The 113,215-nt window shown below is 67.6% G+C and carries 98 protein-coding genes, 1 tRNA gene, 1 pseudogene and 1 riboswitch (1 of these 101 cut by a window edge); of the genes and pseudogenes, 49 read left to right on the forward strand and 51 right to left on the reverse strand.

Features of this window, described 5'->3' with window-relative positions; genetic code table 11:
- Nucleotides 1-67: 67 nt before the first annotated feature.
- The 4 genes from MC375_RS02545 to MC375_RS02560 all read left to right on the forward strand — a co-directional run bounded on the left by MC375_RS02545 (nucleotide 68) and on the right by MC375_RS02560 (nucleotide 6,690).
- Nucleotides 68-1,192 carry a slipin family protein gene (locus MC375_RS02545; RefSeq protein ID WP_242101703.1) on the forward strand — a complete coding sequence of 375 codons (1,125 nt, stop codon included), beginning with the start codon at nucleotides 68-70 and terminating at the stop codon, nucleotides 1,190-1,192.
- A gap of 57 nt (nucleotides 1,193-1,249) precedes the next feature.
- The gene (locus tag MC375_RS02550) at nucleotides 1,250-2,473 is read left to right on the forward strand and encodes an RtcB family protein (protein ID WP_242101704.1); all 1,224 of its coding nucleotides are present in this window, start codon (nucleotides 1,250-1,252) and stop codon (nucleotides 2,471-2,473) included.
- A gap of 157 nt (nucleotides 2,474-2,630) precedes the next feature.
- Nucleotides 2,631-2,863: riboswitch (cobalamin riboswitch) on the forward strand.
- 194 nt (nucleotides 2,864-3,057) lie between these two features.
- Nucleotides 3,058-5,484, forward strand: a complete 2,427-nt coding sequence (locus tag MC375_RS02555) for a ribonucleoside-diphosphate reductase subunit alpha (RefSeq protein ID WP_242101705.1) — start codon at nucleotides 3,058-3,060, stop codon at nucleotides 5,482-5,484.
- Nucleotides 5,485-5,673: 189 nt separating this feature from the next.
- The gene (locus MC375_RS02560; protein ID WP_242101706.1) at nucleotides 5,674-6,690 is read left to right on the forward strand and encodes a ribonucleotide-diphosphate reductase subunit beta; all 1,017 of its coding nucleotides are present in this window, start codon (nucleotides 5,674-5,676) and stop codon (nucleotides 6,688-6,690) included.
- 99 nt (nucleotides 6,691-6,789) lie between these two features.
- On the opposite strand, the gene MC375_RS02565 is transcribed toward MC375_RS02560, so the two are convergent.
- Nucleotides 6,790-7,233 carry a hypothetical protein gene (locus MC375_RS02565; RefSeq protein WP_242101707.1) on the reverse strand — a complete coding sequence of 148 codons (444 nt, stop codon included), beginning with the start codon at nucleotides 7,231-7,233 and terminating at the stop codon, nucleotides 6,790-6,792.
- Entirely contained in the window at nucleotides 7,230-7,823 is a 594-nt protein-coding gene (locus tag MC375_RS02570) for a sigma-70 family RNA polymerase sigma factor (RefSeq protein WP_242101708.1), read from the reverse strand. Before MC375_RS02570 ends, MC375_RS02565 begins: the two co-directional genes overlap by 4 nt.
- 116 nt (nucleotides 7,824-7,939) lie before the next feature.
- On the opposite strand from MC375_RS02570, the gene MC375_RS02575 reads away from it, so the two are divergent.
- Entirely contained in the window at nucleotides 7,940-8,269 is a 330-nt protein-coding gene (locus MC375_RS02575) for a DUF6249 domain-containing protein (RefSeq protein ID WP_242101709.1), read from the forward strand.
- 88 nt (nucleotides 8,270-8,357) lie between these two features.
- On the opposite strand, the gene MC375_RS02580 is transcribed toward MC375_RS02575, so the two are convergent.
- Nucleotides 8,358-10,916: an FtsX-like permease family protein gene (locus tag MC375_RS02580; RefSeq protein ID WP_242101710.1), complete on the reverse strand. Its 2,559-nt coding sequence runs from the start codon at nucleotides 10,914-10,916 to the stop codon at nucleotides 8,358-8,360.
- Nucleotides 10,913-11,605 carry an ABC transporter ATP-binding protein gene (locus MC375_RS02585; protein ID WP_242101711.1) on the reverse strand — a complete coding sequence of 231 codons (693 nt, stop codon included), beginning with the start codon at nucleotides 11,603-11,605 and terminating at the stop codon, nucleotides 10,913-10,915. Before MC375_RS02585 ends, MC375_RS02580 begins: the two co-directional genes overlap by 4 nt.
- Nucleotides 11,606-11,683: 78 nt before the next feature.
- On the opposite strand from MC375_RS02585, the gene MC375_RS02590 reads away from it, so the two are divergent.
- From MC375_RS02590 to MC375_RS02605, 4 genes are all read left to right on the forward strand, one after another.
- A complete protein-coding gene (locus MC375_RS02590) occupies nucleotides 11,684-12,358 on the forward strand; it encodes an arylesterase (protein ID WP_242101712.1) in 675 nt (224 codons plus the stop codon).
- A 188-nt stretch (nucleotides 12,359-12,546) separates the two neighbouring features.
- Complete coding sequence (locus tag MC375_RS02595; protein WP_242102936.1) at nucleotides 12,547-13,077, forward strand: DUF3016 domain-containing protein; 531 nt, start codon at nucleotides 12,547-12,549, stop codon at nucleotides 13,075-13,077.
- A gap of 3 nt (nucleotides 13,078-13,080) precedes the next feature.
- A complete protein-coding gene (locus MC375_RS02600; protein ID WP_242101713.1) occupies nucleotides 13,081-13,365 on the forward strand; it encodes a DUF4031 domain-containing protein in 285 nt (94 codons plus the stop codon).
- Between the two features lie 130 nt (nucleotides 13,366-13,495).
- Nucleotides 13,496-13,756 (forward strand): DUF3297 family protein, encoded by a 261-nt coding sequence (locus MC375_RS02605; protein WP_242101714.1) that lies wholly within the window; start codon nucleotides 13,496-13,498, stop codon nucleotides 13,754-13,756.
- Between the two features lie 63 nt (nucleotides 13,757-13,819).
- Here the strand turns inward: MC375_RS02605 and MC375_RS02610 are convergent, their stop codons facing one another.
- Together MC375_RS02610 and MC375_RS02615 are read right to left on the reverse strand one after the other, a co-directional pair.
- Complete coding sequence (locus MC375_RS02610) at nucleotides 13,820-14,026, reverse strand: hypothetical protein (RefSeq protein ID WP_242101715.1); 207 nt, start codon at nucleotides 14,024-14,026, stop codon at nucleotides 13,820-13,822.
- A 161-nt stretch (nucleotides 14,027-14,187) separates the two neighbouring features.
- The gene (locus MC375_RS02615; protein WP_242101716.1) at nucleotides 14,188-15,000 is read right to left on the reverse strand and encodes an NRDE family protein; all 813 of its coding nucleotides are present in this window, start codon (nucleotides 14,998-15,000) and stop codon (nucleotides 14,188-14,190) included.
- Nucleotides 15,001-15,167: 167 nt separating this feature from the next.
- Between MC375_RS02615 and MC375_RS02620 the strand changes: the two genes are divergently transcribed.
- Entirely contained in the window at nucleotides 15,168-16,781 is a 1,614-nt protein-coding gene (locus tag MC375_RS02620) for an MFS transporter (protein WP_242101717.1), read from the forward strand.
- Between the two features lie 81 nt (nucleotides 16,782-16,862).
- Entirely contained in the window at nucleotides 16,863-17,237 is a 375-nt protein-coding gene (locus tag MC375_RS02625) for a YciI family protein (RefSeq protein WP_242101718.1), read from the forward strand.
- Between the two features lie 18 nt (nucleotides 17,238-17,255).
- On the opposite strand, the gene MC375_RS02630 is transcribed toward MC375_RS02625, so the two are convergent.
- On the reverse strand, nucleotides 17,256-17,612 hold the full coding sequence (locus MC375_RS02630; protein ID WP_277929275.1) for an MmcQ/YjbR family DNA-binding protein: 357 nt from the start codon (nucleotides 17,610-17,612) through the stop codon (nucleotides 17,256-17,258).
- A 7-nt stretch (nucleotides 17,613-17,619) separates the two neighbouring features.
- Entirely contained in the window at nucleotides 17,620-18,057 is a 438-nt protein-coding gene (locus MC375_RS02635; protein ID WP_242101720.1) for an Lrp/AsnC family transcriptional regulator, read from the reverse strand.
- A 95-nt stretch (nucleotides 18,058-18,152) separates the two neighbouring features.
- Here MC375_RS02635 and MC375_RS02640 point away from each other — a divergent pair, with 95 nt between their 5' ends.
- Together MC375_RS02640 and MC375_RS02645 are read left to right on the forward strand one after the other, a co-directional pair.
- Nucleotides 18,153-18,506, forward strand: a complete 354-nt coding sequence (locus MC375_RS02640; RefSeq protein ID WP_242101721.1) for an antibiotic biosynthesis monooxygenase — start codon at nucleotides 18,153-18,155, stop codon at nucleotides 18,504-18,506.
- On the forward strand, nucleotides 18,503-19,108 hold the full coding sequence (locus tag MC375_RS02645) for a cysteine hydrolase family protein (RefSeq protein WP_242101722.1): 606 nt from the start codon (nucleotides 18,503-18,505) through the stop codon (nucleotides 19,106-19,108). The genes MC375_RS02640 and MC375_RS02645 overlap by 4 nt, the downstream gene beginning before the upstream one ends.
- Here MC375_RS02645 and MC375_RS02650 read toward each other — a convergent pair.
- Nucleotides 19,098-19,859, reverse strand: a complete 762-nt coding sequence (locus tag MC375_RS02650; protein WP_242101723.1) for an ABC transporter permease — start codon at nucleotides 19,857-19,859, stop codon at nucleotides 19,098-19,100. The genes MC375_RS02645 and MC375_RS02650 overlap by 11 nt on opposite strands.
- A complete protein-coding gene (locus tag MC375_RS02655; protein WP_242101724.1) occupies nucleotides 19,856-20,800 on the reverse strand; it encodes an ABC transporter ATP-binding protein in 945 nt (314 codons plus the stop codon). The genes MC375_RS02650 and MC375_RS02655 overlap by 4 nt, the downstream gene beginning before the upstream one ends.
- Nucleotides 20,801-20,984: 184 nt before the next feature.
- Between MC375_RS02655 and MC375_RS02660 the strand changes: the two genes are divergently transcribed.
- Nucleotides 20,985-21,773, forward strand: coding sequence for a hypothetical protein (locus tag MC375_RS02660; protein WP_242101725.1), 789 nt, complete (start codon nucleotides 20,985-20,987; stop codon nucleotides 21,771-21,773).
- A 154-nt stretch (nucleotides 21,774-21,927) separates the two neighbouring features.
- On the opposite strand, the gene MC375_RS02665 is transcribed toward MC375_RS02660, so the two are convergent.
- A complete protein-coding gene (locus tag MC375_RS02665) occupies nucleotides 21,928-22,458 on the reverse strand; it encodes a hypothetical protein (protein WP_242101726.1) in 531 nt (176 codons plus the stop codon).
- Nucleotides 22,459-22,515: 57 nt separating this feature from the next.
- Nucleotides 22,516-24,102: a sulfotransferase gene (locus tag MC375_RS02670; RefSeq protein ID WP_242101727.1), complete on the reverse strand. Its 1,587-nt coding sequence runs from the start codon at nucleotides 24,100-24,102 to the stop codon at nucleotides 22,516-22,518.
- 107 nt (nucleotides 24,103-24,209) lie between these two features.
- Here MC375_RS02670 and msrB point away from each other — a divergent pair, with 107 nt between their 5' ends.
- Both msrB and MC375_RS02680 read left to right on the forward strand, forming a co-directional pair.
- The gene (msrB, locus tag MC375_RS02675; protein WP_242101728.1) at nucleotides 24,210-24,677 is read left to right on the forward strand and encodes a peptide-methionine (R)-S-oxide reductase MsrB; all 468 of its coding nucleotides are present in this window, start codon (nucleotides 24,210-24,212) and stop codon (nucleotides 24,675-24,677) included.
- 20 nt (nucleotides 24,678-24,697) lie between these two features.
- Entirely contained in the window at nucleotides 24,698-25,381 is a 684-nt protein-coding gene (locus MC375_RS02680) for a hypothetical protein (RefSeq protein ID WP_242101729.1), read from the forward strand.
- A 68-nt stretch (nucleotides 25,382-25,449) separates the two neighbouring features.
- Here MC375_RS02680 and MC375_RS02685 read toward each other — a convergent pair whose 3' ends face one another.
- Nucleotides 25,450-26,013: a hypothetical protein gene (locus MC375_RS02685; RefSeq protein WP_242101730.1), complete on the reverse strand. Its 564-nt coding sequence runs from the start codon at nucleotides 26,011-26,013 to the stop codon at nucleotides 25,450-25,452.
- 153 nt (nucleotides 26,014-26,166) lie between these two features.
- Here MC375_RS02685 and MC375_RS02690 point away from each other — a divergent pair, with 153 nt between their 5' ends.
- The 4 genes from MC375_RS02690 (at nucleotide 26,167) to xth (ending at nucleotide 29,179) form a co-directional block, all read left to right on the forward strand.
- A complete protein-coding gene (locus MC375_RS02690; RefSeq protein WP_242101731.1) occupies nucleotides 26,167-27,387 on the forward strand; it encodes a serine hydrolase domain-containing protein in 1,221 nt (406 codons plus the stop codon).
- 57 nt (nucleotides 27,388-27,444) lie between these two features.
- The gene (locus tag MC375_RS02695) at nucleotides 27,445-28,014 is read left to right on the forward strand and encodes a dihydrofolate reductase family protein (RefSeq protein ID WP_242101732.1); all 570 of its coding nucleotides are present in this window, start codon (nucleotides 27,445-27,447) and stop codon (nucleotides 28,012-28,014) included.
- A 166-nt stretch (nucleotides 28,015-28,180) separates the two neighbouring features.
- Nucleotides 28,181-28,384: a hypothetical protein gene (locus MC375_RS02700; protein ID WP_242101733.1), complete on the forward strand. Its 204-nt coding sequence runs from the start codon at nucleotides 28,181-28,183 to the stop codon at nucleotides 28,382-28,384.
- A gap of 6 nt (nucleotides 28,385-28,390) precedes the next feature.
- A complete protein-coding gene (gene xth, locus MC375_RS02705; RefSeq protein ID WP_345779242.1) occupies nucleotides 28,391-29,179 on the forward strand; it encodes an exodeoxyribonuclease III in 789 nt (262 codons plus the stop codon).
- A 310-nt stretch (nucleotides 29,180-29,489) separates the two neighbouring features.
- Here xth and MC375_RS02710 read toward each other — a convergent pair whose 3' ends face one another.
- On the reverse strand, nucleotides 29,490-30,227 hold the full coding sequence (locus tag MC375_RS02710) for a DNA-formamidopyrimidine glycosylase family protein (protein WP_242101734.1): 738 nt from the start codon (nucleotides 30,225-30,227) through the stop codon (nucleotides 29,490-29,492).
- A 116-nt stretch (nucleotides 30,228-30,343) separates the two neighbouring features.
- Here MC375_RS02710 and MC375_RS02715 point away from each other — a divergent pair, with 116 nt between their 5' ends.
- A complete protein-coding gene (locus tag MC375_RS02715) occupies nucleotides 30,344-31,102 on the forward strand; it encodes a DUF72 domain-containing protein (protein ID WP_242101735.1) in 759 nt (252 codons plus the stop codon).
- Nucleotides 31,103-31,247: 145 nt separating this feature from the next.
- Nucleotides 31,248-33,365 carry a hypothetical protein gene (locus MC375_RS02720; protein WP_242101736.1) on the forward strand — a complete coding sequence of 706 codons (2,118 nt, stop codon included), beginning with the start codon at nucleotides 31,248-31,250 and terminating at the stop codon, nucleotides 33,363-33,365.
- A 15-nt stretch (nucleotides 33,366-33,380) separates the two neighbouring features.
- Here MC375_RS02720 and MC375_RS02725 read toward each other — a convergent pair whose 3' ends face one another.
- The 3 genes from MC375_RS02725 to MC375_RS02735 all read right to left on the reverse strand — a co-directional run bounded on the left by MC375_RS02725 (nucleotide 33,381) and on the right by MC375_RS02735 (nucleotide 35,134).
- Nucleotides 33,381-33,569, reverse strand: a complete 189-nt coding sequence (locus MC375_RS02725; protein ID WP_242101737.1) for a hypothetical protein — start codon at nucleotides 33,567-33,569, stop codon at nucleotides 33,381-33,383.
- 70 nt (nucleotides 33,570-33,639) lie between these two features.
- Nucleotides 33,640-34,518, reverse strand: coding sequence for a Nif3-like dinuclear metal center hexameric protein (locus tag MC375_RS02730; RefSeq protein ID WP_242101738.1), 879 nt, complete (start codon nucleotides 34,516-34,518; stop codon nucleotides 33,640-33,642).
- 58 nt (nucleotides 34,519-34,576) lie between these two features.
- On the reverse strand, nucleotides 34,577-35,134 hold the full coding sequence (locus MC375_RS02735; protein WP_242101739.1) for an NADPH-dependent FMN reductase: 558 nt from the start codon (nucleotides 35,132-35,134) through the stop codon (nucleotides 34,577-34,579).
- Between the two features lie 250 nt (nucleotides 35,135-35,384).
- Here MC375_RS02735 and MC375_RS02740 point away from each other — a divergent pair, with 250 nt between their 5' ends.
- Entirely contained in the window at nucleotides 35,385-35,747 is a 363-nt protein-coding gene (locus MC375_RS02740; RefSeq protein WP_242101740.1) for an RcnB family protein, read from the forward strand.
- 118 nt (nucleotides 35,748-35,865) lie between these two features.
- Here the strand turns inward: MC375_RS02740 and MC375_RS02745 are convergent, their stop codons facing one another.
- Entirely contained in the window at nucleotides 35,866-39,480 is a 3,615-nt protein-coding gene (locus tag MC375_RS02745; RefSeq protein ID WP_242101741.1) for an alpha-1,6-glucosidase domain-containing protein, read from the reverse strand.
- A gap of 349 nt (nucleotides 39,481-39,829) precedes the next feature.
- Between MC375_RS02745 and MC375_RS02750 the strand changes: the two genes are divergently transcribed.
- Together MC375_RS02750 and MC375_RS02755 are read left to right on the forward strand one after the other, a co-directional pair.
- Nucleotides 39,830-40,270, forward strand: coding sequence for a hypothetical protein (locus MC375_RS02750; protein WP_242101742.1), 441 nt, complete (start codon nucleotides 39,830-39,832; stop codon nucleotides 40,268-40,270).
- A 2-nt stretch (nucleotides 40,271-40,272) separates the two neighbouring features.
- Nucleotides 40,273-41,139, forward strand: coding sequence for a hypothetical protein (locus tag MC375_RS02755; protein ID WP_242101743.1), 867 nt, complete (start codon nucleotides 40,273-40,275; stop codon nucleotides 41,137-41,139).
- A gap of 65 nt (nucleotides 41,140-41,204) precedes the next feature.
- Here MC375_RS02755 and MC375_RS02760 read toward each other — a convergent pair whose 3' ends face one another.
- Both MC375_RS02760 and MC375_RS02765 read right to left on the reverse strand, forming a co-directional pair.
- On the reverse strand, nucleotides 41,205-42,152 hold the full coding sequence (locus MC375_RS02760; protein ID WP_242101744.1) for an alpha/beta hydrolase: 948 nt from the start codon (nucleotides 42,150-42,152) through the stop codon (nucleotides 41,205-41,207).
- Between the two features lie 53 nt (nucleotides 42,153-42,205).
- Nucleotides 42,206-42,634 (reverse strand): organic hydroperoxide resistance protein, encoded by a 429-nt coding sequence (locus MC375_RS02765; RefSeq protein WP_242101745.1) that lies wholly within the window; start codon nucleotides 42,632-42,634, stop codon nucleotides 42,206-42,208.
- A 115-nt stretch (nucleotides 42,635-42,749) separates the two neighbouring features.
- Between MC375_RS02765 and MC375_RS02770 the strand changes: the two genes are divergently transcribed.
- From MC375_RS02770 to MC375_RS02780, 3 genes and pseudogenes are all read left to right on the forward strand, one after another.
- A complete protein-coding gene (locus MC375_RS02770) occupies nucleotides 42,750-43,577 on the forward strand; it encodes an AraC family transcriptional regulator (protein WP_242101746.1) in 828 nt (275 codons plus the stop codon).
- Nucleotides 43,578-43,756: 179 nt separating this feature from the next.
- A complete protein-coding gene (locus MC375_RS02775; RefSeq protein ID WP_242101747.1) occupies nucleotides 43,757-44,455 on the forward strand; it encodes an amino acid racemase in 699 nt (232 codons plus the stop codon).
- Between the two features lies 1 nt (nucleotide 44,456).
- Nucleotides 44,457-44,645 (forward strand): annotated as a pseudogene (locus MC375_RS02780) (helix-turn-helix domain-containing protein); the annotation flags it as partial.
- Between the two features lie 276 nt (nucleotides 44,646-44,921).
- Here MC375_RS02780 and MC375_RS02785 read toward each other — a convergent pair.
- Nucleotides 44,922-46,196 carry an aminopeptidase gene (locus MC375_RS02785; RefSeq protein WP_242101748.1) on the reverse strand — a complete coding sequence of 425 codons (1,275 nt, stop codon included), beginning with the start codon at nucleotides 46,194-46,196 and terminating at the stop codon, nucleotides 44,922-44,924.
- A 298-nt stretch (nucleotides 46,197-46,494) separates the two neighbouring features.
- Here MC375_RS02785 and MC375_RS02790 point away from each other — a divergent pair, with 298 nt between their 5' ends.
- Complete coding sequence (locus MC375_RS02790; RefSeq protein ID WP_242101749.1) at nucleotides 46,495-47,763, forward strand: PilT/PilU family type 4a pilus ATPase; 1,269 nt, start codon at nucleotides 46,495-46,497, stop codon at nucleotides 47,761-47,763.
- Between the two features lie 118 nt (nucleotides 47,764-47,881).
- On the opposite strand, the gene MC375_RS02795 is transcribed toward MC375_RS02790, so the two are convergent.
- From MC375_RS02795 to MC375_RS02805, 3 genes are all read right to left on the reverse strand, one after another.
- Complete coding sequence (locus MC375_RS02795) at nucleotides 47,882-48,310, reverse strand: VOC family protein (protein ID WP_242101750.1); 429 nt, start codon at nucleotides 48,308-48,310, stop codon at nucleotides 47,882-47,884.
- 144 nt (nucleotides 48,311-48,454) lie between these two features.
- Entirely contained in the window at nucleotides 48,455-49,588 is a 1,134-nt protein-coding gene (locus MC375_RS02800; protein ID WP_242102937.1) for an MFS transporter, read from the reverse strand.
- Nucleotides 49,589-49,889: 301 nt separating this feature from the next.
- Nucleotides 49,890-50,339, reverse strand: a complete 450-nt coding sequence (locus MC375_RS02805) for an SRPBCC family protein (RefSeq protein ID WP_242101751.1) — start codon at nucleotides 50,337-50,339, stop codon at nucleotides 49,890-49,892.
- Nucleotides 50,340-50,613: 274 nt separating this feature from the next.
- On the opposite strand from MC375_RS02805, the gene MC375_RS02810 reads away from it, so the two are divergent.
- Nucleotides 50,614-52,236 (forward strand): hypothetical protein, encoded by a 1,623-nt coding sequence (locus MC375_RS02810; RefSeq protein ID WP_242101752.1) that lies wholly within the window; start codon nucleotides 50,614-50,616, stop codon nucleotides 52,234-52,236.
- 109 nt (nucleotides 52,237-52,345) lie between these two features.
- On the opposite strand, the gene MC375_RS02815 is transcribed toward MC375_RS02810, so the two are convergent.
- The 3 genes from MC375_RS02815 to MC375_RS02825 all read right to left on the reverse strand — a co-directional run bounded on the left by MC375_RS02815 (nucleotide 52,346) and on the right by MC375_RS02825 (nucleotide 54,721).
- Nucleotides 52,346-52,903 (reverse strand): YaeQ family protein, encoded by a 558-nt coding sequence (locus MC375_RS02815; protein WP_242101753.1) that lies wholly within the window; start codon nucleotides 52,901-52,903, stop codon nucleotides 52,346-52,348.
- 117 nt (nucleotides 52,904-53,020) lie between these two features.
- Nucleotides 53,021-53,335 (reverse strand): hypothetical protein, encoded by a 315-nt coding sequence (locus MC375_RS02820; RefSeq protein WP_242101754.1) that lies wholly within the window; start codon nucleotides 53,333-53,335, stop codon nucleotides 53,021-53,023.
- A gap of 42 nt (nucleotides 53,336-53,377) precedes the next feature.
- Entirely contained in the window at nucleotides 53,378-54,721 is a 1,344-nt protein-coding gene (locus MC375_RS02825; protein ID WP_242101755.1) for an amidohydrolase, read from the reverse strand.
- Nucleotides 54,722-54,910: 189 nt separating this feature from the next.
- Between MC375_RS02825 and MC375_RS02830 the strand changes: the two genes are divergently transcribed.
- Nucleotides 54,911-55,258 carry an excalibur calcium-binding domain-containing protein gene (locus MC375_RS02830; protein WP_242101756.1) on the forward strand — a complete coding sequence of 116 codons (348 nt, stop codon included), beginning with the start codon at nucleotides 54,911-54,913 and terminating at the stop codon, nucleotides 55,256-55,258.
- A gap of 60 nt (nucleotides 55,259-55,318) precedes the next feature.
- Here MC375_RS02830 and MC375_RS02835 read toward each other — a convergent pair whose 3' ends face one another.
- Nucleotides 55,319-56,380, reverse strand: coding sequence for an MBL fold metallo-hydrolase (locus tag MC375_RS02835; protein WP_242101757.1), 1,062 nt, complete (start codon nucleotides 56,378-56,380; stop codon nucleotides 55,319-55,321).
- 153 nt (nucleotides 56,381-56,533) lie between these two features.
- Here MC375_RS02835 and MC375_RS02840 point away from each other — a divergent pair, with 153 nt between their 5' ends.
- Together MC375_RS02840 and MC375_RS02845 are read left to right on the forward strand one after the other, a co-directional pair.
- On the forward strand, nucleotides 56,534-57,151 hold the full coding sequence (locus MC375_RS02840) for a TetR/AcrR family transcriptional regulator (protein WP_242101758.1): 618 nt from the start codon (nucleotides 56,534-56,536) through the stop codon (nucleotides 57,149-57,151).
- 167 nt (nucleotides 57,152-57,318) lie between these two features.
- Nucleotides 57,319-58,254, forward strand: coding sequence for a hypothetical protein (locus tag MC375_RS02845; RefSeq protein WP_242101759.1), 936 nt, complete (start codon nucleotides 57,319-57,321; stop codon nucleotides 58,252-58,254).
- A 14-nt stretch (nucleotides 58,255-58,268) separates the two neighbouring features.
- Here MC375_RS02845 and MC375_RS02850 read toward each other — a convergent pair whose 3' ends face one another.
- Nucleotides 58,269-58,649 carry a hypothetical protein gene (locus MC375_RS02850; RefSeq protein ID WP_242101760.1) on the reverse strand — a complete coding sequence of 127 codons (381 nt, stop codon included), beginning with the start codon at nucleotides 58,647-58,649 and terminating at the stop codon, nucleotides 58,269-58,271.
- A 178-nt stretch (nucleotides 58,650-58,827) separates the two neighbouring features.
- Between MC375_RS02850 and MC375_RS02855 the strand changes: the two genes are divergently transcribed.
- Entirely contained in the window at nucleotides 58,828-59,349 is a 522-nt protein-coding gene (locus tag MC375_RS02855; protein ID WP_242101761.1) for a hypothetical protein, read from the forward strand.
- A gap of 70 nt (nucleotides 59,350-59,419) precedes the next feature.
- Here MC375_RS02855 and MC375_RS02860 read toward each other — a convergent pair whose 3' ends face one another.
- The 4 genes from MC375_RS02860 to MC375_RS02875 form a co-directional block, all read right to left on the reverse strand.
- A complete protein-coding gene (locus MC375_RS02860) occupies nucleotides 59,420-60,226 on the reverse strand; it encodes an oxidoreductase (protein WP_242101762.1) in 807 nt (268 codons plus the stop codon).
- A 32-nt stretch (nucleotides 60,227-60,258) separates the two neighbouring features.
- Nucleotides 60,259-63,327, reverse strand: a complete 3,069-nt coding sequence (locus MC375_RS02865) for an efflux RND transporter permease subunit (RefSeq protein WP_242101763.1) — start codon at nucleotides 63,325-63,327, stop codon at nucleotides 60,259-60,261.
- The gene (locus MC375_RS02870) at nucleotides 63,324-64,439 is read right to left on the reverse strand and encodes an efflux RND transporter periplasmic adaptor subunit (protein ID WP_242101764.1); all 1,116 of its coding nucleotides are present in this window, start codon (nucleotides 64,437-64,439) and stop codon (nucleotides 63,324-63,326) included. Before MC375_RS02870 ends, MC375_RS02865 begins: the two co-directional genes overlap by 4 nt.
- Nucleotides 64,440-64,523: 84 nt before the next feature.
- Entirely contained in the window at nucleotides 64,524-65,141 is a 618-nt protein-coding gene (locus MC375_RS02875; RefSeq protein ID WP_242101765.1) for a TetR/AcrR family transcriptional regulator, read from the reverse strand.
- 122 nt (nucleotides 65,142-65,263) lie between these two features.
- Here MC375_RS02875 and MC375_RS02880 point away from each other — a divergent pair, with 122 nt between their 5' ends.
- Complete coding sequence (locus MC375_RS02880) at nucleotides 65,264-65,821, forward strand: TetR/AcrR family transcriptional regulator (RefSeq protein ID WP_242101766.1); 558 nt, start codon at nucleotides 65,264-65,266, stop codon at nucleotides 65,819-65,821.
- A gap of 114 nt (nucleotides 65,822-65,935) precedes the next feature.
- Here MC375_RS02880 and MC375_RS02885 read toward each other — a convergent pair whose 3' ends face one another.
- Nucleotides 65,936-66,661, reverse strand: a complete 726-nt coding sequence (locus tag MC375_RS02885) for a hypothetical protein (protein ID WP_242101767.1) — start codon at nucleotides 66,659-66,661, stop codon at nucleotides 65,936-65,938.
- 104 nt (nucleotides 66,662-66,765) lie between these two features.
- Between MC375_RS02885 and MC375_RS02890 the strand changes: the two genes are divergently transcribed.
- From MC375_RS02890 to MC375_RS02905, 4 genes are all read left to right on the forward strand, one after another.
- Nucleotides 66,766-68,175: a winged helix-turn-helix domain-containing protein gene (locus MC375_RS02890; protein WP_242101768.1), complete on the forward strand. Its 1,410-nt coding sequence runs from the start codon at nucleotides 66,766-66,768 to the stop codon at nucleotides 68,173-68,175.
- A 455-nt stretch (nucleotides 68,176-68,630) separates the two neighbouring features.
- Nucleotides 68,631-68,897, forward strand: coding sequence for a hypothetical protein (locus MC375_RS02895; protein ID WP_242101769.1), 267 nt, complete (start codon nucleotides 68,631-68,633; stop codon nucleotides 68,895-68,897).
- 152 nt (nucleotides 68,898-69,049) lie between these two features.
- Nucleotides 69,050-69,730 carry a L,D-transpeptidase gene (locus tag MC375_RS02900; RefSeq protein WP_242102938.1) on the forward strand — a complete coding sequence of 227 codons (681 nt, stop codon included), beginning with the start codon at nucleotides 69,050-69,052 and terminating at the stop codon, nucleotides 69,728-69,730.
- A gap of 428 nt (nucleotides 69,731-70,158) precedes the next feature.
- Complete coding sequence (locus MC375_RS02905; RefSeq protein WP_242101770.1) at nucleotides 70,159-71,691, forward strand: alpha/beta fold hydrolase; 1,533 nt, start codon at nucleotides 70,159-70,161, stop codon at nucleotides 71,689-71,691.
- A gap of 36 nt (nucleotides 71,692-71,727) precedes the next feature.
- Here the strand turns inward: MC375_RS02905 and MC375_RS02910 are convergent, their stop codons facing one another.
- From MC375_RS02910 to aceE, 7 genes are all read right to left on the reverse strand, one after another.
- The gene (locus MC375_RS02910) at nucleotides 71,728-74,646 is read right to left on the reverse strand and encodes an EAL domain-containing protein (protein WP_242101771.1); all 2,919 of its coding nucleotides are present in this window, start codon (nucleotides 74,644-74,646) and stop codon (nucleotides 71,728-71,730) included.
- A gap of 96 nt (nucleotides 74,647-74,742) precedes the next feature.
- Nucleotides 74,743-75,804, reverse strand: a complete 1,062-nt coding sequence (locus MC375_RS02915; protein WP_242101772.1) for a serine hydrolase — start codon at nucleotides 75,802-75,804, stop codon at nucleotides 74,743-74,745.
- Nucleotides 75,805-75,879: 75 nt separating this feature from the next.
- Nucleotides 75,880-76,698 (reverse strand): AraC family transcriptional regulator, encoded by an 819-nt coding sequence (locus tag MC375_RS02920; RefSeq protein WP_242101773.1) that lies wholly within the window; start codon nucleotides 76,696-76,698, stop codon nucleotides 75,880-75,882.
- A 14-nt stretch (nucleotides 76,699-76,712) separates the two neighbouring features.
- A complete protein-coding gene (locus MC375_RS02925; protein ID WP_242101774.1) occupies nucleotides 76,713-77,483 on the reverse strand; it encodes a hypothetical protein in 771 nt (256 codons plus the stop codon).
- Between the two features lie 167 nt (nucleotides 77,484-77,650).
- On the reverse strand, nucleotides 77,651-78,427 hold the full coding sequence (gene mddA / locus MC375_RS02930) for a methanethiol S-methyltransferase (RefSeq protein ID WP_242101775.1): 777 nt from the start codon (nucleotides 78,425-78,427) through the stop codon (nucleotides 77,651-77,653).
- 153 nt (nucleotides 78,428-78,580) lie between these two features.
- Complete coding sequence (locus tag MC375_RS02935) at nucleotides 78,581-79,657, reverse strand: alpha/beta fold hydrolase (RefSeq protein WP_242101776.1); 1,077 nt, start codon at nucleotides 79,655-79,657, stop codon at nucleotides 78,581-78,583.
- A 129-nt stretch (nucleotides 79,658-79,786) separates the two neighbouring features.
- Entirely contained in the window at nucleotides 79,787-82,561 is a 2,775-nt protein-coding gene (aceE, locus tag MC375_RS02940) for a pyruvate dehydrogenase (acetyl-transferring), homodimeric type (protein ID WP_242101777.1), read from the reverse strand.
- A gap of 334 nt (nucleotides 82,562-82,895) precedes the next feature.
- On the opposite strand from aceE, the gene MC375_RS02945 reads away from it, so the two are divergent.
- The 8 genes from MC375_RS02945 to MC375_RS02980 all read left to right on the forward strand — a co-directional run bounded on the left by MC375_RS02945 (nucleotide 82,896) and on the right by MC375_RS02980 (nucleotide 94,166).
- Complete coding sequence (locus MC375_RS02945; protein WP_242101778.1) at nucleotides 82,896-84,884, forward strand: SpoIIE family protein phosphatase; 1,989 nt, start codon at nucleotides 82,896-82,898, stop codon at nucleotides 84,882-84,884.
- Nucleotides 84,884-85,303 carry an ATP-binding protein gene (locus MC375_RS02950; RefSeq protein ID WP_242101779.1) on the forward strand — a complete coding sequence of 140 codons (420 nt, stop codon included), beginning with the start codon at nucleotides 84,884-84,886 and terminating at the stop codon, nucleotides 85,301-85,303. Before MC375_RS02945 ends, MC375_RS02950 begins: the two co-directional genes overlap by 1 nt.
- Nucleotides 85,304-85,320: 17 nt before the next feature.
- The gene (locus MC375_RS02955; RefSeq protein WP_242101780.1) at nucleotides 85,321-85,719 is read left to right on the forward strand and encodes an STAS domain-containing protein; all 399 of its coding nucleotides are present in this window, start codon (nucleotides 85,321-85,323) and stop codon (nucleotides 85,717-85,719) included.
- 474 nt (nucleotides 85,720-86,193) lie between these two features.
- Nucleotides 86,194-89,241 (forward strand): TonB-dependent receptor, encoded by a 3,048-nt coding sequence (locus MC375_RS02960; protein WP_242101781.1) that lies wholly within the window; start codon nucleotides 86,194-86,196, stop codon nucleotides 89,239-89,241.
- A gap of 108 nt (nucleotides 89,242-89,349) precedes the next feature.
- Nucleotides 89,350-90,900, forward strand: a complete 1,551-nt coding sequence (locus tag MC375_RS02965) for a tryptophan halogenase family protein (protein WP_242101782.1) — start codon at nucleotides 89,350-89,352, stop codon at nucleotides 90,898-90,900.
- A 29-nt stretch (nucleotides 90,901-90,929) separates the two neighbouring features.
- Nucleotides 90,930-91,637 (forward strand): SapC family protein, encoded by a 708-nt coding sequence (locus MC375_RS02970; RefSeq protein WP_242101783.1) that lies wholly within the window; start codon nucleotides 90,930-90,932, stop codon nucleotides 91,635-91,637.
- Nucleotides 91,621-92,637, forward strand: coding sequence for a cupin-like domain-containing protein (locus MC375_RS02975; protein WP_242101784.1), 1,017 nt, complete (start codon nucleotides 91,621-91,623; stop codon nucleotides 92,635-92,637). The genes MC375_RS02970 and MC375_RS02975 overlap by 17 nt, the downstream gene beginning before the upstream one ends.
- Before the next feature lie 11 nt (nucleotides 92,638-92,648).
- Nucleotides 92,649-94,166, forward strand: coding sequence for a tryptophan halogenase family protein (locus tag MC375_RS02980; RefSeq protein WP_242101785.1), 1,518 nt, complete (start codon nucleotides 92,649-92,651; stop codon nucleotides 94,164-94,166).
- Nucleotides 94,167-94,194: 28 nt separating this feature from the next.
- Here MC375_RS02980 and MC375_RS02985 read toward each other — a convergent pair whose 3' ends face one another.
- The 5 genes from MC375_RS02985 to MC375_RS03005 form a co-directional block, all read right to left on the reverse strand.
- Nucleotides 94,195-96,531 (reverse strand): NADP-dependent malic enzyme, encoded by a 2,337-nt coding sequence (locus MC375_RS02985; protein WP_242101786.1) that lies wholly within the window; start codon nucleotides 96,529-96,531, stop codon nucleotides 94,195-94,197.
- A gap of 183 nt (nucleotides 96,532-96,714) precedes the next feature.
- Nucleotides 96,715-97,977, reverse strand: a complete 1,263-nt coding sequence (locus MC375_RS02990; RefSeq protein WP_242101787.1) for a flavohemoglobin expression-modulating QEGLA motif protein — start codon at nucleotides 97,975-97,977, stop codon at nucleotides 96,715-96,717.
- Nucleotides 97,978-98,019: 42 nt separating this feature from the next.
- Nucleotides 98,020-99,111 carry a ribosome small subunit-dependent GTPase A gene (gene rsgA / locus MC375_RS02995; protein WP_242101788.1) on the reverse strand — a complete coding sequence of 364 codons (1,092 nt, stop codon included), beginning with the start codon at nucleotides 99,109-99,111 and terminating at the stop codon, nucleotides 98,020-98,022.
- A 262-nt stretch (nucleotides 99,112-99,373) separates the two neighbouring features.
- Complete coding sequence (locus MC375_RS03000) at nucleotides 99,374-101,419, reverse strand: hypothetical protein (protein WP_242101789.1); 2,046 nt, start codon at nucleotides 101,417-101,419, stop codon at nucleotides 99,374-99,376.
- 284 nt (nucleotides 101,420-101,703) lie between these two features.
- Nucleotides 101,704-104,046, reverse strand: coding sequence for a winged helix-turn-helix domain-containing protein (locus MC375_RS03005; RefSeq protein ID WP_242101790.1), 2,343 nt, complete (start codon nucleotides 104,044-104,046; stop codon nucleotides 101,704-101,706).
- Nucleotides 104,047-104,376: 330 nt separating this feature from the next.
- Between MC375_RS03005 and MC375_RS03010 the strand changes: the two genes are divergently transcribed.
- The gene (locus tag MC375_RS03010; RefSeq protein WP_242101791.1) at nucleotides 104,377-104,814 is read left to right on the forward strand and encodes a universal stress protein; all 438 of its coding nucleotides are present in this window, start codon (nucleotides 104,377-104,379) and stop codon (nucleotides 104,812-104,814) included.
- A 100-nt stretch (nucleotides 104,815-104,914) separates the two neighbouring features.
- Here MC375_RS03010 and MC375_RS03015 read toward each other — a convergent pair.
- Both MC375_RS03015 and MC375_RS03020 read right to left on the reverse strand, forming a co-directional pair.
- Nucleotides 104,915-104,990: transfer RNA gene (locus MC375_RS03015), tRNA-Ile, on the reverse strand.
- A gap of 54 nt (nucleotides 104,991-105,044) precedes the next feature.
- Nucleotides 105,045-107,354, reverse strand: coding sequence for a GH92 family glycosyl hydrolase (locus tag MC375_RS03020; protein ID WP_242102939.1), 2,310 nt, complete (start codon nucleotides 107,352-107,354; stop codon nucleotides 105,045-105,047).
- 215 nt (nucleotides 107,355-107,569) lie between these two features.
- Between MC375_RS03020 and MC375_RS03025 the strand changes: the two genes are divergently transcribed.
- Nucleotides 107,570-107,938 carry a nuclear transport factor 2 family protein gene (locus MC375_RS03025; protein ID WP_242101792.1) on the forward strand — a complete coding sequence of 123 codons (369 nt, stop codon included), beginning with the start codon at nucleotides 107,570-107,572 and terminating at the stop codon, nucleotides 107,936-107,938.
- A gap of 17 nt (nucleotides 107,939-107,955) precedes the next feature.
- Here the strand turns inward: MC375_RS03025 and mdoH are convergent, their stop codons facing one another.
- The 3 genes from mdoH to rpoD all read right to left on the reverse strand — a co-directional run.
- The gene (mdoH, locus tag MC375_RS03030) at nucleotides 107,956-109,863 is read right to left on the reverse strand and encodes a glucans biosynthesis glucosyltransferase MdoH (RefSeq protein ID WP_242101793.1); all 1,908 of its coding nucleotides are present in this window, start codon (nucleotides 109,861-109,863) and stop codon (nucleotides 107,956-107,958) included.
- Entirely contained in the window at nucleotides 109,851-111,407 is a 1,557-nt protein-coding gene (locus MC375_RS03035; protein ID WP_242101794.1) for a glucan biosynthesis protein, read from the reverse strand. Before MC375_RS03035 ends, mdoH begins: the two co-directional genes overlap by 13 nt.
- Nucleotides 111,408-111,581: 174 nt before the next feature.
- Nucleotides 111,582-113,215, reverse strand: the 3' portion of a protein-coding gene (rpoD, locus tag MC375_RS03040) for an RNA polymerase sigma factor RpoD (RefSeq protein ID WP_242101795.1). 229 nt of this gene lie beyond the right edge of the window; only the last 1,634 of its 1,863 coding nucleotides appear in the window; its start codon lies off the right edge, out of view — the gene reads right to left on this strand; it ends in the stop codon at nucleotides 111,582-111,584.

Genomic DNA, 113,215 nt, shown 5'->3' on the forward strand with positions numbered 1-113,215 from the left:
AGACCCGATCCATCGCGCGCATTACCAAGCGGATCGGACCACCAGAGCCAACCAAGGAGAACTTCCAATGTTCTGGACCAAGAGGGTCGTGATCGGTGACGGCGAGCGCGGCCTGGTGTATCGCAACCGTCAATTCGCAGGCGTGCTCGCGCCGGGCGTGTACCGCTGGTTCGACCCGTTCAAGCGGGTCGAGGTGACAATGCACGGCATTGCCAAGGCGGAATACGCCGGCAGCGATGCCGATGCGCTGATCGCCGCACTGGGCGAGAGGCTCGGCGAGAGCTTCGTGCTGGCCAACCTCGGCATGGATGAAGTCGGTCTGGTGCTGAAGAACGGCAAGCTCGAGGACGTGCTCGCTCCGGGGTCGCGCAAGCTGTACTGGAAGGGCCCGGTGGCCGTCGACGTGCAGACCGCGTCGCTCGCGAACGGTCTCGAGGTCGAGGCCGCCGTGGTCAAGCGTCTGCGTCAGCTCGGCGTGCTCGAGCGCATCACCGTGTCGCTGGTCGTGCCCGAGGAGAATGCGGGCCTGCTGTTCATCGACGGAAAGCTGGTGCGCACTCTGGCACCGGGCGCCTATGCCTTCTGGAACTTCCAGAAGAACGTCGGCGTGGAGCTGGTCGAGCTGCGCGTGCAGTCGATGGAAGTCTCGGGCCAGGAGCTGTTGACCCGCGACAAGGTCAGCCTGCGCGTGAACCTCGCAGCGAGCATCCGGGTCGCCGATCCGGTGGCCGCGCGCACCAAGGTCGCCAAGTACGGCGACTACGTGTACCGCGAGCTGCAGTACGGCCTGCGTAAGGCGATTTCCGCCAAGACGCTGGACGAGCTGCTCGGCGACAAGGCTTCGCTCGACGCCGACATCTTCGGCTACGTGCGCGGCCGCGTGAACGACCTCGGTGTCGACGTGCTCGGCGTCGGCGTCAAGGACGTGATCCTGCCGGGTGAGATGAAGGACATCCTCAACAGCGTCGTGCAGGCGGAGAAGGCGGCCCAGGCCAACGTGATCCGTCGTCGCGAAGAGGCGAACGCCACGCGTTCGTTGCTGAACACGGCGAAGCTGATCGAGGAGAGCCCGGTGCTCATGCGTTTGAAGGAGCTGGAGGCTCTGGAGAAGGTCACCGAGAAGATCGACAAGTTGACCGTGTTCGGCGGCCTGGACGGCGTCATGAAGCAGCTGGTCAGCTTGAAGCAGTAATCTTCGCGTGGCGAACGGATTCGCCGCGCGGAGTCTTATCCTAAGAAGGGATTCCACATGAGTACGCAACAGACCTACGAGTTTCTCCATTCGGAGCACGCGACCACGCCGATAAAGGGCTGGGTGCACGGCGTGCCGGTAGAGGACAAGGCGCGGCAGCAGCTGCGCAACATCGCCACGCTGCCGTTCGTCGGTCCGTGGGTCGCGGTGATGCCGGACGTGCACCTGGGCATCGGTGCCACGGTCGGTTCGGTCGTGCCGACCAGAGGTGCGATCATCCCGGCCGCGGTCGGCGTCGACATCGGCTGCGGCATGGCCGCGGTGCGGACCACGCTTACGGCGAACGACCTGCCCGACGACCTGGCGCTGCTGCGTAGCTCCATCGAGCGCAGCATCCCGGTCGGCAACGGCCCGGGCGGCGACCACCGCCGGATTCCCGACAGCGTCGAAACGAAGCTGGCGCAGTCGGACCTGATGGTGCGACTCGCGGCGATCCGCGACAAGCACCCGAAGATCCGCCCGGACAAGGTCGACAGGCAAATCGGCACGCTCGGCGGCGGCAACCACTTCATTGAGATCTGTCTCGACGAGGCCGATCGAGTGTGGGTGATGCTGCACTCGGGCTCGCGCGGCACCGGCAACCTGGTCGGCACCTACTTCATCGAGCTGGCGCGTCGCCAGCTGGAGAAGCGCGTGCTCGGCTTCCATCTGCCGGACAAGGACCTCGCGTTCTTCCTCGAAGGCGAGCCGCTGTTCGACGACTACGTCGCTGCGGTGTCGTGGGCGCAGGACTACGCGCGGGCCAACCGCGAGGCGATGATGGCGCGGGTGCTGCACGAGATGCGCCATCGCCTGCCGAAGTTCCAGCTCGACAGGGAGGCGGTCAACTGCCATCACAACTACGTCCAGCGCGAGAACCACTTCGGGCAGTCGCTGCTGGTGACCCGCAAGGGCGCGGTCAGCGCGCGCGAGGGCGAACTCGGGATCATCCCGGGCAGCATGGGCGCACGCAGTTACATCGTGCGCGGCAAGGGCAACGCGGACAGCTTCCACAGCTGCAGCCACGGCGCCGGCCGCGTGATGAGCCGAACCGCCGCGCGCGCGCAGATCACGCTGAAGCAGCACCGCGAGGCCACCGCCCATGTCGAATGCCGCAAGGACGCGGGCGTGATCGACGAATCGCCGGCCGCCTACAAGGACATCGACGCGGTGATGGCGGCGCAGCGCGACCTGGTGGACGTGGTGCATACCTTGCGACAGGTGGTGTGCATCAAGGGTTGATTGCATCGACCACGCATGGCTTGGGCCGCCCGGAGACGGGCGGCTTTTTTCGGCGCGCAACGAGCGATGGAATCGACCCGCCCGGCATGGTGTTGTCAGCGGCTGACCACTCTGCAACCCAGATCCACGATCTTGTGTTGACGGAACCATACAACCCCATTATCTTGGGTTCGTCGGTTTCGGTGGCCTGCAAGTCGCCGGATGAAAAGGGAAGCCGGTGACGCCGTCGTCAGCGACGTTGGCCATTCCGGCACTGCCCCGCAGCGGTAACTGGGAACGAACCCGCCATGAGCACTGGGGCAACACGCCCCGGGAAGCGGCGGACTAGGAGGAAGCCCGAGGCTTCCGCGCCCATGAGTCCGAAGACCTGCCGACAGCCGCGCGATGCACGCCGCGCGGTGCCGGCCGCGGAATCTCCGGGGGGAGATGGCTGGTGGAGCACGCCGGCCGCAGCCCCCCTGCGCAGTCCCGGTTGTTGCGACGCCGCTGTCCGACCTTGTCGTTTCCGATGCCATCCGCGCCTGCGAGGGACAGGTCCGGACCCGTGCATCCCGCATGGAGACGACCCGATGCCTCATACCGGCATGCCCCAGACCAACGCAGCCGTGGCCGATGCCGTGGTTGATTCCGAATTTCTGCTCACCCCTCCGCCCACCGCCACCACGATGCGCGTGACCAAGCGCAACGGCGCCAGCGAGGCCGTGGACCTCAACAAGATCGTGCGCGCGGTCACCCGCGCTGCCGACGGCCTGCACGCGGTCGAGCCGATGCGCGTGGCCACGCGCACGATTTCCGGCCTGTACGACGGCGCCACCACGCGCGAACTGGATGAACTGTCGATCCGCACCGCGGCGCTGTTGACCGGCGAGGAACCCGAATATGGCCGCCTGGCCGCGCGCCTGCTCGCCGCAGTGATCGCCAAGGAAGTCTCAGGCCAGGAAATCCACGCCTTCTCGCAGTCGATCGCGCGCGGCCACGAAGTAGGTCTGATCAACGACCGCCTGCTCGGCTTCGTCCAGGCCAACGCGCGCAAGCTCAACGATGCGATCGACGTATCGCTGGACCGGCACTTCGACTACTTCGGCCTGCGCACCCTGTACGACCGCTACCTGTTGCGCCATCCGCATACGCGCAAGGTGGTCGAGACCCCGCAGCAGTTCTTCCTGCGCATCGCCTGCGCGCTGAGCGAAGACGTACCCGAGGCGCTGGCGCTATACCAGCGCATGGGCAACCTGGACTACCTGCCCAGCTCGCCCACGCTGTTCAACAGCGGGACCACGCACGAGCAGCTGTCCAGCTGCTTTCTGCTCGATTCGCCGCAGGATTCGCTGGAATCGATCTACCAGAAGTACGGCGACATCGCGCAACTGTCCAAGTTCAGCGGCGGCATCGGCGTCAGCTACACCCGCGTGCGTTCGCGTGGCTCGCTGATCAGGTCCACCAACGGCCACTCCAACGGCATCGTGCCGTGGCTGAAGACGCTCGACTCCTCGGTCGCGGCGGTCAACCAGGGCGGCAAGCGCAAGGGCGCGGCCTGCGTCTACCTGGAGCCCTGGCACGCCGACGTGGAGGAATTCCTGGAACTGCGCGACAACACCGGCGACGAGGCGCGGCGCACCCACAACCTCAACCTCGCAAACTGGGTGCCGGACCTGTTCATGCGGCGCGTGGAAGCCGACGCGGAATGGTCGCTGTTCGATCCGCGCGTGGTGCCGGAGTTGGTCGATCTGTTCGGAGCGGATTTCGAACGCGCCTACGAGCAGGCCGAAACGCAGGGCAAGGCGGTCAAATCGATCAGGGCGCGCGAACTCTACGCACGGATGATGCGCACCCTGGCCCAGACCGGCAACGGCTGGATGACCTTCAAGGACAAGTGCAACCGCGCCAGTAATCAGACCGCCAAACCCGGCAACGTGATCCATCTGTCGAACCTGTGCACCGAGATCCTGGAAGTCACCTCGGCAGAGGAAACCGCGGTCTGCAACCTGGGATCGATCAACCTCTCGCGGCATTTCGACGCGGACGGCCCCGCTGGGACGAGCGTGTTCGATTTCGACAAGCTGGGCGAGACCGTGCAACTAGCGATCCGCCAGCTCGACCGCGTGATCGACCTGAACTTCTATCCGATCGAGTCGGCGCGCCGCGGCAACCTGCGCTGGCGTCCGGTCGGACTGGGCGTGATGGGCCTGCAGGACGTGTTCTTCAGGCTGCGCCTGCCCTTCGATAGCGAGGCCGCACGCAGGCTGTCCGCACGCATCGCCGAAGAGATCTACTTCCATGCGCTGGATGCATCCAACGAGTTGGCGATCGAACGCGGCAGGCATCCGGGCTTCGCCGAGACCCGCGCCGCGACCGGCGAGCTGCAGTTCGACGCCTGGGGCGTGGTGCCGGAGAACGCCACCCGCTGGGACGGCCTGCGCGCGCGCATCCAGGAACACGGCCTGCGCAACTCGCTGCTGGTCGCCATCGCACCCACCGCGACCATCGCCTCGATCGCCGGTTGCTACGAATGCGTCGAGCCGCAGACCAGCAACCTGTTCAAGCGCGAGACGCTGTCGGGCGACTTCCTGCAGGTCAACCGCTACCTGGTGGCCGAACTCAAGCAGCTCGGACTGTGGACCGCGGAGATGCGCGATGCCATCAAGCACGCCGAAGGCTCGATCCAGGCCATCACGCGAATCCCGCAGGCACTGCGCGAGGTGTACCGCACCACTTGGGAAATCCCGATGCGCGCGCTGATCGACATGGCCGCCGGCCGCGGTGCGTACATCGACCAGTCGGCCTCGCTCAACCTGTTCATGGAAAATCCGAGCATCGGCGCGCTGTCGTCGATGTACATGTACGCGTGGAAGCAGGGAATCAAGACCACCTATTACCTGCGCTCGCGCCCGGCGACCAGGATCGCCAAGGCCACGGTGGCGGACGGCCCGCAGCCAAAGGTGGAACTTTCCCTCACTGACGCCGTTGCATGTTCGCTGGAAAACCCCGAGTCCTGCGAGGCCTGCCAGTAGCGAAGAAAGAGCCCCGCTCCTCTCGGGAGAGGGGTTGGGGGTGCGGGTTCGGCGGAGCGAAATGCACTGCCACACCTCGAACCCTTCGACGAACAGGCGGCCGGAAGCTTCATCGCTCTGCCGAACCCTCATCCGCCCTTCGGGCACCTTCTCCCGAAGGGAGAAGGGACATCACAAAGCGAGACGACAATGTCCACGCACCATCAGTCCCTGCTCGATCCCGGCTTCGAACTCACCCTGCGCCCGATGCGCTATCCGCAGTTCTACGAGATGTACCGCAACGCCATCCGCAACACCTGGACGGTGGAGGAAGTGGATTTCTCGCTGGATACCAACGACCTCAAGCACAAGTTCGGGCCGGCCGAGCGCCATCTGGTCGAACGGCTGGTGGCGTTTTTCGCCACCGGCGACTCGATCGTGGCCAACAATCTGGTGCTCAACCTGTACCAGCACATCAATGCGCCCGAGGCGCGCATGTACCTGTCGCGGCAGCTGTACGAGGAAGCGCTGCACGTGCAGTTCTACCTGACCTTGCTCGATACCTACCTGCCCGACCCGAACGAACGCGCCAGGGCCTTCGCCGCGGTCGACAACATTCCTTCCATCCGCAGGAAGGCCGGGTTCTGCTTCAAGTGGATCGATTCGCTGCAGGGCCTGCAGCGGATCGAAACCCGTGAGCAGCGGCAGCAGTTCCTGCTCAACCTGATCTGCTTCGCCTGCTGCATCGAAGGCCTGTTCTTCTTCGGCGCCTTCGCCTACGTCTACTACCTGCGCTCGCGAGGGCTGCTCCACGGCCTGGCCTCGGGCACCAATTGGGTGTTCCGCGACGAAAGCGCGCATATGGCCTTCGCCTTCGAGGTGATCCGCACCGTGCGCGAGGAGGAGCCGGACCTGTTCGACGACGAGCTGCGCACACGGGTGGTGCAGATGATGGGCGAGGCGGTCGAATGCGAGTATGCCTTCGCCGAGGACACCCTGTCCGGCGGCGTGGCGGGCCTGTCGCTCAAGGACATGCGCGAATACCTGCAGTACTGCGCCGATCAGCGGATGGCGCAGCTGGGTATGCCGAAGCATTTCGGCTCGCGCAACCCGTTCCCGTTCATGGATCTGCAGGATGTGCAGGAACTGACCAACTTTTTCGAGCGGCGGGTGTCGGCCTACCAGGTCGGCGTGCAGGGCGAGGTCGGGTTCGACCACGCGTTCTGATAGGCGCGGCCGACCGGGACGCCGCTGCCCGAAGCCCGCGACCTCACGGCAGCGAGGGTCCCCCGCAAGTCGCAACCCGCATCGGGTCGCCAGATGCGGCTATGGCTGCTTGGAAAAGCGCCAGCGACGCAGGCCGTCCATAGCCCAGGTGAGCGCGACGCAGGCGACCGCCGTGGCGACCCAGCCGCTTGCGCCCGTGCCGAAGGCATCGAGTGCGGCCAGCCAGTCGCGCCCGAACAACACCACGACCACCAGCGCGCCCAGTGCCATCACCGCGATCAGCGCGCGCACCAGGGCCTGCTCCAGGCGCGTGTCGAGCCGGGCGGCGCGCAGGCCGCGTTCGGCCAGCGCGGCCACGGTGTAGGCGAAATTGCTGGGAAGGCGGTCGGGCTGCGGTTGGCGAAGGGCGCGCGCCACCCGGCGGTATGCGGCGACGTCCGGATCGCCCGCAAGCTCGCTCCGTTCATCGCGCAGCGCACGTTCCTGCAGCTGCCATTCGCGTTCGAAGGCGTCGGTGCCCGGTCGGGGATGCTTGGCGTTCATGCGGCGGCTCCTACTTCGGCCAGACCCATCCGCGGCGCGAGCAGATCGCGCAACAGCTTGCGGCTGCGGAACAGGTGGCTCTTGATGGTGTTCTCGGGCAGTTCGGTGATGCGTGAAATCTCGCCGATCGGCAGTTCTTCCAGGTGGTACAGCGTGAGCAGCGTGCGCTGCAGCGGCGGCAGGGTTTCGATCGCGGCATGCAGGTGCTGGTCGATCTCGGCGCCGGCGACGCTGGTCTCCAGATCGAAATCGTCGGCCACGCTCTCGGCCAGCGACGGCCCATCGGCGGGCGATTCGGCGATCGGCACCCGCTTGCGTTCCAGGTGCCGCTTCGCCATCGAATAGGCCACCTGCCCGATCCAGCCGCTCAATGCCCGTTCGCCGCGGTACTGGTGCAGGCACTGGTGCACGCGCAGGAAGGTTTCCTGGCACAGGTCGCGGGCATCCTCCGGGTTGCGGACCATGCGCTGGACGATATGCCAGCACAGACCCTGATACTGGCGCACGAGGCGTTCGAACGCGCCCGGGGCGTTGCCCAGCACGGCCGCGACCAGGGCGCGGTCTTCCTCGATGGTGGTGGCTGCACTCACAGCGGCAGGGATACGCCTGTGGGGCGCCCGGTTGCAAGCCCGATGCGACGGAGGCCCTGCAACCGCCGACGAACCCGCCGTATCTCTGTCACCGAACCCCAACCACGGCCACCGCCATGAACCTCGAATTCCTGATCCCCATCGTGCTGTTCGTCTGCATTACCTACGCCATCAAGGCGGTGGTCGACGCCCGCGTCCGCCGCCAGATGGTCGAATCCAACGGCTCCCAGGAGCTGGTCCGTTCGATCGTCGAGAGCGAGGAAGCCCGCCGCCGCCACGGCTCGCTGCGCTGGGGCGTGGTGCTGGTGGCGCTGGGCATCGGCTTCACCGCGATCTCGGCCCAGGGTCTGGACCACATCACCCCGGCGACCTTGGCGATCCTGCTGATCGCGACCGGCCTGGGCAACCTGGCCTACTTCCTGCTGGCGCGGAAGCTGGCGGCCTGAAACGCACAACCTGGCGGGCGGATGGCACTTCGGTCCTGTCTGCCCAGTGCCGCAAAAGAACCATGACGTTCCGATCGCATCAGGCCATTCAATCCAGCGTCCGCAGGGTCACCGCCGGCGGCGTGTCCAGCACGCGCCGGGTGACCCAGAGCCCGGCAACCAGCGCCGCGAGCATGCCCAGCCCGCCGCCGGCCAACGCCAGCTGCCAGTTCGGCTCCCACGGCAGGTCGAACACGCGAATGGCGACCACACCCGACAGCACCGAGGCGGCGACCGCGGCGACCAGGCCCGACAGCAGGCCGATCGCCGCGAACTCCGAGGCCTGGGCCAGGCGCAGCTGCCGGCGGCTACCACCGAGCACGCGCATCACGCCGGCCTCGAGCAGGCGTTCGTCCTGGCTGGCGCTCACCGCGGCCAGCAGCACCAGCACCCCCGCGGCGAACGAGAACCAAAACACCACCTGCACCACCTTCGAGACCTGGTCTCCGGTGGCGCGCACCTGCTTGAGCACCGCGTCCACGTCGATCACCGACAGGTTCGGAAAACGCTGCACCAGCTCGGCGGTGAAGCGTGGCCTGGTGTCCGGCACGCTGACCGCGGTGATGTAGCTGGCCGGATAACCGGCCAGCGCGCCGGGCGAGGCCAGGACGAAGAAGTTCGGGCGGAAGCTCTCCCATTCCACGCTGCGCAGACTGGTGATCGTGCCGCTCAGTGTCTGCCCGGCGACATCGAAGCCGATGCGGTCCCCGAGCTTCCAGCCCAGCGATTCGGCGAAGCGCTCTTCCACCGAAAACTCGGTGCGCGCCGGCGTCCCGGACCAGAACCGGCCGGCGACAACCTTGTTGTCATCGCGCAGCGTAGGCGCCGAAGACAGATTGAACTCGCGCGCGGCGCGCCGGCGCGCCTGGCGCGCGGCATCGGCGTCCTCGCCCCTGTCCTCGCCCCGGTCATAGTCCGCACCCGAAGTGGGCCGGCCGTTGCGCGCCACCCGGCGCGCACGCACCATCGGAACCAGGGCGGGTTCGCCCACGTCTTGTTGCGCGATGAAGGCGCGGACCGCCTGCACCTGGTCCTGCTGCACGTTGATGATGAAGCGGTTGGGCGCGTTCTCCGCCAGCTGCAGCTGCCAGCGATCGAGCAGATCTGTGCGCACGAAGGTCAACAGCAGCAATGCCATCAGCCCGAGTCCGAACGCGGACACCTGCGCGATGCTGGTGCCGGCACGGCGGCTGACGTTGGCCAGGCCGTAGCGCAGGCTGCCGCGCAGGCGCGAGCGCACACGCCGCACGACCAGGATCAGTGCCCATGCCAGCAGCGCCAGCACGGCCAGCGTCGCAGCGATGCCCAGCAGCATCGCGCCGCCCAGCACCGCCGAACCGGCCTTCCACCACAGCAGGGCGGCCAGTCCGGCGAAGCCGGCGATCGCCACGACCCACGCGCTGGGCTCGGTCGGGTCCAGGTCGCGCCGCAACACGCGTAGCGCGGGCACGCGTCGCAGCGCAAGCACGGGCGGCGCACCGAAGGCGAGCAGCACCACCAGGCCGACGCCGTATCCCTGCAACGCCGGCCAGATCGAGGCTGGTGGGATCGAGAGCTGCAATTCCTGCGCCAGCCACGCCCCGACCGCCCATTGCAGGCCGAAGGCGATGGCAACGCCAATCGTGCAGGCGATCAGGCCGAGCAACAGCAGTTCGCCGACGTGCAGGGCCACCAACGTGCTTTGCACGGCGCCAAGGCAGCGCATCACCGCGACGCCGGAAAGATGGCGCTCGCTGTGGCGGCGCGCCGCCATCGCCACCGCGACCGCCGCCAGGATCACCGATACCAGCGCCGCGAGTCCAAGGAAGCGTCCGGCACGATCGAGCGCCGAACGCAGCTCAGGCCGGCTTTCGCCGATGGTCTCGAGCCGCTGCCCGCGCCCGAGGTTGGCGCGTGCGGTCGCGACGAAGCGCTCGACCGCCGCTGCCTGTCCGGCGACGACCAGCCGGTAGTGCACGCGGCTGCCTTCCTGCACCAGGCCGGTGCTGGCGAGGTCGGCCAGGTTGAGGAAAACCTTGGGCGCGACATTGAAGTAATCGAAACCTGCGCCGGGTTCCTGCGTCACCAGCGCGACCAGCCGCAGCGAGGCATCGCCCAGCAGCACGGTATCGCCCGGCTTCGCGCCCAGCGTGTCGGCGCCGGTGCGGCTCATCCACACGGTGCCGGGCTGCGGGATCGCATCGGCGGCGCGCGTACCGCCGTCGACCTCGACAGTGAAACTGCCGCGCAGTGGATATCCAGCCCCGAGCGCCTGCAGCTCGCCCAGCCGCAGCGAGGCTCCATCGCTCGCGCGCGGCGACCCACTGCCTGCGACGCGCACCATGCTGTCGAGTTCAACCGTCTCGGCGCTGCGCAATCCCGGCACGTTCGCGGCCGCGCGCGCCGCACCGGCGATCGGCGCGTCCGCACGCAGCACCGCGTCGCCTCCCAGCAGTTTGTTCGCCTCGATCCCGAGCGCGCGTTCGGCACGATCGGTGACGAAGCCCACGGCCGTGACCGCAACCACTGCCAGCACCAGGGCCGCGGCCAGGATCCGGATGTCGCCTGCGGCCAGGTCGCGGCGCAGCTGCCGCCAGGCCAGGGCCAAGGTGCCGATACGCCGGCTCATGCGGCCTGTGCCGTGTCCGCCACCAGACGGCCGCCGTCCAGGCGCAGGGTGCGATGGCAGCGCTCGGCCAGGTGCTCGTCATGGGTAACCAGGACCAGGGTCGTGCCCGCCTGGCGGTTCATGTCGAACAACAGTTCGATGATCCCTTGCCCGGTGCGGGTGTCGAGATTGCCGGTGGGTTCGTCGGCGAACAGCAGCGAAGGCCGGGTGACGAAGGCCCGCGCCAGGGCGACGCGCTGCTGCTCGCCGCCCGACAACTGCCGCGGATAATGACCCAGGCGCTCGCCCAGGCCGACCTGCTGCAGCATGCTCCGCGCCGGCGGTTCGGCATCGCCGTCGCCGCGCAGTTCCAGCGGCAGCATCACGTTCTCCAGCGCGGTCAGTGAGGGCAGCAGCTGGAAACTCTGGAACACGAAGCCCACCTTTTCGCCGCGCACGCGGGCACGGCCGTCTTCATCGAGCTGCGAAAGCGGCTCGCCCGCCAGCACCACCGAACCGCTGCTGGGCGTGTCCAACCCGGCAAGCAGCGAAAGCAACGTGCTCTTGCCCGAACCCGACGGACCGACGATGGCGATGCTGTCGCCCTGGTCGATGCGGAACGACATGCCATCGAGGATCACGAGTTCGCCTGCAGGCATCGGCACACGCTTGCCCAGTCGGTCGGCCTGCAACGCTGTCGTTTCGGTCATGGAAGCTGGCATCCTAGTTCTGGACCTGTCTGCTGGCGGAGCGGCACAACGCCGTATCCGCCGGTGGTGGAGTGACGCATGAAAACACGATATGCGGCGACCGCCCGTCGCCTTCAATGGGCCATCGGTTGGGTTGCGCTGCTGCTGACGTGCGCGCTGCAGGCCCAGCCCGCTGCCCGGCCGGCATCGTTCGTCGCCACTGATCCGCGCACGGTGCTGGTGATGGGCGATTCGCTCTCGGCCGCGTACGGCCTGTCGGCGGCGCAGGGTTGGGTGGCGCTGACCGCGGAACGGATCGCAAAGCAACGCCCGGGCTGGCGCGTGGTCAATGCAAGCATCAGCGGCGAAACCACCGCCGGCGGCGCGGCGCGGATCGTCGATGCGGTGGTGCGCCATCGCCCGTCGGTGGTGGTGATCGAGTTGGGGGCCAACGATGCGCTGCGCGGCCTGCCGTTGCGCGAGACCCGGCGCAATCTTGCGCGCATGATCGGCGCCGCCCAGGGCATCGGGGCGAAGGTGCTGCTGGTGGGCATGCGCATTCCTCCCAACTACGGGCCCGCTTACACCATGGAATTCGAACGCGGATACCGGGAGCTGGCGCAGCGCTTCGGCACAACGCTGCTGCCCTTCCTGCTGCAGCCGATCGCTTCCGACCGCGGCAACTTCCAGGGCGACAACATGCACCCGGTCGCAGCCGCCCAGCCGCGCATCCGTGACCACGTGTGGCCGGTGCTGGAGCCGTTGCTGGACTGACCGGCGATCCGGCAGGGAGGCGGCGTTGCCGGTCCGCGCGTCCCGGCAGCGGCGCTCATCCGAAACCAGACGTGAACCGTTCGCCGGACCGGCCTGCAAACGCCCATCCCGGGAGCGCACAATCCCACGCAGGTTCCCTGTCAGGAGGACGCGACATGCTGGCGAAAATTCTGCTTCCCTGCCTGCTGATGGCGGCCCTCGCGCCCGACGCCGCTGCTGCGCAGCGACGCGTCACCGATCCGGAGGCGCCACGCAGCCTGCCGGTGGACGGCACGGTCGACGTGCGCTGGACCGATCCTGCGCAGTTCAGCGACATCCGCTACAGCACCAATCGCCATGAAGCCGAGCGCGGCGACTGGGTGGTGCAACTGGCCGAATACCTGCGGCAGCGCGCGCTGAAACGGCTGCCCGCCGGCGAACGACTCGAGGTGGAGATCACCGACATCCGCCGCGCCGGCTCCTACGAGCCCTGGCACGGCCTGGCGATGAATGACGTGCGCATCCTGCGTGATCACTACCCGCCGCGGATGGAGCTGCACTTCCAGCGCATCGGCGCGGACGGACGCGTCATCGACGAAGGCGACCGCAAGCTGATGGACCCGGGTTACCTGATGGGCAGTTCCAGCTTCGGCAGCGATCCGCTGCGGTACGAGAAGGCGATGCTCGACCGCTGGCTCGTCACGGAACTTGGCGCCTCCACCCGCATCGCCGACCGCTAAGCCTTGACGGTTTACGTGGACGATGCGGTGACGCTCTGGCGGGGCCAGCGCTGGGCCCATCTGATGGCCGACACGCTGGACGAGCTGCACGCGTTCGCCGCCCGTCTGGGCATCCCGCGACGCGCCTTCCAGGACAAGCGCAGCGGCGCCCATTACGACGTCCATGCCGACCTGCGCAGCATCGCGCTGGCGCTGGGCGCCATGCCCATCTCGCGACACCGCGACCGCGCACTGCTCAAGTCGGTGATCGCGCAGGCCAAAGCCCAGGGACGCGGCGAAGCACCTTAGCGCCCGCCCATCGGGGCATTCGCGTACCAGCAAGCGATCAGGCATGCGCAGCACTGATGGCGCTCTCGCCAGGGCCTTCCACGCCTCCACGGCTACAATGCGACCTGCTCCAGCGCCTTGCATGCCTGCCATGACCGACACCCTGCCCGACCGCCTGTCCAACGACCCCCGCAGCCCGTATTACGACGAAGCCCTGCTGGCACGCGGCATCGGCGTGCGCTTCAACGGCGTCGATCGCACCAATGTCGAGGAGTATTGCGTCAGCGAAGGCTGGGTGCGGGTGGCGGCAGGACGCGCGCTCGACCGTCGCGGGCAGCCGATGACAATGAAGGTCAAGGGCACGGTCGAACCGTACTTCCGCGGCGAATCCGGCGAAGCACAGCCCGCGTAAGTGTGGGCCCGCGGCGCAGTGCCCGCACCGCCTCGCGCGCGGTGCAACGTCGGGCGAGACGTCCTAGCGGAACTTGAACAGCGTGTCCTCGTGCCCGTCGGTGAAATGCAGCGCGCTGCCGTAGCCGCTGCTGTTGCCGTAGCCGATGCCGAACTCGCGCACGTGATGCACATGACGTACGTTCGTCTGCGGTACGGTTTCCACACTTTCGGTCCGATCTGCGAAGTCGTGGCGCGATCCCTGCGTGGCCTGGATCTCGATCGCGTTCATGGCGTTCTCCGGGTGCCTGCGCAGGCTAGGCGTCCGCGACCGGCAACGCATGTGGCAACGGTCGGCCAACCGAAGTCATGGTTGTGGCCGCATGCGAACCGGATCCAAGCGTGCGCGCTGCGCGGCGATCACCCGCTGCGCAACCCGGCATGGTCGGCCGGTCATGGGACGCGAGGCCCCTGGACGCCCGGCCAAGGTAGTTGCGCGATGGAGCTGCCCTCGAAACGGCCTTCCGGTCCGTAGCGCCGCTCGGCAAACACCAAGGTCCCGTCGACTCCGGCCAGGACCACGCTGCTGCAGCGCGTGCCATAGGCCGCTCCACGCACGAACGCCGGCGAAAGCGTGCGCTCCAGCTCCAGCCCCACGCCCGTGTCCGGCAGCAGTGCATCCGGCGCCTGGCTGGTATCGGCGAGTGCGTCGAACAGCGGCGCCATCGCCTGCTCGACTGGACGGTCCTGCGGGGACTCCGCCTCCAGCCACGATTGCAGCGCGCGCGTGGCATGCATCGCCTTGGGCCAGGGCGCGTCGAAGGCGCCGTTGGACATCGCGTGCACGCCCGGTGGCACGGCCTGCATCGCGAAGCGCGGATGATTGCTGGCGAACAACAGCGACTCGCCGTCCCAGAGCAGCAGGTTGAAGCGACCGTATTCGCGGGCCGTCGCCTCCAGTCCGGCGACGAAGGCTTCGGCGCTGTCCGCTGCTTCGGCGAAGCCGCGCACCAGGGCACCCCGGGAACGCGGAGCGGCGTCGGGCACCATGCCGGCACGCACATTGGTGACTGCCGCCAGGCGCCCGCGGGTGGAGGCCAGCAGCCAGCTGCCCCCGGCTTGCAGGTCGCGGCCGCCATACAGATGCGGCTGGATCGGATCGGCGCCCGCGGGTGCGGCGGCGCGTTCGTGGAATTCGTCGCGGTTGGCGATCAGGGCGAGCCGGTAGCGCGGGTCGGCGCGCCAGGCGAAGGCGATCAGGCACATGCCGCCATGCTAGGGCCTGGCCGCCGCCATGGGGGGCCTGGCTGCCGCATGGCGATTCGGTGCCGGACCGCGCCCGGCCTGGGTCGCTTCGCAGCCGCGCAGACCAAGGGCAGCGAGCAACAGCGGCGGATCGGCGACAATGCCGGTCCTCTCACGCCGCCCATTCCATGAAATCCAGCGGACTCGCCTTCCACCACCCCGTCGCGTTCTGGCTCGGCAGCGCGCTGATCGTCGCGGGCGTGTTCTCGCACATGCCGATGTTCATGATGGGCCAGCACACCCACTGGCAGATGGTCGGCATGCCGATGACCACCGAGATGTGGGTCGGCATGGCGATCATCCCGCTCGGCCTGGCGCTGGCGGCCTACGGCCTGATGCCGCGCATGGCGCAGATGCGCGAGGCGATGCAGGGCGATGCCGGACATCTCCATTTTCACATCGCCGATGGCGTGCCGCTCAACATCGAACACTGGAAGCTGGTGACGGTGCTGGTGGTGGCGCTGGCGGTGGACGTGATGAAGCCAGCCACGTTGGGATTCGTGATGCCGGGCATGAGCGCCGAGTATCAGATCGGTAAGCCCACGGCGAGCCTGCTGGCGCTGGTGGCGCTGACCGGCACCACCATCGGATCGGTGGTCTGGGGGCGCGTGGCTGACCTGTTCGGACGCCGCGCGGCCATCCTGCTGGGCGCATTGATGTTCATCGGCACCGCGATCTGCGGGGCGATGCCCACATTCGAATGGAACCTGGCGATGTGCTTCCTGATGGGCATGTCGGCCGGCGGACTGCTGCCGATCACCTTCACCCTGATGGCCGAGACCGTGCCGGCCGCGCATCGCGGCTGGCTGCTGGTGGCGCTCGGTGGCATCGGCACCTCCGCCGGCTATCTGCTCGCAGCAGGGGCAGCGGCGACCCTGGGCGAGATGTTCAGCTGGCGCGTGCTGTGGCTGCTCGGCCTGCCCACCGGCGCGATCATCGTGTTCCTGTACCGCTACATCCCCGAATCCCCGCGCTTCCTGTCCAACGCCGGCCTGGTCGACCAGGCCCGCGCGGTGTTGCGCAAGTTTTCCGGCAATGCCTACGCCGCAGTGGAGCGCGACGATGCCGCCCACCCGGGTGCGCCGGTGATCGACGAACGGCCAGTGGTGGGTGTGCGTGAACTCCTGCGCGGTCGCCATGCCGGCATTACCTGGGGTCTGCTCACCGCGGGGGTGGCCTGGGGCCTGGCGAACTTCGGCTTCCTGCTGTGGCTGCCAGTGAACCTGACCGAGCTCGGCGTGGACCCGAAAGCCGCCAGCACCGTGCTGGCCAAGTCCGCGATCCTGGCCCTGCCCGGGATCGGCGTGGTGATCTGGCTCTATCACCGCTGGAGCAGCTTCAAGTCGCTGGTGCTGTTCATCGGCATGACCGCGCTCGCGCTGCTCGCCTTCGCCGCGATGGGCTGGCTGCAGGTGCGTTCCGAATCGCTGGTCATCGTGTGCACCGTGGCGCTGCTGGTCACGATCAGCGGCGTGATTGCGATGCTTATTCCCTACGCAGCCGAGATCTACCCCGTGCACCTGCGCGGGACCGGCTCGGGCAGCATCGCGGCCAGCTCCAAGTTCGGCGGGATCCTGGGTGCGGGCCTCGGGGTCGCAGGCTTCTTCGATCATTTCGCGCTGTCGGCGCTGTTGATCGCGCTGCCGATGCTGGCAGCCTGCATATTGCTGCTGCGCAGCGGGATCGAAACCCGCGGCCAGCGCCTGGAGGACATCGAGCGCGCGATGGCCGGAAGCGCCTGAGCCGTTTTCCCCGGCTCCTGTCTTCATCCGACGCCCGGCTCGGTTAGGATGCGGCCTCCTCCTCCGCCGCCGATCGACCCCATGGAATATCTGCTGCTGGTCTATACCGACACCGAGCTGCAAGAGGCATTGCCCGAAGCCGAATACGACGCGCGCATGCGCTATTGCCTGCAGCACGCGGACGAGCTCAAGCAGCAGGGCACGCTCAAGTCCTACCGACAGCTCGAAGCCCCGTCCACTGGCAGGTCAGTGCGGATCCGCGCCGGCAAGACCACCGTCGTCGACGGCCCGTTCGCCGAGACCAAGGAAGTCCTCGCCGGCTTCAACCTGATCGAGGCCGAGAGCCTGGAACAGGCGGTGGAAATGGCCAAGGACATCCCCTGGGCGCAGACCGGCTGCATCGAGGTGCGACCGGTACGCGACGCGGACAAGGTACGCCAGAGCGTCGGCGCCTGAGCCGCATCCGCCGGGTCACTACGGCAACAACTCCCGCTGCCGGCGCCTGCTGAGGCGGGCAACGGCATCGCGATACGACCACTCGACCAGTTCGCGCAGATAGGTGTGCGGGAATGCGGCCACGTCGACGATCGTGACCCAGCGCCAGCGGCCCATCCAGCGCGCCGGCTTCACCCCCGGCATGTCGGTCAGTTCGAGGAAACGCTCCGGCGTGACCTTGATGCTGAAGCGCCAGCGCTCGGGCTCGCTGGTCTTGAAGTAGGCGAACGTCTTGTCGAAGACCCGATAGGACAGCACGTTCATGGGCTCCGGCAATAGCACTGCGCTGGCTCCGGGAAGCCGGCCGCAGTACCGCTTCAGCGCAGCCACGTCCATGCCGCGGCTATGCGCTGCGGTCGAGCATGACCCGCAGCACGGTCAGCGTGGTCACGTCGTCCACGCCCTTGAGCAGGGCGATGCGCTCGCGCAGGTCGGCCAGATGGCTCGGCGCGTCCGCGCGCACCAGCACCATCAGGTCGATCTCTCCGGCCACGCTATGGCATTGCTGGACTTGCGGCAGCGCCGCCAGGGCCGGCATCACATCGTCGCAGGTGAAGCCGTCGACATAGCGCAGCAACAGCCAGGCCAACAGTGGTTCGTTGCCGCTGCCCAGACGCACCGTGTACTGGGCGATGACGCCGGCATCCTCGAGTCGCTGCAAGCGCTCCTGCACCGTGCTGCGTCCCAGTCCGACCGCCTTGGCCAGGGCTACGGTGGACAGGCGCGCATTGTCCTGCAGCAGGGCGATCAGCTTGCGGTCGATGTCATCGAGCGGCTTCATCGGATCCATGCCCGTCGGGACCGGGCCGGCATTATGCCGGGTTGCGACCGGCGCCTCCCCGCGGCCAAAGTACGCGGCCGTCGGGAGGAACCAACATGCACCCTGGACCACGCTTCGCAGAGCTGCCGCCACCGCCTTATTACGCGGTGATCTTCTCCTCGCAACGCAGCCCGCGCGACGAAGCCGGCTACGCCGCCACGGCCGCGCGGATGGTGGAACTCGCGCGCGAGCAGCCCGGCTTTCTCGGCTACGAATCGGCCCGGGATGCGGCCGGCTTCGGCATCACCGTCGCCTACTTCGACTCCGAGGCCAACATCGCCGCCTGGCGCCAGCACACCGAACACGCCGCCGCGCGCCGTGAGGGGCACCGCACCTGGTACGAGCACATCGAACTGCGCATCGCCCGAGTCGAACGCGCCTACGGCGGCATCCGCCGGGAGCAGACATGAGCACGTTCGCCTTCGATCGCCGCGCCGCATTGATTCCCATCGATGTCCAGCGTGGCTTCGACTACCCGCCCTGGGGCCGGCGCGACAACCCGCGGATGGAGCGCCACGGCCGCGCCCTGCTCGATGCCTGGCGTCGCGCCGGCTGGCCGCTGATCCATGTCCGCCACGATTCGGTCATGCCCAGGTCCTCGTTGCAGCCTGGGCATCCGGGCAATGCGTTCCGCGAGGGCTTCGAGCCCATGCCCGGCGAGCCCTTGGTGAGCAAGTCGGTGAATGCCGCCTTCATCGGCACCGACCTCGACCTGCGGCTGCGCCGCCTGGGCGTGGACTGCGTGGTGCTGTTCGGCATCAGCACCGACATGTGCGTGTCGACCACTGCGCGCGTGGCCGCGAATCTGGGTTACCGGACGATCGTGGTCGGTGATGCCTGCCAGTGCTTCGACCTGGACGACGGCGCCGGCTCACTGATCCGCGCCGAAGAGATCGCACGTGCGCATCTGGCGACCCTGCGCGCCGAATTCGCCGAGGTGGTCGACACCAGCGACGTTCTCGTCGCCCTGGACCAGGCGCTGGCCGAGGAACGGTGGTCTGCTACTGCTTGAGCTTCCAGCCGGTGCGGAAGATCCACCAGATCGTCGCCAGGCATAGCAGCAAAAAACCCAGGATCGCGGCGAGGCTGACCGCCACGTCCACGTCCGACTGCCCGTAGAAGCTCCAGCGCATGCCGCTGATCAGGTAGACCACCGGGTTGAACAGGCTCGCCGTGCGCCAGGGTTCTGGCAGCATGTCGATCGAATAGAACGCGCCGCCGAGGAAGGTCAGCGGAGTCATGATCAGCAACGGGACGATCTGCAGACGCTGGAAGCTGTCCGCCCACAGGCCGATGATGAAGCCGAACAGGCTGAAGCTCAGCGCGGTCAGCAACAGGAAGCACAGCATCCAGACCGGGTGCGCGATCGAGTACGGCACGAAGAACCGCGCCGTGACCAGGATCAGCACGCCGAGCATCAACGACTTGGTCGCCGCCGCGCCCACGTAGCCGGTGACGGTCTCGATCCACGACACCGGCGCAGAGAGCAGTTCGTAAATGGTGCCCGCCCACTTGGGCATGTAGATCCCGAACGAGGCGTTGGAGATGCTCTCGTTGAGCAGCGAGAGCATGATCAGGCCGGGAATGATGAAGGCACCGTAGCTCACCCCTCCGACCTCGCCCATGCGCGAGCCAATCGCGGCGCCGAACACGACGAAATACAGGGAGGTCGACAGCACCGGCGACAACATCGATTCCATCAATGTGCGGAAGGTACGTGCCATCTCGAATCGGTAGATGGCCCGGATCGCATGCACGTTCATGCCCGCGCCTCCGCCTTCGCCCCGTTGCGCACCAGGCTGACGAAGATGTCCTCAAGCGAACTTTCGCTGGTGTTGAGGTCCTTGAACTCGACCCCCTGCTCGCCCAGGCGCCGGAGCAGGCCTGCGATGCCGGTGTCCTCGCGCTGCACGTCGTAGGTGTAGACCAGCGCGTGCCCGCCCTCGCCCAGCTCCAGCGGCAGGTCGGCCAGCGCAGCCGGCACCGTGTCCATCGGCTGCTGCAGCGTGACCGCCAGCTGCCGCTTGCCGAGCTTGCGCATCAGCGTGGCCTTGTCCTCGACCAGCACCAGCTCGCCATGGTTGATGACGCCGACGCGGTCGGCCATCTCCTCGGCTTCCTCGATGTAATGGGTGGTGAGGATGATGGTGGTGCCGTTCTCGCGCAGCGCGCGCACCATGTTCCACATGTCGTGCCGCAGCTCGACGTCAACCCCGGCGGTGGGCTCGTCCAGGAACAGGATCGACGGCTCGTGCGCCAGCGCCTTGGCGATCAGCACCCGGCGCTTCATGCCGCCCGACAGCGCCATGATCTTGCTGTCCTTCTTGTCCCATAGGGACAGCTCGCGCAGGACCTTCTCCAGATGGGCATCGTTCGGCGGCTTGCCGAACAGACCGCGTGAGAAGCGCACGGTCGCCCAGACGCTCTCGAACGCGTCGGTCGACAGTTCCTGCGGCACCAGGCCGATCCGGGAGCGCGCGGCCCGGTAGTCGCGCACGATGTCGTGGCCGTCGGCGGTGACGCTGCCGGCGCTGGCGTTGACGATGCCGCAGACGATGCTGATCAGCGTGGTCTTGCCCGCGCCATTGGGGCCGAGCAGGGCGAAGATCTCGCCCTTGCGGATGTCGAGATCCACGCCCTTGAGCGCGCGGAAGCCCGAGGCGTAGGTCTTTTCGAGGCCGCGGATGGAAATGATCGGGGTCATGCAGGGATGGGTAGTTGCGCAGGGGGAGGGAGCGCCGGGACATCCTACGCAAGGGCGACGGAGGGCACAGCCCCCATTTGGCGGGATAGTGCATGCCAGACGACGGGTAGGCGGGCCAATTCTCGACATCCCGCTCACCGACACCTGCTAGCGTGCGCTCCGGACGCCCTACTGGAGTGCCGCCATGCGCCTGCTCGTGCTGCTGATGTCGCTCGCCATGCCCGTGGTCGCGTTCCTGTCCCAGCGCGCGGTCTTCGGGCCAGACAACGGAACCGTGTCGGATCAGTATCCGACCCTGCTGGTGGCATCGGGCTACGCGTTCGCGATCTGGGGTCTGATCTTTGTGCTGGATCTCATTTACGGCGTCTGGCAGGCAAGCGGGGAGCGCAGGACCGATCCGACCGTGGCACATGTCGCGCCTTGGGCTGCGGCGGGATTCGCGCTGACCGCGCTGTGGATGCCGCTGTTCTCGATGGGCTCGCCCGCCAATGGCCTGTACTGGGCCTGCCTGCTGGTGATCTTCGGTGCCATGTTCTGCCTGGTGCGCTGCGCGTTCGTCCTGTCGCACGACAGCACCCCGCAGGAAGGCCAATGGCTATGGGCGTGGACGCCGCTGTCGCTGCATGCCGGCTGGCTGTCGGTCGCTGCGTTTCTCAACCTGGCGCAGGTCATCGTGGCGCACGAACTGCTGCCGACCGCGCAGATGCTGTCCTGGAGCCTGGTCGTGTTCGCCGCGGCCGCCGCGCTGCTGCTGTTCGTCAACCACCACATGCACGGCAATATCGACTACGCCGGTGCTGCGGTGTGGGGCCTGGTTGCGGTCTACGTGAAGCAGTCCGGATGGGACGTGCCCGGCGCCAACGTGGCGGCGTGGGTCGCCATCGCGATCGCCGCGATCCTCGTGGTGCAGACGTTCTGGCTGCGCAGACGTCATCCGGGCGGCCTGTTGACCAACCCGGCGCGCGCCGATTGAGCGTGCCATTGCCGGCGTGCGGGAAAGCAAGCTCGCCGAGGTATTGAAAGTACATGCGCGGCCAGCAGGCCGCCGTGCCTCGTGATCGGGCAGTGCGCTGAGCACGCGGAAGGATGGTGTCAGGTCTGCGCGAGGACTGCGCCGCCCGCACTCATCAGTTGTCAGGAATCGGGGCTCCCGCAGGCGCCACCACCCGACGCATTTCTTCCAGGCTCAGGCCGCCGTCGCGGTCTGCATCGCGCGCAAGAAACTCAGCCTCCGCCTGCGCGCGGGTTTCCTCCGGCGATATCTCGCCGTTGTCGTTGTCGTCGCTTGCATTCGCCGTTGTGGAAACCGTACCGGCCGCGAGCTGGCCCATCGCCGCAGCACCGGACGTAGTCGCCTGCTCCAGCTCCGCCGCGCTGAGGTGATAGTTGTGATCGGCGTCCAGCGCGTCGAATCGGGCCTTGGCGCCTTCGGCGTGTTCGACCGCCGAGACTTTGCCGTCGCCATCGCGATCGAGCGCAGCGAACGCCTCCGCGACAGGATCCGCTAGTGGGGCCGGCGGCGTGGCGGGCACCGAGGGAACCCCGGTTCCCACGGGGACGCCCGCTTCGGGCGCGGTCCACTGCGCTTGCGCCCAGGGGAACGTCAAGACCAGGGCCGCGCACAGCACCACGGCCTTCGCGACTGCGGGATTGCGCATGTCGGGCTCCTCCGTCTTGCGGTGCACGAGCCTGCGATCCAGGCCGTGAGCGCCGGGTCAAGGCGTGGACGCGTGCATGGACTCGCCGAGGGCATCCAGCAACGGTCCGAGATGTTCGCGGTACGGCAGCCATGCGCAGTCGCCTGATTGCAGGCCGGTGCGCACCTGGGTGGCGCTGTAGGTGGACACCGGAACGTCCTGGCGATCCAGCCGCAGCATCGCCGCATCGAATTCCAGCCCGCAATGCGCGGCGATCCGTCGCAGCTCGGGTTCCGGCGCGGCAATCAGCGCAGCGTGGGACACCGCGAGCAGGCGCTCGCCCAGCAGGTCGTGCCAGTGCGCCATGAGCCGGGCGTAGTCGCGATGGTAGGCGGCCAGTTCGCGCTGGTCGTAGGAATACGGACACAGGCCGCCGTAAAGCACCCGCAGGTTGGAAAAACAGACATCGACCGGCGCCCGCTGCACGTGCACGAAACGCGCGCGCGGCAGGGCCCGCGCGATCAGGCCGAGATTGATGAAGTTGGACGGCAGTTTCTCGCTCCAGACACGGCGCCCGTGCGCGCGCCAGGACGATGCGGCCATGAACGCCGCGCCCAGCGCTTCATGGTCCAGCGCAAGCGCGCGCTGCAACAATCGCAGATCCATCAGCTCGCGCCCACCATCGTCCGCGGCAAGCCGCAGCGCGGTGGTGAACGCTAGCGTCTCGCCGCCGACGCTCACCTGTGGGTGACCGCCGAGCAGGCGTTCGAGCACGGTGGTCCCAGAACGGAACAGACCAACAATAAACACCGGCACGGGCGCATCGTCCACCGGCGCATGCCCGCGACCAGCGAGGAATTCCGCATCGCAGCCAGCGCGTAGCGCGTCGAACAGCCGCGTCGTTGCCGCAGGGTCGTAGGTGAGCCTGGCGCGTTTCCCCACGCAGCCTTCGGCCAGTACTTGCCAGGCGCCGCGGTAATCGCCCAGGTCATGCAGTTCGGCGTGGAGCGCGAAATTCAGGTGAATCGCGTGTTCCGAGCCGGGTGCTGCGCGCGCCAGTTCGGTGCGCATCCTCGCCACACGTTGCTCTGCACCTTGCGGAAGATGCCGGCGCAGTTCGCTCAGGCGCCAGTGCGCATGCGCGAAGTGCGGCGCCAGCGCGATCGCGTGTTCGAACGCCTGCGCCGCTTCGGACATCCGCCCTTCGAACATGAGCGAGGTACCGCGCAGGTAATGCGCCGGTGCGTGATCGGCATCGCGTGCCAGCGCGGCTTCCAGCAGGCTGCGGCTGATGGCATGCAGATCCAGCTGGCTGCACAGGTCGGCCAGCTCCACCAGCTGATCCACGTCGGCGGCGCTGGAATGCAACGCCATCGACCGCGCCAGCACGTCCAGCGCGCGCACCTCGTGATGGCGGCGCAGCAGGCGCGCCAGCGCCAGCGCATGCGGCCATTGCGCGGGTGAGCAGGCCGCCGCGCGCAGCGCGGCATCCCGGCTGGCGCGATGCGAGCCGCCGATGTCGTGGGCCTTCGCCAGCGCGATCCAGCCTGCCGCCTCGCCAGGCGCCTGGGCGGCGGCCGCGTCGAAACATTCGATCGCCGTCGCCCAGTCGCGGCGGGCTGCGGCGGCGTTCGCTTCCTGCCAGAGCGTGGTTGTCGGCTTCATGCGCATCGCTGGGCGACCGGACCACAGGATACCGGCGGGCAGGCGCAGGGCGAACCGGCCGCGCGCGCCCGCTACCATGCACACTCCGACCGGCCTGCGGAGGCGCCATGGACCGTTTCGATCTGACCCCGCCCGACGACGCGCAGCGCGCGCGCCTGGAGGCGGCGCTGTCGCCAGAAGAGCGTCACGTGCTCCTGCAGCACGGCACCGAGGCGCCGTTCTGCGGCGTGTTCCTCGACAACAAGCGCGAAGGCACCTACACCTGCCGCCTGTGTGGATTGCCGCTGTTCCGCTCCAGCGCCAAGTTCGAATCGGGCACGGGCTGGCCGAGCTTTTTCGCGCCCTTCGATCCGGCCCACGTGCGCGAGATCCGCGACACCAGCTACGGCATGGTCCGCACCGAGATCGTGTGCGCGCGCTGCGGCAGCCATCTGGGCCATGTGTTCCCGGACGGGCCGCCGCCGACCGGCGAGCGGCATTGCCTCAATTCGGTGTCGCTGGCGTTCGTCGGCCAGGGCGAGGCGCCGCCCGACCCGCTCGGCCGCGGCGGCGCGGAATCACGGCCGCTCGACTGAGCACCGAGCCGCCAAGCCCGATGCGTCGCTCGATCGAACGCCGCAGCGCGCTGCGACGCTGGCTGTTTTGCCTGGCCGTGCCGCTCTGGGCCTGGTCGCGCTCGACGCTCACGCCATGGGCGGTCAGCCGCGCGCCGCGCCTGTGGCTGTACGACGCCCTCTACTACCTGGGGTTCGCGCTGCTGGCCTGGGCCCTCGCGGAAGTGGCCTTGGCGGTGTTCCAGCGCCGGCGCGAACGGGCCGTCACCCTGCTACCGCTCGCCGTGGCTGCGGGCCTGGCCTCCGCGATCCTGTGGTGGACGTACTCCGAAAGTGGGCTACGCATGCAGATCAGGGTCAGCGCAAACGACCTGCATCGCGTGGCGGGCGCCGGGCATGGCGACGTGCGGCAGCGCGCCGGCGTGTTCCTGGTCGACACGGTTCGCGCTCCGTGCGCTGCGGCCGAGCCTTGGCTCTGGCTTGGGCGGCCGCATGGCGCAGGGACCGGCATCAACCGCGCGCTGGTGTTCAGCGGCCTGGCCGTGCCGTACACCCCACAGCGCGACGCCTATGCGTTCTGGCCGGTCGCCGATGGCTGGTGGATGGCGTACCAACATGCGCGCCGCGACCTGGCGGCAGCCGATACACCCAACCGCTGCGCGCGGGGGCGCGTGTTGCATTCGCACCGCCAGGGCATGGCTTGGATCGCCCGCGGGCGTCGCTGAAGCGCGCAAGCGTGCAGGTTGCAGCCGGCCGACCGCGGGGCGTCGCCGCGCGTCGGACGAAGCGCGGGTCAGCCATTTGCCGGCTGCGCGCCCATCCTGGCGTCGTGTCCGGCCTGCAGCTCGGACTGGGTCAGGCTGCCATCGTGGTTCGCATCCATCTGGTCGAACATCGTGCGTGCGCCCTGCTCGTGCTCCTCGCGGGTCAGCACGCCGTCGCTGTCGCTATCGACGACCTTGATCTTGTCGGCGGACGTCATGCGCGTATCGCCGCCCATCGCGGCCTGGCTCGCGTCCATTTCCTCGACCGTCACCGATCCGTCGCCGTTCGCATCCATGGTGGCGAACATGGCCGCCGCCCCGGTCGCATGTTCGTCGGCGCTGACGCCACCATCGCCATTGGCATCCATCTTCGCGAACTGACCAGAGACGTCGCCGGGCGCGGTTGGTGCCGAAGGCGCCGGTTCGGTGACGGGAGCCGCCGGTGCGGCAGGCGTTTGCACTTCGTCCGACTGCGATGCGGCCGAATCGCCACCGGCCTCTGCGCCGCGCGTGCAAGCGCCCGCGGCGAGCAGGCATGCGCCGACCAATGCTGCGCTGAGCGTACGTGGAATCGTGATCATGCAAGCGTTCATCGCTGGCCTCCGGTTCTCGGGGCCTGCAGGCTAGCCGGCGGCTGATCTTGGCGCGGTGTGGATTGCGTGAATTCCGTGTAATGCGACTGTTGCCCGCCGTGCGCGCGCGTGCGCTAACCTGCCCTGCGAACACATCGACCGGGGGAACGCACGATGGCGCCACACATATTCGTTGCGATGACGGCCTCGCTGGCCTGCCTGCTGGGAACAGCTCAGGCATCCGGCCCGGTGGCGACCGTCCGGGTCGCGTTCGATCGCAACGCCATCACCTCGACTCAGGTGCACGGATACGCCGATGTCGGCGCACAACGCAAGGTCACTGCCGGAGACCCGGTGCGAATCGCATCGATTTCCAAGCTGGTGGTCGCGATCGGCGCCATGCGCCTGGTCGAACAGGGCAAGCTGGATCTGGATGCCGATGTGTCCGCCGGGCTCGGTTGGCCATTGCGCCACCCTGCGTATCCCGCAACGCCGATCACCCTGCGCCTGCTGCTCTCGCATCGCTCGAGCCTGACCGATGCGGCGGGTTACTACGACGTGCCGCTGGACGGGTCGCTGCGCGACATCCTTGATGACCCGCGCGCCTGGGACGCGGAACATGCGCCGGGCAACTACTTCCGCTACACCAACCTCAACTTCCCGTTGATCGCGACGCTGATGGAAAACGCCACCGGCGAGCGCTTCGACCGGCTCATGGACCGGCTGGTGCTGCGACCGCTCGAGATCGCCGGCTGCTACAACTGGGACAACTGCAACGAAGCCTCCGCGGCGCGTGCGGTGGTGCTGTACGACAAGGACGGCGCAGCGGTGCGCGACGATCATCACGGCGCCAAGCCCGCCTGCAGCACCAACCGCTCGCGCGATGGCAGCTGCGATCTCTCGCGCTGGAAAGCCGGTGTCAACGGCGCGCTGTTTTCGCCGCAGGGAGGACTACGGATCTCGGCCAACGGCCTGGCGATCATCGGTCGCCTGCTGCTTGGCCAGGGCGAGTTGGATGGTGTGCGCCTGCTGTCACCTGAATCGGTGCGCACGCTCGTAACGCCTGCGTGGACCTACGCGCCGGGCAACGGCCTGCGCTCGGAGGACGGCGATAGCGGCTTTTTCTGCCGCTACGGCCTGGCGGTGCAGACGCTGGCCACCAAGGCCGAAGGCTGCCGCGACGATCCTTTCGGCGACGGCGTGTCCCGCATCGGCCATGCGGGCGAGGCCTACGGGCTGCTGTCGGGTCTGTGGGTGGACCCGGCCTCGGGCACCGGGGTGGCGTATTTCGCCACCGGTGTGGAGGACACGCCGCTGGGCCGACGCTCGGCCTTCAGCGCGATCGAGGAAGCGCTGGCGACGGGGCAGGCGGCGGCGGGCGATCCGGACCGGTGATGTCGAACGGGGCTTCCCGGATTCGTCGTCTGGGGAAACTACCCGCAAAGGACACGCATGGGCAAGCTCATCGTCGAACAGATCGTCAGCGCCGACGGCTACGCCGCCGCACCCGACGGCGGCATCGACTATTTCTCCGCCGCGGGCGATTTCCGCGACTGCGAACCCGAGCAGCTGCGCATGCTCGCCAACACGCGCGCGATCCTGTTCGGGCGCACCACCTACGGCATGTTCGCCGACTACTGGCCCAAGGCCGATCCTGCCGAGTTCCAGGTCACCACGCTCATCAATACCCTTCCCAAGTACGTGGTTTCGAACACGCTCGAATCCGCGCCCTGGGGCGATGCCGGCGATCGCGCGGAAGTGCTGCGCGGCGACGGCGTGGAGGCCACGCGTGTACTGCGCAAGCGCATCGACGGCGACATCATCGTCTGGGGTAGCCTGACGTTGGCCGACGCGTTGCTGCGCGCCGCCGAGGTCGATGTGCTGCGCCTGCGCATCGTGCCGGTCCTGATCGGCGCCGGTCGCTCGTTCTCGCCGCACGACCTGGGCCAGCGCGCACTCGCGTTCGAGCAGGCGCAGACGTTCCCCCGCGGCCATGTCGTGCTGCAGTACCGGATGACATAGCCCTCGCCCGCTGCGCGGCCTGAGCCGTAGCGGCGCCGGCTGGCTGGTGTGCTCCACAGCATGAATGCGCACCAAGTGTACGGGACGCACGTCTGAACGGTCAGGCTTCGCATCGCCTCGACCTGGGCATCGCGATACTCCGCCGCAATCCAGCCAGGAGTGAACCATGGCGACCTCCAAAACAGACGGCAAGCGCACCCTGATCGAGCCCAACGGCGACAAGCGTTTCGTGCGCCGCGACCAGCAGGGTCGGTTCAAGGAAAGCGACGATGTCGGCCGCGCGCGCGCGGCCGACCGGCGCACACCAGCCAAAACCAGGGTGACATCGGGACAGGGTGACCGGGGCGACCAGAAGCGCGGATCGAAGTAGCCGCCCGTGGCGCGCAGGGCGCTGCGGCTGGCGACGTTCAACGTCAACGGCATCGGCTCGCGCCTGCCGCACCTGCTGCAATGGCTGGCGCGCGAGCGCCCCGACATCGTCTGCCTGCAGGAACTCAAGGCCGTGCACACTGCCTTTCCACGCGCGGCGCTGGAGGACGCGGGCTACGGCGCGCTGTGGCAAGGCCAGTCGTCATGGAACGGCGTGGCGATCCTGGCCCGCGACAGCGAACCGGTCGAGGCGCGCAATGCATTGCCCGGCGAGCGCAGCGATACCCAGGCGCGTTATCTCGAAGCGGCGGTGCACGGCATCATCGTGGCCTGCATTTACCTGCCCAACGGCAACCCGCAGCCGGGGCCGAAGTTCGACTACAAGCTGGCCTGGTTCGAGCGCCTGATCCGGCACGCGCGCAGCCTGCACGACTGCGGACATCCGGTGGCGCTGGCCGGCGACTTCAACGTGGTGCCGACCGACGAGGACATCTACGATCCCAAGCACTGGCGCCGCGACGCGCTGCTGCAGCCGGAGAGCCGTGCCGCGTGGTTCCGCCTGCTCGACCAGGGCTGGGTCGACGCCCTTCGGGCCAAGCATCCGAAGCAGCGCATCTACACGTTCTGGGACTACTTCCGCGACCACTGGAAGCGCAATGCCGGACTGCGCATCGACCACATCCTGCTCAATCCGGAGCTCGCGCCGCGCCTGCGCAAGGCCGGCGTCGACAGCTGGGTGCGCGACCTGCCCAAGGCCAGCGACCATGCGCCGACCTGGGTCGCGCTGGCGCGCTAGCGCGATCCGTGCGACGAGGGGCGATTGTCGCGGCGAAGCGCATCCTTCGACTTTGCGCCTTCGGCGCTACGCTCAGGACGAACGGCATCGGGGAAATCCGGGCACTCGATCGGCTACGCCGCGAGCCCCCGTTCGTCCCGAGCGTGGAAGTCGTGTGCACCAAACCTCCGTTGGTCCCGAGCGTAGGAACCATGCGCCTCGAACCCCGTTCCTGAGCGTAGGGCCCATGCATCTCGAACCCCCCGTTCGTCCTGAGCGTAGGGGCCGAAGGCCCCGAAGTCGAAGGACGCGGCATTTCCGGACCGACGCTTCAACGATAGATCTTCTGGCACGCCGCACACCAGAACGCCCGTCGCTGCGCCTTGCCCAGATGCTTGCGGTAGCACAGCCGCGCGCCATCGCGCGGACAGTGAGTCTTCGCATGCACCTGCCAGTGCTTGCGCAGCACGAAGGCCAGCTTCCAGCGCAGGAAATCGAAGCTGTACTCGCGCGCCTGCTCCACCAGCTGGGCCAGCTTGCGCGGTGGCAACGCGCCGATCCGGCTTTCCGGATGCACCCGGATCCGGTGCAGGACTTCGTTCTTGATGATGTTGCCAACGCCGGCGAACAGCGACTGGTCGAGCAGCGCATCGGCCACAAGCGCCGCCGGCTGACGTCGAAGCCTGGCGCGTGCGGCCTTCGCATCCCATTCGGGGGACATCACGTCCACGCTCCAGTCGTAGACCTCGTCGAGCGGATGATCGATAAAGCGCACCGAGCAGGCATAGAACGCGAGCGACCGGCCGCGGGTGAAGCCCAGCCGCAGCCGCGGCGGACGATGGCTCTCCTCACCGATCCGCCAGCTTCCGAACAGGCCGAAATGGATGCGCACGGCGAATCCACCGAAGCCCAGCAAGAAATGTTTGCCCCAGCTGCGCACCTCGCGCAGCACTTTGCCTTGCAGACGCGCGATGTCCTGGCTGCTGTTGCCCGACACCGACAGCACGCGGCGACAGGCGAAGACCTCCGCCGCATCGCGCAGCATCACGATCGAAGGACCCTCTGGCATATGGGCAGTATCGCGACGCACGATGAGCAGTGCGTCAAGCCTGACGTCATGGCGCCTGTGCACCGCCACGCGTGGCGTTGTCCTGATGCACACGCACGACCTGCTATCCCGGTGTCATGACCTCGCCACGCAAGGCTTCCACGACCGTACGCATCGGCTGCGCCGGCTGGTCGATCCCCGCAGCGCATCGCGCCTTGTTCGGCGCGGGCGACAGCATGCTGGCGCGCTATGCCACGCGTTTTGACTGCGTGGAAATCAACTCTTCGTTCTACCGCCCGCACCGTCGCCAGACCTATGCGCGCTGGGCGTCGAGCGTGCCGCGCGGCTTCCGCTTCAGCGTGAAACTGCCGCGTACGATCAGCCACGAGCAGCGCCTGCGCGCCAGCGGCCCCCTGCTCGACCGGTTTCTGGAGGAATGCAGCGGCCTGGGCGGAAAGTTGGGCTGCCTGCTGCTGCAGCTGCCGCCGAGCCTGGCGCTGGAACCGCGCGTCGCGGCCACGTTCCTGGCGATGTTGCGCCGCCGCTTTGCCGGAGCCGTGGCCTGCGAGCCGCGTCACGCCAGCTGGTTCGCACCGCGCGCCGCGGAGCTCCTGCGCCGCCATCGCATTGCACGCGTGGCCGCCGATCCTGTCCCGCATCCGGGCGCGGACCTGCCTGCGGGTGATGGGGCCTTCGCCTACTGGCGCTGGCATGGGAGTCCGCGGATGTACTACAGCGCCTATGGCGAAGCCGACCTGCGCGCACGCGCCGCGCTGGTGCGCAGCCAGCGCGTGCGCAGGCAATGGGTGATCCTGGACAACACCGCGCATGGGCACGCCATCGCCGATGCGGCCTGCCTGCAGGCGATCCTGCGCAGGGGCGGCACCAGGAGCTGAATCGCGTTCATCACGGCGGCAACCTGAATCTCCAGCGGATGTACGGCGATCACGCCACCCATGTGCCGGGTACCTAGGGCAAACCCCAATACAGCGCCGTACGCACGCCCATTAGCATCGGGCCATTCTTCCGTGAGCCATGGCCATGAGCGGCACCACCTACGGCGTCAATACGCAGACCTATCAACACCTGCCGCCCGAAGACCAGGCGTCCATCCGCGATGCCTACCTGGCACGACAGGACACGCCGGAACCGGCGAACGAAACGCCTCCGGCAACTGCCACCACCGAGCCTGCAGCCACCGCACCGGCGCCCGATCCGGCGACTACGCAGACACCGCAGGAAGCGGTTGCCGCAATCCAGGCCATGACGGTGCCCACCACGTCCGACCTGCCGCCGGGCATGCCCTCTTATGCGCAGCAGGCCGTCTACGAAGAGCGTGCCAGCGTGTTCAACCAGTCGCGCGCGGATGCCGCGCAGTCGGCACTCGACCGCTTCGCGCCCCAGCGCAGCGATTACGACGGGCTCAACGGCGCCACGGCCAGCTACGAGTACCAGCAGGCGCAGCAGGCCTACAACAGCGATCCCTACGTGGCCGAGCTGCGTCGCATCGTCGACGAAGCGCAGACCCAGCCCAACGACATTCCGGCCTACCTCACCGGCGCCGACAGCAGCACCGACGTCCAGCAGTTCGCTCCCGAGCAGATGCGCAGCGCGCTCTCGCTGCTGGGCGTGGACCTGCCCGAAAACCCGTCGCCCGAACAGATGGCGGCCGGCTACGAGATCCTTGGCACCGTGCCCGATGACATCCTGGCAACGCTGATCAACCCGGGCTCGCAGGTCTCCTACACCGGTGCCGGCGGCGTGGGCACGCCCAACCTGTTCGGCCCCAGCGTGCAGTACGGCGTGCAGGTCCAGGGCGAGGTGGAACTGGGCGACGTACAGACCGGCGTCAACTTCGAACAGACCCAGCAGTTCGAGATGTCGGTGCAGGTGCAGGGCGGCCCCGTGTTCGACCTGAGCAAAACCCCGTTGCAACGCATGTACAAATGGGCCGACCGGCTTGGCCAGCTGCCCGATGCCGCGCGGGACATGGTCAACGGCTCACCGATCCTGCGCCAGGTGGTCAAGGGGCTGCCGGTGTCGGGCTCGTACACCGAGTTCGAGGGCGCACGCCTGAGCTACGAGGCGGTCGTCACGCCCGGCCAGGGCACGCAGATCGCCAACGGCGACCTCAACGGTGTGCCGAACCCGCTCGATCCGCTGAACATGCCACAGGGCACCTCGCTGCTGATGCGCGGCCAGTCGCTCACCGGCAGCACCTTCGAAGCCAACTGGAAGGCATTCACCGTCGGCGGCACGCATGCCGAACTGTCGGGTCTGGGCTTCGGCGTGACCCGCGGCGAGGGGTCGATCGTCGAGGTGTATTCGGGCCCGGTCGAAACCGTGGAAAACAGCGCCTTCTTCGGCCTCGGCCGCCAGGGTACGCTGGCGCTCGGCGTTGGCAGCGACCTGAGCATGGAGACGCGCGAGATGCAGATCGCGCGCATCGACCTGTCCACTACCGAAGGCCAGGCCGCGTACCAGACCTTCATCAGCACCGGTCGGGTGCCCGACTGGTCGCCGCCCGGGGTGCAGCAATCCGGCACCACCGAGGTCTTCAGCCATGAGTACGCCAGCTTCATCGGCCTGCAGGTCGGTGGCCTCACCCTCGGCGGCTCGAACGATGCGAACGGCACCATTACTCGCACCACCTGGGCCGACGGCACGGTCGAGTACAGCAACATCTATACGTCCACCGGCGGCACGACGACGGAAGTGCGCGGCACGCTGCGCGAGGACGGCAGCTTCGATGAATCCAACACCCGCTGGACAGTGGTGCGCACCAACCTGGACTCAACGTCGGCCTCCTACCTGCGCTCCGCCTACGATGCCTCGCAGGTCAACCAGTACCCCGAAGGTGACCAGCACACCCAGCAGGTCTTCACTACCGCCGACCTGATGGAGATCCAGGACCGCGCACGCGCCTACGTGGTCGACACCCAGGGCCAGGAGCAGCTGGACAACCTCGACAGCGGCGTGGTCTCGCCCTGGTGGGCGAACCAGGAAGAAGCGCTGGCCATCGCCGACACGCCCGAGGAGGTCTTCGCGGTTCTGAACCAGGATTTCCACGGCACGACCATGATCGCCAACCTCAGCACCATGAGCCTGCTCGGCGAACAGCCGCTGCCGGGCCAGTTCCGCATGATCGACGCGGGCTGACGCGCAGGGAAGCAGTCAGCGCAGCGAAGCCTGCAGCGCTGCCGCCAGCGCTGCATCGCCACTGGCCAGGTCGCGCCAGGACAGTTCCACGCCCTTGCGCTTGCCCTTCTCGGTGAACTTCAGACCGTCCGGGTCGATGACCACGGTGTAGGCCTTGTCTCCCACCTGCACCTCACGGCGCAGCGGCTTGTCGAGCGGCGTCATGTCGGTTTCGCCCTTCTCATTAGGTGCGGCCTAGCCTGCGCGGGCACAGGCAAACGGTTCGTGACGACGCTCAGCCGATGGTCCAGAACGGCTCGCGCGTCGGCATGAACCGTACCGGTAGCGGTTCGAATACGGTTCGCAGCCAGTCCGCGCACGCCTGCATGCCCGCCTGCTCCGAGGCGACGTGGCCCAGCACGATCAGGCCACGGCGCGCGCCGTTGTCGCCCCGGTCCTGCATGTATTCGACCAGTTCCCATTCGCGCGCCTCGCCGACGACAAGCAGGTCGATGTCATCGCGCGCAGCCAAGGCCCGCAGTTCCGGTCCCCAACCCGCATAGCCCCAGCGCGCGGCCACCCGGCGCACCGGCAACCCCGGGTCGCCGAGCACGCGCATGGAGTCCGCACCCAGTCGCGTGGCCAGCGTCCTCGCGAAGTCGCGCAGCGGCGTGGCAGGGAACGCGAATTCGCCCGGCTTGCCCTCAACGGTGTTGCGGGCCCAGCCCAGCGCCAGTTGCATGCCGGCATCGATGCCGTCCGGCGTACGCAGATGCCAGTGATCGTGCAGGCGGAACACCACCTGCCGGTGCTGCTCGATGAACGCGCGCTTGGCGTGGACCAGGTCGTCGTTGGCCAGCGCCTCGGCCTTTTCGAAGTGGTCGTAGAAGGTCGGCTCGTGGGTCACGACCAGGTTGCAGTCCGCCGCCGACGCGCGCCGTAGCACGTCCAGCGTGGCCATCATCGTCACCGCGATGCCGCGCACCGCCGTATCCGGATCGCCGGCCACGATCCTGTCCACCGTGTCCGCACGCCATGGAACGCCGATCGAAGCCTTGATCCGCTCGATGGCATCGACCGCACGCATCGGCGCCGCCGCATGCGCACGCACACAAAGAACCGGGGCCAACATGCCGCCCAGCCCGGCCTGTAGCAGCGTGCGACGGGAGATCATGCGGCGATTGTGGCAGGCGCCGGGCGGTCGTGTGAAGGCCAGACCCGCGGTGGCCGGCTCACCTCCCATCAACGACGAAGCGCGCATAACCCTCGACGAACGCGCGCAGCTGTTCGCGGGTCTTCTCGTCGATCAGAGCGCCCTGCGCATCGAACACGCTGCCCGCACGCGACACCATCAGCCGGCCGCCGAACCACGGCCGTGTGCGCAGCGTCCGCAGCACCGACCACCATGCGTCCTGGGCCAGGATGGTGCCAAAGCCGCCAGGCGAGGCGCCGATCACCGCCACCGGCTTGCCGCCGAACACCTCCGGAATCTCCGAAGCCGGTCGCGTTAGCCAATCGATCCCGTTCTTGAACACGCCCGGGATGCCGTTGTTGTATTCGGGCGTGACCAGCAACAGGCCGTCGCAAGCCTTCACCTTGGCCTTCAGTGCCCGCACCGGCTCGGGCAGTCCATGCGCCACCTCGACATCTCCGTCGTAGAGCGGGATGCCGTGCAATGTGGCGACTTCGATGCGCACGCCTTCGCCCGCGACCGCCTGCGCCTCGCGCAGCAGCGCGGTGTTGAACGAACCTGCACGCAGGCTGCCGGAAATGCCCAGGATCGAGACCATGGATTTGTCCACAGGAAATGGATCGAGCGAAGACACGGGCAGGTCGCGCGCCTGGCGACCTGCAGCCCGAGCATGCGCAGGATCCGGTACCGGCGCAAGCGATGCCCTGTCTGACGCGCGGAATCCTCACGCATTCGTGATGCAGCTGACCCGGGCCCCAAGAGCGGAAGCGATCGGACCGCAAACTCCGGGGCCATTCATTCTCGCCCCGGTAATGTCGCGGCTCGTTGCAGACCCCACGGAGTCACCCATGAAGCGCCTGCTCACCACCGCCCTGCTCGCCACGCTGGCCCTGTCGGGTCAGGCTCTCGCCGACAACGGCAAAGGCAAAGGCAAGCACAAGGCCAAGCACGACGGCCACCCCGCCCAGTACGACGGCAAGCGCAACGGCCACGACAACGGCCTGCACCTGGGACATTACAAGCGCTGGAATCGCGGCGACCGGATCCCGTCCGAATACCTGGTTTCCCGATACTACATCGACGACTACCGGGCCTACGATCTGGGCGCACCGCCGCGCGGCTACCGCTGGGTGCGACCGTACGAGGACGACGGGACCTATTATCTGGTCCAGGTCGCCACCGGTCTGATCTCGCAGATCTTCGGCGGCTGAGTTTTCCGCTCGCGGTCAACGAAGAAGCCCCGCTTGTGCGGGGCTTTTTCGTATGGCGCCCTGAAGCGCATTGCTTCCACTTCTAACCTGATCCAAGCCGAGGCGTCCGCAATCGCGATCACGGCACCACGAACACCACCGCCGTGCGCGCCGGGATCTCGAAACTGCCATCCGCACCGATGTAGCGCGACTGCGCCGCGCGGCGGTCGGCCGCACCCGCCGCGGCATGCACCGGGTGCAGGCGCCAGGCCTTGCCGGCTTCCTGCGCGAACGCCAGCGTGTGCGCTTGCCTGTCCACGTTGACCAGGTACAGCACTTCGCGAAAGCCCGCACCGGCATAACCACGGCCTTCGAGATGTCCGGCCAGCACCGTGGGCTCCTGCGCGCTGCCGGTATTACGGAACACGAGGCGCTGCCCGATGTCGGTGGCGGTGCGCATCCGGAACAGCGTGGAGCTGCTGCGGATGCGCAGCAGGTCGCGGAATGCATCGCGGGTCCAGCGGATGTCGGCGGGCAGCGGTTGCAGATCCGGGTTGGCCAGCAACGGCCCCATCAGCGACCAGTTGCCGCCGTTGTCCCCGGCCAGCGGCAGGCCCACGCCGAAGTTGTTGTGCACATAGCTCCAGTCCAGCGCGTTGAACCAGTCGCCGCTGTCGTAGCTGTTGCGGTCCAGCGACTTGCTGCGCAGGGTATCCATGCCCGCGTGGAAATAGGCGACGCCCTGGCTGAAGGCATTGATCGCCGCGCCCAGGATCTGCACCCGCGCGCGGTCCTCACGCGTGGTCGCCAGCGGCAGCTTGTAGACAGTGGTGTCGAACAGGGTCGGGTTGTCGTGGTTCTCGACGTAGTTGACCACTTCCTGCGGGTCGGCCACGTAGCCGGCGGGTTGGCCGTTGTAGTCGATCTGCTCCAGCGGCAGGGTCGCGTCCCAGTGCGTGGTCAGGCGGTAGCCGCGGATCGAGCCTGCCAGGCCGACCTTGATGATGTCGCCCGACCACATCAGGTCGTTGCGCGACTTGTTCGCGCCGCTGCCGTTGTCGTCGTAGTACAGGCCACTGATGTAGCCCTGGTTGCGGATCGCCGCGGACGCGTCGTCGAAACCCGAGCCGCCGCGCACATGGTCGCGGGCGCGATCGCTGAAGGTGCCGATGCCGCTGCCGTTCAACGACAGCTGCGAGGCCTGCACGAATCGCGCGCCGTTGGCGACCTCGCCGAAATTCCAGCCTTCGCCGATCAGCTGAATCGGCCGGCCCGCAGCGACCGACACCTCGTCGCGCAGCCGTTCCATCACCGCGCGCGGCTGGTGGCCCATCAGATCGAAGCGGAACGAATCGACATGGTGGTCGACCGCCCAGGTCTTCACCGAATCGATCATGAGCTTGCCCATCATCATGTTCTCGGTCGCGGTGTTTTCGCAGCAGGTCGAGCGCTCGATGTCGCCGGCGTCGTTCAGGCGGTGGTAGTAGCCGGGCACGATCCGGTCGAGCACAGAACGCGGGTTCTGCCCGGATGCGCTGGTGTGGTTGTAGACCACATCCATGCCAACCCGCAGCCCGGCCGCGTGCAGCGCCTGCACCATGCTGCGGAACTCGCGCACGCGCGCCGCGCCGTCGGCGGCATTGCTGGCATAGCTGCCTTCCGGCGCGGTGTAGTGCCACGGGTCGTAGCCCCAGTTGAAGCAGTCGCTGGCGCGGTGCGCATCGACCACCGCCTGCTGCACATCCGACGCGGGGCCTGCATCGGGCACCTGCGGCGTGGTGCAGCCGGTTTCCGGCACGCTGGCGAAGTCGAAGGCCGGCAGCAGGTGCACATCGGTCAGGCCGGCCTGGGCCAGCGCGCGCAGATGACGCATGCCGTCCGAGCCGCCCTGGGCGAAGGCGAGGTACTTGCCGCGCAGCGCCGGCGCGACGCTGGCATCGCTCGCGGAGAAATCGCGTACATGCAGCTCGTAGATCGACATGTCCTCCTGCGCACGCACCCGTTGCGGACTGCGATCGGAGGCCCAGTTCATCGGCGCCAGCGCCGGCGAGTCCAGGTTGCCGACGTAGCTGCGCTGCGAATCGGCATCCAGGCTGATCGAATACGGATCGGTCACCAGGTTGCGCACCAGGCCGACGCCGCGCACGAACACCTGGACCGCATAGCGGTAGTAATCGCCCGCGCGCAGGCCGCTGCCGGATCCGGACCAGGTCCCGGTGGCGGCATCGAACTGCAGCGCGGCCAGCGTCGAGGCGCCGCCGCGCGCCGGATAGCCGCACAGCCACACCTGCTGTGCGGTCGGCGCCCACAGCCGGAAACGCGTGCTGCCGCCCTGGATGCGCACGCCCAGGTCGTGCACGCCATCGGCCGCGGCATGGCGGTCGTCGAGCTGGCCGGCGAGCTGCGCCGTGGTCGCGGCCAGCACACGGCCCTGCGCGTCTTCCTTCACCAGCACCAGTTGTTCGCGCAGCGCCTGCGCCAGCTGTGCGTCTTGTGCTGTATCCACCGCCAGCACCACGCCTGCGCCGACCCATCTGAAGCGTTCGGCGGCCTCGGCAGGCACATCCTGGGTTGGCTGCAGCGCGATCGCGCCGTCGGCACCGGCTACGGCCGCGCCCTTGCGCGCCACGATCTGTCCGTTGGCCGAGTGGTACAGCCGGAACACGCCGGCCGCATCGGTCTGCGGCCACTGCACCAACCCGCGGGTGAGCCAGACCGCGCGGGCGTCGGTCGTGGAGACGCGCCCCAACGTAGGCGGCGCCGTGAACACGGTCGGTTCGCCCTGCACCAGCCACGCGTGACCACTGCGGTCCGCGATCGACAGCGCCGCGTAGGCGATGTGGATGTCGCTGTTCCAGCCATCCTTGTTGTTCACGCCGCCGTTCGGATTGGAAGGCATGCCGTGGAGCACGAAGGTCACGCCGGTGCGGCCGGCGTCGGCCTGCGGATTGAGCACCGGCAGGTCGAACGCCACTTCGGCACCGTCCGCCGACTGCGTGTAGTTGGGCATCGCCGACAGCGGCACCGGGTTGTTCCAGTCGCCGATCGTCAGTCCCGGCAGGCGCGCGGTGTCGATGCCGCTGCCGCCCCAAAGATGCAAGCCCCACTGCGCGTAATCCTGATCGTAGCGGCGGTAGTGCACGCGCACGGTGTCGATGTCGGGCGTGCCCGCCAGCGGATTGCTCCGGTACACGGTGGCATCGCCCGAGCGCAGCCAGAACTCGGCGCCGTCGGCGAACATCCAGATCCGGTCCACGCCCGGATCGCCGCCCTGGCCCGGCGGATGCACGATGAAGCCGAAGCCCGCGGCATCGGGATGGGTGAACGCCGCCGCGGAAATCTCGAACCAGGCGCCTGCCTCGTCGATCCCCGAACGCGCCAGCGGCGCATCCCAGTTCACGCCCGGATAGTCGGCGACATATTGGCCGGCTTCGTTCACCTGCCACACGTGCAGGCCGTAATCGCCGTAATTGCCGTCGGCGCGGTGATAGTGCACGCGCACGTCGATCGTGGCGCCGCCGCCGGTCGCTGGCAGTCCGACCAGCAACGTGTTGGGTTGCGGCGCATCGCAGATCTCCGATGCGCTGGCAGCCGAGGCCACCGGCGAGGATGTCGCGGACAACTCCACTCCCCGCGCGCCGACCTGCGCCGACTGCACCCGCCAGGGCAATTCGCAGCCGGTCGCGACCAGAACCCATGCGAGCAGTGCTGCGACGCGCACGGCGCGCAGGCATGCGGTGAATGGAATGCGCATCGGAAACCCCTCCCAGGGTATGGATGGCCGGCGCGGATCCACGGCGACGGCAGCCCATGGACTCTGCGCCCCCGGTCGGGGTGCGGCAAGGCGCAGCGGGCCAGCTGCAAACGTATTCAACGCAGGTGCAGCATGGCGGCCAGGCCAGTGACGCGCGTGGGCACTGATCGCGATCCGCGGGAGGACAGCAATTCGACGGTTCAGGCCACGAGCTTCGGGGTGGTCGACACGAAGCGCGCAATCGCATGCATCCTGCCCGCGAGCGTTGAATTCGGGATCGCGATCCGCGCACCACGGGCGCGGCTTGTGTTAGAAAACACATCCGGTTGGTGGAAGGAGCCACGCCCGCATGCCCGAACCGAGCCCGGCTTCAACGTCCCATCTCTTCGCTGCCGTGGCGCAGCGCGTGCTGTTCACCGCCGCTCTCTTCACCTCGATCGCAGGATGCACGATGGCCAAGGCCTCTCTCTCCAAGGACGATTTTTCCCGGCAAGTCACATCCCTGTTAGCGGGCAAGGACGCCGTGGTGGTGCCGGCTTCCGCGCTGACGGAGTTCGCCTGGGATGCGCTCTGTTTCGAGCGCGATGACACGTTGCAGCTGCGCTTCCGGAGCGGCGACTCCGAGCAGGTGCTCTCGCTGCCGTACGAGGAGTTCTTCGTCGACGAAGGACACGTGGAGAATTCGCTCGAGGATGCCTGCGTCGCACCGGGCGACCGGATCCGGGTCAGGAAGAAATATCCGGGCTATCAGGGGCCGATCGAATTCCAGAAGGCAGACAAGGACGACTAGCCATGGTCGACATCACCGATCCCAAGGGCGCCAAGCGGGAAATCGAGCAGGAAGCTTATCGGTACTACGAACAGCTCAGCGGCGTGACGCTGGCACGGCGGGCGGACGGCAGCTTCCAGCCGCAGGGCCACAACGACGCGCTCGACGCGTTCCGCCACGCCTACACCAGTGGTCGCGTCACCCAGATCGCGCTGGGCCAGCAGTGGCTGGCACGGCGTTTCGGCGACGACGCCGAGATCGGACCGGCGCATCCGAACGATCCCTACGAGCACCGCATGGACCTGTGGAACAACGAGGCCGGGCGCCGCATCGGCGATGGCACATCGGGCAGCGATGCGCTGGCCCGGGAAGCCTATGCAGCACTGCAGCGCGGTGAACTGGTCACTGGCCTGCACGACCCGCGCTTGCGGCAGTTGTTCCCCGACGACCCGAGACTGCGCCTGCCGCAGGGCCATCCGCAGCGCGAACTGGTGACGTCCGACGACGTCGACCGGATCAACCAGGATGTGTCGCGTGTGCAGGACCAGGCGCGCGAGCGCTACCCCGACCAGCACCCCGACCGCGCCTACTTCGATGCGCTGCGCCGGCAGCTGCCGGCCGAGGTGTCGGATACCAAGGTCGCCGAAGTGCTGCTTGCGGCCAAAAGCGCCGGCATCGAACGCGTCGACCAGCTCGGCGCGGTGGCGCTGCGAGGCGACCAGATCTTCATCGCCGGCACCACGCCCGGTTTCCGCGCCCAGGTCGATGCCAGCGCGCCTGCGCCGGACATGCGCGACACCGTGTACCAGACCGACCAGCACAACCTGGTGCGCGCGTACGAAGAACAGGCCCGGCCGCAGCAGCTCCTGCAGCAGACGCCGGGTCGCTAGGCGGTTCCTGGCGTCCGGCAACGGCTTCACCGACCGCACGCATGCGGCCGGTGGCCGGCCAGGATCTACTGCCGGATGAACTCCAGCAGATCGTTGTTGATACGATCCCGGTGGGTATCGGCGATGCCGTGCGGCGCGCCCGAATACTCGATCAGCCGCGCACCCTCGACCAGCTTGGCCGCAGCGCGGGCGGACGCATCGATCGGCACGACCTGGTCGTCGTCGCCGTGGATGATCAGCGTCGGCACGTCGAAGCGCCTGAGATCCTGGGTGAAGTCGGTGGCCGAGAACGCCGCGATCGAATCGTAGGTGTTCTTGTGGCCGCCGAGCATGCCCTGCATCCAGAACGCGTCGATCAGCCCCTGCGACGGCTTGGCGCCCGGGCGGTTGAAGCCGAAGAACGGACCCGACGCCAGGTCGCGATACAGCTGCGAGCGGTTCTGCAGCGAGGCCTTGCGCAGGCCGTCGAAGACCTCGATCGGCAGGCCGCCCGGATTGGCGGGCGTCTTCAGCATCAGCGGCGTCACCGCGCTGACCAGCACCACCTTGCGCACGCGTGCGGTGCCGTGACGTCCGATATAGCGCGCCACTTCGCCGCCGCCGGTGGAAAAGCCGACCAGCACCGCGTCCTTGAGATCGAGCGTATCGATGACGGTCGCCAGATCGTCCGCGTAATGGTCCATGTCGTTGCCGTCCCAGGGCTGGCTCGACCGGCCGTGGCCGCGACGGTCATGGGCGATGACGCGATAGCCGTGGTCGGCCAGGAACAGCATCTGCGCCTCCCAGCTGTCCGAGTCCAGCGGCCAACCGTGGCTGAAGACGACGGGTTGGCCGCGGCCCCAGTCCTTGTAGTAAAGGCGGATGCCGTCCGGCGTGGTCAGGTAGTCCGAGGTGCGCGCGACTGCGGAAGCGGGTGTCGCCGGCGCAGCATTGCCGTTGCCGTCGGCAGCCAGGGTGGTGGCGCTCGCCATCCCGAGGATGGCGGTGCCGAGCAGGCGGGTGAAAGTATTCATGGAGGTCTCCGAAACAGGGGTCGTAGGAAATGGGGTTACGCGCGCAGCGCCGTTCAATCGGCGAGCAACAGCGAGACATCGATGTTTCCGCGCGTGGCGTTCGAGTACGGGCACACGACATGGGCCTTGTCGACCAGCGCCTGCAGCCGCTCGCGCGACATGCCGGGCACGCTGATGGTCAGTTCGGCCTGGATGCCGAAGCCGGTGGGGATCGGGCCGATCCCGACCCGTCCGGTGACCTGGCTCTCGGCCGGCAGCGCGGTCTTTTCCTGGCCGGCCACGTACTTCAGCGCGCTCAGGAAGCAGGCCGAATAGCCCGCAGCAAACAGCTGCTCCGGATTGGTGCCGGGGCCGCCGGCGCCGCCGAGTTCGCGGGGCGTGGACAGGGCGACATCGAGGACGCCGTCGGAGCTGACGGCGCGGCCTTCGCGCCCGCCGACGGCCGTGGCCTGTGCGGTGTAGAGAATGTTCTGGATGCTCATGGATCGGTTTCCTTTCCGGCGGGTGGGTGGACGTTACGTGCCGGTAGGGCTACTTTGGGCGGAATTCGGGACGATTTGCGTCGTAAAATCCATAAAACTTGACTTGGAGTATTCGATGGCCGATCGGCTGGAAGCCCTGCTGGACCGGTTCCCGGTCAGCGCCCGGATGTTCCACACCGGCACGCTGTGCGGGATCAACGACCTCGCCGCAGAAGCAGGCACCGGGCAGCTGCACTTCGTCCGCCGTGGGGTGGTCGAGGTGGTCCACGACGGCACCACGGCGCTGCGCATCGACACGCCCAGCCTGCTGCTCTACCCGCGGCCGATGGCGCATCGCTTCATCACCGATCCCGACACCGGCGCGGACCTGACTTGCGCCAATCTCCGGTTCGAGGGCGGCGCCGCCAACCCGATCGCCGCCACCCTGCCCGCTTTCGTGTACCTGCCACTGGCGGACATCGAAGGCCTCGACGGCGTGCTGGGCCTGCTCTTCGAGGAAGCGTTCGAACAGCGATGCGGGCGCCAGGCACTGGTCGACCGGCTGTTCGAAGTCGCCGTTATCCAGATCCTGCGCCAGCTGATGGAAACCGGTCAGGCACAAGTCGGGCTGCTGGGCGGTCTCGCCCATCCGCGCCTGCGGCTGGCGCTGGTGGCGATGCACGAACGCCCGGCGCAGGCCTGGTCGCTGGACACGCTTGCCGCGGAAGCGGGCATGTCGCGCAGCGTGTTCGCCAACGCCTTCCGCGACACGCTGGGATGCACGCCCGGTGCGTACCTGCAGCAATGGCGGGTGGCGCTGGCGCAGCGCGCACTGCGCCAGGGACGCCCGCTCAAGCGCATCGCCGACGAGGTCGGCTACGGCAGCGAGGCGGCGTTGTCGCGTGCCTTCAAGGCGCAGAGCGGAGCATCGCCGCGGCAATGGAGGCAGGCAGACGCCGGCTGACGGGCAGTGCGCGACACGGGGATGCAACTAGGCTCGCATCGTCGCTGGCGCGCGTCACATCACGTCACGCGCCGAATAGACTGGGACATCGATGGGAGTGCACGGCCACGCCTGCTCCAGGCGCGACAGGGCCGGAGCTTCACGGCCCACGTCGCTATCCTGGCACCCGGAGGCTAACCATGGCGCTGCATCTCGGAATCGTGGGCGGTTCGGCCGAGGGCGCCGCGCTGTGCTATCGCACGATCTGCCAGGAAGGGGCCGGGTTCTTCGGAGCGCACGGCCACCCCGAGGTGTCCATGCATACCCCGTCGCTGGCAGGCTACGTCGCGTGCCTCGAGCGGGGTGACCTGGTCGGCGTCGGTGAACTGATGCTCGATTCCGCCCGCAAGCTGACCCGCATCGGCGCGCAGCTGCTGATCTGCCCCGACAACACCTTCCACCAGGCCTACGACTGGGTCACGGAACGCATCGATACGCCCTGGTTGCACATCGCCGATTGCGTCGTCGAACAGGCCAGGGCGGGCGGCCATCGCCGACTGGGGCTGCTCGGGACGACCTGGCTCGTCGAGAGCGATGTCTACCCGACCAAACTCGCCGGCCAGGGCCTTGACCTGGTCAGGCCGAACGCCGACGACCGGCGCGAAGTGGGGCGGATCATCATGGAAGAGCTGGTTCCCGGACATGTGCGCGAACCCTCGATCCGGTTCCTGCTGGAGACGATCGAACGCCTCGACCAGGCAGGCTGCGATGCGGTCATCCTCGGATGCACCGAGCTTCCCCTGGTGATCGATGACGGCAACGCCTGCCTGCCCACACTCGATTCGACGCGGCTGCTGGCGCGGGCCGCCCTGCGACGCGCCGCGCGCGACGCTGCCTGACACCTTCCGCGAGACGCCGGGCTGCACGCCCGGTGCGTATCTGCAGCACTGGCCGGTGGTGCTGGCTCAGCGCGCATTGCCCCAGGGACGCTCGCTCAAGCGCATTGCCGATGGAGTCGGCTACGGCAGCGAAGTAGCGTTGTCGCTCGCCTTCAAGTCGCAGAGCGGATCATCGCCGCGGCAATGGAAGCCGGCACGAGGACGATCGCTTGTTCTTTCGCAACCGCCTGCGCCTCACCACGCGGGTGGGCGCAGCGCTGGACGGCAAGGTGTGGTTCGATCCCAAACCAACCACGTACTGGACCTACGCCTGGACGTACGAGTGGTGAGCCGGGTCATTGCGCGGCGAGCCAGCATTCGCGAGCGGCAGCGGCGGTTCCGGCAACATGCCGGTTGCGAGTCCAGGCTCAGCTGGGGTGGGCATGGGCCCACCCCATGTCTCTGACACATCGCCGGTTGCGCACGCTCACAACTTGAGCACGCCCTGCTCCACCACCGGTTTTCCGTCCAGGGTCACGGTGCTGCCGGGCAGATGCACGACCAGGCTGTATGGCACAGAGTTGTCGCCGCCGGCCCAGACATTCGCACCGGTACCCAGGGTGACGCTGCCGGCAGGCACCCAGGTACCGACGCTGGCATTGGCCGGCAGGCTGATGTTCGGGTTGATGCCGAAGTCCAGGAACGCCAGCGCCGCCTTGCGCTTGTCGTCCATCGCATCGTATTCGGCCTTGAAGGCCGCAAAGCCGGGGCCCGATCCGGTCATGGCGGTCAACTGCCCGGCGGAGAAGGTCAGGGTCAGGTCGTCGATCTGCTTGCCACGGAAATAGCCGCGTGTCTGCACCAACTTGCCCTCGCCGCTGCCCGGCACCGGTGTGGTGTAGACCTCGCCGGCCGGGAGGTACTGCGACAGCGCGCCGCCGCCCCGCTTGAGATCGGCTTCGGACGCCACGCCGTCGCTTGCCAGCACCGGCCGTCCCTGCACGCTGAACTTCAGGTCGGTGCCGTTCGGATGGGTCACGTGCACGTCCTTGGCGGCGGCGACCGCCTTGCCGACTTCCTCGCCGCGCGCCTGCAGTTGCGCGTAGTCGACGTTGACGCCCTTCCAGAACAGGTCGGCCAGCGCCGCTTCCGACAGCCCCAGGCGCTCGGCGCGCCATGACGCCGGATACAGGCCATTGCCCAATTCGACGCTGCGCACTTTGTTGCGCGCGAACGCCTGCTGGACCGGTTCGAATGCCTTGGTCCGTGCAGCCACGCGCGCCGGCTCCGCGCCTTCGAACAGGTTCTCGGTGGTGGCGTTGGAAACTTCGATCGTGACGTCGGCGATCTCCGCCAGTTTCAGCGCCAGCGCATCGCTCTGGCTGTCGTACTTGGCCGGCACGTCGAAGAACAGGCGCTTGGACAGGCGGTCGCTGCTGTAGGTGATCAGCGGGAAGGCACCGGCCTTGCGCGCTGCGACCGCCAGGTCTTCCATTAATTCGGAATCGGCCATGCGCCCGCCGATCAGCACGACGTCGCCTTCCTTCACCGCCGCGCTCTGGGTCATGACCCGCGTCGCCAACTGTTCGAGGTCGGTCGCGGCGGTAGTGCGGGCTGGCGCGGCGGCGGGTGCCTGCTCTTCGGCCGCCGCCGCGTCCGTGCCGGGCGCGGCGGCAGGTGGTGCGGCGGATTCGCGTTGGCAGGCGCCCAGGACAGCGACGATGGCGATCGTCAACCCGGCGATTTGAGTGATGCGGCGCATGATGGTCTCCCATGGATCGGCTCGGGGGAGCCGGCGTGACCACAACGCCGAGCCATCCGGAGATCGGCCAGTGCCGGGCTGGGCATGCCCACGCCGGGTTTGCGCGGACCGTTGGGGTCATCACGCCCGGGTGCACACCGTCGCCTTCGAGGCCGCACGCCGCCGCCGCGCGAAAACGGCGGCAGCGATCACGGGTGGCGCGAGACCGCGCTCGCGTCCTGGTGGAACGACGCATCACGGGCACGCGCCCGGCATCGCACGGCAGGCATGATGTCGCGCCGCCATCGCACCTGCCTTCATGACCGTTCCCGATCTCGACGACGCCCGCGCCACCATGCACGACCTGTTGGCCCGGATGGCGGCGGCGGGCGGCTCGGACCTGTTCATCGCCCACGACTTTCCGCCGAGCATGAAGGCGCACGGCGCGATGACGCCCATGGCCGACGCGCCGCTCAACGGCGCGCAGACCGCGCGCCTGGCCGCGTCCCTGATGAACGACAAGCAGCGCGACGAATTCGCGCGCGAGATGGAGTGCAATTTCGCCATCGCAGTGCCGGGCGTGTCGCGGTTCAGGGTGAACGTGTTCGTGCAGCAGGGCCAGGTCGGCATGGTGCTGCGCACGATCGCCGCCGAGATCCCCAACTTCGAGAAGCTGCGCCTGCCGGAAGTGCTCAAGGGCGTGGTCATGGAAAAGCGCGGCCTGGTGCTGGTGGTCGGCGGCACGGGTTCGGGCAAGTCGACCTCGCTGGCGGCGATGATCGACCATCGTAATCGCACCTCGGCCGGCCACATCATCACCGTCGAGGACCCTGTGGAGTACGCGCATGTCTCGCGCAAGTCGCTGGTGACCCATCGCGAGGTCGGCGTCGACACGCATTCCTGGCACCACGCGCTGAAGAACACCCTGCGCCAGGCGCCGGACGTGATCCTGGTGGGCGAGATCCGCGATGCCGAGACCATGGAACATGCGATCGCGTTCGCCGAGACCGGGCACCTGTGCCTGAGCACCCTGCACGCCAACAGTGCGTCGCAGACGATGGAACGCATCATCAACTTCTTTCCCGAGGAGCGCCGCACCCAGCTGCTCATGGATCTTTCGGCGAACCTGCGCGCGATCATCTCGCAGCGGCTGGTGCGCACCGAAGACGGGGTCGGGCGGGTGGCGGCGATCGAGATCCTGCTCAACACGCCGACCATCGCCGAGAAAATCTTCAAGGGCGAGTTCAACGAGCTCAAGGGCATCATGACCCGCTCGCGCGAGCTGGGTATGCGCACCTTCGACTGGGCGCTGTTCGAGCTCTACAACGAGGGTCTGATCGGCTACGAGGAGGCGATCCGCAACGCCGATTCGGCCAACGAGCTGCGTCTGAACATCAAGCTCAAGAGCCGCCGCGGCGAGCCGAGCAACGCTCCGGGCATGGCCCTGTCGCTGCACGAGGACCCCACGCCCGAAGAGGTCGAGGCGATCCGCCGCGAGGAACTGCGCAAGCAGGAAGAGCGCGCCCAGGAGCTCGAACTCGAGCGCCTGCAGGCGGCCAAGCGCGACGCGGGATCGCAGGTGTCATAGCGATACGCATCGGCTGCTGACGCGGGTGTCCCGCGCAGCCGCGCGCAAGCCCCATTGCGTCTCTTGCGGCTTTCCCGTCCGGCTGCGCGCCGACGCCCGACGCGGCACGACGATTCTTCTAGAACGTCACCTTCACCGACGGCGCGCTGCGTTGCGCCTCGCCGTGGTACACGGCTTCGATGTTGTTGCCGTCCGGATCCAGCACGAAGGCGGCGTAGTAGCCGGGATGGTAGGGCCGTTCGCCCGGAGCGCCGTTGTCGCTGCCGCCATTGGCCAGTGCGGCCTTGTGGAAAGCGTCGACCATTGCGCGGTCGCTGGCCTGGAACGCGAGATGGTGGCGCCCGGTGAGCTTGCCCTGCGCGGCCTCGCTGTCGGCGGTGGACACGAACAGCTCGTCCGCCCAGAAATAGTCGTCGCCCTCGCCACCGATGGGCACGCCGAGCACGTCGAATACGGCAGCGTAAAAGCGCCGGCTGGCGGTGAGGTCGCGCACCACCAGTTGCAGGTGGTCGATCAGGCGGCCGCGATGCAGTTCATTGGTTTCCATGGATCCTCCTCGTGCGGGGGCGGGCAGGTTACCTGCGCGTATCGCAAGCGGAGAGTGAAATGCACGCACCGCCAACGCGCCGGCGAACTCCCGCATTCCTGGCCTGCGTAAACCGGATGCGCGGACGCAGCGTGCGTCGCGACGCTAGACCGCCGGCACCGGCCGGCGCGCGCGCAGGTCGGCGCGCGCCCAGGCATAGATCAACAGGCCACCCAGTGCGGTGATCGCGCCCACGTAACCGGTACTGGTCCAGCCGTAGCCAGCGGTGATGGCCATGCCACCCAGCCACGGGCCGAGCGCGTTGGCCATATTGAACGCGGAATGATTGGACGCGGCAGCCAGTGTCTGTGCATCACCGGCTACGTCCATCAGATGCGATTGCAGCGCGGGCGCCAACGCGCCCATGGTGCCTACCGCCGCGACCGCCGGCAGCACCGTCCACGGCGACAGCGCCGCGAGCGGGAACGCCAGCAACACCGCGATCGACCACACCAGCACGATCGCCGCCGCGCGGAAACCGAAACGGTCGAACAGCCAACCACCGGCGAGCGAGCCGGCGATGCCACCCGCGCCGAACGCCACCAGCGCGAACGGCACGAACGATTCGCGCACGCCGGTCACCTGCACCAAGGCCGGCGGCAGATAGCTGAAGACCGCGAACATGCCGGCGAAACCGATCGCACCGGTGCCCAGCGCCAGCCACACCGGGGCGCGATTGAAGTCACGCAGTTCGCGCAAGGCATCGGTGCGCGGTGCGCCCAGGCCGCTCGGCAGCACGCGCGCGGTCATCGCCACCGTGGCCAGCGCGATCAGGGTCACCACGCCGAAGGCGTAGCGCCAGCTCAACGCCTGCCCCATCCAGGTGGCGAGCGGATTGCCGACCAGCAGCGCCACCGACAGCCCGAGCATCACCCGGCCCACGGCCTTGCCGCGCTGCTCGGGCGGACTGGCGTGGGCGGCCACCAGCGCGGCGACGCCGAAATAGGCGCCATGCGGCAGACCGGCGATGAAGCGGAACACGATCATCAGCGGATAGCTCGGCGCCAGCGCGCTGGCCAGGTTGCCCAGCGCATAGAAGCCCATCAGCCACAGCAGCAGACTGCGCCGCGGCAGGCGCGCGCCGAGGATCGCCAGCAGCGGTGCGCCGACCACCACGCCCAGGGCGTAGGCACTGATCACATGGCCGACCTGGGGTTCGGTCACGCCGAAACCGCGCGCGATTTCGGTGATCAGCCCCATCACCACGAATTCGCTGGTGCCGATGGCGAACCCGCCCATCGCCAGCGCCAGCAGGATCAATGCGAGCTGGCGCGGCGGCAGGGGCGAGCGGACGGCGACGGCGGATGGGGTCGGAATTTCCATCCACCGCATTATTGTGCATTGCAGCATGCGCTGCACGCGATGCTGCGGACCACAGTGTTGCGGGTAGCGCCGGGATCCGCGTCAGCGCGATGACGCATCGGGTGGGCCTATCGGCCCACCGAGCCCGCGGATCGCGCTTGCGAAAGGCTCAACCGATTGCGCCGCGCGAGCCGATGGGCCCGGGCGATCGCACCCATCGCCGCGTCGGCGACTGCGCTCAGGCGCCGTCCGGAATATCCGGCTCCACCACGTTCTTGAGCAGCGCCAGCGATTCCTGCCAGCCCAGATAACAGGCTTCGGCCGGGATCACGTCGGGCACGCCTTCCTGCACGATCTGCACTTCGGTGCCGACCGAGACCTTCTTCAGCGTCACCGTGGTGGTCATCTCGCCGGGCAGGTTGGGATCCTCGAACCTGTCGGAGTACCTGAGCCGCTCGCCCGGCTCCAGTTCCAGGTATTCGCCGCCGAAGGCGTGGCTGTTGCCGGTGCCGAAGTTGGTGAACGACATCCGGTAGCGGCCGCCGACCTTGGCATCGAGCTCATGCACGGTGCAGGTGAAGCCGTTCGGCGGCAGCCATTTGCAGATGGCGCCCGGATCCAGGAAGGCGCGGTAGACGCGCTCGGGTGGGGCGGCCAGGACGCGATGCAGGCGGATGGTGCTGGGCATGATGCTTCTCCAATGAGAGAGGACGATCCTCTTGCAAAACGACGATCCAGCCAAGGCCGGATCGACATCCATCGCAGGGTGCCATTCGCGCAGCGATCACGATTCGCCGATCGCGCGCCCGCATCCGTCCATCTAACGCGTCCGGTGCGCATTCACCACCCGATTGGCCCACGCAATCTGCGATGGCTGATCTTTCGGCCAGCCTAGGGTCGGCCCGAATGGCAGCGACGCAGCTGGATCGCTAGGCTCGCCGCATTCGCCACGGAGCCGTGCAATGGCCGACATCTACGGCATCGATGCCCAGACCTACCGACACCTGCCGCCCGAAGACCAGGCCGCGGTGCGCGAGGCGTACGAAGACCGTCTCGCCGATCAGCGCACCGTCGATCCGGGAGCCGTGGTCGATCGCATCCTCGATGCGCCTTCCTACGAAACCACCGCCGCACTGGTACGCGAACTCAAGGACATGTCGCCCGAAAACGCGCAACGCGTGCTGCAGGAACTCGAACATCGCGACCCCGATGCCTGGCCGCAGGTGATCAATACCGGCGCCCTCAACGATCTGCAGGGGACGAACTACCCGCAGCGCGGCCTGCGGGTGCTGGCCGATGCGATCGCCCTCGAGCACGCCGCCGGGCGCCTCGACAACGACGAGATCAGCCTGCTGTTCGGCGCCGGCATCGCCGGATTCGAGCGCACGCAGGCCAACGGCGCGCGGATGCTGTTCGGCGCATCGAACAGCGAAGAGATGCAAGCGTTCGAGCGCGCCATGGCCGACTACGCGCTCGACACGTTCGCCGGCGCCGACCGCAACTCCGCATCGCACGGGACCGAAACGACCACGACCGGCGTCGCCAATATCATCACCAAAGGCCTGGGCAGCGACTATTCGGGCCGCGAGGCGCTGGCCTCGGCCTATGCCGATACCGATGCGGGCGCCGACGGCGTGCAGGCGCGCTCGCCCGAGGAGCGCGCGCACATCCGCACCCTGCTGGCCGACAAGGGCTCGCTCTACGACGACGAACCGGCCAATCCCGATCCGCTCGCCGTCCTCATGCGCGGCGTGGCGGAGATGTACGGGGACGTGGAGGTCGGCGGCACCAATCTTGCGGTCGAATTCGTGAACTGGGCCGGCGAGAACCAGGAGTTCTTCGTCGAAAACGGCATCCTCGGCAACACCACGTCCGATCCGCGCGCCGAGGCGCTGGGTCTGCTGACCACGCTCCATGCCGATGCCGTCTTCGCCGACCTCACCGACGGTTACGCCAACGGCGACCAGTACGCCGGCGACGATAGCCGCAAGCTCGGCTTCCTGCTCTCGCTCACCGCCTTCAACGGCAACAACTCCCACGCCGACTCGGTGACCCGCAGCCTGGACCGCTACGTCGACGGGCTGGTGGATCAGGTCCGGCAGGATCCCGCCTCGCAGGCGGCGCAGGATCCGCTCGGCAGGCTCGAGATCGTGGCGCCAGCACTGCTGATCGCGCAGGCATCGCCCTACCTGGGCGAACTCGCTTCCAACGAGGCGCGGGTCAGCGGCATCCTGCGGGTGCTCGACGTGGTGTCCACCGGCGCTGGGCTGATCCCGGCGGGTGGTTTTGCGAAGTTCCTCACCCAGACCTACGGCGACATCAATGGGCTGAGCGACGACCAGATCAAGAACGGGCTGCGGGACTACCTGACCGATGCCATGTCCGGCTCGCCCGAAGAGCGCGAAGCCGCGCTGCGCGACGTGGTGAGCATGGTCGAGCAGCAGATCCAGGCGGAGTACGGCGACGTACCGGTGGTCGCCGGTGCGATGACGCGGCGTCTGGAGGACAACCTCTACGAGATGCTGGTCGCGATCGCGGACAACGACGTCTCCGGATTCCTCAACACGCTGAACCTGGATCGTTGAAGGCGGGCACGGCAGATAGGCCCGCGGCTTGAGGCGTGACCGGGTCGCCCGGCAACTGCGCGTACGGCAGCGACACGGAGTGGGTCGAGCCCACCCGATGTTGCGGAACTCAGGCCGCCTGTTCGAGCGGCGCCATTCGCACCTGCGGGCGCAGCGCGATGCTGCGATCGGCATCCATCAGCTGCAGCTCGCCGTCCTGGATCATCGCGGTCAGGCGCATGCCGCGCGCCAGCAGCCCGGTCGCGGCTGCGACGCCCTCTGCGGGAAGGTCGATCACGGTGAGGTTGCGCAGCCGCGCAAGCGTGGCTCCATGTTTCTTCCACCAGACCTCCGCGGCATGGCCACCATAGGTCACCACCACCACCTGCTGCGCGCGGCCGCAGGCCTTGCGCAGGCGTGATTCGTCCGGCTGCCCGAGCTCGATCCAGCGTTCGATATCGCCGGTGTAATCGCGCTGCCACAGCGCCGGTTCGTCTTCGTCGCTGAGCCCGCGCCCGAACATCAGTCGCTCGTCTGCAAACAACGCGAACGCCAGCAGCCGTGCCATCAGCCGTTCGGCGGTCTCCGAGGGATGCTGCGCCAGGATCAGGTCGTGCGAGGCGTAGTAATGCCGGTCCATATCGGTGACCTGCAGTTCCGCCTTGTACACGGTGGCATTGGGAGCCATGGCAAGCGCCTGCGGTCAGGCGCGCGATCGAAGTAGGGGCTGCATTCTAGGCGGTGCGGTGCACCCGTGCCGTAAAGACGGGCAGGCGCACCGATGCCCGCTGCGCCCGCCCTGCGCTCAGCGCCCCGGCGGGTCGGGCAGGCGGTCGCGATCCGCACTTTCGCTGACGTTCTCGTCGCGGAACGTCTCGGTGCTCTTGCGCACCGTATCGACGAGCGGCTGATAGGGCTGCTTCGCCGGCTCATTGGGAGGACGTCGGGCCTTCTTGTCGCCCTGCGACTGCCCGGTTTTCGCTTTCACCTGCGAAGCCGCCGTCTTCAGGACCCGCTCCGGCGCTGGCGCGCTGGGTGGCGCGGACAGCGCCAGGCCGGGAATGGCGCAGGCGAGCAGCACTGCCAGCAGGTGTCGGTAGCGCGGTTTCGTTTCCTGCATGGCGGTGCTCTCTTTGGGCTTCGGGTTTGTGCAGCCCCGGCGCTAATCCGTCGCCGCAGTGGCGGCAACGGGCTTGAGCAAATCGAGCACCGCCACGGTCATGGCTTCGGTGCCGAGCCGCACCGAGGGTTCCGGATCGATCTTGAACAGCGGCGAGTGGTGGCCGGGCACGGGCGGCCCGCCCGCCTTGGCGGCATCGAACTCCGCCTGCGGCGTGCCGCCGACGCTGAAATAGAAACCGGGCACGCCGAGTTCGGGCTGCACGAAATACGCAAAATCTTCCGCGCCCATGCCCGAGCGCGGCCGCGATGCGAGCACGCCTTCGCCAAACGCCTGGGCGAAGGTGGTGCGCAGCCGCGCGGTCAGCGCGGCATCGTTGATCGTGACCGGCGTCGATTCGGTCGACACCTTCACTTCCGGCAGTTTGTCCTCCGCAAGGCCGTTCATGCGCCCGACGTTCACTGCGATGCGCCTGATGCCGTCGAGCAGGGCCTTGCGCACCGCCTCGTCGTCGGCGCGCACGGTCAGCTGCAGGTCGGCGCGGTCGGAGATGATGTTGTGCTTGGAGCCGCCGTGGAACGCACCCACCGTGACCACGCCGGGCGACAGCGGCGAGATCTCGCGGCTCACCAGCGTCTGCAACGCCATCACGATCTCCGCGCCGATCACGATCGGGTCCTTGCCCTGGTGCGGGTAGGCGCCGTGGGCACCGACGCCGTGGATCGCGATATCGACGCTGTCCGACGACGAGGAACTGATGCCCGGGTCCGCCACGATCGTGCCGGTCGGCGTATCGGCATCGACGTGGAAGGCCAGCGCGTAGTCGGGCTTGGGGAAGCGGGTGTACAGGCCGTCCTCCAGCATCATCCTCGCGCCGCCGATCCGCTCCTCCGCCGGCTGCACCACGAACACCACCGTGCCCTGCCAGCGGTCCTTCATCGCCGCGAGCCGGCTGGCGGTGCCGATGAGCGAGGTGATGTGCACGTCGTGGCCGCAGGCGTGCATGACCGGCGATTCGACGCCGTCGATGCCGGTCTGGACCACGGTCGAGGCATTGGGCAGGCCGCTGGCCTCCTTGAGCGGGAGCCCGTCCATGTCGGCGCGGACCAGCACGGTCGGGCCGTCGCCATTGCGCATCACCCCCACCACGCCGGTGCCGCCGACCCGCTCGGTGACCTCGATGCCCGGGATCGCGCGCAGTTCCTTCGCCATCCGCGCCGCGGTGGCGGTCTCCTTGTAGGAGAGCTCGGGATGGCGGTGGAACCAGTCGAACAGCGCGCCCAGGCGCTGGTCGTAATCCGCCTTCACCGCAGGCCCGAACTCGGTCGCGGCGCGGGCCGGGAAAGCCGCGAACGCGGCAAGGCACAGCAGGACGCCGTAGCGCATGGACATCTCCCCAGGGTGACGCCGGCAGTGTAGGCCGGATCGGCTGGCCGGGCGGATGCCGGCACGGAGTGTGCGCTGCTGCGCAAACCGGCGAACGGCTGCGCCTGTCCGGCCCGTGCCACCGGCAATACCCGCGCGCTTGGCACGACTCCTGCATCCATAAAAACATCCCCTGTGCGGTAGATCGACATGCAGTTCTGGACCCTCATCGTCAGCTGTATCGCCATCCCGGCCAGCAGCACCGTGTACGCCCATGGCGGCGGGCTCAACGGCCAGGGTTGCCACAACAACCGCAAGACCGGCGATTACCACTGCCACGGCGGCAGCGACGGGCCGTCGCGGCCCCGCCTCGTGCCGGCGCAGCGCGACGCCATCCCGGGCAACACCCTGACGCCCAGCGGCGGTTCCGGCCCCGGGCGCGCATTTGCCAACTGCACCGAGGCCCGTGCCCATGGCGCGGCACCCGTGGGCCGCGGCGATCCGGGCTACGGCCCGCATCTGGACCGCGACAACGATGGCGTGGGGTGCGAGTCCTAATCAGGACGGCGAATACAGGCGTCCAGTCGACCCGTTCCTGCACGCCAAGCCCGCAACGCCCTACTCCACCGCGCGCCACCACGCGTTGGTCGGCTGCGGCGCCGCCAGGTCGAAATGCTCGCCCATCATCGGCGTGGCCAGGGCGATGTCGCGCTCGGCGCTCAGTGCGCTGACGCGTTCGAACGGATCGCGCCAGCCGTGCATCGCCAGGTCGAAGGTGCCGTTGTGCACCGGCAGCAGCCAGCGCCCGCGCAGGTCCTGGTGCGCCTGCACGGTCTGCTCGGGCAGCATGTGCACATAGGCCCACTGTGGGTCGTACGCGCCGGTTTCGATCATGGTCACGTCGAACGGGCCGAACCGGCGCCCGATCTCCTTGAACCCGTCGAAATAGCCGGTGTCGCCGCTGAAGAACAGGCGCAAGCCGTCGTCGCCGTCGCCATCGGCCGCGTCGTCGATCACCCACGACGCCCATAGCGTGCGGTCGCCGTCGAACAGCCCACGCCCGGAGAAATGCTGGGCCGGGGTCGCGGTGAAGCGCACGCCGTCGAACGACGCGCCCTGCCACCAGTCGAGCTGGCGCACCTTGTCCGCCGGCACGCCCCAGGCGATCAGCCGGTCGCCGACACCGAGCGGAGTGAGGAACACCTCGGCGGTCTTCGCCAGCTGCACCACGGTGTCGCGGTCGAGATGGTCGTAGTGGTCGTGCGAGAGCAGCACGCCGCGCAGCGGCGGCAACTCGTCCAGTGCGATCGGCGGCGCGTGGAAGCGGCGCGGGCCCATCCACTGCACCGGCGAGGCGCGCTCGGCGAACACCGGATCGGTGATCCAGAAGCCGCCGCGCAGCTTCAGGAGCAGGGTCGAATGCCCCAGCCGGAACAGGCTACGGTCCGGCGCCGCCTCCAGCTGCGCGCGGGTCAGCGCCAAGACCGGCAGCGGCGCCCGCGGCACGCTGTCGGCGGGCTTGTTGAACAGAAAGTTCCACAGGATCCGGGCGGTCTTGGCCATGCCCTCGGCGGGTCGGGGTGTCGCGTTGCGGAAGCGGCCGTCGGTCGCCTGCGGCGAGTCGGGATGGGCCGCCACAGGCCGGTCGGTCGTGGCGAAGGACAGCAGGCAGGCGCTCATGAGCAGGGCTCCAAGGGTCAGGGCGATGCGCCGCAGGCGACGGAAGCGGGGTCGGGCGGGGGGTCGGCGCATCGGTGTGCCAGAGTTAGGAACTACACCGTGCAGTGTACTTATATTCGGGCAAAAGTAAACTGTCCGGTGTAAACTTGCGTCATGCCCCGCGAAGCCGCCCCCGCCCGCCTGACCGACCGCAAGCGCGCGGCGATCCTGGAGGCCGCCGTGGCCGAGTTCCGGGAATCGGGCTACGAGGCGACCAGCATGGATCGCATCGCCGCCAGCGCCGGGGTCTCCAAGCGCACCGTGTACAACCACTTCCCCAGCAAGGAGGTGCTGTTCACCCGCATCCTCGAGCAGATGTGGGAACGCGGCGCCGACGGCCTGGACATCCCCTATCGCACCGACCGGCCGCTGCGCGCGCAGCTGCTAGAACTGGTGGAGCAGAAGATGCGGCTGCTACACGACCCCAGCTTCACCGACCTGGCCCGCGTCGCCATCGCCGCCGGCGTGCACAACCCGGAGCTGGCGCGCGAACTGATCGCCCGCCTGGGCGATCGCGAGGAAGGCCTGACCGCATGGGTGCGTGCCGCCACCGCCGACGGCAGGCTCAAGACCCACGACCCCGTGTTCGCCTCCATGCAGCTGCAGAGCCTGGTCAAGGGCTTCGCGTTCTGGCCGCAGATCGCCATGGGCCAGCCGCCGCTGACCGCGGCCCAGCAGACCCAGGTCACCGAAGCGGCGGTGGAGATGTTCCTGGCGTATTACGCGGCGTGAGTACTCGCGGAGCCTCGTGAGGTTTCAGCAGGCGGGGCACCCGACGCGGCGGCCACGCCGGTGCGCCTGCGCACCATCTTCCTGACCCGACCGGCCCTGGGAACCCCTGGCCGATACAGCCCGAACCGCGCGTTGGCATCAGCGCAACGGTCCACGGGAGAACGCGCATGCACCGCCTCCGTCGCTGCCTGCTGCCGGTATTGCTCGTCGCCTTGGCCGCTTCATCGCAGGCGGCCGCGGAATCGCACGAAGTCTGCGAGGCCTATGCCCGCGATGCCGTGCAGGCCTACCAGACCTCACGCCAGCACAACTGCGGCTGGCTGGATCCGCGCTGGCACGACAACCGCGACGCCCACTACAACTGGTGCCGCAGCGCGCCGGCGGAGTGGGTGGCCAACGAGACCGCGTTCCGCGCCAACAACCTGCGTGTGTGCCGGCGCGAACCCGGTGCCGAGGGCTGCCACGAGTACGCGTCCCTGGCGGTGGCAAACCAAAGATCCAACCTCGGCGGCCAATGCGGATTCACCGGCCCGCGCTGGGGCGATAGCTACGACCATCACCTGGCCTGGTGCCTGGGCGTGCCCACCGAAGCCGCCAACCGCGAGATCGCGATCCGCCACGCCATGCTGGGCGTATGCGGTGGCGGCGCCGAGTTCCGCCGCTGCGATGCCTACGCCCGCGACGCCGAACACCAGGTGCGCGAAGCCGCCGACCGCGGCTGCCAGTTCAGCGGCCCGCGCTGGACGCCGTTGTACGAAGACCACCTCACCTGGTGCCTCACCCAGCCCGCCGCCGTCGCCGCGCAGGAGGCCCGCGAACGCGAAGGTCCGCTGAGCCAGTGCCGCACCCAGCTGCCCGCCGGCCAGACCAAGACCGAGGCCTGCAACTGGACCGCGCGCATCCGCACCGAGGTTTGCGCCAATCCCGATGGCACACCTTCGTCCACCTCGGGCACGTCCCTGGTCGTTTGCGGCCCCACCGAGAACGAGGCCAGCGAACGCGCCAAGGCCGGCCTGCCGTTCCCGCCGAGCGACGAGAACGAACCCGAGCCCGGCACCTGCACCTACCAGCTCGACGTCGGCCCGGGCTGCGCTTGCGGTTGATCGCAGCGCAGCCCTCAACGCGCGCGCAGGCGCCGGCGGTTGGCCACGGCCTTGCGCGTCGCCGGCCGCAGCGCGGCATTGCCAAGGCCCATCCAGGCTTCGGCCATCGACGACCACCACCACCACCAGGCCTGCGGTTGCCACGGCGCCAGCCACACGCCCGACTGCGCGGCCCGCAGCGGCATCCGCGCCATCGCTTGCCCCGCCGCCCAGGCGCCCTCGCCGCTGGCGCTGAATTTCTCCTGCAGCATCCGCTGCACCTCGCGCTGGTTTCCGGCCGAACCCCAGGTGGACGGGTCGGCGAACATGCGCATCCGCGCCGCGATGACTTCCGACGAGGCCACGGCGGTGTCGGTGAGCAGGGGCAGGCTGGCGCGCGAAGGGCGACGGGGCATGGCAGGTCTCGTGATCAGGCGCCGCAGCCTGGCAGCCCGGCGGTGACCGCAGCGTGCGGGTGGTTCGCATGGCCTGCCTGCAGAAGCCAAGGCCGGCTGCCGCCTTTGGGTGGAGTGATTCCCGTTTTCGCGGAAACACGACAAAGCGCTCGAGCCGGCACGCTTCAGGTTCGGCATCATGCAGGCATCGGAATGGAGCCAGGCCATGTCGCACGGTTTTGACGAACTGACCGCCATCTTTCGCAAGCTTGGAGCCAACGACCCGGAAGGGTGGGCAAGCAGCCAGGTCCAGGAGGGCATCCCGCAACTCGCCCGCTTCGTGTTCCTGAAGCAGGCATGGTCGCTGGTGCTTGCCGACGGCGACACCGGCTGGATAGCGCCGTACATCGAGTCCGCCCTGAAGAGGCCGGATGAGCCCTACGCCGGCGTCGGACTTGCATTGCAGCGACTACTGTCCGCGGGCGCCGATCCCAATGACCTGACGGATGTGGTCCGCGGCATGCAGGCGGACCTGCTGTTCAACCTGTGTTACCTGCTGGGGGATCCCGGCTTTCCCAATCAGATCGCGGATGTGTCCTGGGGTCTCTTTCAGCTGGACGACGATGACAGGCCCGTCGCCCACATCGGCGGGTTGCATGAGTCGGTGCTGGAAACCGACCCTACCGGGCGAGAGATGCGTCCTCGTACGATCTCGCAGTGAAGTCCGGATTGATCCCTGGGCACCGGGAATGTCTCTTGCATCATTTTTGATTTTCGTTCGCAGTGGTGCCTCACGACAGTCCAAACGCCTTCCTGAGGCTGGCATCGACGGGACCGGCCGGCATGAAGCGACGCAGCTTGCTGAGAACCGAAGCCTGTCCAGCCGGCGTGCGGCGCATGCGCCAGCTGCCAAGCGCCGCCTCGACAATCGTGTTGGCCACGCCATCGGGTTCCGGCGCATTCCTGACATTCTTCTGGACAGCCCGGAGGACGAGCTCACGTTCGTCGTCGTAGTCCGAAATCTTCGAAGTTGTCGGGGGCGCGTTGGCGTCCAGGTTCGTTCTGGTGAAGGAAGGCTCGACAAGCACCACGCGGATTCCGAACTTGCGCACCTCATGATCAAGAGTCTCGGACATCCCCTCGACCGCATGCTTGGATGCCGAGTAGAGCCCCATGTAGGGCGCCGGGAGAAGGCCCAAGACCGAACTTACGTTGACGATTCTTCCCGAACGTTGCGCGCGCATGCGGGGCAGTACTGCCTGCGTCGTGCGCAAGAGGCCGAGCACGTTGGTGTCGAACAGCGATTGCGCCTCGGCAATCGACGTTTCCTCGGTCGCGCCCAGCAGGGTCACGCCGGCACTATTGACGAGCACGTCGATGCGGTCGGCTCTGGAGATGATCTCTCCGATTCCACGTTGGACCGAAGCTTCGTCGCGGATATCCATCTGGATCATTTCGACGCCCGCTATGGGCTGCGCCGTTGCGGTGCTACGCACGGTGCCGAACACCTGGCAACCTCGCTCGGCAAACTTCATTGCGGTGGCACGCCCGATGCCCGACGACACTCCAGTGACAAGAACGACGTTGGAATTGGACATGGCTGCTTTTTCCGATGGGTGAATGGAATGGATTAGTGCTGTGAGGGGACGGGCCTGATCCGGAACCAGATGGAATACATGGCCGGCAGGAACACCAGGGTCAGAATCGTTCCTGCGAACGTGCCGCCAATCAGCGTGTAGGCGAGCGTTCCCCAGAACACCGAGTGGGTCAGTGGGATGAAGGCCAGGATGGCCGCCAAGGCAGTCAGGATCACGGGACGGGCGCGTTGCACGGTGGCTTCCACCACCGCATGGAACGGCTCCAGACCGGCCTGTTCGTTCTCGCGGATCTGCCCGATCAGGATCAGCGTGTTGCGCATCAGGATTCCCGAGAGCGCAATCAGGCCCACCAATGCATTGATGCCGAATGGCTGCTGGAACAGGATCAGGGTGGGCACTACGCCGATCAGGCCCAACGGGCTGGTCAGGAAGACCATGACCATGGCGGAGATCGAGCGCACCTGAAGGATGATGATGATCAGGGTCACCGCCAGCATGATCGGGAACAGCGGCAGCATGGCCTTGGTGGCCTTGCCCGATTCCTCGATCGAGCCGGCCTGCTCGATGCGGTAGCCGTCCGGCAGCTTGTCGATGATCGGCTGGAGCTTCTGCAGGATCGCCGTGGAGACGTCGGGTGGCTGCAGGTTCTCGGCGATGTCGCCGCGCACTGTAATCGTCGGCGTGCGGTCGCGCCGGCGCATGATCGGTTCCTCCATGCGCACATCCGCTTCGCCCACCTGTGACAATGGGATGCGTTGGCCATTGGCGCCGGCCAAGGTGAAGTCCGTGATCTTGTCCGGGTCGAGCCGGATATCGCCAGAGGAGCGCGCGACCACCTGCACGGTGCGAATGTCTTCGCGCACAGCGGTGATCGGTATGCCGGTCAGCAGGAATTGCAACTGCTGTGCCACGGCGCTGGAGGTGAGCCCCACCGCCTGCAGGCGGTCCTGCTGCAAGGTGAAGTGCAGCGCAGGCGTGCGCGTGCCCCAGTCGGTATTGACTGTGCGCATCATCGGGCTGGCTTCCATTATCTGCTGCACTTCGGCGGCGATCTCGCGCAGCTTTTCCGGGTCGGGTCCCACGACGCGGTAGGCGACCGGGAACGGCGAGTACGGACCGAAGACGAGCTGGGTGACGCGCACGCGCGCCTCGGGAACTAGGCCATTGGCGATCGCCTGGCGCAGCCGGTGCTTCAACGCCTCGCGCTCGTCCTGGCTGTCCGTGCGGACTACGATCTTGGCGAACGATGGATCGGGCAGTTCCGGTCCCATCGCTAAGTAGAAGCGCGGCGCTCCTTGGCCGATGTAGGCGGTGACGATCCGGGCTTCCTTCTGCCGGGCGAGCCACGCCTCGACCTTCGCGGTCGCGGTGCTGGTCTGCCCGATCGCCGTGCCATAGGGCATCTGCACCTCCACCAGCACTTCAGGGCGGTCGGAGATCGGGAAAAATTGCTTCTTGACGATGGCCATGCCGAGGATAGCGAAGACGAACAGGCCCACTACCGAACCAGCCACCAACCATTTGCGGGCGATAACGCGCTTCAGCATCCGGCGGAAGTGGTTGTAGCGCGGCGTGTCGTAAAGCGCCTCGTGGCCACCTTCGACCTTCTTGAGATCCGGCAGCAGCTTGACGCCCAGATAAGGCGTGAACACGACCGCAACTACCCACGACGCGATCAGCGCGGTACCGACAATCCAGAACATGTTGCTGGTGTACTCGCCGGCCGTGGAACGAGCGAATCCATTGGGCATGAAGCCGACAGCCGTCACCAATGTGTCCGACAACATCGGCGCGGCGGTGTGGCTCCAGGCGTAAGCGGAGGCTTTGATGCGGCTGTAGCCTTCCTCCATCTTCACCACCATCATCTCGATGGCGATGATGGCGTCGTCGACGAGCAGGCCCAGCGCCAGGATCAACGATCCCAAGGTGATGCGATCGAAGTTCTTGCCGGTCGCGGCCATCACCACGAAGACCGCCGCGAGCGTGAGCGGCACGGCAGCGGCGACCACGATGCCTACGCGCCAGCCCATGCTGAGGAAGCTCACCAGCATGACCACCAACAGCGCGACGAAGAACTTGACCATGAACTCGTCGACCGCCGAGCTGATGTTGACGGCCTGGTCGGTGACTTTGGTAAAGCTCATGCCCAGTGGCAGCTCGGCACTGATCGCACTGACTTCGCTATCCAGTGCCTTGCCCAGGTCGAGCCCGTTCCAGCCATCGCGCATGACGATGCCCAGCAACAGGGCCGGTTCTCCGCCGTTACGGATCAGGAAGGTAGCCGGGTCTTCGTAGCCGCGCCGGACCGTGGCGATGTCCGAGAGCTTGAGTGTGCGACCCTGCGCGACCACCGGCGTGTCTCGGATTTTCTGCAGTTCGTTGAACGCGCCGTCCAGGCGAACCAGCACCTGCGGTCCCTGGGTTTCTACCGATCCCGCCGGAGTCAGCGCATTCTGACTATTGAGCGCGGCGAACACGTCCTGCGGACCGACACCCAGCGTGGCCAGGCGTTCGTGCGAGAACTCGACATAGATGCGCTCGGACTGCTCGCCGATCATGTTGACCTTCTTCACGCCGGGCACGTGCAGCAGCCGCTGCCGTAGCGTTTCCGCTTCGCGCACGAGCAGGCGCTGCGGCTCGCCCTTGGCCTTGAGCGCGAACAGGGCAAAGGTGACATCCGAGTATTCGTCATTGACCATCGGACCGATCACACCGGCCGGAAGGTTCTTCGCCTCATCGTCGATCTTCTTGCGGGCTTGGTAAAACTCTTCCTGCACCGCCGATGGCGGCGCGCTGTCCAGCAGGCTCAGCGTGGTGAAAGCCAGCCCGGGCCTGGTGTAGGTCTCGCTGCGGTCGTACCAGCGCAGCTCCTGCAGGCGCTTCTCGATCTTCTCGGCAACCTGGTCCTGCATCTCCTGCGCGGTGGCACCGGGCCAGGCGGTCACGATCGTCATTACCTTGACGGTGAAGGCGGGATCTTCCGCGCGGCCCAACTGGAAGAACGCGACGAGCCCCGCCAGCGAGATCAGGCAGATCAGGAACAAGGTGACCGCGCGCTCGCGAACGGCGAGCGCCGACAGGTTGAAACGGCTCTCGCTCATCGACTCGCTCCTGCGATGGCCGCGATCGCAGGCTGGCCCGCCACCCGGACCTGCTCGCCTTCGCGCAGCAGGTGTGCGCCGAGCGCGACGATCCGGTCGCCGTGCCTGAGCTGGCCGGCGATACGCGCACCTTCATCGCTCAAGCGCTGGACCGTGACCGGACGCCAGGTGACTTTGGCCGGGTTGCCGTTGATGACCCACACTCCCGGCCCCTTGCCCGCGTCGAACAGGGCGCCGACCGGAACCTGCAAGTCGCCTTTCGAGGAGGAATGCCCGTCCGCAATCTCGACGGTGACCGTTGCGCCCAGTGGCGCGTCGGCGAGGTCTCCCTCGAGCACGTACCGTGCCTCGAAGGTGCGGGTCAGCCCGTCGGCGGCGTCCGAGAGCTGCCTGAGGCGGGTGGGGACGGTGACCCCGTCCTTGCCGTAGAGCGTGGCCTGTCCGCCGGAACCGACCGCAGGGCGAAGGGTTTCAGGCAACTGGATGACGGCTTCGCGCGGGCCGGCATGCGCCACACGCACCACGACCTGGCCGGCGCTGACGACCTGGCCAGGTTCGGCGAGCGTTTCGATGACAACGCCGTCCGCGTCTGCGACCAGCTCCGCATAGCGGCTCGCGTTGCGGGCAACCTCGGCTTGGGCAACGGCCGCACGAAGTTGGGCCCTTGCGGCATCTGCCGCGGCCTTGGCCTGGTCGTATGCCGATGCGGATATCGCTCCAGTACCGAGCAGATTGCGGTACCGGATTTCTTCTTGCGCCGTCTGCTTCGCATGCGCTTGGGCGGCCGCGGCGGCTTGGTGCTGCGCATTCACGGCGAGCTTCAGATCGACCGGGTCGATCCGCATGAGCATCTGGCCGCGCTTGACGGTCTGCCCTGCATCCACGAGTCGCTCCAGCACCTTGCCGGAGACGCGGAAGCCCAAGTCGCTCTGTACCCGGGCGGCCACGGTCCCGGTGAAAGAACGCGATGCGGAATCGGCCCCCTGGACGGTGGCGGCACGTACCAGCGGGGTCTGGGTACGCGGGTCAGAGGTTGTTTTATCGCCGCATGCGACCAGTGCGAGCGGCAAGACGCAGAGGACTGCGGTGAAAACGAGGCGGTGCCGGAGCATGAGGGGATCCCATAGACGAGCCGTTCTGGGATCCCATCTTCCAACTAGTGACCAAATTAGTCAATAGTCACTAATGCCTATTCATCATGGAGACAGGCTGCGGAGCACCAACCCAGACAGCCGGGCGGGCGCCTCGTCGGTAGAGTCAAAGCTGTGCTGCAGGAGCAGCGGGTTGAGGTAGGGGCGCATGACCAAGTAGATCGCCGCGGTGGTCTCGTCGAGTGGGGTCTTGCGCTCGAAATCCCCGGTTTGCCGGCCTTCCTGCAGGATTTCCTGAAGCAGCGCCTGGATCCGCTCCTCATACGCGAGTGCTGCCTGCCAGCGCTCGCTGGCCGCCGAAGCTGCGATCTCGTAGAGCTTGCGATCCTGGAAAAGCAGACGAAGACTCGCCTCGACAATCGCCTTGAACATCCGTCGCAGCTTCTCGGGCGGCCTTTCGGCCTCGTCCACGGCGGCCCTGACCTCGGTCTCGATCTGCTGCAGGCAGTTGGCGCAGATCATCTCGCCGATGGCCTGCTTGGACTCGAAGAACTTGTAGATATAGGCCTTCGAAAAACCAACCGCCTTGGCGAGGTCGGAGACAGTCGTTTTCTCGTAGCCATACCGGCTGAAGTGCTCGGTCGCTGCCGCGACGATCTGATCCCGGACGTCGTGATCAGCCGGGCCGCGGCCAGAAACTGAATAAGGGGTTGGGGTGCTCATGGCTCTAGCCTACCGCGTGCCTTTGGCGCGGACAACAAGTGACCATTATGTAATATAGTCACATTGTGAAATCGTACAGCCTCCCGGAAAAGCCACAGCGAGGACAAAGGGGACGCAAGCGCATGTTGCGGCCCGCCATCCTGACTGCGGCGATGGGATTGTTCGCCCAACGCGGGTTCGAGCAGCCCACCATGGACGAAGTGGCCGAGGCGGCGGGGGTGCGGAAGGCCACGCTTTATTCGTACTTCGACGGAAGGGCCTCATTGATCGATGCGGTGATCGACAGCTGCCTGCTCGATCTGCCCGCACTGCGCTCCACAAATGGGGCTCTCCCGCTGCGCCGACAGCTCTTCGACGTCAGTCTTCAACTGCAGGACCTGGCGGCGCATCCGGCAGCCGTTTCATTGATCCTTGCAGGGCAGCGGTTGTCCGCGGAGCAACAGGCCGCGTGGCGGAGGCGGTATGAAGAGTTCGAACGTTTCCTTTCCGGACTCCTAGAACGTCATCGCTGCTGCGAACAGCCTAGGCAAGTAGCACAAGCGTTCCTGCTTCTGGTGATCGGCGATCTGCGCCCGAGATCTGCGGCCCAGCGTACCGTCGTCGACACGCCAAGAGTCGCGCAGGCGGTAGACCTTCTTTTGCGTGCCTATCCTCAGCGATGGAGTTCAGGGGACTGCTGATTCATGTAATACACGCAAACTCGCTCAAGCAGCTCTCGCGATCGTCACTGTTGTGATGGTCGAGCAAATGCTTCCACCGGAAATGTCCCTGACACCATTTTTCGTCGAAACTTCCTATGAACCGAACATCGAGTGCGCCAGCCGCGCCACCTGCTCCCCGATCGGGAAATACCACTCGCTGCGTCCGATCATGATTCGCAGCGGCCACGACGCGATGATCACGAGGCCGCCAATCACATAGGCGGGATGCACGACTCGGTGCCTGCGCCAGTCGTGTACGAGGCAGGCGGCGACGAACAGCGCCGCGCACAACGGGATCAGAAGGTCACGATGCGGCTGCATGTCGAGCAGCCGCAGAATGCGCGCCGTAGCCGGGCTGATCGACGCGATGAAGCCCAGGATCATGAATCTCCGATGCAGTCCCGGCCGACGGCGCCAGGCGATGCCGAGCGCGATGAATACTGCGAACAGCCCGATCGAGGTGAACCCGACGATGGAGAACTGCGGCGGTGCCACCCCCGAGGGGCTGACATGGTTCGAGATGGCAGTCTGGAAGACCGACAGTACGCCCACCGCTACGACGATGCCGGCAAAGATCGCGCTCGCGATCCCAAGCTTGCGGTGCAGGTCGACGCGATGGGCGGCGACCAGACCCACCTGCGCGAGGAAGAGTGCCATCCAGACGGTGAACACGACGGCGTGCACATGCAGCAACGTCGTGAGCGGCGGCGGAGCGGTCAGGATGCGCAGGTAGTAGCTTGGAGCAAAGCCCACGACGACGAAGACCACGAGTGCCAGCGCGATCAGCAGATAGAACCGGAGACTCAGGACGGCGGCCATAGAGGAACTCCTCTTGGAATGGACACCTTCACATTGGCCTTTCGGAACACCTTTAAGCCATTAACCGGCCCTTGGATCGCCCTTACTTCTTTATTATTCGGTCCGTGGAACAGCGAGCCCTGCAATTCGACGGCTGGACGGTGGATCGCGTCTCGGGCGAGATCTCGCGCGACGGGCGCATGACCCGGCTGCCACAGCAGCCCCTGCGCGTCCTCATCGAACTTACCGACCGGGCGGGCGAGGTCGTGACGCGCGAACAACTCGTCAAAGCGCTGTGGCCGCGGGGAGTCGTCGACTTCGACAACGGGCTCAATGTAGCGGTGCGCAAGTTGCGCGTCGCGCTCGACGACGTCGGCGACACACCGCGGTACGTGGAGACTCTGCCGCGCGTGGGCTACCGCTTCATCGGAAAGCTGGCCACGGCGGTGCCGGCAGCCGCGATCGACTCGACACCGGTCCGCTCCGCGCGCGGTATGTGGCTCCTGCTGGCGTTCGCAGTCGTTGCGTTGGCTGCGGGCCTCAGTATCTTCTGGTTCAGCGAGCGCAGAGCGGGCGGAGCGCGTCACATCCCCAGCGCCCGCGCAGAGGAGCTGTACGTCGAGGGCATGCATCAACGTTCGCGACGCGACGTCGACGCGACCGCGCTCGCACTCGCCAAGCTCGAAGAGTCGATCAAGGAAGATCCGCAATACGCTGAGGCATGGGCGGGTTACAGCCGCACGCTCACGGGCGCAGTCGTGCGCCAACTGATGACGCCCGCGGACGGGCTGCCGAAGGCGCGCGCAGCGGCCGAGCGTGCCCTCAGGCTCGATCCAGGAGTTGCGGATGCGCACGTAACCTTGCTCCACATCCACATGGACTTCGACAAGGACTTTGCCGCGGCGACACGGGATCTGGAGAAGGGGCGGCAGCTGGGCCTCAATACCGCCAGCTTCTGGCACTACTCCGCGATGTGGCATGCCCAGCAAGGGCGGGTCGAGGAGGGGCTCGCGGACATGCGTCGCGCCCGGGCCCTGGAACCGATGACCCTGCTGCTCTCGTCCAACTACGCGCTGATCCTGTTCAACGCGCGCCGCTACGATGAGGCGATTGCGCTACTGGCGCCGATCATTGAAGCCAACCCCGGGTTTGACACGGGTCGCAGCGTGCTCGCGCGGGCACTCACGGCCACAGGCCGTTTTGACGAAGCACTCGCGCAGCTGCAGGCACGCAAGGTCGTCGGCGCGTGGCAGGGCGATCTCGGCGTGCTCTACGCGAAGATGGGCCGGCGCGAAGATGCGCTGCGCGAGATCGCGCGGCTTGACGCGTTGCAGAGTCGCGGGTTCGGCGAGTCGTACGAACTCGCGACAATCCGGGCGACACTTGGGGAGCTCGACCTGGGATGTGAGTCGCTGGCACGCGCGCTTACCGACGGGTCGTTCCTAGTGAACTGGATGAGGCTCGACCCGCGTATGGATCCACTGCGCGGGCGCCAGTGCTTCACGGACGTTGAGAAGAAGCTCTACGGAGAATGAAAAGGGGACTGGTTCAAATCCGTTTTCATTTCCCGAATAGGATTGCCACTGGACGCAGGGCTTCTCTAGGGCAATGGTGCTAGGGACACTTCTAGGAATGTTACTAGCCGGCGGCATGGACGCACTAACCACTTTCGACTCGAGGCGAAAGCCGACCTGACCGCGCAAAGTCCGTCTCGGCGTCGAACCGCATGGCTTCTCTCGCGACGGCACGCATGTGGCTTTCCGCATGACGATGCATCTGGCCCTGCTTACAGCGGCACTGCTGGTCAAGGTTGTGATGGCCGATCAAATGCTGGGAGTTTTCGTGGCGACTGATGGATTCAAGCCGCAACTCCCAGTGGTTGCCACCTCTTCACAGACAAGAGACGTATTCAAACCTCAGCTGAATGCGGGCCAAGACGCCGGCAAGAATGGTCGCTATATTTCGGATTCCCCCGACGAGGAGAAGTGGCATGTTTCTGACCAAGCAGCATCTGACGATGGCACGTGCGCTCGCCCTGGCGATCGCCACCCTGGGCCTTGGCGCCTGCGCCACCTATGACGACGAGTTTGCAGGGATCAACTCACGCCTCGATCAACTGGACACGCGGGTGCAGAGCGCGGCCCAGAGCGCCGAAGCCGCCAACCAGTCCGCGCAGCAGGCCAACCAGCGGCTGGATCAGATCGAGGGCCGCGTCCAGCAGCTCGAAGCGGCACCGCGCCGCGAGCCGCGCGGTTAGTCGCGCACAACCCGCGACGAACGCCCTGAACCGGAATCCGGTGGTCTTGCTGGCCACCGGTCTCGTATCTTCATTAGTCATTCGTTCCAAGGAACCGTCCCATCCGTACGCACACACACCCTGCGATCCGGGCCGTTAATGGTGCGCTGGCGCTGGCGCTGGCGTTCGCAAGCGTCGGCGTGGCCAGCGCCGAGGAGGCCGCCGCGCAACCGGTCGCCGCCGCCGACCAGCTTCCGCGAGGCCAGGATGTGGCGGGCACAGTGATCGAGCTCGCGGGCTGGGTTGTGGCAGCCAAGGACAACCAAGGCTATCCGTTCGCGGTCATAGACAAGGCCGCCGCACAGATCCTGGTATTCGACGGCGACGGCCGGCCTCGCGGCGCGGCCCCCGGGCTCTTTGGCTCGGCGACCGGCGACCATACGGCCCCCGGCGTCGCCGGCCTGGCGCTTCGCGAGATTCCGGGCCGGGATCGCACGACGCCTGCTGGTCGCTTTGTGGGCGGATTCGGTCCGTCGATCGACGCCGGGCGCGTGCTGTGGGTGGACTACGATTCCGCGGTCTCCATCCACCCTACCGCGACCGGCGTCCCGGCCGAGAGACGCGTCGAGCGCCTTGCATCGCCTTCGCCGGACGACAACCGCATCACCCATGGCTGCATCAACGTCTCGCCCGAGTTCTACGAGCAGATCATCCGTCCGACGTTCGAGCGGGGCGGGGTGTTCTACATCTTGCCGGAGGCGGCGCCGATAGCGGAGACCTTCCCGGAGTTCGCGCAAAGTCGCGAGACTACGCAACGCGACGACGGAGAACGCGCACAGGCCGCCCGCCACTGAAGGGCGCGTCGGCGTGTTGCCTTGGTGTGCGAGGCAGCGCAGCGGATGACGCCGCTCGTGGCACGGCTTCTTCTGCCAGTGCCCAGCACAATGTCGTGCCTTCCATGCAGCGGGGATCCGGTCAGGCGTCGCGTCTGATCTTGGCAGCTCCTCCACGCCACCCAGGTCCAGGAGCACGCGTCCTTGACTCAGGCATCCGTCTCCTCGGCATTGCTCCGTCCAGTTTGCTCAGCGAACCGGTCTGACAGTTCGTTCAAGCCGCCGCCGCTTCGCGGCTCAGCTTAATTCTGGTGGTTGGTCCATGCCCGCTTGTGGCCGGCAGCGGCCATCGACGCATGACCGCTTTCGAGGCGAGGTCAGCGTCTACTTGACCGTAAAACTCCCGTATCGGCGTTGAACCGCATGGCTTCTCTCGCGACGGTACGCATATGAACTTCCGCACGACGGTGCACCTGGGCCTGCTCGCAGCAGCAATGCTGTCTCCCATCGCCCATGCGCAGCCGGCGGGCAGCGAGGTTGCCGATGCGCGTCCGGCGCCGGCGGGTACGTACGCCAAAGTCGATTGCAAGTCCATCGACGTGCCGGATGCGGTAGGCGTGGAATGTGGGCGCTTGCAGGTGCCTGAGCGTCATGGCGCCAACAAGGCGGTGTCGCTGTCGCTGCCGGTGGTGGTGCTGCGCAGGAGCGGTGCCGAGCCGACCGACGATCCGATCCTTTACCTGCACGGTGGGCCGGGGATCGCCACGCTGGAGGTGGTGCCGGCGTGGCTGGAGTCGCCAACGGTCGAGGCCCTGCGCGCAGGAAGCGACCTGGTGCTGTTCGACCAGCGCGGCTCCGGCAAGTCGACGCCGGCGATCTGTCCCGAGTTCGATGCGGCGCTCGACAAGCTGGCGGCGGAAGCGCCCGGCGCCGCGATCGAGCTGCGCCGCAAGCGCGAAGCCGCCAGCGCGTGCCGCAAGAGCATGGCCGAGCGCGGCAGGGATCCGGCGGCCTACAGTTCCACCGCCATCGCGGACGATGCCGAGGCGTTGCGCCAGGCGCTGGGCTACCGGCAATGGAACGTGCTGGCCACGTCCTTCGGTTCGCTGCCGGCCTTCGAGCTGGCACGCCGGCATCCGGCGCGGGTGCGATCGATCATCTTCAACTCGGTATTTGCGCCCAATTCGCCCAACCGCGCCGAGCAGGTCAGTGCGCTGGCAGAGGGGCTCGGGGCGCTGCAGGCACGCTGCAACCTGGATGAGACGTGCCGCGCAACCTATCCGGACATGCGCAAGGATGCGGCCACCGCCATCGCCCGCTACGACCGCAGCCCGCTGAAAACCGCCGATGGCCAGGTGAGCGGATCGACATTCCTGGGCACCGCCTGGAACCTGCTGGTGCGGGGCAGGACCGCTGCGGTGGTGCCGGAGCTGCTGAAGCGGGCGGCGGCGGGCGACGACGCGATGGTGCTGAAGGTGGCGGGGCCTTTTTCCGGCCCGCACACGTTTGGCACCACCTCGTATGCGCAGAAATGGCTGGTGGAGTGTCATGACATCTACCCACGGCCGTCGGCCCCGGCGATCCGCAAGGCCGTGGTGGCGCATCCGGATCTGGCGCAGGACATGGAGCCGGACGAGCCGGACCAGGTCTGCGCAGCACTGCAGCCCGAGCAGGCGCCGGCCGCTTTCTTCGACGACACGCCGGTTTCGGTTCCGGCGCTGGTCTATGCCGGCGAATACGACCCGGCCACCCCGACCAGCGATGCGACCGCGGCGATGCGGATGTTGGCCAAGGCCACGCTGGTCAGCGTGGCGGGTGCGAGCCATTCGGCCATGGGCACCGACGACTGCACCCGCGGCATCGCGCTGCGTTTTCTCGACGATCCTACCGTCGACCCGGACATCTCCTGCGTTGCCGGCATGCCGGCGCCGGTCGTGCCAGGACCGGCCGTGTTCGACGAGTTCTTCAAGGCGCTGCCGTGAACTGAAGGCAAGCGTCCGCGCACTCGCGATCGGGCGCTAAACCCAATCCTCCACCGGCGCCGGCCTGCCGAGCAGATAGCCCTGCCCCAGGCGGCAGCCCATGGCGAGCAGGGCGTCGTGCTGGGCCTGGGTTTCGATGCCTTCGGCCAGGGCTTCCAGGCCGAGCGCCTGGGCCAGGGCCAGGATCGATGCGACCACCGCCTCGCTGTTGTCGCTGCCCGGTTCGCCCAGGCGCGCGACGAAGCTGCGGTCGATCTTGACGATGCGCAGCGGGAAGGTGTGCAGGTAGCTCAGCGAGGAGTAGCCGGTGCCGAAATCGTCCAGCGCCGCGGCCACGCCCTGGTCGCGTAGCCGGCCCAGCAGTTCGCGCACGCCTTCCGGGTCGTCGAGCAGCGAGCCCTCGGTGACCTCGATCACCAGCCGCGACGGCGCCAGGCCGGTGCGGGCGAGCATGCCGAGCAGGCGTTCGGAGAAGTCGCCATGGCGGAAATGCAATGGCGAGACGTTGAGGGTGAGATACCAGTCGCCGGGGCCGAGCCGGGTGGCGGCCAGCGCGCAGCTGTGCTCGAACATCCACCAGTCGATCGCCTCGATGTTGCCGCTGTCCTCGGCGACGCGCAGGAATTCGCCCGGCCCGATCAGGCCGCGGCTGGGGTGGTTCCAGCGGATCAGCGCTTCGTAGCCCTGCACCCGGCCGCTTTCCAGGTCCAGGATCGGTTGGAAGTACGGCACGAACTGGTCGCGCAGCAGGGCCACCCGCAGTTCGCCCTCCATCGCCAGCACGTCGATCGCATGTTTCTGCAGCGACGCGTCGAACAGCGCGAAGCGCTTGCGGCCCAGCGCCTTGGCCCGGTACAGCGCGACGTCGGCATCGCGCAGCACTTCGTCGGCATGCCGGTAACGGCTGTCGGCGATGGCGATGCCGATGCTGGCCGAGGGTTCCAGCTCCTTGCCGGCCACCTGCAACGGCGCGCCGATGTCCTGCAGCACGCGCTGGGCCACGTGCACGGCGGCGCTCACGTCGGGCAGGTCCTCCAGCAGGATCGCGAACTCGTCGCCGGACAGCCGCGCCACCAGGTCGGGCTCGCGCACGCACGCGGCCATGCGCAGCGCGATCTGCTTGAGGAAGTCGTCGCCGGCCAGATGCCCGAGGCTGTCGTTGATCACCTTGAAGCGGTCCACGTCGAGGTATAGCAGCGCGAACTGCCGCTCCGGTTCGCGCCGCTGCAGCGCCAGCACGCGTTCCATGCGCTCGCGCAGGTAGCCGCGATTGGGCAGATCGGTCAGCGCGTCGTGCAGGACCTGGTGTTCGAGCTGATGCTGGACGCGTTCGCGCTCCAGGATCTCCCGGCGCAGCGCCTGGGTGCGTTCCTGCACGCGCTGTTCGAGCTGGGCGAAGGCCCGCTGCTGGATCTGCGCGGTGCGCCGCCGGTTGAGGCTGTTGGCGATCTGCGAGGCGACGAACTGCAGCAGTTCCTGGTCCGCCGGTCCGTAGGACACCGCGCGGTCGTAGCTCTGCACCGCCACCACGCCGATCACCTCGTCGCCGACCAGCAGCGGCACCCCGAGCCAGCACACCGACGGCGTGCCCGCATCCTCCAGGGCCACCTCGCCCTGGCGCGCCAGCTCCATGATGTCCTCGATGTTGCCCAGCATCGCCTGCCCGTGGCGCAGCACGTATTCGCTCAGGCCCCGGCCCAGCGGGCGCGCGGTGCGACCCGTCCGCATGTCGTCGACGTAGTAGGGGAATTCCAGCATGGTGCGCTCCTCGGAGAGCAGCGCGATGAAGAAATTGCGGGCATTGATCAGCCCGCCGACCACGCGGTGGATGCTGCGGTAGAACTGCTCCTCGTCGATGTCGGCGGTGGCCAGCTGCGCGATCTCGAACAACGCCGCCTGCAGGCGCTCGGCGCGTTCGCGCTCGACGATCTCGGCCTGCAGGCCGATGTTGGCCTCGGCCAGTTCGGCGGTGCGCTGGCGCACGCTGCTCTCGAGCACGTCCTGGTGCTGCTTGCGCTCCAGCGCGGTGAGGATGTGGCTGCCGACGAATTCCAGCAGCGCCTGGTCCTCGGCCGAGTAAACGATGCCAGGCTCGTAGCTCTGCAGCACGATCGCGCCCTGGACCACCCCATCGCGCAGCATCGGCACGCCGAGCCAGTCGTAGCTGTCGGTGCCCAGGTAGTGCAGCGGCCCGGACACCTGCTGGCGCAGCTGCTCGGTGGGGCCACGCAGCGGCCTGCCGTCGCGCAGCAGGTACCAGGTCAGGGTGCCTTCGCGCTCGCTCAGCGGCACGTCGTCCGGCGGCTGGGGATCTTCCAGATCCACGTAATAGAGGAAGCGGAAGCTCTGGCGCTCGTGGTCGAGGCGGACGATGTAGCAGTTCTCCGCGTACATGAGCGAGCCGACGATGGCGTGGATGCCGCGCAGCATCTCCGGCATGTCGTGGTCGGAGCCGGCCAGGTCGGCGATCGCGAACAGCGCGCGCTGCAGCTGCTCGGAGCGCGCGAGCCCGGCGACCGACTCGCGCAGGGCTTCGGTCGCCAGCGCGCGCTGCAGCAGCTGGTCGGCCAGGTGCAGCAGCGATGGCCAGTGATCGGGCAGGTGCTGCGCCGGCGGCGGCGGGGCGAAGTCGAGCAGCAGCACGGCCGGGTCGCTCTGCGCGGACAACGGCAGGGCGAGCTGGCTGCCGTCGGCCGACCATTGCGCCGTCTTGCGCGCGGCCGCCGCCCGGGCCCGTTGAACATCGGCGGCCGACGCGTCGGCAGGTTCGCTTTCGGGCTGTTCCAGGCCCAGCGCCCACAGCAGCCGGGCATGGGTGCAGTCGGGATGGGTGCGGGCGAACCGCAGGACCTGCGCGGCGAGCGCGTGCGGCGTCTCCGCTTCGGCGAACGCGCACGGCCAGTCCGGCTGCGCGAGCAGTTCGGTCAGGGTGGCGCCGGCGCTGGACGGGGTCATGCGCATGCGGTTTACCACATGCAGGGCTTGCGGGCTGTCAGATGGCACGAAAGAGCCGGCTGGCCGCGCGCCGTGTCACAGATTCACCGCCTCCGGTCAGCTCCCCGGAATGCCGGGCAGCACCTGCTCCATCAACAGCTTCGCCGTGAGCCGGTGCGGCTGCTGCACGTCGTAGTTGGTGGTGGTGATCACCACGACCACGCGCTCGGCGGGGAACACCTGCACCGAGTTGCCGCCCGCGCCGTTCATGGCGAACGACTTCCAGACCTTGTCGCCCACCGGGAACTGCATCAGCCACCACAGGTAGCCGTATTCCACGCCATCGTCGACGCGGGCGTGGGCGGCGGTCGACGCGCGCACCCAGGCTTCGGGGACCAGGGCTTTGCCGTCGTGCCTGCCGCCGTCGAGGTAGAGCTGGCCCAGGGCCAGCAGGTCGCGGCTGCGCAGGCCCAGGCCGCCGCCGGCCTGCGGCAGGCCCAGCGGGGAGAATTGCCATTGCGGCTGGTCGATGCCCAGTGGCGCGAACAGGCGGCGCTGCGCATAGGCATCCAGTCGTTCGCCGACGGCCCCCTGGATCGCCGCGCCCAACGCGGTCACGCCGGCGGTGCAGTAACGGAAGTTGCGCCCGTACGGCGACTGCGCCGGTGTCGGCATCCACGCCGGAAAGCCCTGGATCGGCAGGTCGAGATAGAACTTCACCCAGTCCTCGACCAGGTACATGCGTTCCTCGTTGCCGCGCGAGTACTGGTTCTCGTCATGGCATTCCAGCAGCGAGGACATGGTCATGACGTCCTCGAAGGTGATCTTGGCCTTGCGCGGATCGTCGTTCTCGATGGGCCTGGCGTAATCCAGGTACGGCAGCAACGGCGCCTGCGCATCCGGCAGCTTGCCGTCGGCGATGGCCAGGCCCACCAGCATCCCGGCCACGGTCTTGGTCGCCGAGCGGGTGTTGCGGCGGGCTTCGGCGCCGCCGTCGTCGAAGTAGTGCTCGTAGAGGAGCTTGCCGTCGCGGGCGACCAGCACGCTGGTGATCTGTTTGAAGTCGCCGGCTTCCACTGCGCGGGTCAGCCCGTCGAAGCCTGCGGCTGCCTCGGCGGCGTGGGCGATCGGGCTCAGTGCAAGGAGGCAGGCGGGCAGCAGGGTGCGGAGCAGTTGCATGGGCGGTCCATCGTGAAGGCGCGCGTACCCTAGCAGCCGCGGCGGTACCCGGCTTGTACGTTCTGAACCTGCCGCTCAGGCCAGCGCGCGGTACTGCGCCGGGGTGCAGCGGTAACGGCGGCGGAAGGCGTGGGTGAAGTGGCTCTGGTCGACGAAGCCGCAGGCGGCGGCGACTTCGGCCAGGCTCGTGTGCCGGTCGTGCAGCAGGCCGATCGCCCGCTCCATCCGGCAGTGGCGCAGGTACTCGCCGGGCGAGCACCCGTAGCGGCGGCGGAAAGCGCGCGCGAAGTAGACGGGATGCACATCCGCGGTGCACGCCAGCGCGGATAGCCGCGGGGTGTGGATGCAATCGTCGTGCAGCTGTTCGCGCGCGCGTTCGAGCCAGGCCGGGCCGTCGCGATGCTGCACGCGCTGCGCCAGTGCGGCGGCGTCGAACAGCGCTTCGACCCCGGCTTCGATCACCAGCGGCGACGCGCTGTCCCAGCCGCGCAGTTCGCGCCACAGCCCGGTGGCCTGCACCAGGCCGGACAGTGACAGTTGCAGCGCATGTCCCGGCAACGCGCGCTGCTCGGTCGCCGATCGCCAGAGCGCGGCCGGAATGGACAGGGTGAAGAAACGGCCGTCGAGCCCGCGAAAGCAGTCGCGGTGGGTCGTGCCCGGCGGATTCAGCACCAGCGCGCGGGTATTGCAGACGGCGGGCATGCCTCGTGCGCTGCTGAGGTAGTTGCCGTCGAGCAGCAGCAGGAAGTGCGCGTCGTCGTGGGTGTGGGTTTCGACCTCGTGCTCCGGCACCGTCGGCCGCAGCTCGGCGAGCGCCAGGTCGCCGACCTGGCGCCGCTCGCGATAGTCGCCGTAGAAGCTGCCGTGTCCGAACTGGAGGCCGGCCGGTGCCATGCCCGCGCCGTCGATCAATTCGCCTTGCGGTACAGGTGCACGAAGCGGTCGGTCTTGCCGCGGATCGCCGGATCGAACACGTTCTTGCTGCGATCGTCGGCGGCATTGCGCAGCACCGGAAGTTCCGCTTCCAGGGCGAGCCCGTGCTGCTTGAAATCGGCGATCGCGAACTGCTCGTCGATGCGGTGCAGCGTCTGCGCGGCGCTGCTGCCGGTGCCTTGCTTGGCGCTGTGGTCGACCACCAGCAGCACGCCTCCTGGCTTGAGCGCGCGCGCGATCTGGTCGAGGAACTGGCCGGCATCGATCTTCGGCGGGTCCGGCTTCTTCTCGTCCACCCAGTACAGGTCGTGGTACGACATCACGATCACCGCACCGTCCAGCACGTTCTCGCCCATGCCCAGCGCCTCGCTCGGCCCGACCACGTGCCGCACGTTCGGCAGGCGTCCGTCCGCCAACCGCTTGGCGAGGCCTTCCTTGCCGAACGCGTCATAGCGCTCATCGTTCACCAGCAGCACCTGGCCCTGCGGGCCGACGATGCCCGACAGGATCTCGCTGTAGTAGCCGCTGCCGGCCAGGATGTCGGCCACGGTGTCGCCCGCCTCTAACTTCGCCAGCGCCAGCACTTCGGCCGGCTTGTCGCGCGCATCGCGCTCCCGGTCCTCGGCCGAACGCGAGGAGCTGGCCAGCACCGCGGCGATGTCGGGCGATGGCGACACCCCGCCGCCGCTGGCGCAACCGGACACGGTGGCAAGGGCGATGCAGGAGGCGAGCAGCAGCTGGCGCATGGCGGACTCCGGACGGCGGGGGTCCGCGGATCATGCGCCTCCGGTGGCGCTGGGCACGGGCCGGAGGTCATGGATCGGGTGCGATCACGGCATCGCCGGTGACCTCGGCGTGCGGGGCGGTGGCCCGCACGGCGCGCACCGCTCGACGTCATCCTCCGATGACAGGGTCAAAGGCGTGGTGCAGCGGATCCCAGGCCGCCGTGCACCGGCCTGCCCTTGGGCAGCGGCAGGATCATCGGCACACGGCGCTGGTAGTCGCGGTAGGTGTCGCCGTATTGCGCGATGAGGTCGCGTTCCTCCAGGAACTTCACTGCCACCAGGATGTAGCCGGTAGTCATCAGCGCGAACAGCAGGTGGCCCAGGCTCATCGTCGGTGTGGCCCAGAATGCGATGAGGAAGCCGAGCATGATCGGGTGGCGGACGATCCGGTACAGCGCGCGCACCACGAACGGCGCGTGCGGCGCCGGACCCTGCCCCCGCGCGTGGCGCCAGACCTGGCGCAAACCGAACAGGTCGAAGTGGTTGATCAGGAAGGTGCTGGTGAGCACCAGCAGCCAGCCGATCGCGGACAGCGCCAGCAGCGCGATCCGCGCAGACGGCTCCTCGACCTGCCAGAGCGCCGGCGTCAACGGCCGCCACTGCCAGAACAGGAGCGCGAGCACCAGACTGCTGGCCAGCACATAGGTGCTGCGCTCCACCGGCGCGGGCACGATGCGCGTCCACCAGCGCTTGAACGCGGGCCGCGCCATGCCGCTGTGCTGGACCGCGAACAGTCCCAGCAGGGCCAGGTCGATGGCCAGCGCCAGCGGCAGCGCGGTCGGCACGCCGTTGTCGATGTGCTTGGGCACGCCGATGCCGGCGACAAAGGGGATGGCATACAGGAAGGTGGCCAGGAACACCGCGTAGCACGCGGCGCCATACAGCAGGGCAAGCAGGCGGGACATGGGGGATCTCCGGGGACGCAACGGCGCGACAGATGCACCGTCGCCAGATGCCCGCAGTCTGTGCAGCCGGCGCGTTGCGGCCAATGGGAACCTTGTCCCGGTTGCTGACGCCTGCAGGCTGCACACCGGGACAAATGTCCCGGTTTCGGGGCTTCAACCGGACGATTCGGGTGGGTGCTGGCGATGTGCCAGCACGATGGCCTCGGCGCGGCTGCGCACGCCCAGCTTCCGGTACAGGCTGGAGACGTGGTTGCGCACGGTCTTCTCGGCGATGCCCAGCTGCCAGCCGATCTGCGCGTTGCTGCGGCCTTCGCACAGCAGGCGCAGGGCCATGCGTTCGCGTGCGGTCAACGCGGCGATCAGGCCGGCCTCCGCTGCGGCTTCCGCGTCGGCCAGGCCGGTGAACTCCAGCACCGCTTCGCGGAATTCGTTCCAGGCCGGCTCGTGTTCGAGCAGCACATGGTTGTGCGAATCCAGCTGCACGAAGCGGGCGCCCGGGATATGGCTGGCCAGCCAGCGGCCCTGCGACAGCGGCGCGATCTGGTCGTTGCACGAGTGCAGCACGAGGGTCGGCACGCGCACCTGGGCGAGCAGCTCGCGCACGTCCACGTTGCCGCGCGCCTGCAGCAGCGCCCGCGCGTTGGCGGCCGAGGTGGTGTTGCGGCACAGATCGTTGAACCAGTCCAGCTGCGGCTGGGTGCCCTGCGGCACGAAGCGCGCGGTGAACAGCTGGCGAAAGGCCGGGTTGTTGCTGCCCCAGCCGATGCCGACCACTTCCATCACTGCCTGGTAGAGCGCGCGCCGCTGCGCATCGTCGGTCTTCAGGCCGCCCACCGCGTAGCCGCCGTACAGGATCAGGTGCGAAACGCGTTGCGGGTGGCGCACCGCGTAGCGGATCGCGGTGGCCGCGCCCTGGCTGATGCCCAGCAGCGCGGCAGGGCGGTCGATGGCGGCCGCGTCGATGACGGTTTCCAGGTCTTCCAGCCAGTGCTCCTGCGCCAGGTCGCCAGCATTGCGATCGGACATGCCGCAACCGCGCTCGTCGTAGCGGATATAGCGGAAGTGCTCGGCGAAGAAGCGGATCCAATGCGCCCAGACCGGGCTTTCCAGGTCGTACTGCAGATGGGTCAGCCAGGTGGCCGCCTTGACCAGCGGCGGCCCGCGCCCTGCCTCGGCCCAGGCCAGCTGGACCTGGTCGTCGGTAAGCACGTAGCGGATGCACTGCTTCATCGCGCGCCCGGGGCGGAGAAGGCGCAGGCAGGATAGCGCGGTGTGGGCGGCGGGCTTGTCATCCGTTTCGGCGGCTGCTCCAGTGGTGCGCCGGGGCGCACCCTATGGTCCGTTCGCGACGGATGTCGATCAGACGCCGATGGGGTTGGGCTTCTCCGCGTCGATCTTGTACTGCTTGATCGCGCGCGCGACATCCTTGGCCGTCATCTTGCCTTCGGTCGCAAGTGCGGCGATGGCGGCGTGCGCGATGTAGTAGCGGTCCACCTCGAAGTGGCGGCGCAGGTTGGCGCGGGTGTCGCTGCGGCCGAAACCGTCGGTGCCGAGAACCGTGTACGTCGACGACGGCACGAAGGCGCGGATCTGGTCGGCATAGGCGCGCACGTAGTCGGTGGCGGCGATGACCGGCCCTTGGCGGCCTTCCAGCAGTTCGGTGACGTAGGCCTTGCGCGGTTTCTTCGCCTCGGGGTTGAAGCGGTTGAAGCGTTCGGCGTCGTAACCATCGCGACGCAGCTCGGTGAAGCTGGGGCAGCTCCAGATGTCGGCGGTGACGCCGAAGTCCTTGTCCAGCAGTTCGGCCGCGGCGATGGCTTCGCGCAGGATGGTGCCGGAGCCGAGCAGCTGCACATGCGGCGTGGTGGGTTTCTTCTTCGTGTTACTGCCCTCGCCTGCCGCGGCGGCGCCGCTGCGCGCTTTGCCACCGTTCGCGGGGGAGGCGCTGCCGTTGGCAGAAGTCGAGCTGAGCAGGTACATGCCCTTGATGATCCCCTCGGCCGCGCCTTCGGGCATGTCGGGGTGGGCGTAGTTCTCGTTCATGAGGGTCAGATAGTAGTACTCGTCCACCTGGTCCTTGAGCATGCGCTGCATGCCGTGCTGCACGATCACCGCGACCTCGAAACCGAAGGTGGGATCGTAGCTGCGGCAGTTGGGAATGGCGCCGGACAGCAGATGGCTATGACCGTCCTCGTGCTGCAACCCTTCCCCGTTCAGGGTGGTGCGACCGGCGGTAGCGCCCAGCAGGAAGCCGCGCGCGCGCATGTCGGCGGCCTGCCACGCGGAATCGCCGATGCGCTGGAAACCGAACATCGAGTAGTAGATGTAGAACGGCAGCAGCGGCAGGTCGTTGGTGCTGTAGCTGGTGGCCGCGGCCATCCAGCTGGAGAACGCACCGGCCTCGGTGATGCCCTCTTCGAGCACCTGCCCGGCGGCGTCCTCGCGATAGAACATGAGCTGGTCGGCATCGACCGGCTTGTACTTCTGGCCCTGCGGCGCGTAGATGCCCAGCTGGCGGAACAGGCCTTCCATGCCGAAGGTACGCGCTTCGTCGGCCACGATCGGCACCACGCGCGGGCCCACCTGCTTGTCGCGCAGGATGATATTGAGCGCCTGCACGAAGGCCATGGTGGTGCTGATCTCGCGCTCGCCGGTGGACTTGAGCAAACGATCGAAGGTTTCGAGCTTCGGCGCCTCGAACACCTGCGTGCTCTTGGGCCGGCGTTTTGGCAGAAAACCGCCGAGCGCATGCCGGCGTTCCATCAGGTACTCGACCTCCGGCGACTTTTCGCCCGGGTGGTAGAACGGGACCTGGTGGTCGTTGAGCTGGGCGTCGGCCACCGGGATCTTGAAGCGGTCGCGGAAGGCGCGCACCGCGTCGTCGTCGAGCTTCTTGGTCTGGTGGGTCGGGTTGAGCGCCTCGCCCGAGGCGCCCATGCCGTAACCCTTGACCGTCTTGGCCAGGATCACGGTCGGCTGGCCCTTGGTCTTCATGGCGTTGTCGTAGGCGGCGTAGACCTTGTGCGGATCGTGGCCGCCGCGGTTGAGGCGCCAGATGTCGTCGTCGGACATGTTGGCGACCATCGCCAGGGTTTCGGGCGTCTTGCCGAAGAAATGCTCGCGTGTGTACGCACCGCCGAAGGCCTTGCAGTTCTGGTATTCGCCGTCGACGGTTTCCATCATCACCCGCTTGAGCGCCCCGCTGGTGTCCTTGGCCAGCAGCGGATCCCAGTAGCTTCCCCAGACCGTCTTCACCACGTTCCAGCCGGCGCCGCGGAACGCGCCTTCCAGCTCCTGGATGATCTTGCCGTTGCCGCGCACCGGTCCGTCGAGCCGCTGCAGGTTGCAGTTGATGACGAACACCAGGTTGTCCAGGCCTTCGCGCCCGGCCACGGAAATCGCGCCGAGCGATTCGGGCTCGTCGCATTCGCCATCGCCCATGAAGCACCACACCTTGCGGTCGCTCTTGGGCATCAGGCCGCGCGCTTCCAGGTATTTCCAGTTGCGCGCCTGGTAGATGGCGGCGATGGGACCCAAGCCCATGGACACGGTCGGCGTCTGCCAGAACTCGGGCATCAACCACGGATGCGGATAGCTGGACACGCCGCGACCATCGACCTCCATGCGGAAGTGGTCGAGCTGGGATTCGCTGATGCGGCCTTCGAGGAAGGCGCGCGCGTAGATGCCTGGCGAGCTGTGACCCTGCACGTAGAGCAAATCACCCGGGTGATCGTCGGACGGCGCCCGCCAGAAGTGGTTGAAGCCCACGTCGTACAGCGTGGCCGAGCTGGCGAAGCTGGCGATATGGCCGCCCAGGTCGCCCGGCTTGCGGTTGGCGCGCACCACCATGGCCATGGCGTTCCAGCGGATGATCGAGCGGATCCGCCATTCCATGGTCGCGTCGCCCGGCATCTTCGGCTCGAGATGGGTCGGGATGGTGTTGATGTATTCAGTGGTGGGCGCGAAGGGCAGGTGCGCGCCGGCGCGCCGGGTCAGCTCGACCATGCCTTCGAGCAGCTGATGCGCGCGCTCGGCCCCGTCGTGATCGATCACGGCCTTGATCGATTCGATCCACTCGCGCGACTCGACCGGGTCGGGGTCGTTCTGCAGCAGGTCGCTCAGCCAGTCGTTCATGCGCGCTCCGGGGCCGGGGTTCTACCGGGATCTGGGTCGATGGAGAGCGAGTCTAGCAGCGGCAGGCCGAGGTCCGAATGCTGCAGCGCGATTAATCCGGGTGAAATCCAAAACGTAGAGGCGGCGGCGCTTCCGAGCGCTGCCGGGCCTGGCCGACGCCTCGCCAGACGCTGGCCATCGGGCCAGCCGTGGCGGACGACGCGCGAGGGGAAACGGAGATGCGTCGGCGGCAAAGCGTGACGCCCTGCGTGAACCGGCGTACGCGCCGCCGGTTCGCTTGACACTGCCGGGGGTCGCTTCGATGCTCGGGACGGCGAATTGCATCGGGCGGGCCATGGCGCAGGCGACGGGCTTCGCGGCAACGGCGGTCGTGCCCGAGCGCGATGTCCGGGCCGTGCCCTGGTATCGCAGCCTGCGGTCACGGCTGCTGCTGGGGATGGCCCTGGGCAGCGTCGCGGTGCTGGTCGCGGCGACTCTGATCGTCCAGGCGAGCGCACGCGAACTGCTGCTGTCCCAGAGCCAACGCGAGATCCGTGCGCTGGCCGAACAGACCGCACTGGGCCTGGGCGCGAAGCTGGGCTCAGTGGAGGTGGGCGCGGCCACCCTGGCCGAAGCGGTGCACGGCGTCGGCCATGATCCACGCACGTTCGCCGCGCTGCTGCATGCGGCGGTGAAGGGCGACGTGGATGTCGCTGGAGCAATGCTGATCCTGGAACCGGCCGCGCTCGCGCCGGGCGATCCCGGCTACCACTGGTACGTGCGTCGCGACGGCGAGCGCTTTCATACCCAATCGATGCTCTCGCCCGGTTACGACTACCACGACCAGCCGTGGTGGCGGCGCACCGTCGGACGGGGCGAAGCCTGGTGGTCGGAACCGTATCGCAACGCCGCCACCGGTAACGAAATGTTCGTCACCTACAACCTGCCGCTGCGGCGCGACGATGCGCAGCCCGTTGGCATGGTCAGCCTGGACGTGCCGGTGCGAAGGTTGGCCGCACTGGTCGGCGCGCAGACGCTGCATTCGCCGGTACAACGCCTGGTACTGAGCCCGGAGCGCCTGTACGTCGTGCATCCTTCGCCGGCGCTGGAACTGCGCGTCAGCCTGGATGCGCGCGCCAGGGAAGTCGACAACGGCGCGCTGCGACCGCTGCTGGAAGCCGTGCGCGAACGCCGTCCCGCCAACGTGACTTACTCCGATCCGGTCACCCGCATGCGCCGTATCGCCATGGTCCAGCCGGTGCCGCACAGCGCCTGGACCGTATTGGTCACCGTGTCCGAGCGCTATGCGCTGGACGAACTCTCGCGCAGCACCCGCGCGGTCATCGGCGGCGGTCTGCTGGCCGTGCTGTTGCTCGTGCTGGTGCTGTCGCTGATCGCGCGCCCGATCACCGGGCCGCTGCTCGCGTTGAGCGATTCGGCAGGTCATTTCGTCAGGGGCGACTTCGACTGGCCGCTGCCGCATACCGAACGCAGCGATGAAGTCGGCCTGCTGGCGCGTGCGTTCGATCGCGCGCGCGCGTCGATCCGCGCCCAGCTGGGTGAGATCGAGCGGCTGGCGCGCAGCCGGCAGAAGCTGGAAAGCGAGCTGTCGATCGCACGCGACATCCAATTGGCGATGCTGCATCCCGCACCGGTGCTGCGGCAGGGCGGCCACGTCCTGCGCGCGCATGCGCTGCTGGAACCGGCCAAGGCTGTGGGTGGCGACTTCTACACGTTCTTCGCCCGCGACGGCCGGCAGTTGTGGTTCGCGATCGGCGATGTCTCCGACAAGGGTGTCCCGGCGGCGCTGTTCATGGCCCGCACGATCACCGTGATGGAAGTCGCGGCCGGGCTCGGCGGTACGCCTGAGCAGGCATTGCGCGCGGCCGCATCGCGGCTGGTCGAAGGCAACGACACCTGCATGTTCGCCACCGTGCTGTGCGGGCTTATGGACGTGGCCAGCGGCGAACTGCAGCTGGCGAGCGCCGGACACGAGTCTCCGGTCCGGGTGCATGCCGACGGCCGCCGCGAATTCCTGCCGGTGCAGGCGGGCCCGCCGCTGGGACTCGAGATCGCGGATCACTATCCGGTCTGGCGAGGCCGGCTACAGCCGGGCGACGCCCTGCTGGCCTACACCGACGGCATCAGCGAGGCCTTCGACACTCGCCAGCAGGCGTTCGGGGAGGATCGCCTGCTGGACGCGTTGCTCCCGGACGCAAATCCGCAGCAACTCTGTACCGCGCTGGCCGGAGCGGTGCGCGGCTTCGTCGGCGGCGCCGAGCAATCCGACGACATCACCTTGCTCGCACTATGCTGGTCCCTCGACGTCGAAGGGAGTCGGTGATGCGGCTGAAGATCTCGGTGCCGAACCGGCGCGAGCACCTGGGCGAACTGCTCGATGCAATCGACCGCGCGCTGGCCGAGCACGCGATCGCCGCGAACGCCCGCGGCGATCTGCGCCTGATCGTAGAGGAAGTGGCGAGCAACGCGATGGACCACGGCCTGGACGCTGGCGAGCGCGGGCCACAGCAACAGATCCTGGTCGACATCGCACGCTCCGGTGCACGCCTGCTGGTCGAGTTCCGCGATACCGGCCGGCCCTTCGATCCGTTGTCGGCGCCAAAGCCGGACCTGGACGCCGGCACCCTCGACCGACGGATCGGCGGCCTGGGAGTGCACCTGGTCCGCAGCCTGGCGGAAAGCGTCAGTTACACCCGTGAAGAACCGTACAACATCCTGCGCGTGGTGTTGCCCGCGCACTGACTGGAAGGAGCGTCGCCATGAATCTCCGGATCCGCATCGAGCCTGCCCGCGCGGGCAGTTCGCGCGTCGCCCTGGATGGTCGCCTCGATACCCATACCTTCGGCGAGTTCGACCAGCGGTTGGCACCGCTGCTGGCTTCCGACATCCACTCGCTGGTGCTCGACCTTGCCGGCCTGGAATACATCAGCTCGGCCGGCATCCGCTCGATCTTCAAAGCGCGTAAGGCACTGGCGGCACGCGATGGCAAGGTATTGGTGGTCAACCCGCAGCCGCAGATCCAGAAGGTCTTCGACCTGGTCAAGGCGGTGCCGATGGGCGAGATCTTCGCTTCGACGGCAGAAGCGGACGCCTACCTCGACGCGATGCAACGCAAGGTCCTGCGTGGCGACGACGAGGACGGCAACGACAGCTATTAGCGCTGTCCTGCGAGCGTGCGCGGCGTCCGAGCCAACCCGCCTCCGCATGAAGTCCTCGGGGTCGAGCCTTCAATGCTTGCCATTTGTTGCAGGCGGTGTCACTGGCATGAGCAACCGCCCAGCATCTGCTACACGCTCGTGGAAAAAAACGACCGGAACAAACGACCGGGGCATTGCGCGCCACGCACATCGCGAACATCGATGGGTATCAATCATGCCGCGCAACCACCGCACGCGCAGTTCTAGATGAGCAAGCATGCGACGCGGTGTAACCGTTTCCAACTTGTAACGACTTGTGCTGCGACGCAACACAAAACACAGCAAAAATTAATAAAAATAATGACTTAGGCTTGTTCTGGCTCATGTTGACAACGCTGTCAATCGACGCTCCAATGCGACCACGACGCGACGGCCGTGCGCGTCGCGTTACGGCAACAACAAAAAAACTTTCGCGCGATTCGGGGAGAACGATCGATGAAGCCACGCCAGGTGATGCCCAGGCAGCGACTGCTCGTGTCTGCACTGCTGCTTGCATTAGGGCAGCCTGCTTACGCACAGGTCGCCGAAGAACCGCAGACGGATCCTTCCGCGACTGCGAGCGATAGCGCTTCGCCGCAAACCGCGACGGCGACCGACGATCCGACCGAGCTCGACGCGGTCGTGGTCACCGGCATCCGCGGAAGCCTGACCTCGTCGATGAACCTCAAGCGCAACTCGCAAGGCGTGGTCGACGGGATCGTCGCCGAGGACATCGGCAAGTTCCCCGACACCAACCTGGCCGAATCGCTGCAGCGCATCAGCGGCGTGTCGATCGACCGCTCGCTCGGCGAAGGTTCCAAGGTCACGGTGCGCGGCGTCGGCCCCGACTTCAACCTGGTGCTGTTGAACGGGCGGCAGATGCCGGCCTCCAGCCTGGGCGGTGGCGGCGCCGGCGTGTCCAACTCGCGCGCATTCGATTTCGCCAACCTGGCTTCGGAAGCGATCTCCGAAGTCGAGGTCTACAAGACCAGCCGCGCCAGCACCCCGACCGGCGGCATCGGCGCGACCATCAACATCAAGACCGCGCGCCCGCTGGACAACCCGGGCTTCGTCGGCAACGTGGGCCTGAAGGCGGTCCACGACACCTCCAACGAAAACCTGCCGGACACGCTGCAGGGCAACACGCTCACGCCGGAAATGTCGGCGATCTTCAGCAACACCTTCGCCGACGGCAAGTTCGGTATCGGCGTAAGCGCGAGCTACCAGGAACGCGACTTCGGCTTCAGCCAGGTCGCGGTCGGCAACGGCTGGCGCGGCCCGTTCCGCGGCGACGAGAACAACTGGGGCACGATCCCGCAACCGGGCGCGCCGGGTTCTGAGAACATCACCAACCGACCCGATCCCACCGACATCTACTCGGTGCCGCAGAACCTCAACTACAACGTCAACGGCGTGCAGCGTCAGCGCACCAACGGCCAGCTGGTCATGCAGTGGGCGCCGACCGACCGCATCACCACCACGCTGGACTACACCTACTCCGAGAACAAGATCCAGCAGCAGCGCAACGAGCTGTCGGTGTGGTTCAACTTCGGCCCGTCCGAGAGCGCTTGGACCGACGGTCCGGTGGCGGCTCCGGATTTCTACTCGGAAATCATCGATCCGAACGGCGCCCCGTCCGACCTGTCCATGGGCGGTGCGCGTTTCGCCACCCGAAACGAGAACGAGTCGGTGGGCTTCAATGTCGAATGGGAAGTGACCGATTCGCTGGATCTGAACTTCGACTATCACGATTCCACCGCCGAATCCCGCCCCGATAGCCCCTATGGTTCGGCCGGCGTACTCGGCGTGGCGGCCTTCGTGCGCGGCACCACGTCGGTCGATTTCAGTGGCGACTTCCCGGTGCTGAACGTGCAGCTGCCGACCGGCCTGACCGCGGTGCAGCCCTCGCAGGCGCTGGTGACCGGCTCGGTGTTCCACAACGCCTATACCAAGTCCGAGGTCGAACAGGGCCAGGTGCGCGGCAAATGGGAGTTCGGCGACTACTCCGCGCTGGACTTCGGCATCTCGAGCACCGAGGTCAACAACCGCACGGCCTACGGCTTCATGCAGCGCGACACCTGGGGCGGCGTAGGCACGCCTGCGGACTACGAGGACAACATCTGGTCGGTCGACACGATCGGCCAGTACTTCGACCAGTTCTCCGGCCACAACGATCCGGGCTTCACGGACACTTTCCTGCTGTTCGATTTCGAGCGCCTGCGCGATCGCGCCGCCGAGCTGACCGGACGAGAGGACTGGTACCGCGCGCCCGACGCGTACAGCCGCGACCTGCGCACCAACGAGAAGTCGCAGAGCGCCTATGTGCAGTGGTCGACCCGCTGGGAAACCGCGATGCCGATCAATGCCGCGGTCGGCGTGCGCTACGAGAAGACCGAGGTGGAATCCTCAGCGCTGGTGCCGATCGCGACCGCCATTTCCTGGGGCGCCGCGAACGAGCTCAACGTGATCTTCGGCGAACCCGGCTTCACCACGCTCAAGGGCGAATACGACTACGTGCTGCCCAGCGTGGACCTGAGCATGGAGCTCACCGACAGCATGGTGCTGCGCGGCAGCTACGGCGAGACCATCGGCAGGCCGGGCTGGGCCGACATCCAGGGCGGGCAGACCCTGGACCAGATCGTGCGCGTGGACGGAGGCACCGGCAACCAGGGCAATCCCGCGCTCGAGCCGCTGCTGTCGAAGAACTTCGACCTGTCGTTCGAATGGTATTACGCCGAATCGAGCTACCTGTCGGTCGGCTATTTCCGCAAGGACATCGACAACTACATCGGCGTCACCCAGGTCCAGGACACACCGTTCGACCTCCACACCCCGGTGGGCGGCGCGTACTGGAACGAGGCGATCGCCAGCGGCTGCCCGACCTCCGATGTGGTCTGCATCCGCAACTTCATCTTCGAAAACCACGACGGCGACCCGGGCGTGGATGCGACCGGCGTGGACAGCACGGGCAACTTCACCGGCACCATCGTCGGCCAGCCGGGCGACCCGATCGCGAACTTCCGCATCACCTCGCCCGCCAACCAGCGTTCGGCCGAACTCGACGGCTGGGAATTCAACGTCCAGCACGTGTTCGGCGAAACCGGCTTCGGCTTGGCCGCCAACTACACCATCGTCGATTCCGACCTGACCTACGACAACTACGTGGTCGGAGAGCAGTTCGCGCTGGAGGGCCTGAGCGATTCGGCGAATCTGGTGGCGTTCTACGACAAGGGTCCGTGGCAGGTGCGTGCGGCCTACAACTGGCGCGACGAGTTCCTGTCGGGCCGTTTCGACGGCGCGGGTCCGAACCCGAACTACACCGAGGCCTACGGCCAACTCGACCTCAGCGTGGGCTATGCGGTAACCGACCAGTTCTCGATCCAGTTCGAGGGCATCAACCTGACCGATGAGACCCAGCGTATCCACGGACGTCACCAGAACCAGGTGCTGTTCGCCACCCAGACCGGCCCGCGCTACGCGTTGGGTTTCCGTTACAAGTTCTGATGGTGGGCGCGGCACGCGCCGCGCAGCAGGAGAAGCCGCTGGAACCCAGCGGCTTCTTCGTTTGCGCCTATGCTTGCCGTGCGACCGTCCTGCGCTGGAGTTCCCCGGTTGGCTGATGCAGTGCGCCACATCGTGATCCTGGGCGGCGGCTCGGCCGGCTGGCTGACCGCCGCGATAATTGCGGCCGACCATGACACCGCCTCCGCAACGGGATTGCAGGTCACCCTGATCGAATCGCCGGACGTGCCTACCATCGGCGTGGGCGAGGGCACCTGGCCGACGATGCGCGACACCCTGCGCCGGATCGGCGTGTCCGAGACCGACTTCATCCGCGAATGCGACGCAGCATTCAAGCAGGGCTCGAAGTTCGTGCGCTGGACCACGGACCGCGACGACGACAGCTACTACCACCCGTTCGTGCTGCCGCAAGGCTATCTCGACACCAATCTGGTTGCCGGCTGGCTGGCGCACCGCGACGTGCCGTTCGGCGAGCTGGTGAGCGTGCAACCGCACCTGTGCGAGGCGGGCAAGGCGCCCAAGCAGTTCTCCACGCCCGAATTCGCCGCGGTCGCCAACTACGCCTACCACCTGGACGCGGGCAAGCTCGGCGTGTTCCTGCGTAACCACTGCACCCAGCGCCTGGGCGTGCGCCATGTCGCCGACCATGTCAGCGAGATCGACGTGCACGAGAGCGGCGACATCGCCGCGCTGCGCACCCGCGACCACGGCGCGATTGCCGGCGACCTGTTCGTCGACTGCAGCGGCATGCGCGCCCTGTTGCTGGACGGGCATTACCGCATCGGCCCGGTGGCGGTGCGCGATGTGCTGTTCAACGACCGCGCGCTGGCGCTGCAGGTGCCCTACCCCACGGCGGAGGCGCCGATCGCCTGCCAGACCGTGTCCACCGCGCAGCGCAACGGATGGATCTGGGACATCGGCCTGCAATCGCGGCGCGGCATCGGCCACGTGTATTCGAGCGCGCACAGCAGCGACGAGGACGCGGAAGCCGAGCTGCGCCGCTACGTGCGCGATGCCGGTTTAGCCGAGCAGGACCTGGTGCCGGTGCGGCTGGGCTTCGAACCGGGCTATCGCTCGCAGACCTGGCATCGCAATTGCGTGGCGGTGGGACTGGCGAGTGGATTCGTGGAGCCGCTGGAAGCCTCCTCGCTGGTGCTGGTGGAGCTGGCCGCGACCATGCTCAGCGAGCAGATGCCGGCCACCCGCGACACCATGGACAGCATTGCCCGGCGCTTCAACGACGCGTTTGCTTACCGCTTCGAACGCGTGGTCGATTTCCTCAAGCTGCACTACGTGCTCAGCCAGCGCGACGATAGCGACTACTGGCGCGACAACCGGCGCGCCGAGTCGGTTCCGGAGCGGCTGCAGGAGCTGCTGGCGCTGTGGCGGCATCAGCCGCCCTCGCGCTACGACCTGGACCGGATCGACGAAGTGTTCCCTTCGGCCAGCTGGCAGTACATCCTGTATGGCATGGGTTTCGTTCCCGAGCAGCGCGCAACCACCCGGCGCAGCGACGAGGTGCAGCGCGCCGAGGGTCATTTCGGCGAGGTGGCAGGGCTGACCCGCAAGATGCTGGCGGCACTGCCCGGGCATCGCCAGATGCTCGACCACGTCCGCCAGCGCGGCATGCCCCGCATCTGATCGTCGTCCTACCGTTTCGGAAACCGCACATGGCGCAGCACGTCCCGCTCAACAATATCGACCACGCCCGATTGCGCGTCATCGCCGCGCGCGGCGCCGCTTACGGGGACGCGGTGATGTATGCGGTGACCTTTCCAGCCGAGCTGCGCAATGTGCAGGCCTGTTACCCGATCGTGTTCCAGAAGACCGCCGATGGCGGCTTCCAGCCGCTGGCGCTGTTCGGCTTCACCCCGGGACAGAACCTGTTCCTGGACGGCGAGCGCTGGGACGCGCCCTACATCCCGCTCGCGATCGAGCGCCAGCCGTTCCTGATCGGGCGCGAGGGCGAGGAGCTGGCGATGCACGTCGACCTGGAGAGCCCGCGGATCGGCACCGATTGCGGCGAAGCGCTGTTCCTGCCCCATGGGGGCACCAGCGCGTTCCTGGAGCGGATGAATTCCGTGCTGCGCGCGCTGCACGAGGGCCTGCAGGCCACGCCCGCCTTCATCGATGCCCTGCTGGCGCACGACCTGCTCGAGTCCTTCGTGCTCGACATCCAGCTCGACGACGGATCCGAGCACCGGCTCGCCGGCTTCTACACCATCAACGAGGAGCGCCTGCGCGCGCTGGACGGCGCGGCGCTGGAACGGCTGCACCGGCAAGGGCACCTGGAGCCGGTGTACATGGCGGTGGCGTCGCTGGCGCACCTGCGCGACCTGATCGACCGGGTCAACCGACGCCATGGCCGCGACGCCTAGTCCGGTCGCCGAACGCGCGGACATCGATCCGCGCGCCCTGCCCGACGCGTTGCTGCATTCGGGGCAGCCGGTGGTGCTGCGCGGGCTGGTGGCGGACTGGCCGGTGGTGCGCGCCGCGCGCGATTCGCCGCATGCGGCCTGCGCCTATCTCGCGCGCTTCGATCCGGCGCGGATGCCGGTGGTCGCCACGGTGGGTCCGCCCGAAATCGGCGGCCGCTTCTTCTACAACGCCGACATGAGCGGCTTCAATTTCAGGCAACAGCAGGTACCGCTGCGAGTGGCACTGGACACGTTGCTGAAAAACCTCGAGCAGGACGCGCCGCCGGCGATCTACATCGCGTCCACCTCGCTGGAGAGTTTCCTGCCCGGCTTCCGCGCCGAGAACGACCTAGACCTGGGCGATCGCAATCCTCTGGCCAGCATCTGGATCGGCAACCGCACCCGGATCGCCGCGCATCAGGACGTGCCGGACAATCTGGCCTGCGTGGTGGCCGGCCGCCGCCGCATTACCCTGTTCCCGCCGCAGCAGCTGCGCAATCTCTACATCGGCCCGCTGGATCTCACTCCGGCCGGACAGCCGGTCAGCCTGGTCGATTTCGCGGCGCCGGATTTCAACCGTTTTCCGCGGTTCGCGCAGGCGCTGGAACACGCGCAGGTCGTCGAACTCGACGCCGGCGATGCGCTGCTGATTCCGAGCATGTGGTGGCACCACATCGAGGCGCTGGAAGGCTTCAACGCACTCGTCAACTACTGGTGGCGGCAGACGCCGGAATGGATGGACACGCCGATGAATGCGCTGATGCTGGCGCTCATGACCGTGCGCGACCTGCCGGCGGACCAGCGCGCGGTGTGGCGCGACGTGTTCGATCACTACGTGTTCGAGGCCGACGATGCCACCGCCAACCACATCCCGGAAACTGCGCGCGGCGCGCTCGCGCCGCTGGACGCCGACGCCGTGCGCCGCCTGCGCGCACGCCTGCTCAAACGCTTGAACCGCTGAAGGAATCCAACGTGAGTGAACCCGCAGTCGACGACACCGTGCACGCGCCGATCCGGCGGGTGGTCATCGCCGGCGGCGGCACGGCCGGATGGATGGTGGCCGCCGCGCTGTCGAAGACATTGGGCAAGGTGCTCGACATCACCCTGGTCGAATCCGACGAGATCGGCACCGTCGGCGTCGGCGAAGCCACAATCCCCACGTTGGTGACCTTCCACCGGATCCTGGAGATCAACGAACAGGAATTCATGGTCGCCACCCAGGCCACGTTCAAGCTCGGCATCAGCTTCGAGAACTGGCGCGACCTGGGCCGGCATTACATCCATTCCTTCGGCATCACCGGCAAGGACCACTGGACCGCAGGCTTCCAGCATTTCTGGCTCAAGGGTCGCGAGCGCGGCCTGGCGGGCGACTACGGCGACTACTGCCTGGAACTGAAAGCCGCGCTCGAGAACCGCTTCGCGCACCTGCCGCGCGGCGGCATGAACTACGCCTTCCACATGGATGCCGGGCTCTACGCCAAATTCCTGCGCAGGTTCAGCGAAGGCTATGGCGTGCGCCGGATCGAGGGCAGGATCGCGGAAGTCGTCGCCGATCGCGAGTCGCAGCGCATCCAGGCGCTGCGACTCGACTCGGGCGACACGATCGACGGCGACCTGTTCATCGACTGCACCGGCTTCCGCGGGCTGCTGATCGACAAGACCCTGGGCGCGCAGTGGGAAGATTGGTCGCAATGGCTGCATTGCGACAGCGCGATCGCACTGCAGACCTCGTCGGTGGGCGATGCGGTGCCGTATACCCGCTCGATCGCACGCGATGCCGGCTGGCAGTGGCGCATTCCGCTGCAACACCGCGTCGGCAACGGCATCGTCTACGGCAGCCGCTTCATCGACGACGAGCATGCCCGGCAGACCCTGCTCGGCAATGTGCAGGGCGAGCTACTGACCGAACCGCGCGTGATCCGCTTCCGTCCTGGTCAGCGCCGCCGCACATGGACCGGCAACTGCGTGGCGATCGGCCTGGCCAGCGGCTTCCTCGAGCCGATCGAATCCACCAGCATCCACCTGATCCAGCGCGGCGTGCTGCGGCTGCTGCAGCTGTTTCCGTCCGCAGGCATCAGCCAGGCCGACGTGGACGAGTACAACAGGCAGACCACCTGGGAAATCGAACACATCCGCGATTTCATCATCCTGCATTACCACGTCACGGATCGCCAGGACACGCCGTTCTGGCGTACCTGCCGCGAAATGGATGTTCCGTCGTCGCTGCGCCATCGGATCGAGCTGTTCCGCGACAGCGGGCGCGTGTTCCGTATGCCCGATGAGTTGTTCGCGGAGAACTCGTGGATCCAGGTGATGCTCGGCCAGGGCATCGTGCCGCGCACGCGGCATCCGGTGACCGAACTGATGGGGGATGCCGAACTGTCGAAGTTCCTTGGCGACATCCGCGCGCATGTCGACCGCACGGTGCGGCAGCTGCCCTCGCACCAGGCGTATGTCGGGACCTATTGTCCGGCCGCCGCAACGCCCTAGACCACCGCGCCCGGAGCCGGAGTTCACGCTACTCGTCGCGCATCAGCCTGCCGGTGGCGTCGAGCCGCTGCGCCTTGCGGATCTGCGCCTCGACCGCGGCGATTGCGGTCATGTTGATCACCCGGCGCACGGTGCTGGCCGGCGTGAGGATGTGCGCCGGCTGGTCCAGCCCCATCAGGATCGGGCCCAGGGCGACGCCATCGGTCATGACCCGGACCATGTTGTAGGCGATGTTGGCCGCATCCAGGTTGGGCATCACGAACAGGTTGGCGCGGCCGGTGAGCGTGGTGTGCGGGAACATGCGCGTGCGCAGGCCCTCGTCCCAGGCGGTGTCGGCCATCATCTCGCCATCCACTTCCAGCCGTGGCACACGCTTGCGCAGGATCTTGTAGACCTGGGCCATCTTCTGCGCGCTGGCATCGGTATGGCTGCCGAAGTTGGAGTGCGACAGCAGCGCGACCTTCGGCTCGATCCCGAACAGCTTGAGCCGGTAGGTCGCCTGCAGGGTGGCCTCGGCGATCTGTTCGGCGCTGGGATCGAGCTGCACATGGGTGTCGAGGAAGAACCAGATGCCGCGATCGTTGATCACCCCGGTCATCGCCGCGGTGCCGGTGATGCCCTTGTCGAAGTCGAACACGCTGCGCAGGTAGCCGAGCTTCTTGTGGTAGCGGCCGACGATGCCGGTGATCAGCGCATCGGCTTCGCCGCGTTCGACCATCAGCGCCGCGATCAGGGTGGGCCGGGAGCGCAGCAGGTTCTTGGCCGCCGCCGGGGTCACGCCGCGGCGTTCGGTGAGGGCGTGGTATTGCTGCCAGTATTCGTCGAAGCGCGGGTCCGAGTTGATATTGGTCAGCTCGAAGTCCACGCCCGGACGCATGCGCAGGCCAAGGCGCTCGATGCGCTGCTCGATCACGTCCGGCCGCCCGATCAGGATCGGCGAGGCCAGCTGCTCGTCGATGATCGTCTGCACCGCGCGCAGCACCACTTCCTCCTCGCCTTCGGCATACACGATGCGCTGGCGTTCGGCGCGCGCGCGCTCGTACACCGGCTTCATCACCAGGCCGCTGCGATGGATGAACTGGCCCAGCTTCTCGCGGTAGGCAGCCACGCTGTCCAGCGGCCGCAGGGCGATGCCCGAATCCATCGCTGCCTCCGCCACCGCCGGCGCGAGGATGGTCAGCAGGCGCGGATCGAACGGGCGCGGGATCAGGTATTCCGGGCCGAAGCACGGCACGTCGCCGCCGTAGGCGCTGCCCAGGTCGGACGATTCCATCCGCGCCAGCTGCGCGATCGCGCGCACGCAGGCCAGCTTCATCGCTTCGTTGATCTCGGTGGCGCCCACGTCCAGCGCGCCACGGAAGATGTAGGGAAAGCACAGCGCGTTATTGACCTGGTTCGGGTAGTCCGAACGGCCGGTGGCGATGATGCAGTCCGGGCGGACGCGCTTCGCGTCCTCGGGCAGGATTTCCGGATAAGGATTGGCGAGCGCGAGGATGATCGGTCGCTCGGCCATCGTCGCGACCATCTCCGGCTTGAGCACGCCGCCGGCGGCCAGGCCCAGGAAGATGTCGGCGCCCTCCACGATCTCGGCCAACGTGCGCTTGTCGGTGTCGCGCGCGTAGCGCGCCTTGTCCGGGTCCAGGTGCGGGCGACCGGTGTAGAGCACACCCTCGCGGTCCACCGCCAGGATGTGCTCGGGCTTCATTCCCAGCGCCACCAGCATGTCCAGGCAGGCGATGCCCGCCGCGCCGGCGCCAGCGGTGGCCAGGGTCACTTCTTCGATCTTCTTGCCGACCACTTCCAGCGCGTTGAGCACCGCGGCGCCGACGATGATCGCGGTGCCGTGCTGGTCGTCGTGGAACACCGGGATCTTCATCCGCTCGCGCAGTTTGCGCTCGACGATGAAGCATTCCGGCGCCTTGATGTCCTCCAGGTTGATGCCGCCGAAGGTCGGTTCCAGGCTGGCGATGATGTCGACCAGCTTGTCCGGATCGTGCTCGTCGATCTCGATGTCGAACACGTCGATCCCAGCGAACTTCTGGAACAGCACGCCCTTGCCTTCCATCACCGGCTTGCCGGCCAGCGGGCCGATATTGCCCAGGCCGAGCACCGCGGTGCCGTTGGATACCACCGCTACCAGGTTGCCGCGTGCGGTGTATTCGCTGGCACAGTTGGGATCGGCGACGATCGCCTCGCAGGCGTAGGCCACACCCGGGGAATAGGCCAGCGCCAGGTCGCGCTGGGTCAGCATCGGTTTGGTCGCCGTGACCCGGATCTTGCCCTTGGGCGCGGTGCGGTGGTACTCGAGCGCCGCCTGCTTCAGGTCGTCCTGCCTGGATGGGTCTTGCGGGGGCTGGTCGGACATCGGGCCGGATCGCGATGAAGGGCCGTTGATTCTAGCGGCTCGGCCGTTTACGCCTGCCGCGATGCGGTAATCCTGCAGGAGCGCCACTTTGGCGCGAGGCATCCGCCTTGTGGCGGGGCGTGTCTGTCCCAGCCCGCTGCGGCGGCTCGGGAGCAGCCGCAGCGGGCGGCTGATCGCGGCGCCCTACACGTCGAAGTCGGGCGCCTCGGCCGAGACCTGGTCCAGCCGGATCCGGTTGGCGAACAGCGAGAACGCCAGCATCCCGGCCAGTCCGTTCGCACGCGCGACCCATTCGGGCAGCCAGCGCGGCGGCGCGATCACGCCCGCGTCGGCCAGCGGCTGCAGGCGACGTACGTCGCCGAGGGTCATCTTGCCGGCGAACAGCTGCCGGCACAGCTTGAGCTTCTGCTCGCGCAACGCCCAGCGGAAGAAGGTATGGACGCCGATCAGCCCGCGCAGGTAAACGGTGTCCTTGGTGAAAGCGGACCCTCCAGTGAGCGGGACGCCGCGAAACACCCGCTGGGCCGACGAGAAGCTTTCGGTCTCGTTCTGTCCGGCGTCGAGGAAATAGCGGAACACCTGGATGAAATCGGCGCCGTCCAGCGCCATCGCGATCGCCTCGATGCGCAGGCTCACGCGCTTCATGCGCTCGATGTCGATGCTGCCGGTGATCTGCTCGGCAAACGTGGCCAGACCTTCCTGGGTCGCGGTCGTGCGCGGCGAGGCCAGCGACATGCTCGCCAGCACCGGCTGCTCGCGGCCGTTGAGCGCGGTGAGCGAATGCACGAAGGCCTCGTGGTGCAATAGCTGGTGGCGGTCGTAGTCGGAGAACGCGGCGCCCGCGCGCAGGCGGATGCGGGTGGCGCCCGCGGCGGCCTTGGCGATCATGCCCGGGTCGATCACCACTTCGATCAGGCGCGCGTTGAAGAAGCTGTCCAGCGCGGCCTGCAGCTGCAACTGCAGCGACGTGGCCGAGACCGCCACCTGCTCCGACGGCGCCAGCAGCTCGCGATCCAGTTCGTTGGCTAGGGCGATGAAGTGGCGTGCGGCTTCGCGGGTGCTCGGGCCGTTGCCGGGCAAGGCTTCGTCGGGGCGCCCGAACAGGGCCTCGGAATGGCTGCGTACCTGCGTGGTGCCCAGCACTTCCAGCAGCGCGGCGGCGGTGGACCAGCTGCGCGCCGATTCGATCAGGTAGATCCCGAGCGGGTGCTGCGGATCGGCCGCGGCGCTGACCGCGTCCAGTTCGCGCCGGGCCTCGGTGAAATCCAGCTTCGGATAGTCCACCACCGGCAGCCGCGGCCGGCCGGCATTCCAGCTGTCCAGGAATGGCGCCTGCAGCGAGACCGGCCAGCTCGCCAATTCCAGCAGGCGGATGCTGCGCGCGACCTTGACCATGCGCGCGTCCAGCGCGGCGTGGTGGGCGATCTCGGGTGCGAGCTCGGCCATCAACCCCGCTCCTTCCCCCGCTCATGGGGAAGGGAGTCAATCTCAGTGCCGTCCATACTTGTCGTCGAGGCGCTTGTTGAGCGCCTTGCCCTGCACCCGCGCGTCGGCCTTCTGCGCCAGCCGCGTCGCCAGCTGGTTGGCGGCGCCGGCGACCTCGTCGCGCAGCTTGAGGTAGTTGGCGAAGCGATCCGGGTCGAGCGTGCCGGCCTGGATCGCCGCGCGCACCGCGCAACCGGGTTCGCCGGCGTGCCGGCAATCGCGGAACCTGCACTGCTCCGCCAGTGCTTCGACGTCGGCGAAGCTCTCCGCCACGTTCTCCTCGCCGGTCGGCTTGAGCTCGCGCATGCCGGGCGTGTCGATCAGGCAGGCGCCGGACGGCAACGGGATCAGCGCGCGATAGGTGGTGGTGTGGCGCCCGCGCGCGTCGCTTTCACGCACCGTGCTGGTCTTCATCTTCTCGATGCCGAGCAGGGTGTTGGTCAGCGTGGATTTGCCCGCGCCTGAAGAGCCGACCAGCACCACGGTGCGGCCCGGCTGCAGCCATGGCGCCAGCGCATCCACGCTCGCCAGATCCTTGGCGTTGAGCGCGATGACCGCCACGCCCTGGGCCGCGATGTCGGCCAACGCTTCGCGCGCGGCCTCCGCATCGCTGCCCTCGCGATCGGCCTTGGTCAGCACTACGACCGGAGTGGTGCCGCTCCCGGCGATCAGCAGCAGATAGCGCTCGATCCGGCGCGGGTTGAAGTCCGCATCCAGGCCACACACGACGAACACGGTGTCGATGTTGGCCGCGATCAGCTGCTGCTTGTAATGCTCGCCCGCCGCGCCGCGCTTGATCGCGCTGTGCCGCGGCAGCAGCGCCACGATCCGTGGTTTTCCCGACGGTTCGCCTTCCACCAGCACCCAGTCCCCGACGGCAGGGCGCTGGTCCGGTGGCGTCTTTGGACGCTGCCACTCGGGCAGTGATTCGGCCGGATAGCCCGCATCGGGCGCCTCGGTGACGATGTAACCCGAGCGATGCTGTTCCATCACCCGCGCGACGCGCGCGGTGGGATGCGCCGCAATCATCGCCCGCCACTGCGCATCCTCGGCCTGGTCGGCGTAGGGCCAACCGATGGCGCGCAGCGATGTCACGGGATGTTGCGCATATGGACGTTCCCAGGGCGGGCGTGGCGGCCAACGCCGCTCGCAGGCGCGTTCGTTTCGATGGCCTGGCCACATCTTAGCCCTTGTGGCGGGCCGTCCCCGTCATCGCAGCCAATCGGATCGGAACACGTCCACCCATCCCATGTTCGCGGACCCCGGCAACAACCCGAACCGGCGATCGCCTTCGCGATGCCGGTCGGGATGCCTGCGGGCCATCATGGCCCGCAGGGTTTCAGCCGCTACGCGTGGATCACTTCGCCGTCAGGATCTGCACGCCCGCCGCCTGGGTGGTGGCGAACAGGCTGCCGTCGGGCGCGTTGCGCATCTGGACCGGCTCGTAGCCCGCGATCGAGGTGCGCTTGAGCAGGCGCGGCGCGGAGGGCACGCTCACATCGTATTCCTCGATGCCGTTGCCGCTGCCGTACCAGGCCCGATTGCCGCGCACCGCCACCGCGGAAAAGGTGGTGGCGTCAGGATCGGCCGGGGTGGCGGCGACCAGCCGCGGGGCCTTGGCATTGGACACGTCGAGGATGCGCAGGCCGCGGCGGCAGGCGACGTAAAGCAGCGAACGCGCCGCGTCCAGGGACAGCCCGGTCGCCGAATCGCAATCGGCGTCCCAGCGCGCCAGTTCCACCAGGTTATGCGGATCCGAGGCATCGATGATGCGCACACCGCCGTAGATGATCTCCGAACTTCCCGCTTCGGCCGAGTACAGGATGCCGCCCTGCGCGGCCATCGCCCAGGGTGCGTCGGGCATCCACCAGTTGGACACCAGCACGGGGTTGGATGGGTCGGTGATGTCGACCACGCCCATGCTCGGGCCATTGGTGTTCTTGCCCACGTACAGGCGGTTGCCGATGACCGTGACGCTCGATGCATACGGGTATTCCAGGCGCGCGATTTCCCTCGGTTTGAGCGGCGCGGACAGGTCGACCACGATCAGGCCATAGCCCCATACCGCCAGGTAAGCAGTCTTGCCGTGCACGGTCATCGCGGTGTAGCCGCGCGCTTCCATGTCGTCGGGCAGCGGCGGTTCCAGGCGTGCCAGCGGCACGAGCGTGTTCGGATTGGCCACGGTGATGCCGTAGTCGTACTGCAACAGCACGGCGTAGCCATCGACGAAGCCCACATCCATCGGATTGACGCCACCGGGCTGGACGCGTTCGCTGGCGAACTGCGGCTTGTCCGGGTTGCGTCCGTCGATCGCCAGCAGGCGGTCGTCGCTGCCCAGCATCAGGCCCAGGTCGTCGCGCAGCGGCAGCGCATGGCGCGCGGCGAAGGTGCGCAGATCATGGTTGGCCATGAACATCGGCTGCGCCGGATCGGCCACCGACCACACGTCCAGGCCGTGGAAGCCGCCGGTGTAGACGTGCTGGCCGAGCCGCATCCCGGTCAGTGCGCCGTAGGGCATCTCGGTGCTGCCGACCAGCTGGACCTGGGCGGGATCGGACATGTCCAGCACGCTGAGCGAGTGGCCGAAGCCGTACGCGTACGGCGCCTGGAAGCCCACGTTGACGATCTCGGTGCCTGGCGACGAGTAGAACGCCGCTTCCCTGGGCGCATCCGGCACGGAAATGTCGATGGTGCGCAGCAGGTAGCCGAACAGGAAGCTCTTGCCGCCGGCATACAGCAGATTGCCGCTGGCCGCGACCAGGGTTCCGGCCCCCGGGCCGATGCCCGCGGCGCGCAGCCGCGGCCGGCGCGGATCGGCCAGGCTGCCGACGTAGAGATCGTTTTCGGTATCGAACAGGTACAAACGGTTGTGTGCGACCGCGATGCCCGCGGCGCAGGTCCGCTCGGCATCGCCGGCATACCCGGCCACTTCGCCGACCCGGCGCGGCCGCTGCGGATTGGCGAGCGAATACACCACCACGCCGCCGCGACGACAGCTGCCTTCGCGCCAGCTCGCGTACAGATATTTACCGTGCCGGGCCAGTCCCTGGATCACGCCCGGGGCCATGTCCGCGCTACCGGCCAGCACCGGCATGGCCGGGTTGGCGTAATTCCAGACGGACACCCTGCGGCCGGTCGGCACGTAGACCAGATTGCCGTAGGCGAGCGGTTGGCTGAGGTCTCCGCCCACCGAGGTTTTCAGGCTGAGCGGTTTGCGCGCGGTTTGCTGGCCGGCTGCGGCGGCGGCACCGGTGCGATCGGCTTCGGCAAGCCTGGGCTTTGCCGCGCCGGTGCGCGCGGTCTGCGGCGTGCTGCCTTGCAGGGCGATGTTACCGGCGGCGAATGCCGTCGCCATCAACGCAGCCCAGGCGGCGGCAATGGCGAGGTGTCTACGGATCTTCATGGAACAACTCCGATGGGGGATGTGGGAACGGCCGTGCGATCCGTCGCGGGGGGTCCTGGGTCAACAGGGTCGATGCGGCCGGCGTAGCCGCACCACGATGAAGCTTGTTCGATGTGCGTTGGCGGCCTCGCGATCAGTAACGCGGCTGCAGGACGTACGCCTTGCGCCAAGCAGGGCATCGGATTCCGCCCACGCTACCGCCGGGCCCGGCCGTGTCATTCCAACGGCATGATCGTTTGCCTACAACCGCATGATCCGCGCGCCAGAAACCCGCACGAGTGTCGCTACAGGGCCGGCGGCGACTCCGTCATCCCATTTGGCAGCGGCCGCTCACCCGCGAGCGCGCGGGCGTGCACCAGTGCCCGGCCGGCCAAGGCGTCCTGGTCCAGGGCCTGATAGAGCTGCCACTGCAGCACGGCGGCGTCGAAGTCCTGCTCGGCCCAGGGCGCCACCCGACCTACAAGCGCGCTGGCTTCGGCCAGGCGACCCCGCTCGATCAGCCAGGGCGCGTAGTCGGCGACCGTTTCCAGCACGTCTTCCGGCACCCCCGCCGACTCCACCACTCGCAACGCCTCCTGGTAGGCGGCGTCGGCGGCGGCTTCGCGCCCTGCCTGCCGCTCCGCAACCGCTCGGGCCAGCGTGGCCATCCATGCCGGTGCCCGCAGGTCCGGCGGCCAGGGCAAGGGCGGCGCATCCGCGCGCAGGCCGATCTGGCGCTGGCGCAGCCGCAGCCATGCCTGTAGCCGCGGACCGGCGCCCGGCGCGGAGGTCTGCAGAATTCCGTTCACCATGTGCAATGCCGTCGGCGTCTCGCCCCCGCGCCAGGCCGCTTCCATCAACAGGAAACCGCGACGCTGGATGTCGCCCGGCGGCACGTTGCGGGCCGAAGGGGCATCCAGCAACGCGCGCGCGGCGCCCAGTTTGCCGAGCCGCAGCAGGACCTCGGCGCGATCCAGGGTCAGCGTGCCGAGCTGTGCCGGGTCGCGGATCCGTTCGCGCAGGGCCCATGCCCGCTCGCTCTGCTCCCAGGCCGCCTGTGGTCGGAGCAGGCGCAGGTTGACACCGACCAGGGACGAGCGCGCCGTCACCAGTTCGTTGACGGCCCCGTAGCGTTCGAAGTCCCTGGCCGCCTGCGCGAGGTATTGCAGAGCCTGGGCCGGGCGGTCGCGGTCCATCTCCAGCTGGCCGAGATTAGCGTCGATGCGCGAGGCCGCCAGCGGGTCGCCGGCGCGCAGGGCCTGCACCCGGGCCTGCCCCAGATCGGCCAGCGCAGCGTCGAAGCGGCCCTGCATCGCCCGGGCAACGCCGCGGCCGGTCAGCGCCTGCGCCAGCTCGGCGTGGTGGCGGGCAGGATCGACCACGGCGATGGCCGCGGCGAAATCGCGTTCGGCGTCGGTGCTTTTCTCCAGGCGCACGTGCATCGCGCCGCGTGCATTCAACAGCCGCGCGCGAAACAGCGGCTCGTGGCCGGCAGGCGTGGCCAGGGCGCGGTTCAGCCCCGCCAGTCCCTGTTCGAAACGGCCTTCGCGAAATTCGATCCGCGCCAGTTGATACAGCAGTTCGGGCGTGTTGCGCTGCAGTTCCGGGGCGGCGGCGAGAATCCTGCGGGCCGTCTCGAGCTCGTTGCTCAGCATGGCGGCGCGTGCGCGCTGCAGACGCTCCTGCAGGCCGAGATCCTGCTGGCCCGCCTGCGCCGGCCGACCCAGCGCGGAGAGCAACCGATCGCTGGCATGCCTGGCGGCAGTCAGCAGATCCGCATCCTCGCCGACGGCGCTGTTGCGGGTGCCGTCGTCGTTGCTGCCCTGCAGGCTCACGCGCCAGATGCCGTTGCGGTGCTCGGCCGTGCTGCGCACGGTGCGCCGACCGCTGGTGACTGCCCCGGCCCCACCCGACCCATCCCCGATCATCACCAGCGTGTTCTCGCTCGGCGGCACCGCAAGGCCCGCCCTGCGCATGCGGTCGGCGATGAAATCCATCAGGCCGAGGCGGATCCAGGCCGCATCGCGCGCACCGCGCACTTCGGTCGGCAGCACCAGGGTCACGGACGGCGCGCCGGTTTGTACATCCTGGACCTTCGCCCCGCGCCACCACCACGCCGCGCCCACAGCCGCGGTCAACAGAAGCGCCAGGCCAGCAGTCGTCCACCACGCGCGCCGTCCGCGCGAGCGGGCAGCATTTGCGATTGGGGGCGTCTGCGCCGCTGCCAGATCGGGTGCGGAGCCTTCGATGCCTGCGTGCGTCTGGATGCCCAGGGGGTCTGCCTGTTCCGGGACGACCGCCGCCTGCGACAGGCGCGCCGCTTCTCCGGAGTCGACCTGGGTTTCGGCGACCCAGCGAAAGCCGAACCGCGGCACGGTGCGGATTGCGTTCTGGGCATGCCCGTCGTCGCTGACCGCCCTACGCGCACGCAGCACGATCTGGCCGATCTGCGCATCGGACACGTTGCTGCGGCCGAACACCGCAAGAGCAAGTTCGTCCCTGCCGACGGCGCGATCGCGATGTTCGATCAGGTAACGCAGACAATGGAATGCACGCACGGGAAGCGCGATCGGCGCCCCATCGCGGGTGAGCTCACGGACGGCCGGATCAAGGACGAACGCGCCGAATTTGAACCGCGCCGGTGTCATGCGCCGATATTCTGGCACGCGGAACGTGGCCCCTCCCGACTCCCCGGCGCCTGACCGCCGGATCCCCGAGCGGGCCGTGCCTGGATCCCATTCACGCCGATTCGACAGCAGCCTGCATGGCGCTGGCAGCTACATGCTGCTGACCCATCGGCCGCACGCCAGCGCCTTCCCCGACCGCACCTCAGGTCAGGGCATGCGATCCCATTCCCGGTTTCAAGGCGGGCTTGCTACGCCATCACCCGTGGCGAAGTTGACTCAGGTCAAGGCTCGCAGCGAGGGATCTGCGATGTTGCGCTCGAAGCGCACAAGCCACCTCGAGGAGGATCGGACATGTTCAAGCACATCCTGCTACCTACCGACGGCTCGGAGCTGTCGCTGCTCGCGATCGAGCATGGTGTCGCACTGGCCAAGGCCATGGGCGCCCGGGTCACCGGTTTCCACGCCGCGCCCCCGTTCCATACCTTCACGCACGAATGGATGCAGCTGGAATTCACGCGCGAGGAATACCTGCGGGTAAGCGCGGAACAGACGGCGAACATGCTCGGGGTGATCGAGAGCGCGGCCCGGACTGCCGGCGTGGCGTGCGACACGGTGTCGACGACCAGCGACCACCCTTACGCGGACATCCTCAAGACCGCTACCGAGCGTGACTGCGACCTGATCGTGATGGCCTCGCACGGACGTCGCGGCGTCAAGGGCCTGCTGCTGGGCAGCGAGACGCAGAAGGTGCTCACCCACGGCAACGTGCCGGTGCTGGTCTATCGCTAATGCCGGGCGGCAATTGCGTGCGAAGCCGCGACGGAGCGGCTGCGGAGTGCAGGCAAGCCCCACGGTGCGGGGAATGCAGGCGGCCTACGGGTTTGCGCAGTGGTGGGCCCACCAGGACTCGAACCTGGAACCAAAGGATTATGAGTCCTCTGCTCTAACCATTGAGCTATAGGCCCGCACAGCGCAGAAATTCTAGGCCATCGGCGATCGCCGTGTTCCCGGCGGGGAACTCACCGCATCGACATGGAATACGGATGCTCGGCGCCCGCCCCGGGCCAGTCGCGGTTCGGCTCGGCCTGCATGGTGAAGCGCAGTTCGCCGCCGGCCATCAGTTCCTCGTGGCGCAGGAAGGCGCGCGCGAGTGGCTTGCCGTTGAGGCTGACGCTGCCGACATAGGTGTGCGCATCGTCGAGCCTGTCGGCGATCACCGTGAAGCGCTTGCCGTTGGGCAGGCGCAGGGTGGCGCTTGGCAGGAACGGGCGGCCCAGGATGTATTCGTTGCTGCCCGGCGCCACCGGATAGAAGCCGAGCGCGGTGAACACGTACCAGGCCGACATCTGGCCCAGGTCGTCGTTGCCGGCCAGGCCCTCTGGCGTGGGCTTGTACTGGGTGTCCATGATCTGCTTCAGCCGCGCCTGGGTGCGCCACGGCTGTCCGGCATGCGCATACAGATAGGCCACGTGATGGCTGGGTTCGTTGCCGTGCGCGTACCAGCCGATCAGCCCGGTGATGTCCTCCATGTGCTCGAACACCTTCGGGTCGACCTTCGCGTCGAAGACCTCATCGAGCCTGGCCAGCAGCGGGTCGGCGCCGCCGTGCGCCTGCGCCAGCCCGGCCACATCCTGCGGCACGTACCACGAGTACTGCCAGGCGTTGCCCTCGGTGTAATCGGTGCCGTAGCCGCTGGCATCCGGATCGAACGGCGTGCGGAACGCGCCATCGCGCTTGCGCGCGCGCATGAAGCCGGTCTCGGGGTCGAAGGCGTGCTTCCAGTTGGCAGCGCGCTTGGCGAACGCAGAAGCGACATCATCGCGGCCCATCGCCTCGGCCATGCGGTGGATGGTCCAGTCATCGAAGGCGTATTCGAGCGTCTTGGAGGCCGCTTCGCCTTCCTCGTCGATCGGCACGTACCCCAGCTCCATGTACTGGCGGATGCCGTCGTAGGGACCGTAGCTGGCGCTGGCGACCATGGCCGCGAGCGCCGCGTCGGCATCAAATCCGCGGATACCCTTCAGGTATGCGTCCGCAATCACCGGTACCGCGTGATAGCCGATCATGCACCACGTCTCCAGGCCGTGGAACGACCAGATCGGCAACACGCCATAGGGGCTGTGGCGCTGCGCGGCGAGCAGCGAGTTGACGAAGTCGGCATTGCGCCGCTCCGGCTGCACGATGGTCAGCAGCGGATGCAGGGCACGGTACGTGTCCCACAGCGAAAAGGTCGAGTAGTGGGTGAATCCTTTGGCTTCATGCACGGCGTTGTCCGGGCCGCGGTAGCGGCCGTCGACGTCCATGAACAGGCTCGGCCCCATGAACGCGTGATAGAGGGCCGTATAGAAACTCCTGCGCTGGTCCTCGCTGCCCTGCGCATCGACCACGCCGAGCGCCTCGGCCCAGGCCTGTTTCGCGGCAAGGCGTACGCCGTCGAAATCCCACTCCGGCACTTCGGCATCGAGGTTGGCGATCGCGCCGGCTTCGCTCACCGGGGAGATCGCGAGCTTGGCCAGCAGCGGCTTGCCGCGCAGGTCGCCGAAGTCGAAGCGCGCGACCAGCTGGCGTCCTTCGATCTGCGCGCGCTGGCTGGGATCCTTGTCGCCCGGCGGCGGAAAGCCCTTGTACGGAACGTCCTGCTCGGTGTCGTGCAGCGCATGAGCGTTGAGCGGCTGCGAAAAGCGCAGGGCGAAGTGCAGCTGCCGCCCCGGCGCCCAGCCGCGGGTTTCGCGAAAACCCGTGATGGTGCCATCGGCATGCACGCGCAGGCGCGACCACAGGACCTTGCCCGGGTAGTCGTACATCGAGGTGCGCAGATCCACGATCACGTGTGCGGGTTCGCCCTGCGGGAACGCGTAGCGATGCACGCCGACGCGCGCGGTCGCGGTGAGCTCGGCGCGCACTGCGTGATCGGCCAGGGTGACCGCGTAGTACCCGGGTTCGGCCTGCTCGGTGTCGTGCGCGTAGCGCGAGGTGTAACCACTACCCGGCTGGGCCGGGTCACCGCGCTCGAGCTTGGACTCGCCCGACACCGGCATCAGCAGGATGTCGCCCAGGTCGGAATGCCCGGTGCCGGAGAAATGCGTATGCGAGAAGCCAACGATGGTGTCGTCGCTGTGGCGGTAGCCCGCGGCCCAGCCGTAGGCGTCCTTGCGCGGCTGGATGCGGGTATCGGGGCTCAGCTGCACCATGCCGAACGGCACCACTGCGCCGGGAAAGGTGTGGCCTTCGCCCCCGGTGCCGATGAACGGATCGACCGCGGCGTAGGCGCGTTCCCCCGCTGCGGTCGTCACATCGGCCGCATCGGCGGTTGCCATGCCAACCATCATCGCCAGCATGCCCAGCGCGACCGTGCCGCCGTTTGCCTTGCGCATTCCATTCTCCGTTCCCGTCAGCTGCGGTCCGCGGGAAACTACCATGCGACACGCGCTCCGGGCAGTACGCCGCCGTGCGCCAGTCGGGCATGCGCAACGATCGCGGGCTGCTGACACCAGGATGTCAGCAGCGCGGACGCATGCTGCGCCTCCCACCGAGGAGCATGCGCATGAGCACACGACAGATCGCCGACCGCCTGGTCGAACTTTGCCGTGAAGGCAAGTACGAACAGGTCTACGACGAGTTGTTCGCCGCCGACGCCGAGAACATCGAGATGCCGGCGATGGCCGAAGGCCCGCTCGGCAACGTGAGGGGCCTGGACGCGATCAGGGCGAAGAGCCAAGCCTGGTCGGAAGGGCTCGAACAGGTGCACGATGGCAGCGTCGGCGAGCCGATCGTGGCCGGTAACTGGTTCGCGTTGCCGCTGACGATGGATGCGACCTTCAAGGGGCGCGGCCGGATGCAGATGGAGGAAATCTGCGTCTACCAAGTGCGCGACGGCAAGATCGTGCGCGAGCAGTTCTTCTACGACGCCTGACGCGTTCGGATCGCAGCTCAGCTCCCGGTGCCGGCCCGCAGCGTGGAGGCGCGGGCCAGCACCTGCGGCGGCGTCACTTCCTCGGGAATCTGGAACAGGCCCAGGCGGCGGAGTACGCGGCCCGGCCCACGCGCCGAGGTCAGCGCCACGATCGGTATCGACAGCGCTAGACCGGCGATCACCGGTGCCATCCAGGCCGCGAGCGCCGGCGAAACCGCATACGCGATCGCAGCCATCAGCACGCCCAGCAGGGTCGTGCCGCCGTAGCTGCGCAGCAATCCCGACAGCGGCAGGCTGCCGTCGTCGCGGCGCTGCGGTTCCCAGCCCGAATCGCGTCCGGCCAGCACTTCGGCCACGCCGCGCGCCTGCACGTACATCGTGATCGGGGCCATCAGTGCGGCGATCAGCGTCTCCAGCAGCATGCTCAGCAGCGCCCTGATCGTGCCGCCGCATCCGCGCCGCAGCTCGCGATCGAACAGCATGGCCACATAGCCGAGCAGCTTGGGCGCCATCAGGATGGTCATGGTGAACACGAACACCCACACGAAACGCTGCGGATCCTGCTCGCGCCAGAACGCGACCGGCGAGAATCCGGCGGTGGCGGACGCCGGTTCCGACAGCATGGCGTGATGCAACGGGATGGCGATGCCGATCAGCATCAGCAGCGCCCACATCGGCGCGGTGAAATACTGGCCGATTCCGATCAGCAGGTGCCAGCGGTTGACCCAGTGCAATCCGCGCGCCGGCAACACCGCGCCGTGCTGCAGATTGCCCTGGCACCAGCGGCGATCGCGCACCAGCATGTCGGTGAGCGAAGGCGGCCCTTCCTCGTAGCTGCCACCCAGGCCGGGCACCATGTACAGCGCCCAGCCGCCGCGCCGCAACAGCGCGGCCTCGACGAAGTCGTGGCTGAGCACGGTGCCGCGGAACGGCCTGACCCCGCGCAGTTCCGGCAGGCCGGCCTGCGCGGCGAAGGCAGCGGTGCGGATGATCGCGTTGTGTCCCCAGTAGTTGCTCTCGGCGCCATGCCACCAGGCGATGCCATGCGCAACGATCGGTCCGTACACGCGTCCGGAGAACTGCTGCATGCGCGCGAACAGGGTGTTGCCGTTGACCACGACGGGGAAGGTCTGGATCAGCGCCACGTCGGGATGCCGCTCCATCGCCGCCGCCAGGCGCACGATCGTGTCGCCGGTCATCAGGCTGTCCGCATCCAGGATCAGCATGTGCGGATACGCCGCACCGAAGCGGCGCACCCATTCGGCGATATTGCCGGCCTTGCGCTCGGCATTGTCGGCACGGCGCCGGTAGAACAGCCGCGCACCGTCGCCGAGCCGCTGGCGCAGGACGGCGAACGCGGCTTCCTCCTCGGCCTGGATCTCGGGCCGGGTGGTATCGCTGAGCACGAAGAAATCGAACCGCCCGCCATGGCCGGTCGCTGCGACCGACTCGTACATCGCCTGCAGCCCCGCCAGCAGCCGATCGGGAGCCTCGTTGTAGGTGGGCATCAGTAACGCCGTGCGCGAGGCGGGCACCGGCAGCGGATCGTGCGGCGACAGGCCCAGGCGCACATGCGGATGCGCCAGCACGTTGACGAATCCGGCCAGCGCGCTGACGAAGGACTGCGCGATCCACGCGAACAGCGCCACGAACAGCAGCAGCAATAGCCCTTCCAGCACATCGGTGCCCTGTCCGCGCAGCAGCCACCAGATCTGGTAGGCGGCGGTCAGGGTCAGCGCCGCGGTCACCCCGATCACGCATACCCGGCGCAGCCACATGCCGGCGGGCATCGACGGCAGCGACGTGCGCGCGAGCCTTCCCTCGCGCAGCGACTGGATCGGCATCGGCAGCGGGGTCTCCGCGGGCAGCCAGTCGCCCGGGGCTGCCGGCGAGGGTGGGGCCGTCGCTGCGACTACGGATTCCATCGATACAGCCAGGTTTCCGACAACCGTCCCTGCGCGTCGCGCAGATGCGCCTGCAGTTCGATCTCGGTGTGCTTGCCCGGCACCAGTTCGAAGCTCAGCCGCCAGTGCCCGACCGCATCGTTGCGGTAGACCACCGCGTTGCGCACCTGGCCCTTGGACGCGGTCACCACCGGCTCGATGCCCTTGGCGTCGGCCGGCAGCTTCGCCATTCGCCCGCCGGCCAGCTCCAGCACGATCAGGCGCGCATCGGGCCGGTCGGGCTGCTCGAACTTGGGCACCGCGCCGATGCGAGTGGCCGCGACCAGCGCAAGGTCCGGCTGCCAGCTGTGTTCGTCGCACCAGTGCAGGCGATAGCGAAAGCGGTATTCGCGCCCGGCCGCGAACGGCTGTGCGGGGCGCCAGAACGCAACGATGTTGTCGTGGTATTCGTCGGCAGTCGGGATTTCGACCAGCACCACCGCGCCGGCTCCCCAGTCGCCGACCGGTTCCACCCACAGGCTCGGGCGCTTCTGGTAATTGGCCTCTGCGTCCATGTAGTCGGTGAAGGCGCGCTTGCGCTGCATCAGCCCGAAGCCGCGCACGGCGCTGTCCTGGAAGGTACTCATCTGCAGCGCCGCCGGATTGGACAGCGGCCGCCACAGCTGCTCGTTGTTGCCGTTGAGCATGGCCAGTCCATCGGAGTCGTGCACCGCCGGCCGGTAGTCGTCGATGCCCAGGCGATCGCCGGCGTCGAACTGGAACATGCTGGTCAGCGGCGCGATGCCGGCGCGCGCCAGTTCCACCCGCGGATACAAGCGCATGTCGACATCGAACACGGTTTGCGTGCCGGGGCGGATCCGGAAGCGCAACGCGGCCGCTGCGCTGGGGCCGTCCAGCAGCGCGTGCACCACGACCGCGTCGGCGCCCAGTGCGGGACGTTCGAGCCAGAAGGTCGTGAACGCGGGGAATTCCTCCGGCTCCGGATCGCCGGTCCTCAGCGCCAGTCCGCGTGCCGACAGGCCATAGGCCTGGCCCCTGGCCACGGCGCGGAAGTAGCTCGCGCCCTGAAACACCGCGAACTCGTCCAGGTAGTCGGCGCGGTTGACCGGGCCGTGCAGGCGGAACCCGGCGAAGCCGAGGTCGCGCGATTTCGGCACCGGCGACTTGCCGTAGGTGAACATGTCGGGCGAATACGGGATGGGCGATGCGCGTCCATCGACCACTTCGTACAGATCGACCCGGGCCTTGGCGGTCCATCCGCGGTGGAAGAACTGCGCCTGGAACGGCGAGGCGGTCCCGCGCCACAGCGCATGGTCGGCGCGGAACCGGTAGTCGCGGTACTGGTCGTAGTCCAGGCCGGCCAGTTCCGGGGGCAACTGCAGGTTCGGCGGCCGGTACGGCTGCGCCGCCAGCGACCGCGCCAGCCGCGCCACCGTATCGGCATCGAAGGCCTCGGCGGCGGCCGGCTGCGCGGCCGCGCCCTGGGCTGCGAACGCTCTTCCACCACCGAACGCCGCCATCAGCGGCAGCGACAGACCGGACAGGATCACATCACGACGACGCACGCGCTTACCCCGGGGGATGGGTTCGCCGCGCACTATACGGATCGTGCGCGCGCACGGTGTAAGAAACGCATTCACGCCGGTATCGGCCGCACGCGCGATGCGGACGCCTGCGCGCCCGACACAAAGAAGCCCCGCGATGCGGGGCTTTTTATCTGGCGCCGCCAGTGCGGCGCGTTATTCGATATCGAGGAAGCTGCGCAGCGTCTCGGAACGGCTCGGATGGCGCAGCTTGCGCAGCGCCTTGGCCTCGATCTGGCGGATGCGCTCGCGGGTGACGTCGAACTGCTTGCCGACCTCTTCCAGGGTGTGGTCGGTGTTCATGTCGATGCCGAAGCGCATGCGCAGCACCTTGGCCTCGCGCGGAGTCAGTCCCGCCAGCACGTCACGCACCGTTTCCATCAGGTTGGTGTTGGTGGTGGCGTCGATCGGCGATTCGACATTGGTGTCCTCGATGAAGTCGCCCAGGTGCGAGTCCTCGTCGTCGCCGATCGGGGTCTCCATCGAGATCGGCTCCTTCGCGATCTTCATCACCTTGCGGATCTTGTCCTCGGGCATGTCCATTTCCTTGGCCAGCTCCTCGGGCGTGGCCTCGCGGCCGTACTGCTGGAGCATCTGCCGGGAAATGCGGTTGAGCTTGTTGATCGTCTCGATCATGTGCACCGGGATGCGGATGGTGCGCGCCTGGTCGGCGATCGAACGGGTGATCGCCTGGCGGATCCACCAGGTCGCATAGGTCGAGAACTTGTAGCCGCGGCGGTATTCGAACTTGTCGACCGCCTTCATCAGGCCGATGTTGCCTTCCTGGATCAGGTCGAGGAACTGCAGGCCGCGGTTGGTGTACTTCTTGGCGATGGAGATCACCAGGCGCAGGTTGGCCTCGACCATCTCCTTCTTGGCCTTGCGCGCCTTGGCTTCGCCGTAGGCCATCTGCCGGCTGATGTCCTTGATGTCGCCCAGGGTCACGCGCATCGCGCTTTCGATCGCGATGGTGGCTTCCTGTTCGGCGACGATCTGGTCCTTGACCTCGCGCAGGCCAGACGACCACTTCTGCTTGCGCTTGAGGACGTCGTCGACCCAGTGCAGATTGGTCTGGTTGCCTTCCCAGGCGCGGATGAAGTCCTTGCGCGGCATCTTGGCGACCTTGGTCGACAGATCCAGGATGCGGCGTTCGTGTTCCTTGATCTGCGCCAGCACGTCGCGCAACTTGCGGACCAGGGTATCGGTCAGCGGCAGCGGCAGCTTGAGGGTCATGAACAGCTCTGCCATCTCCTCGCGCAGCTTGGTGACCGGCTTGGCGCTGGGGCCGTTCTTGGCGTAGGACTTCTGGAACTTGGCGTAGAGCGCGCCGAGTTCGTCGAAGCGGCGCGCGACCTCGACCGGATCCGGGCCGGTGGGACCGGCTTCCTCGGCCTCGGCATCGTCGGCGTCGTCCGCGTCGTCGAGCGCGTCGGCGTCCACTTCTTCCTTCGCAGCCGGCGGTGGCAGCGGCTCGTCGTCGATGCCGTCGTTGAAGCCGACCACGATTTCGGCCAGGCGCTTCTTGCCGGCCTTGTGCAGTTCGTAGTCCTCGAGCAGCAATTCGACCGACCAGGGGAAGCTGGCCAGCGAGGAAAGCATCTGGTTGAGGCCTTCCTCGATGCGCTTGGCGATGGCGATCTCGCCCTCGCGGGTGAGCAGCTCCACCGTGCCCATCTCGCGCATGTACATACGCACCGGATCGGTGGTGCGGCCACCTTCGGCATCGAGCGCGGACAGAGTGGCGGCGGCTTCCTCGGCGGCGGTGTCGTCGACCTCGCGGCCGCTGCCGG

Origin of the sequence: Lysobacter sp. M2-1 (genome assembly GCF_022662495.1) — a bacterium.
In the GTDB taxonomy this organism is placed as follows: Bacteria; Pseudomonadota; Gammaproteobacteria; order Xanthomonadales; family Xanthomonadaceae; genus JAKPBU01.

Bases quoted from the DNA above. Each gene is read 5' to 3' on its own strand.
- MC375_RS02545 (WP_242101703.1), top strand. From the start codon at position 68: ATGTTCTGGACCAAGAGGGTCGTGATCGGTGACGGCGAGCGCGGCCTG.
- MC375_RS02550 (WP_242101704.1), top strand. From the start codon at position 1,250: ATGAGTACGCAACAGACCTACGAGTTTCTCCATTCGGAGCACGCGACC.
- MC375_RS02555 (WP_242101705.1), top strand. From the start codon at position 3,058: ATGCCCCAGACCAACGCAGCCGTGGCCGATGCCGTGGTTGATTCCGAA.
- MC375_RS02560 (WP_242101706.1), top strand. From the start codon at position 5,674: ATGTCCACGCACCATCAGTCCCTGCTCGATCCCGGCTTCGAACTCACC.
- MC375_RS02565 (WP_242101707.1), bottom strand. From the start codon at position 7,233: ATGAACGCCAAGCATCCCCGACCGGGCACCGACGCCTTCGAACGCGAA.
- MC375_RS02575 (WP_242101709.1), top strand. From the start codon at position 7,940: ATGAACCTCGAATTCCTGATCCCCATCGTGCTGTTCGTCTGCATTACC.
- MC375_RS02580 (WP_242101710.1), bottom strand. From the start codon at position 10,916: ATGAGCCGGCGTATCGGCACCTTGGCCCTGGCCTGGCGGCAGCTGCGC.
- MC375_RS02585 (WP_242101711.1), bottom strand. From the start codon at position 11,605: ATGACCGAAACGACAGCGTTGCAGGCCGACCGACTGGGCAAGCGTGTG.
- MC375_RS02590 (WP_242101712.1), top strand. From the start codon at position 11,684: ATGAAAACACGATATGCGGCGACCGCCCGTCGCCTTCAATGGGCCATC.
- MC375_RS02595 (WP_242102936.1), top strand. From the start codon at position 12,547: ATGGCGGCCCTCGCGCCCGACGCCGCTGCTGCGCAGCGACGCGTCACC.
- MC375_RS02605 (WP_242101714.1), top strand. From the start codon at position 13,496: ATGACCGACACCCTGCCCGACCGCCTGTCCAACGACCCCCGCAGCCCG.
- MC375_RS02610 (WP_242101715.1), bottom strand. From the start codon at position 14,026: ATGAACGCGATCGAGATCCAGGCCACGCAGGGATCGCGCCACGACTTC.
- MC375_RS02615 (WP_242101716.1), bottom strand. From the start codon at position 15,000: ATGTGCCTGATCGCCTTCGCCTGGCGCGCCGACCCGCGCTACCGGCTC.
- MC375_RS02620 (WP_242101717.1), top strand. From the start codon at position 15,168: ATGAAATCCAGCGGACTCGCCTTCCACCACCCCGTCGCGTTCTGGCTC.
- MC375_RS02625 (WP_242101718.1), top strand. From the start codon at position 16,863: ATGGAATATCTGCTGCTGGTCTATACCGACACCGAGCTGCAAGAGGCA.
- MC375_RS02630 (WP_277929275.1), bottom strand. From the start codon at position 17,612: ATGGACGTGGCTGCGCTGAAGCGGTACTGCGGCCGGCTTCCCGGAGCC.
- MC375_RS02635 (WP_242101720.1), bottom strand. From the start codon at position 18,057: ATGAAGCCGCTCGATGACATCGACCGCAAGCTGATCGCCCTGCTGCAG.
- MC375_RS02640 (WP_242101721.1), top strand. From the start codon at position 18,153: ATGCACCCTGGACCACGCTTCGCAGAGCTGCCGCCACCGCCTTATTAC.
- MC375_RS02645 (WP_242101722.1), top strand. From the start codon at position 18,503: ATGAGCACGTTCGCCTTCGATCGCCGCGCCGCATTGATTCCCATCGAT.
- MC375_RS02650 (WP_242101723.1), bottom strand. From the start codon at position 19,859: ATGAACGTGCATGCGATCCGGGCCATCTACCGATTCGAGATGGCACGT.
- MC375_RS02655 (WP_242101724.1), bottom strand. From the start codon at position 20,800: ATGACCCCGATCATTTCCATCCGCGGCCTCGAAAAGACCTACGCCTCG.
- MC375_RS02660 (WP_242101725.1), top strand. From the start codon at position 20,985: ATGCGCCTGCTCGTGCTGCTGATGTCGCTCGCCATGCCCGTGGTCGCG.
- MC375_RS02665 (WP_242101726.1), bottom strand. From the start codon at position 22,458: ATGCGCAATCCCGCAGTCGCGAAGGCCGTGGTGCTGTGCGCGGCCCTG.
- MC375_RS02670 (WP_242101727.1), bottom strand. From the start codon at position 24,102: ATGAAGCCGACAACCACGCTCTGGCAGGAAGCGAACGCCGCCGCAGCC.
- msrB (WP_242101728.1), top strand. From the start codon at position 24,210: ATGGACCGTTTCGATCTGACCCCGCCCGACGACGCGCAGCGCGCGCGC.
- MC375_RS02680 (WP_242101729.1), top strand. From the start codon at position 24,698: ATGCGTCGCTCGATCGAACGCCGCAGCGCGCTGCGACGCTGGCTGTTT.
- MC375_RS02685 (WP_242101730.1), bottom strand. From the start codon at position 26,013: ATGAACGCTTGCATGATCACGATTCCACGTACGCTCAGCGCAGCATTG.
- MC375_RS02690 (WP_242101731.1), top strand. From the start codon at position 26,167: ATGGCGCCACACATATTCGTTGCGATGACGGCCTCGCTGGCCTGCCTG.
- MC375_RS02695 (WP_242101732.1), top strand. From the start codon at position 27,445: ATGGGCAAGCTCATCGTCGAACAGATCGTCAGCGCCGACGGCTACGCC.
- MC375_RS02700 (WP_242101733.1), top strand. From the start codon at position 28,181: ATGGCGACCTCCAAAACAGACGGCAAGCGCACCCTGATCGAGCCCAAC.
- MC375_RS02710 (WP_242101734.1), bottom strand. From the start codon at position 30,227: ATGCCAGAGGGTCCTTCGATCGTGATGCTGCGCGATGCGGCGGAGGTC.
- MC375_RS02715 (WP_242101735.1), top strand. From the start codon at position 30,344: ATGACCTCGCCACGCAAGGCTTCCACGACCGTACGCATCGGCTGCGCC.
- MC375_RS02720 (WP_242101736.1), top strand. From the start codon at position 31,248: ATGAGCGGCACCACCTACGGCGTCAATACGCAGACCTATCAACACCTG.
- MC375_RS02725 (WP_242101737.1), bottom strand. From the start codon at position 33,569: ATGACGCCGCTCGACAAGCCGCTGCGCCGTGAGGTGCAGGTGGGAGAC.
- MC375_RS02730 (WP_242101738.1), bottom strand. From the start codon at position 34,518: ATGATCTCCCGTCGCACGCTGCTACAGGCCGGGCTGGGCGGCATGTTG.
- MC375_RS02735 (WP_242101739.1), bottom strand. From the start codon at position 35,134: ATGGTCTCGATCCTGGGCATTTCCGGCAGCCTGCGTGCAGGTTCGTTC.
- MC375_RS02740 (WP_242101740.1), top strand. From the start codon at position 35,385: ATGAAGCGCCTGCTCACCACCGCCCTGCTCGCCACGCTGGCCCTGTCG.
- MC375_RS02745 (WP_242101741.1), bottom strand. From the start codon at position 39,480: ATGCGCATTCCATTCACCGCATGCCTGCGCGCCGTGCGCGTCGCAGCA.
- MC375_RS02750 (WP_242101742.1), top strand. From the start codon at position 39,830: ATGCCCGAACCGAGCCCGGCTTCAACGTCCCATCTCTTCGCTGCCGTG.
- MC375_RS02755 (WP_242101743.1), top strand. From the start codon at position 40,273: ATGGTCGACATCACCGATCCCAAGGGCGCCAAGCGGGAAATCGAGCAG.
- MC375_RS02760 (WP_242101744.1), bottom strand. From the start codon at position 42,152: ATGAATACTTTCACCCGCCTGCTCGGCACCGCCATCCTCGGGATGGCG.
- MC375_RS02765 (WP_242101745.1), bottom strand. From the start codon at position 42,634: ATGAGCATCCAGAACATTCTCTACACCGCACAGGCCACGGCCGTCGGC.
- MC375_RS02770 (WP_242101746.1), top strand. From the start codon at position 42,750: ATGGCCGATCGGCTGGAAGCCCTGCTGGACCGGTTCCCGGTCAGCGCC.
- MC375_RS02775 (WP_242101747.1), top strand. From the start codon at position 43,757: ATGGCGCTGCATCTCGGAATCGTGGGCGGTTCGGCCGAGGGCGCCGCG.
- MC375_RS02785 (WP_242101748.1), bottom strand. From the start codon at position 46,196: ATGCGCCGCATCACTCAAATCGCCGGGTTGACGATCGCCATCGTCGCT.
- MC375_RS02790 (WP_242101749.1), top strand. From the start codon at position 46,495: ATGACCGTTCCCGATCTCGACGACGCCCGCGCCACCATGCACGACCTG.
- MC375_RS02795 (WP_242101750.1), bottom strand. From the start codon at position 48,310: ATGGAAACCAATGAACTGCATCGCGGCCGCCTGATCGACCACCTGCAA.
- MC375_RS02800 (WP_242102937.1), bottom strand. From the start codon at position 49,588: ATGGGCGGGTTCGCCATCGGCACCAGCGAATTCGTGGTGATGGGGCTG.
- MC375_RS02805 (WP_242101751.1), bottom strand. From the start codon at position 50,339: ATGCCCAGCACCATCCGCCTGCATCGCGTCCTGGCCGCCCCACCCGAG.
- MC375_RS02810 (WP_242101752.1), top strand. From the start codon at position 50,614: ATGGCCGACATCTACGGCATCGATGCCCAGACCTACCGACACCTGCCG.
- MC375_RS02815 (WP_242101753.1), bottom strand. From the start codon at position 52,903: ATGGCTCCCAATGCCACCGTGTACAAGGCGGAACTGCAGGTCACCGAT.
- MC375_RS02820 (WP_242101754.1), bottom strand. From the start codon at position 53,335: ATGCAGGAAACGAAACCGCGCTACCGACACCTGCTGGCAGTGCTGCTC.
- MC375_RS02825 (WP_242101755.1), bottom strand. From the start codon at position 54,721: ATGCGCTACGGCGTCCTGCTGTGCCTTGCCGCGTTCGCGGCTTTCCCG.
- MC375_RS02830 (WP_242101756.1), top strand. From the start codon at position 54,911: ATGCAGTTCTGGACCCTCATCGTCAGCTGTATCGCCATCCCGGCCAGC.
- MC375_RS02835 (WP_242101757.1), bottom strand. From the start codon at position 56,380: ATGAGCGCCTGCCTGCTGTCCTTCGCCACGACCGACCGGCCTGTGGCG.
- MC375_RS02840 (WP_242101758.1), top strand. From the start codon at position 56,534: ATGCCCCGCGAAGCCGCCCCCGCCCGCCTGACCGACCGCAAGCGCGCG.
- MC375_RS02845 (WP_242101759.1), top strand. From the start codon at position 57,319: ATGCACCGCCTCCGTCGCTGCCTGCTGCCGGTATTGCTCGTCGCCTTG.
- MC375_RS02850 (WP_242101760.1), bottom strand. From the start codon at position 58,649: ATGCCCCGTCGCCCTTCGCGCGCCAGCCTGCCCCTGCTCACCGACACC.
- MC375_RS02855 (WP_242101761.1), top strand. From the start codon at position 58,828: ATGCAGGCATCGGAATGGAGCCAGGCCATGTCGCACGGTTTTGACGAA.
- MC375_RS02860 (WP_242101762.1), bottom strand. From the start codon at position 60,226: ATGTCCAATTCCAACGTCGTTCTTGTCACTGGAGTGTCGTCGGGCATC.
- MC375_RS02865 (WP_242101763.1), bottom strand. From the start codon at position 63,327: ATGAGCGAGAGCCGTTTCAACCTGTCGGCGCTCGCCGTTCGCGAGCGC.
- MC375_RS02870 (WP_242101764.1), bottom strand. From the start codon at position 64,439: ATGCTCCGGCACCGCCTCGTTTTCACCGCAGTCCTCTGCGTCTTGCCG.
- MC375_RS02875 (WP_242101765.1), bottom strand. From the start codon at position 65,141: ATGAGCACCCCAACCCCTTATTCAGTTTCTGGCCGCGGCCCGGCTGAT.
- MC375_RS02880 (WP_242101766.1), top strand. From the start codon at position 65,264: ATGTTGCGGCCCGCCATCCTGACTGCGGCGATGGGATTGTTCGCCCAA.
- MC375_RS02885 (WP_242101767.1), bottom strand. From the start codon at position 66,661: ATGGCCGCCGTCCTGAGTCTCCGGTTCTATCTGCTGATCGCGCTGGCA.
- MC375_RS02895 (WP_242101769.1), top strand. From the start codon at position 68,631: ATGTTTCTGACCAAGCAGCATCTGACGATGGCACGTGCGCTCGCCCTG.
- MC375_RS02905 (WP_242101770.1), top strand. From the start codon at position 70,159: ATGAACTTCCGCACGACGGTGCACCTGGGCCTGCTCGCAGCAGCAATG.
- MC375_RS02910 (WP_242101771.1), bottom strand. From the start codon at position 74,646: ATGACCCCGTCCAGCGCCGGCGCCACCCTGACCGAACTGCTCGCGCAG.
- MC375_RS02915 (WP_242101772.1), bottom strand. From the start codon at position 75,804: ATGCAACTGCTCCGCACCCTGCTGCCCGCCTGCCTCCTTGCACTGAGC.
- MC375_RS02920 (WP_242101773.1), bottom strand. From the start codon at position 76,698: ATGGCACCGGCCGGCCTCCAGTTCGGACACGGCAGCTTCTACGGCGAC.
- MC375_RS02925 (WP_242101774.1), bottom strand. From the start codon at position 77,483: ATGCGCCAGCTGCTGCTCGCCTCCTGCATCGCCCTTGCCACCGTGTCC.
- mddA (WP_242101775.1), bottom strand. From the start codon at position 78,427: ATGTCCCGCCTGCTTGCCCTGCTGTATGGCGCCGCGTGCTACGCGGTG.
- MC375_RS02935 (WP_242101776.1), bottom strand. From the start codon at position 79,657: ATGAAGCAGTGCATCCGCTACGTGCTTACCGACGACCAGGTCCAGCTG.
- aceE (WP_242101777.1), bottom strand. From the start codon at position 82,561: ATGAACGACTGGCTGAGCGACCTGCTGCAGAACGACCCCGACCCGGTC.
- MC375_RS02945 (WP_242101778.1), top strand. From the start codon at position 82,896: ATGGCGCAGGCGACGGGCTTCGCGGCAACGGCGGTCGTGCCCGAGCGC.
- MC375_RS02950 (WP_242101779.1), top strand. From the start codon at position 84,884: ATGCGGCTGAAGATCTCGGTGCCGAACCGGCGCGAGCACCTGGGCGAA.
- MC375_RS02955 (WP_242101780.1), top strand. From the start codon at position 85,321: ATGAATCTCCGGATCCGCATCGAGCCTGCCCGCGCGGGCAGTTCGCGC.
- MC375_RS02960 (WP_242101781.1), top strand. From the start codon at position 86,194: ATGAAGCCACGCCAGGTGATGCCCAGGCAGCGACTGCTCGTGTCTGCA.
- MC375_RS02970 (WP_242101783.1), top strand. From the start codon at position 90,930: ATGGCGCAGCACGTCCCGCTCAACAATATCGACCACGCCCGATTGCGC.
- MC375_RS02975 (WP_242101784.1), top strand. From the start codon at position 91,621: ATGGCCGCGACGCCTAGTCCGGTCGCCGAACGCGCGGACATCGATCCG.
- MC375_RS02985 (WP_242101786.1), bottom strand. From the start codon at position 96,531: ATGTCCGACCAGCCCCCGCAAGACCCATCCAGGCAGGACGACCTGAAG.
- MC375_RS02990 (WP_242101787.1), bottom strand. From the start codon at position 97,977: ATGGCCGAGCTCGCACCCGAGATCGCCCACCACGCCGCGCTGGACGCG.
- MC375_RS03000 (WP_242101789.1), bottom strand. From the start codon at position 101,419: ATGAAGATCCGTAGACACCTCGCCATTGCCGCCGCCTGGGCTGCGTTG.
- MC375_RS03005 (WP_242101790.1), bottom strand. From the start codon at position 104,046: ATGACACCGGCGCGGTTCAAATTCGGCGCGTTCGTCCTTGATCCGGCC.
- MC375_RS03010 (WP_242101791.1), top strand. From the start codon at position 104,377: ATGTTCAAGCACATCCTGCTACCTACCGACGGCTCGGAGCTGTCGCTG.
- MC375_RS03020 (WP_242102939.1), bottom strand. From the start codon at position 107,354: ATGATGGTTGGCATGGCAACCGCCGATGCGGCCGATGTGACGACCGCA.
- MC375_RS03025 (WP_242101792.1), top strand. From the start codon at position 107,570: ATGAGCACACGACAGATCGCCGACCGCCTGGTCGAACTTTGCCGTGAA.
- mdoH (WP_242101793.1), bottom strand. From the start codon at position 109,863: ATGGAATCCGTAGTCGCAGCGACGGCCCCACCCTCGCCGGCAGCCCCG.